At 43.4% G+C, this 115,343-nt stretch carries 99 protein-coding genes, 3 rRNA genes and 1 other RNA gene (1 of these 103 running past the window's edge); 52 read left to right on the forward strand and 51 right to left on the reverse strand.

Annotated features, from left to right (window positions below; genetic code table 11):
- Both AC0L46_RS10270 and AC0L46_RS10275 read right to left on the reverse strand, forming a co-directional pair.
- A protein-coding gene (locus AC0L46_RS10270) for a hypothetical protein (protein ID WP_473503368.1) crosses the window boundary here: on the reverse strand, positions 1-141 show its 5' portion. Its footprint begins 132 nt before the window's first position; only the first 141 of its 273 coding nucleotides appear in the window; its start codon is at positions 139-141; its stop codon lies beyond the left edge, outside the window.
- Between the two features lie 48 nt (positions 142-189).
- Positions 190-462, reverse strand: a complete 273-nt coding sequence (locus AC0L46_RS10275) for a hypothetical protein (protein WP_473503370.1) — start codon at positions 460-462, stop codon at positions 190-192.
- 456 nt (positions 463-918) lie between these two features.
- Here AC0L46_RS10275 and AC0L46_RS10280 point away from each other — a divergent pair, with 456 nt between their 5' ends.
- Both AC0L46_RS10280 and AC0L46_RS10285 read left to right on the forward strand, forming a co-directional pair.
- Complete coding sequence (locus tag AC0L46_RS10280) at positions 919-1,374, forward strand: DUF6314 family protein (RefSeq protein ID WP_473503372.1); 456 nt, start codon at positions 919-921, stop codon at positions 1,372-1,374.
- Between the two features lie 70 nt (positions 1,375-1,444).
- Positions 1,445-1,783 carry a peptidoglycan-binding domain-containing protein gene (locus AC0L46_RS10285; RefSeq protein WP_473503374.1) on the forward strand — a complete coding sequence of 113 codons (339 nt, stop codon included), beginning with the start codon at positions 1,445-1,447 and terminating at the stop codon, positions 1,781-1,783.
- A 108-nt stretch (positions 1,784-1,891) separates the two neighbouring features.
- Here the strand turns inward: AC0L46_RS10285 and AC0L46_RS10290 are convergent, their stop codons facing one another.
- The 5 genes from AC0L46_RS10290 to AC0L46_RS10310 all read right to left on the reverse strand — a co-directional run bounded on the left by AC0L46_RS10290 (position 1,892) and on the right by AC0L46_RS10310 (position 6,455).
- Positions 1,892-2,629, reverse strand: a complete 738-nt coding sequence (locus tag AC0L46_RS10290; RefSeq protein WP_473503376.1) for an alpha/beta fold hydrolase — start codon at positions 2,627-2,629, stop codon at positions 1,892-1,894.
- 2 nt (positions 2,630-2,631) lie between these two features.
- Positions 2,632-3,606 (reverse strand): isopenicillin N synthase family dioxygenase, encoded by a 975-nt coding sequence (locus AC0L46_RS10295; RefSeq protein WP_473503378.1) that lies wholly within the window; start codon positions 3,604-3,606, stop codon positions 2,632-2,634.
- A gap of 114 nt (positions 3,607-3,720) precedes the next feature.
- Positions 3,721-4,632: a LysR family transcriptional regulator gene (locus tag AC0L46_RS10300; protein WP_473503380.1), complete on the reverse strand. Its 912-nt coding sequence runs from the start codon at positions 4,630-4,632 to the stop codon at positions 3,721-3,723.
- 105 nt (positions 4,633-4,737) lie between these two features.
- Positions 4,738-5,544, reverse strand: a complete 807-nt coding sequence (locus tag AC0L46_RS10305) for an amino acid ABC transporter permease (protein ID WP_317005906.1) — start codon at positions 5,542-5,544, stop codon at positions 4,738-4,740.
- Between the two features lie 122 nt (positions 5,545-5,666).
- Positions 5,667-6,455: a transporter substrate-binding domain-containing protein gene (locus AC0L46_RS10310; RefSeq protein WP_473503382.1), complete on the reverse strand. Its 789-nt coding sequence runs from the start codon at positions 6,453-6,455 to the stop codon at positions 5,667-5,669.
- 223 nt (positions 6,456-6,678) lie between these two features.
- On the opposite strand from AC0L46_RS10310, the gene AC0L46_RS10315 reads away from it, so the two are divergent.
- The 6 genes from AC0L46_RS10315 (at position 6,679) to greA (ending at position 13,686) form a co-directional block, all read left to right on the forward strand.
- Positions 6,679-7,524 carry a hypothetical protein gene (locus tag AC0L46_RS10315; protein ID WP_473503384.1) on the forward strand — a complete coding sequence of 282 codons (846 nt, stop codon included), beginning with the start codon at positions 6,679-6,681 and terminating at the stop codon, positions 7,522-7,524.
- Complete coding sequence (locus AC0L46_RS10320) at positions 7,525-7,995, forward strand: GNAT family N-acetyltransferase (protein ID WP_473503386.1); 471 nt, start codon at positions 7,525-7,527, stop codon at positions 7,993-7,995.
- A gap of 35 nt (positions 7,996-8,030) precedes the next feature.
- Positions 8,031-8,588, forward strand: coding sequence for a DJ-1 family glyoxalase III (locus tag AC0L46_RS10325; RefSeq protein WP_473503388.1), 558 nt, complete (start codon positions 8,031-8,033; stop codon positions 8,586-8,588).
- A 249-nt stretch (positions 8,589-8,837) separates the two neighbouring features.
- Positions 8,838-9,974 carry a glutamine-hydrolyzing carbamoyl-phosphate synthase small subunit gene (gene carA / locus AC0L46_RS10330; protein ID WP_414681769.1) on the forward strand — a complete coding sequence of 379 codons (1,137 nt, stop codon included), beginning with the start codon at positions 8,838-8,840 and terminating at the stop codon, positions 9,972-9,974.
- Positions 9,975-9,994: 20 nt separating this feature from the next.
- Positions 9,995-13,210, forward strand: a complete 3,216-nt coding sequence (gene carB, locus AC0L46_RS10335; RefSeq protein WP_473503391.1) for a carbamoyl-phosphate synthase large subunit — start codon at positions 9,995-9,997, stop codon at positions 13,208-13,210.
- On the forward strand, positions 13,210-13,686 hold the full coding sequence (gene greA, locus AC0L46_RS10340; protein WP_414681771.1) for a transcription elongation factor GreA: 477 nt from the start codon (positions 13,210-13,212) through the stop codon (positions 13,684-13,686). Before carB ends, greA begins: the two co-directional genes overlap by 1 nt.
- Before the next feature lie 136 nt (positions 13,687-13,822).
- Here greA and dld read toward each other — a convergent pair whose 3' ends face one another.
- A complete protein-coding gene (gene dld, locus AC0L46_RS10345; RefSeq protein ID WP_473503393.1) occupies positions 13,823-15,565 on the reverse strand; it encodes a D-lactate dehydrogenase in 1,743 nt (580 codons plus the stop codon).
- A gap of 193 nt (positions 15,566-15,758) precedes the next feature.
- On the opposite strand from dld, the gene AC0L46_RS10350 reads away from it, so the two are divergent.
- The 3 genes from AC0L46_RS10350 to AC0L46_RS10360 all read left to right on the forward strand — a co-directional run bounded on the left by AC0L46_RS10350 (position 15,759) and on the right by AC0L46_RS10360 (position 18,612).
- Entirely contained in the window at positions 15,759-16,772 is a 1,014-nt protein-coding gene (locus AC0L46_RS10350) for a lipoate--protein ligase (RefSeq protein ID WP_473503395.1), read from the forward strand.
- A gap of 86 nt (positions 16,773-16,858) precedes the next feature.
- Positions 16,859-18,052: a DUF3500 domain-containing protein gene (locus AC0L46_RS10355; RefSeq protein WP_473503397.1), complete on the forward strand. Its 1,194-nt coding sequence runs from the start codon at positions 16,859-16,861 to the stop codon at positions 18,050-18,052.
- Positions 18,049-18,612 carry a hypothetical protein gene (locus AC0L46_RS10360; protein WP_473503399.1) on the forward strand — a complete coding sequence of 188 codons (564 nt, stop codon included), beginning with the start codon at positions 18,049-18,051 and terminating at the stop codon, positions 18,610-18,612. The genes AC0L46_RS10355 and AC0L46_RS10360 overlap by 4 nt, the downstream gene beginning before the upstream one ends.
- Before the next feature lie 5 nt (positions 18,613-18,617).
- On the opposite strand, the gene queE is transcribed toward AC0L46_RS10360, so the two are convergent.
- The 13 genes from queE to dksA form a co-directional block, all read right to left on the reverse strand.
- The gene (queE, locus tag AC0L46_RS10365) at positions 18,618-19,313 is read right to left on the reverse strand and encodes a 7-carboxy-7-deazaguanine synthase QueE (RefSeq protein WP_473503401.1); all 696 of its coding nucleotides are present in this window, start codon (positions 19,311-19,313) and stop codon (positions 18,618-18,620) included.
- Complete coding sequence (gene queD, locus AC0L46_RS10370) at positions 19,310-19,666, reverse strand: 6-carboxytetrahydropterin synthase QueD (RefSeq protein ID WP_473503403.1); 357 nt, start codon at positions 19,664-19,666, stop codon at positions 19,310-19,312. Before queD ends, queE begins: the two co-directional genes overlap by 4 nt.
- A gap of 243 nt (positions 19,667-19,909) precedes the next feature.
- Positions 19,910-20,206, reverse strand: coding sequence for a type II toxin-antitoxin system RelE/ParE family toxin (locus AC0L46_RS10375; RefSeq protein ID WP_473503405.1), 297 nt, complete (start codon positions 20,204-20,206; stop codon positions 19,910-19,912).
- Positions 20,203-20,418: an addiction module protein gene (locus AC0L46_RS10380; RefSeq protein ID WP_473503407.1), complete on the reverse strand. Its 216-nt coding sequence runs from the start codon at positions 20,416-20,418 to the stop codon at positions 20,203-20,205. The genes AC0L46_RS10375 and AC0L46_RS10380 overlap by 4 nt, the downstream gene beginning before the upstream one ends.
- A 232-nt stretch (positions 20,419-20,650) precedes the next feature.
- Positions 20,651-21,406, reverse strand: coding sequence for a HEPN domain-containing protein (locus AC0L46_RS10385; protein WP_473503409.1), 756 nt, complete (start codon positions 21,404-21,406; stop codon positions 20,651-20,653).
- Between the two features lie 334 nt (positions 21,407-21,740).
- Positions 21,741-23,387, reverse strand: a complete 1,647-nt coding sequence (pgi, locus tag AC0L46_RS10390; RefSeq protein WP_473503411.1) for a glucose-6-phosphate isomerase — start codon at positions 23,385-23,387, stop codon at positions 21,741-21,743.
- A 29-nt stretch (positions 23,388-23,416) separates the two neighbouring features.
- Positions 23,417-24,268 carry a pantoate--beta-alanine ligase gene (gene panC, locus AC0L46_RS10395; RefSeq protein ID WP_414681779.1) on the reverse strand — a complete coding sequence of 284 codons (852 nt, stop codon included), beginning with the start codon at positions 24,266-24,268 and terminating at the stop codon, positions 23,417-23,419.
- On the reverse strand, positions 24,268-25,092 hold the full coding sequence (gene panB / locus AC0L46_RS10400; protein ID WP_473503413.1) for a 3-methyl-2-oxobutanoate hydroxymethyltransferase: 825 nt from the start codon (positions 25,090-25,092) through the stop codon (positions 24,268-24,270). The genes panC and panB overlap by 1 nt, the downstream gene beginning before the upstream one ends.
- A gap of 2 nt (positions 25,093-25,094) precedes the next feature.
- A complete protein-coding gene (gene folK, locus AC0L46_RS10405; RefSeq protein ID WP_473507132.1) occupies positions 25,095-25,577 on the reverse strand; it encodes a 2-amino-4-hydroxy-6-hydroxymethyldihydropteridine diphosphokinase in 483 nt (160 codons plus the stop codon).
- Positions 25,578-25,592: 15 nt separating this feature from the next.
- Entirely contained in the window at positions 25,593-27,044 is a 1,452-nt protein-coding gene (pcnB, locus tag AC0L46_RS10410; RefSeq protein ID WP_414681781.1) for a polynucleotide adenylyltransferase PcnB, read from the reverse strand.
- 559 nt (positions 27,045-27,603) lie between these two features.
- Entirely contained in the window at positions 27,604-28,992 is a 1,389-nt protein-coding gene (locus tag AC0L46_RS10415) for a sigma-54-dependent transcriptional regulator (RefSeq protein WP_473503415.1), read from the reverse strand.
- A 126-nt stretch (positions 28,993-29,118) separates the two neighbouring features.
- A complete protein-coding gene (gene gluQRS, locus AC0L46_RS10420) occupies positions 29,119-30,021 on the reverse strand; it encodes a tRNA glutamyl-Q(34) synthetase GluQRS (protein WP_473503417.1) in 903 nt (300 codons plus the stop codon).
- A gap of 4 nt (positions 30,022-30,025) precedes the next feature.
- Positions 30,026-30,460, reverse strand: a complete 435-nt coding sequence (gene dksA, locus AC0L46_RS10425; RefSeq protein WP_347984124.1) for an RNA polymerase-binding protein DksA — start codon at positions 30,458-30,460, stop codon at positions 30,026-30,028.
- A 160-nt stretch (positions 30,461-30,620) separates the two neighbouring features.
- Between dksA and AC0L46_RS10430 the strand changes: the two genes are divergently transcribed.
- Positions 30,621-31,787: an aminotransferase class I/II-fold pyridoxal phosphate-dependent enzyme gene (locus tag AC0L46_RS10430; RefSeq protein WP_473503419.1), complete on the forward strand. Its 1,167-nt coding sequence runs from the start codon at positions 30,621-30,623 to the stop codon at positions 31,785-31,787.
- Between the two features lie 37 nt (positions 31,788-31,824).
- Here the strand turns inward: AC0L46_RS10430 and lptG are convergent, their stop codons facing one another.
- Together lptG and lptF are read right to left on the reverse strand one after the other, a co-directional pair.
- The gene (lptG, locus tag AC0L46_RS10435; RefSeq protein WP_473503421.1) at positions 31,825-32,886 is read right to left on the reverse strand and encodes an LPS export ABC transporter permease LptG; all 1,062 of its coding nucleotides are present in this window, start codon (positions 32,884-32,886) and stop codon (positions 31,825-31,827) included.
- Between the two features lie 15 nt (positions 32,887-32,901).
- Positions 32,902-34,017, reverse strand: a complete 1,116-nt coding sequence (lptF, locus tag AC0L46_RS10440) for an LPS export ABC transporter permease LptF (protein ID WP_473503423.1) — start codon at positions 34,015-34,017, stop codon at positions 32,902-32,904.
- A gap of 121 nt (positions 34,018-34,138) precedes the next feature.
- On the opposite strand from lptF, the gene AC0L46_RS10445 reads away from it, so the two are divergent.
- From AC0L46_RS10445 to AC0L46_RS10460, 4 genes are all read left to right on the forward strand, one after another.
- Positions 34,139-35,599: a leucyl aminopeptidase gene (locus AC0L46_RS10445; protein ID WP_473503425.1), complete on the forward strand. Its 1,461-nt coding sequence runs from the start codon at positions 34,139-34,141 to the stop codon at positions 35,597-35,599.
- 240 nt (positions 35,600-35,839) lie between these two features.
- Positions 35,840-36,166, forward strand: a complete 327-nt coding sequence (locus tag AC0L46_RS10450; protein ID WP_473503427.1) for a hypothetical protein — start codon at positions 35,840-35,842, stop codon at positions 36,164-36,166.
- 125 nt (positions 36,167-36,291) lie between these two features.
- Positions 36,292-39,075: a valine--tRNA ligase gene (locus AC0L46_RS10455; RefSeq protein ID WP_473503429.1), complete on the forward strand. Its 2,784-nt coding sequence runs from the start codon at positions 36,292-36,294 to the stop codon at positions 39,073-39,075.
- Between the two features lie 77 nt (positions 39,076-39,152).
- Complete coding sequence (locus tag AC0L46_RS10460) at positions 39,153-39,410, forward strand: cold-shock protein (protein WP_473503431.1); 258 nt, start codon at positions 39,153-39,155, stop codon at positions 39,408-39,410.
- Here the strand turns inward: AC0L46_RS10460 and AC0L46_RS10465 are convergent, their stop codons facing one another.
- Positions 39,411-39,833, reverse strand: coding sequence for a CBS domain-containing protein (locus tag AC0L46_RS10465; RefSeq protein ID WP_473503433.1), 423 nt, complete (start codon positions 39,831-39,833; stop codon positions 39,411-39,413).
- Between the two features lie 111 nt (positions 39,834-39,944).
- On the opposite strand from AC0L46_RS10465, the gene tadA reads away from it, so the two are divergent.
- The 5 genes from tadA to rrf all read left to right on the forward strand — a co-directional run bounded on the left by tadA (position 39,945) and on the right by rrf (position 49,910).
- On the forward strand, positions 39,945-40,433 hold the full coding sequence (gene tadA / locus AC0L46_RS10470; RefSeq protein ID WP_473503434.1) for a tRNA adenosine(34) deaminase TadA: 489 nt from the start codon (positions 39,945-39,947) through the stop codon (positions 40,431-40,433).
- A gap of 116 nt (positions 40,434-40,549) precedes the next feature.
- Complete coding sequence (gene purL, locus AC0L46_RS10475; protein WP_473503436.1) at positions 40,550-44,449, forward strand: phosphoribosylformylglycinamidine synthase; 3,900 nt, start codon at positions 40,550-40,552, stop codon at positions 44,447-44,449.
- A gap of 450 nt (positions 44,450-44,899) precedes the next feature.
- Positions 44,900-46,438 (forward strand): 16S ribosomal RNA (locus AC0L46_RS10480).
- Positions 46,439-46,709: 271 nt separating this feature from the next.
- A 23S ribosomal RNA gene (locus AC0L46_RS10485) occupies positions 46,710-49,593 on the forward strand.
- Between the two features lie 202 nt (positions 49,594-49,795).
- A 5S ribosomal RNA gene (gene rrf / locus AC0L46_RS10490) occupies positions 49,796-49,910 on the forward strand.
- Together the 16S, 23S and 5S rRNA genes form the textbook arrangement of a ribosomal RNA operon.
- A 416-nt stretch (positions 49,911-50,326) precedes the next feature.
- Here the strand turns inward: rrf and ppk1 are convergent.
- The 3 genes from ppk1 to AC0L46_RS10505 form a co-directional block, all read right to left on the reverse strand.
- Positions 50,327-52,567 carry a polyphosphate kinase 1 gene (ppk1, locus tag AC0L46_RS10495; protein ID WP_473503438.1) on the reverse strand — a complete coding sequence of 747 codons (2,241 nt, stop codon included), beginning with the start codon at positions 52,565-52,567 and terminating at the stop codon, positions 50,327-50,329.
- A gap of 180 nt (positions 52,568-52,747) precedes the next feature.
- Entirely contained in the window at positions 52,748-53,740 is a 993-nt protein-coding gene (gene hemB, locus AC0L46_RS10500) for a porphobilinogen synthase (RefSeq protein ID WP_473503440.1), read from the reverse strand.
- Positions 53,741-53,875: 135 nt separating this feature from the next.
- Positions 53,876-55,804: an ABC-F family ATP-binding cassette domain-containing protein gene (locus AC0L46_RS10505; RefSeq protein ID WP_473503442.1), complete on the reverse strand. Its 1,929-nt coding sequence runs from the start codon at positions 55,802-55,804 to the stop codon at positions 53,876-53,878.
- 224 nt (positions 55,805-56,028) lie between these two features.
- Between AC0L46_RS10505 and hslO the strand changes: the two genes are divergently transcribed.
- Entirely contained in the window at positions 56,029-56,904 is an 876-nt protein-coding gene (gene hslO, locus AC0L46_RS10510) for an Hsp33 family molecular chaperone HslO (protein ID WP_473503444.1), read from the forward strand.
- Here the strand turns inward: hslO and AC0L46_RS10515 are convergent.
- Entirely contained in the window at positions 56,901-57,308 is a 408-nt protein-coding gene (locus AC0L46_RS10515) for a CBS domain-containing protein (protein WP_473503446.1), read from the reverse strand. The genes hslO and AC0L46_RS10515 overlap by 4 nt on opposite strands.
- Before the next feature lie 430 nt (positions 57,309-57,738).
- Between AC0L46_RS10515 and mqo the strand changes: the two genes are divergently transcribed.
- On the forward strand, positions 57,739-59,217 hold the full coding sequence (mqo, locus tag AC0L46_RS10520; RefSeq protein ID WP_414680768.1) for a malate dehydrogenase (quinone): 1,479 nt from the start codon (positions 57,739-57,741) through the stop codon (positions 59,215-59,217).
- A 94-nt stretch (positions 59,218-59,311) separates the two neighbouring features.
- Positions 59,312-59,584 (forward strand): YfcL family protein, encoded by a 273-nt coding sequence (locus tag AC0L46_RS10525; RefSeq protein WP_473503448.1) that lies wholly within the window; start codon positions 59,312-59,314, stop codon positions 59,582-59,584.
- A gap of 74 nt (positions 59,585-59,658) precedes the next feature.
- Here AC0L46_RS10525 and AC0L46_RS10530 read toward each other — a convergent pair whose 3' ends face one another.
- On the reverse strand, positions 59,659-60,387 hold the full coding sequence (locus tag AC0L46_RS10530; protein WP_473503450.1) for an NAD(P)H-flavin reductase: 729 nt from the start codon (positions 60,385-60,387) through the stop codon (positions 59,659-59,661).
- Positions 60,388-60,512: 125 nt separating this feature from the next.
- On the reverse strand, positions 60,513-61,778 hold the full coding sequence (gene rho / locus AC0L46_RS10535) for a transcription termination factor Rho (protein WP_414680765.1): 1,266 nt from the start codon (positions 61,776-61,778) through the stop codon (positions 60,513-60,515).
- A gap of 508 nt (positions 61,779-62,286) precedes the next feature.
- On the opposite strand from rho, the gene AC0L46_RS10540 reads away from it, so the two are divergent.
- Positions 62,287-63,804, forward strand: a complete 1,518-nt coding sequence (locus AC0L46_RS10540) for a Ppx/GppA phosphatase family protein (protein WP_414680764.1) — start codon at positions 62,287-62,289, stop codon at positions 63,802-63,804.
- Between the two features lie 14 nt (positions 63,805-63,818).
- Here the strand turns inward: AC0L46_RS10540 and AC0L46_RS10545 are convergent, their stop codons facing one another.
- Positions 63,819-64,115 (reverse strand): hypothetical protein, encoded by a 297-nt coding sequence (locus tag AC0L46_RS10545; RefSeq protein WP_414680763.1) that lies wholly within the window; start codon positions 64,113-64,115, stop codon positions 63,819-63,821.
- Between the two features lie 338 nt (positions 64,116-64,453).
- On the opposite strand from AC0L46_RS10545, the gene AC0L46_RS10550 reads away from it, so the two are divergent.
- A complete protein-coding gene (locus AC0L46_RS10550) occupies positions 64,454-66,487 on the forward strand; it encodes a hypothetical protein (protein WP_473503453.1) in 2,034 nt (677 codons plus the stop codon).
- A 204-nt stretch (positions 66,488-66,691) separates the two neighbouring features.
- On the forward strand, positions 66,692-69,721 hold the full coding sequence (gene amt / locus AC0L46_RS10555) for an ammonium transporter (protein WP_473503455.1): 3,030 nt from the start codon (positions 66,692-66,694) through the stop codon (positions 69,719-69,721).
- A 7-nt stretch (positions 69,722-69,728) separates the two neighbouring features.
- Here amt and AC0L46_RS10560 read toward each other — a convergent pair whose 3' ends face one another.
- The 6 genes from AC0L46_RS10560 to AC0L46_RS10585 are packed head-to-tail and all read right to left on the reverse strand — an operon-like array spanning position 69,729 to position 75,522.
- Positions 69,729-70,091 (reverse strand): Na+/H+ antiporter subunit G, encoded by a 363-nt coding sequence (locus AC0L46_RS10560; RefSeq protein ID WP_473503457.1) that lies wholly within the window; start codon positions 70,089-70,091, stop codon positions 69,729-69,731.
- Between the two features lie 10 nt (positions 70,092-70,101).
- Entirely contained in the window at positions 70,102-70,371 is a 270-nt protein-coding gene (locus AC0L46_RS10565; protein WP_414680759.1) for a K+/H+ antiporter subunit F, read from the reverse strand.
- Positions 70,365-70,847, reverse strand: coding sequence for a Na+/H+ antiporter subunit E (locus tag AC0L46_RS10570; protein ID WP_414680758.1), 483 nt, complete (start codon positions 70,845-70,847; stop codon positions 70,365-70,367). The genes AC0L46_RS10565 and AC0L46_RS10570 overlap by 7 nt, the downstream gene beginning before the upstream one ends.
- Complete coding sequence (locus AC0L46_RS10575) at positions 70,847-72,358, reverse strand: monovalent cation/H+ antiporter subunit D (protein ID WP_473503460.1); 1,512 nt, start codon at positions 72,356-72,358, stop codon at positions 70,847-70,849. Before AC0L46_RS10575 ends, AC0L46_RS10570 begins: the two co-directional genes overlap by 1 nt.
- Positions 72,359-72,724: a Na+/H+ antiporter subunit C gene (locus AC0L46_RS10580; RefSeq protein WP_347984439.1), complete on the reverse strand. Its 366-nt coding sequence runs from the start codon at positions 72,722-72,724 to the stop codon at positions 72,359-72,361.
- On the reverse strand, positions 72,724-75,522 hold the full coding sequence (locus AC0L46_RS10585) for a monovalent cation/H+ antiporter subunit A (RefSeq protein WP_473503462.1): 2,799 nt from the start codon (positions 75,520-75,522) through the stop codon (positions 72,724-72,726). Before AC0L46_RS10585 ends, AC0L46_RS10580 begins: the two co-directional genes overlap by 1 nt.
- Before the next feature lie 546 nt (positions 75,523-76,068).
- Between AC0L46_RS10585 and AC0L46_RS10590 the strand changes: the two genes are divergently transcribed.
- The 7 genes from AC0L46_RS10590 to AC0L46_RS10620 are packed head-to-tail and all read left to right on the forward strand — an operon-like array spanning position 76,069 to position 81,877.
- Positions 76,069-76,650: a DedA family protein gene (locus tag AC0L46_RS10590; RefSeq protein ID WP_473503464.1), complete on the forward strand. Its 582-nt coding sequence runs from the start codon at positions 76,069-76,071 to the stop codon at positions 76,648-76,650.
- Positions 76,647-77,780 (forward strand): D-alanine--D-alanine ligase, encoded by a 1,134-nt coding sequence (locus AC0L46_RS10595; RefSeq protein WP_473503466.1) that lies wholly within the window; start codon positions 76,647-76,649, stop codon positions 77,778-77,780. The genes AC0L46_RS10590 and AC0L46_RS10595 overlap by 4 nt, the downstream gene beginning before the upstream one ends.
- Positions 77,781-77,830: 50 nt before the next feature.
- Positions 77,831-78,409 carry a DinB family protein gene (locus AC0L46_RS10600; protein ID WP_473503468.1) on the forward strand — a complete coding sequence of 193 codons (579 nt, stop codon included), beginning with the start codon at positions 77,831-77,833 and terminating at the stop codon, positions 78,407-78,409.
- Positions 78,406-79,167, forward strand: a complete 762-nt coding sequence (locus AC0L46_RS10605; protein WP_473503470.1) for an NRDE family protein — start codon at positions 78,406-78,408, stop codon at positions 79,165-79,167. The genes AC0L46_RS10600 and AC0L46_RS10605 overlap by 4 nt, the downstream gene beginning before the upstream one ends.
- Positions 79,168-79,179: 12 nt before the next feature.
- The gene (locus AC0L46_RS10610) at positions 79,180-79,617 is read left to right on the forward strand and encodes a YHS domain-containing (seleno)protein (protein WP_473503472.1); all 438 of its coding nucleotides are present in this window, start codon (positions 79,180-79,182) and stop codon (positions 79,615-79,617) included.
- A 13-nt stretch (positions 79,618-79,630) separates the two neighbouring features.
- On the forward strand, positions 79,631-80,086 hold the full coding sequence (locus AC0L46_RS10615; RefSeq protein ID WP_473503474.1) for a hypothetical protein: 456 nt from the start codon (positions 79,631-79,633) through the stop codon (positions 80,084-80,086).
- Between the two features lie 30 nt (positions 80,087-80,116).
- Entirely contained in the window at positions 80,117-81,877 is a 1,761-nt protein-coding gene (locus tag AC0L46_RS10620) for a lysophospholipid acyltransferase family protein (protein ID WP_473503476.1), read from the forward strand.
- Between the two features lie 9 nt (positions 81,878-81,886).
- On the opposite strand, the gene AC0L46_RS10625 is transcribed toward AC0L46_RS10620, so the two are convergent.
- A complete protein-coding gene (locus tag AC0L46_RS10625) occupies positions 81,887-82,342 on the reverse strand; it encodes an Lrp/AsnC family transcriptional regulator (protein ID WP_473503478.1) in 456 nt (151 codons plus the stop codon).
- A 161-nt stretch (positions 82,343-82,503) separates the two neighbouring features.
- On the opposite strand from AC0L46_RS10625, the gene AC0L46_RS10630 reads away from it, so the two are divergent.
- Both AC0L46_RS10630 and AC0L46_RS10635 read left to right on the forward strand, forming a co-directional pair.
- Complete coding sequence (locus AC0L46_RS10630) at positions 82,504-83,409, forward strand: DMT family transporter (RefSeq protein ID WP_473503480.1); 906 nt, start codon at positions 82,504-82,506, stop codon at positions 83,407-83,409.
- A gap of 19 nt (positions 83,410-83,428) precedes the next feature.
- The gene (locus AC0L46_RS10635) at positions 83,429-84,595 is read left to right on the forward strand and encodes an amino acid aminotransferase (RefSeq protein WP_473503482.1); all 1,167 of its coding nucleotides are present in this window, start codon (positions 83,429-83,431) and stop codon (positions 84,593-84,595) included.
- Between the two features lie 47 nt (positions 84,596-84,642).
- Here AC0L46_RS10635 and ssrA read toward each other — a convergent pair.
- Both ssrA and smpB read right to left on the reverse strand, forming a co-directional pair.
- Positions 84,643-85,004: a transfer-messenger RNA gene (ssrA, locus tag AC0L46_RS10640) on the reverse strand.
- Positions 85,005-85,058: 54 nt separating this feature from the next.
- Positions 85,059-85,538: an SsrA-binding protein SmpB gene (smpB, locus tag AC0L46_RS10645; RefSeq protein ID WP_414680743.1), complete on the reverse strand. Its 480-nt coding sequence runs from the start codon at positions 85,536-85,538 to the stop codon at positions 85,059-85,061.
- Positions 85,539-85,718: 180 nt separating this feature from the next.
- On the opposite strand from smpB, the gene AC0L46_RS10650 reads away from it, so the two are divergent.
- Genes AC0L46_RS10650 through AC0L46_RS10660 form a run of 3 tightly spaced genes read left to right on the forward strand, consistent with a single transcriptional unit; the run spans position 85,719 to position 87,792 of the window.
- Positions 85,719-87,077, forward strand: coding sequence for a sodium-dependent transporter (locus tag AC0L46_RS10650; protein WP_473503484.1), 1,359 nt, complete (start codon positions 85,719-85,721; stop codon positions 87,075-87,077).
- Position 87,078: 1 nt separating this feature from the next.
- Positions 87,079-87,510 (forward strand): type II toxin-antitoxin system RatA family toxin, encoded by a 432-nt coding sequence (locus AC0L46_RS10655; protein ID WP_473503486.1) that lies wholly within the window; start codon positions 87,079-87,081, stop codon positions 87,508-87,510.
- A gap of 3 nt (positions 87,511-87,513) precedes the next feature.
- A complete protein-coding gene (locus AC0L46_RS10660; protein WP_317005133.1) occupies positions 87,514-87,792 on the forward strand; it encodes an RnfH family protein in 279 nt (92 codons plus the stop codon).
- 2 nt (positions 87,793-87,794) lie between these two features.
- On the opposite strand, the gene AC0L46_RS10665 is transcribed toward AC0L46_RS10660, so the two are convergent.
- Positions 87,795-88,109 carry an outer membrane protein assembly factor BamE gene (locus AC0L46_RS10665; protein ID WP_414680740.1) on the reverse strand — a complete coding sequence of 105 codons (315 nt, stop codon included), beginning with the start codon at positions 88,107-88,109 and terminating at the stop codon, positions 87,795-87,797.
- A 69-nt stretch (positions 88,110-88,178) separates the two neighbouring features.
- On the opposite strand from AC0L46_RS10665, the gene fur reads away from it, so the two are divergent.
- Complete coding sequence (gene fur / locus AC0L46_RS10670; RefSeq protein ID WP_317005131.1) at positions 88,179-88,589, forward strand: ferric iron uptake transcriptional regulator; 411 nt, start codon at positions 88,179-88,181, stop codon at positions 88,587-88,589.
- A 110-nt stretch (positions 88,590-88,699) separates the two neighbouring features.
- Here the strand turns inward: fur and recN are convergent, their stop codons facing one another.
- Positions 88,700-90,370 (reverse strand): DNA repair protein RecN, encoded by a 1,671-nt coding sequence (gene recN / locus AC0L46_RS10675; protein WP_473503488.1) that lies wholly within the window; start codon positions 90,368-90,370, stop codon positions 88,700-88,702.
- Positions 90,371-90,565: 195 nt separating this feature from the next.
- Between recN and AC0L46_RS10680 the strand changes: the two genes are divergently transcribed.
- From AC0L46_RS10680 to dnaJ, 4 genes are all read left to right on the forward strand, one after another.
- Positions 90,566-92,326: a sensor domain-containing diguanylate cyclase gene (locus AC0L46_RS10680; RefSeq protein WP_473503490.1), complete on the forward strand. Its 1,761-nt coding sequence runs from the start codon at positions 90,566-90,568 to the stop codon at positions 92,324-92,326.
- Positions 92,327-92,565: 239 nt separating this feature from the next.
- On the forward strand, positions 92,566-93,144 hold the full coding sequence (gene grpE, locus AC0L46_RS10685) for a nucleotide exchange factor GrpE (protein ID WP_414680737.1): 579 nt from the start codon (positions 92,566-92,568) through the stop codon (positions 93,142-93,144).
- Between the two features lie 101 nt (positions 93,145-93,245).
- A complete protein-coding gene (gene dnaK / locus AC0L46_RS10690; protein WP_414680736.1) occupies positions 93,246-95,162 on the forward strand; it encodes a molecular chaperone DnaK in 1,917 nt (638 codons plus the stop codon).
- Between the two features lie 185 nt (positions 95,163-95,347).
- Positions 95,348-96,475, forward strand: a complete 1,128-nt coding sequence (gene dnaJ / locus AC0L46_RS10695; RefSeq protein ID WP_414680735.1) for a molecular chaperone DnaJ — start codon at positions 95,348-95,350, stop codon at positions 96,473-96,475.
- Positions 96,476-96,515: 40 nt separating this feature from the next.
- On the opposite strand, the gene AC0L46_RS10700 is transcribed toward dnaJ, so the two are convergent.
- Positions 96,516-97,127 carry a uridine kinase family protein gene (locus AC0L46_RS10700; protein WP_317002744.1) on the reverse strand — a complete coding sequence of 204 codons (612 nt, stop codon included), beginning with the start codon at positions 97,125-97,127 and terminating at the stop codon, positions 96,516-96,518.
- A gap of 335 nt (positions 97,128-97,462) precedes the next feature.
- Between AC0L46_RS10700 and AC0L46_RS10705 the strand changes: the two genes are divergently transcribed.
- The 3 genes from AC0L46_RS10705 to AC0L46_RS10715 all read left to right on the forward strand — a co-directional run bounded on the left by AC0L46_RS10705 (position 97,463) and on the right by AC0L46_RS10715 (position 99,883).
- Positions 97,463-97,846 carry a hypothetical protein gene (locus AC0L46_RS10705; RefSeq protein WP_473503493.1) on the forward strand — a complete coding sequence of 128 codons (384 nt, stop codon included), beginning with the start codon at positions 97,463-97,465 and terminating at the stop codon, positions 97,844-97,846.
- A gap of 58 nt (positions 97,847-97,904) precedes the next feature.
- Positions 97,905-98,234 (forward strand): DUF3392 domain-containing protein, encoded by a 330-nt coding sequence (locus tag AC0L46_RS10710; protein WP_414680733.1) that lies wholly within the window; start codon positions 97,905-97,907, stop codon positions 98,232-98,234.
- Positions 98,235-98,497: 263 nt separating this feature from the next.
- On the forward strand, positions 98,498-99,883 hold the full coding sequence (locus tag AC0L46_RS10715) for a glyceraldehyde-3-phosphate dehydrogenase (protein ID WP_473503495.1): 1,386 nt from the start codon (positions 98,498-98,500) through the stop codon (positions 99,881-99,883).
- 87 nt (positions 99,884-99,970) lie between these two features.
- On the opposite strand, the gene AC0L46_RS10720 is transcribed toward AC0L46_RS10715, so the two are convergent.
- The 3 genes from AC0L46_RS10720 to AC0L46_RS10730 form a co-directional block, all read right to left on the reverse strand.
- Positions 99,971-100,750: a TSUP family transporter gene (locus AC0L46_RS10720; RefSeq protein ID WP_473503497.1), complete on the reverse strand. Its 780-nt coding sequence runs from the start codon at positions 100,748-100,750 to the stop codon at positions 99,971-99,973.
- 123 nt (positions 100,751-100,873) lie between these two features.
- Positions 100,874-102,361 (reverse strand): glycerol-3-phosphate dehydrogenase, encoded by a 1,488-nt coding sequence (glpD, locus tag AC0L46_RS10725; protein ID WP_473503499.1) that lies wholly within the window; start codon positions 102,359-102,361, stop codon positions 100,874-100,876.
- 149 nt (positions 102,362-102,510) lie between these two features.
- Positions 102,511-103,281: a DeoR/GlpR family transcriptional regulator gene (locus AC0L46_RS10730; protein WP_414680729.1), complete on the reverse strand. Its 771-nt coding sequence runs from the start codon at positions 103,279-103,281 to the stop codon at positions 102,511-102,513.
- A 158-nt stretch (positions 103,282-103,439) separates the two neighbouring features.
- Here AC0L46_RS10730 and glpK point away from each other — a divergent pair, with 158 nt between their 5' ends.
- Complete coding sequence (glpK, locus tag AC0L46_RS10735) at positions 103,440-104,924, forward strand: glycerol kinase GlpK (protein ID WP_473503501.1); 1,485 nt, start codon at positions 103,440-103,442, stop codon at positions 104,922-104,924.
- Between the two features lie 97 nt (positions 104,925-105,021).
- A complete protein-coding gene (locus AC0L46_RS10740) occupies positions 105,022-105,309 on the forward strand; it encodes a hypothetical protein (RefSeq protein ID WP_317002754.1) in 288 nt (95 codons plus the stop codon).
- A gap of 99 nt (positions 105,310-105,408) precedes the next feature.
- Here the strand turns inward: AC0L46_RS10740 and AC0L46_RS10745 are convergent, their stop codons facing one another.
- From AC0L46_RS10745 to AC0L46_RS10755, 3 genes are all read right to left on the reverse strand, one after another.
- Positions 105,409-105,924 (reverse strand): DUF501 domain-containing protein, encoded by a 516-nt coding sequence (locus AC0L46_RS10745; RefSeq protein ID WP_317002755.1) that lies wholly within the window; start codon positions 105,922-105,924, stop codon positions 105,409-105,411.
- A gap of 69 nt (positions 105,925-105,993) precedes the next feature.
- Positions 105,994-106,404 carry an energy transducer TonB gene (locus tag AC0L46_RS10750; protein ID WP_317002756.1) on the reverse strand — a complete coding sequence of 137 codons (411 nt, stop codon included), beginning with the start codon at positions 106,402-106,404 and terminating at the stop codon, positions 105,994-105,996.
- A gap of 186 nt (positions 106,405-106,590) precedes the next feature.
- Entirely contained in the window at positions 106,591-108,012 is a 1,422-nt protein-coding gene (locus AC0L46_RS10755) for an aminotransferase-like domain-containing protein (RefSeq protein WP_473503503.1), read from the reverse strand.
- A 239-nt stretch (positions 108,013-108,251) separates the two neighbouring features.
- On the opposite strand from AC0L46_RS10755, the gene AC0L46_RS10760 reads away from it, so the two are divergent.
- From AC0L46_RS10760 to aroQ, 3 genes are all read left to right on the forward strand, one after another.
- The gene (locus AC0L46_RS10760) at positions 108,252-110,228 is read left to right on the forward strand and encodes a methyl-accepting chemotaxis protein (protein WP_473503505.1); all 1,977 of its coding nucleotides are present in this window, start codon (positions 108,252-108,254) and stop codon (positions 110,226-110,228) included.
- A gap of 60 nt (positions 110,229-110,288) precedes the next feature.
- The gene (locus tag AC0L46_RS10765; protein ID WP_473503507.1) at positions 110,289-110,768 is read left to right on the forward strand and encodes a redoxin family protein; all 480 of its coding nucleotides are present in this window, start codon (positions 110,289-110,291) and stop codon (positions 110,766-110,768) included.
- A 112-nt stretch (positions 110,769-110,880) separates the two neighbouring features.
- On the forward strand, positions 110,881-111,333 hold the full coding sequence (gene aroQ / locus AC0L46_RS10770) for a type II 3-dehydroquinate dehydratase (RefSeq protein ID WP_473503509.1): 453 nt from the start codon (positions 110,881-110,883) through the stop codon (positions 111,331-111,333).
- A 72-nt stretch (positions 111,334-111,405) separates the two neighbouring features.
- On the opposite strand, the gene AC0L46_RS10775 is transcribed toward aroQ, so the two are convergent.
- Together AC0L46_RS10775 and pepQ are read right to left on the reverse strand one after the other, a co-directional pair.
- Entirely contained in the window at positions 111,406-113,547 is a 2,142-nt protein-coding gene (locus AC0L46_RS10775) for a methyl-accepting chemotaxis protein (protein ID WP_473503511.1), read from the reverse strand.
- A 299-nt stretch (positions 113,548-113,846) separates the two neighbouring features.
- Positions 113,847-115,148 carry a Xaa-Pro dipeptidase gene (pepQ, locus tag AC0L46_RS10780; RefSeq protein WP_473503513.1) on the reverse strand — a complete coding sequence of 434 codons (1,302 nt, stop codon included), beginning with the start codon at positions 115,146-115,148 and terminating at the stop codon, positions 113,847-113,849.
- Positions 115,149-115,343 lie beyond the last annotated feature (195 nt).

Raw genomic sequence — 115,343 nt, forward strand, 5'->3', positions numbered from 1 at the left:
TAACGTTACTGCCAATGCTTCAACGCCAGCTTTAGCGCTACGTAGCTCTTCACGAGGGCTGTCATCGCTAGATGCGAAAGCTGAAGTTGATAAAACAGATGCTGTGATAAGAGTTGCTGCGATTGCTGTTAATTTTTTCATGATAGTGTCCTTTTCAAATTGGGTTTAATGGCTAATAAGGTTCTTTTCTTATTGAGCGTTTAATTCATCAAATTGAGCTTGAAGTTCAGCGTGCTTAGCGTTGTAAGCGGCTTCTTTCTGACCGAATGTGTGTGCACCGTTCAGATCAACGCTTGTATCAACTGTTTGACCTAAGTTTTCTAACGTTACTGCCAATGCTTCAACGCCAGCTTTAGCGCTACGAAGTTCTTCACGAGGGCTGTCGTCGTTAGACGCGAAAGCAGAAGTAGATAGAACAGTTGCTGTAACTAGAGTTGCTGCGATTGCTGCTAATTTTTTCATGATGTTTTCCTTCTATATATTTAATTTTTACTTGGGGCTTGGTAAGCAAGTCCCCGTCTGATGAAGTTCATATTAGAGGAATTTTTTGGGATTGAAATAGCTGAAAAGGCGCTTCCCTTGTCTTTGCCGAATAGGCGATTTTAAGTGCATAATTGCCGAAATATGCAGCTTTTTCGCAAAATAAGCACGTATCAGGCTGTTTCTTGCAAATGAGTAAGAAAGCTTCAAAACGGGATGTTGAATTGCCCCTAATAAGCATATTAGGTCGAAGAGTTTGCATGCTTGTGTTGTAGAAATGAGCGAAAAAGAGATCAGCCTTCGCTAAATAGAGGGATATTCAAAATCATCTTGCACAATGTTTTTTTCGATAAATATTGGCTTTTAATGATTTATTAAAAACTGGTGGTAACATTCGCGGTTTATTTTAAGCAAAACGTCTACAGGTTCAGAATTATAATGTACGAAATCGAAGCAAAAGAGGTGTTGTCTTACTTTTTAGGCAGTTGGAAAGTACAGCGAGTGATTTCTGGCTTTGGGGAAATCACTGGGCAGGCGACGTTTCAGGTGAATGATGAGCATGAGCAATACTTGGATTTCCAAGAAGCGATGGTTCTGCCAAATGCTCAGCATAAAAGCCAAGATCAAAAGCCCAATGCGTTTCGTACGTATCAATATCGAATGACCAATAAAGGCTTTGATATTTTCTTTTCTGATGGCGCAACAAAAGGCGATTTGTTTTTAAGTTTCGTCTTTACTCAAGCCAGTATCCTGACGTCGCATCATTTGTGCATCAAAGATCATTATGACGCGACATTTGAATTTCTTGCGGCGGATCAATTCGAGCTAAGCTTCAGTGTTGTTGGCCCGAAAAAAGATTATTCCATCCAGACGACATTCACACGAACTTGCTAGATCTTGTGCTTTTCTTGGTGTTATTTAAGATAAAATAATTCACATTAATCATGACGTAGGAAGCAAAGAAATGAAGTATCCAATCATAATGATGTTGTTTGGTGTTGTGTTGAGTAGTTCTGCTTTGGCGAAAGGCAATGCACCAGATCCAATGGATTGTCATCACAAAAGCAAAGCAGGTGAACAGCATTGTCGCCTTGCTGAAAAAGCCCCTGTGAAAGTGAATGTGGTGTTGGAAACTCAGAAGCAGTTAAATCGTCTTGGTTATAATGCAGGTCGAGCAGACGGTATTATGGGTAAAAAGACACGTGATGCCATTGTGCGTTTTCAACGACAGCATCATGAAGTGGTTGATGGAAAAGCGTCCATTGCTTTATTAGACAAGCTAAAAGCCACGGTAAAACACTAGTTTCTAAGATGCTCCGGTTATAGAGCGTCCGTTTTTCAAGACTGTAAAAGCCAACATGAGTTGGCTTTTTTCGTTTAAGCCGTTCAGCTAGGCATCTCAAAAGGCGACTTATTGGTTTGAGATGAATTCCATAATCACATCAGCAAGTTGCTCAGGAATGACTATTTGAGGGAAATGACCACAATCAAGCGTGGCTGCCGCTGTTGGCGTCACGAGCTTTATCATTTCCTGTTGGACGGCCAATACCAATGAGCGGTCACGCTCTGCCACTATATAATACTTTGGAATACGGCCGACTCTTTCTTCTGTCCAGTGAACGCTAATAATTCGAGATGCGTTTGGCTGAACGACCATGTTTTCTTTCGCCAGTTGAATAGCTTCTTCAGAAGCGTCATGCAGGAAAACTTCTCTAATGCCTTCTTCTGTTACCTTGGTGCCGTATTGGGTGTTTTGAAGGTAAGGCGAGATGCCTTGCGTATTGATTCCTTTCTGGGCAACCGTTTGGCAAAGCTCAGAGAAGCTCATGCCGCTAGGTAACATCATGCCTGCAACATAAATGATCCCCGCTATTTTATTTGGTATTTCCTCTGCGATGGCTGTGGCAATGAGGCCTCCGCCGGAGTGCGCGATGAGCCAGACTGGGCCTTTTATCTTGGCAAGGGCGTTTAATACGTGCGACTTGTATTCTTCAACACCTGCTTGAGACTGAAGAGAGGCTTCGTAACTTTCACTGTCAGGCAGATTAATGGCGTGGCAGTGAGTATCAGGAGAATGGATGTATGGAAGCAAAGGTTCCCAAGCCCAGCCGCTTGCCCACGCACCATGAATAAAAACGAGGTTAGTCATGATCAGTTATCCCCGTAGGTTCTTTGGTACATTTCAATCATGTGTTGTTCAACCGTGGTTGGCGCATATTTCGGCTGCTCGTTTTCGGCCAAGCAGGTAGGAATGCACTTTACTTCATGATCTAAATAGCCACTAAAGAAGAACGGAATTGAGTAGCGTTCGTTGCCGCTTTTATTGATGACCCTGTGTAAGGTTGAGCAATATTGGTCATTTGTCCAACGGGCGATCATATCGCCAATATTGACGACGAAGCTGCCTTTGATTGGAGGCGCATCAATCCAATTTTCCGTTTTATGCGACCAGACTTGCAGCCCGCCATTATCATCTTGTAAAAGCAGTGTTAACCCGCCGAAATCGGTATGAGCGCCACAGCCTTTTTCATTCTCTTGTGCATTTACCGGTTGCGGTGGGTAATGAAGTAGCCTCAGCGTAACAAGTGGGTCTTTGCAAAAATCATCGAAGTAGTTGTTTGGCAAGTTGAGCGACAATGCCATAAGTGACATGAGTGCTTCGCATAGAGAGGTCATCGCATGTAAGTAGTTTGTTGCGATAGGCTTTAGTTGAGGTAAGTCTTCTGGCCACTGGTTTTTGCCAAAGTTGAATTTCTTTGCTTTTACTAGAGGGTGATCGTTTTCATGGTCAAAGCCGATATAAAAGCCCTCTTTTAGATCTGGCGGTGTGCCAGCTTCCAATGTTTGGTTTTTAAGAGGTTCGTATCCTCTGTTTGCTTTAGATAGTTGTTTATTTACTTTGAGCTTACTTTCTAAAGGAAGATTGAACAGTTTTGTACTTTCATTAAATAGTTGGCTTTGCAGCGTTTCATCAATGCCGTGGCCAGTAATGTAAAAGAAGCCGAACTCCCTGCAAGCTTGACCTATTTTCAGTGCCAATTCTTGTTTTTGTGTCTGCGTTGCTTCTTGGTAACCAGATAAATCAATGATAGGTAATGTTTCGATTTTTGTGTTTTGAGTATTCATATCTCACCAATTATCTGAATGTTTGACGATGGAAGTGTCATGCTATCAGTCGTTCAGTGAGTGGTGATAACGCTTATTTTCGATGAGGGTGTTGCTGAAAACGCATCACCTAGATTAAGACGTCTGGTCGAGCTCGTGAATAAGCTCTCTGACAAAATGATCTGCTGCCACTGGCAAGGTTCGGTTTGCTCGAACATACACACCAAGATCAGAGCTCATTTTGTTTGGGCGAGTAACGGGAATGTGGAATAGCCTTTGATTTTCTAAGTCTTCTTCTATTCCTATGATGGTTTGAAACGCGATACCCATTCCACTCATAGCGAGCTTTCGAGACAACTCTACAGAGTTGGTTTCAATCACCTGATGAGATGGACCGATTAGGTTAATAAAGCTGCTTAAATGTCTGTGAGTTGAAAGGCCTTTTTTGCTTAAAATCAATGGATAGTCACTGCATTCTTCAAGGCTAATTTCTGGTTTGTTTGCAAGAGGGTGATCCTTTGCTACCACAGCGCCAAGAGCATAGTTTTTTACCCATAATTGGTTGAGGTCTCGTAGGTGTGAAATATCAAAGGCGAGACCAATGTCCACATCTCCATTGATTAGAAGCTCTGGCATTTTTGAGGAACCAATAACATGAACACCAACGGATATATTGGGAAATTGCTCTCTGAAATTTTTGATTAAACGAGGGATGAGTTCAATGGAAGGGCCTTCCACAGTAGCTATTTCAATGTGACCTTTCTGGATGCCTTTTATAGCGTCGATTTCTGAATAAAGGCGCTCGGCGTCTTTTAATACCAGTTGTGCGTGTCTCGCAAAGCTTTCGCCCGCTGATGTGAGCTTTAAGCCACTTGGTGACCTCTCGAATAAGGGAATATCAAGCTCTTCTTCTAGCTTTTGTATTTGCCGACTGACAGCAGACGTCGCCATATGAAGCGAGCGAGAGGCTTCTCGGATGGAGCCGAGTCGTCGAACGCTATCAAAGCAGTAAATCGCAGTGGAATGAATACGCTTTCTTGAGGTCAATGGCTGATCCGCTCGCTAGTCTTGATTGAAGTAAGTAGGCTCTCGCTAAGCTTTACGATAGCTTTTGCATACAGATCAAGCAACTGAGTCGCTACAGACTTTTACTCAATGATGGTCGTTACGTCTCAAGTGGCTTTCAAATGCTCTGATCAATAAAGATAAGCTCAACGTCAGTACCAAGTACATAAAGGCGACGACGTTGTAGGTTTCGAAGAATTGAAAGGTTGAGGAGCTAAAGACTTTCCCTAGTTGTGTGATGTCTTGAACGCCTAACACGGAGACGAGAGCCGAGTCTTTGATCATGGCCACGAGGTCGTTGCCGAGCGGCGGTAATATTTTGCGCATGGCCTGCGGCAAGGTGATCAGTCGAAATCGATGCCAATTGGAAAGTCCTAATGCTTTCGCTGCTTCTATCTGTCCTTTACTGACTTCTTGAATCCCTGCTCGGAAAACTTCTGCAATAAAGGCGCTGTAACTAATCGCAAGAGCAATGATGGCTCGCCAAAGTAGAGTGAAGTCACGAGTGCGGGCTTTTTCAATCCAACCTGCTTCAATTGGGATTTGCAGCGCCCAGTTGTAGAGGTTGACCATTTCCGGCGCGCCAACAAAAGCGATGTAGAACAAGAGAACGAGTACTGGTACGCCTCGAAATATTTCTACGTAGAAGCGGGCGCATTCTCGAATAATTCGATGACGAGAAAAGCCGGCTAATGCCACAACTAAGCCAATCGAACTGGCAATAATGAAAGCCGTGAAGGTGACACCTATGGTTGTGAGCAACCCTTGGCTTAAAGCGCCTGCGATGCGTTGGTAGCTTTGGTCGGTTGCCATGTTCCACAGCAAGACTAAACCGATGATAATGGCAGTGACTAACCACCAAGGCGTGCGTTCTAGAGTTCGTTTCAAGGGCATCATTAGGTAATGGCAAAACCATTTACAGGTGGTTGAATAAAGAAAAAACCGATCTTCTGGTTATTCTGAGAAGATCGGTTACGAGCAGACTCTTTAAAGAAGAGTCAATGTCTGTAAGCTGACTATTGGTTGTAGTCGAAGAACCACTTTTTGTTCAGTGCGTCTAATGTGCCATCGTCTTTCATGCTCTTAATCGCTGCGTTAACTGGAGCGACAAGGTCAGAGCCAGGCGTAAAGATAAAACCAAAATCTTCTGAGCCTAGAGGACCACCGATGATTTTGAATGCGCCTGGATTTGCCCCAATGTAACCACGAGCAGAAGCCGCATCCATAAGTACGCTGTCTACGTCACCAGATTTCAGGGCTTGAACAGATGCGCCAAAGGTTTCTAGCAAGGTGATGCGAGGGTTGTCTTCGTTACCATCTAATACATCGTAAACCGCAACGTAAAAGTTGGTTGTGCCAGCTTGTGCGCCAAAATGAAAGTCATCGTTTGCAGCAAAAGATTCTGCATCCGTGAAGCGGTCTTCATCAGCACGAACCAGCATGAATTGTTGTGATGTCATGTAAGCATCAGAAAAATCAATTTGCTGTGCGCGCTCTTCGTTGATCGTGATGCCATCCATACCAACGTCGTATTGGCCTTGTTTTACTGCTTGGATCATGGTGTCCCAGCTGCTTAAGTGCCATTCGATTTTGGCATTAAGACGCTTGCCGATTTCATTCATGGCATCGTATTCCCAACCAATGCCTTTGCCAGTCGCTGGATCAACAAAGTTCAAAGGTGTGTAGGCGTTTTCAGTGACCGCTAAAATAGTGCGACCTTTTAGGTCTGGCAAATTGTCGGCAAAGCTAAAGCTGCTAATAGACACGGCCGCAATAAAAGCTAAGCGGGATAGCATAGAGATCATAGTGTGTACCTTATTCGAAGATGAGCTGTTTTTCGGAGATTTATCAATGACGCGATTATACACAGGAGATGAATGCCAGACCATTGAATCTTGCGGTGAGCAAGTGGCATCTTGTGTTCTATCAGCGTATATTTGTGCGATTATTGCAATCAATATTTGACGGCTTTTAACCAGCCTTATTCGATCTATTTTCAGCAATCTTAAACAGAGATATTAAAAGTATATGTTCCGTGAACTCACCCCAAAGGAAGCTTTTCAAACTCATTGCTTAGCGCAAATGGGCGTGGCGTCTTGGTTGTCAGCACCGGAAGGGGTTGTCGGGACCGTCTTTTCGCCAGCGCAGCCTTGGGCGGTGACAGGCGTCGATTCTGCGGTTGAGTTGCCTTCCGATAGTGTGTTTTCGTCAGCAGAGCAATCGGCAGACATCGGAGGTTTCGGGGCTGCTATCCCTGAACCTATTGTTAAAGTCTTGCCTGAAGAGAAAGAAAAGTCGGTTAATTATCTGCGCGAACAATTAAATGCTGGGCCTGAGATTATTGTAGAGGATTTGCAGCCAATTGAAGAGTTGGCGGTAGATATTGCGGTTGAATCTCAGCCAGAAACAAAGCATCAAATGATGCATTTAGACATTCGCGCTTATGCTTTATCGAATAAGTTACTGATTCTGAGTGATGTGCCACACGTTTTTTCTCAAGCAGAAGATATTGAGCGTCTTGCTCTAAAAATGGGACAAGCCTTATTAAAAGAGTCTATTGAAGAATGGCAAAGCAGTGCGTTTTCGTGGCCAGGTGCTTTAAAAAACCCACATTTCTTAGGGCGTTCAGACTGGTTGTTTGGTGCGGTAGAAAGTTATGTTGGCCGATTGGCGAGCAGTTTTCCCGATGCGCCCATGTTGGTGTTGGCTGGCAATCAAATCACCCAACTCATTGATGACTTACCTGAAAGCAGTATTTTGAAACAACATCCTACTGCTCGCATTGTCAGTCTGCCTGAGCTTTACCGAATTCCAGAATTGCGCAAAGACGCATGGCAAGCGATGCAAGTTAGCTTTTTTAGAGACAAGTGTTAAATGATAGTGTCTTGTGTTCGTCCTGCCTGCGCTGATTCCGACCTTCCTGACATTGCTCGCCTTGATGCTTCATCAAATCCGCATCCTTGGGGCGAGTCTTTGGTTCTAGATGCCTTGAAAACACGAAAAAACTGGCTGGTGGAGACGGCAGATAAAGAATCGGAAACCGCTGAAAATCAAACGCTTGGATGGTTGACCGCATCTCAATGGGGAGATCAGTCAGAATTAGAATTGGTGGTTGTAAGCAAGACGGCACGCCGACAAGGTTTGGCCAAAAAACTGATGAATGAATGGTTGGGCTTCGCCAAACAGGAAGGTGTGACGGAATGTCTGCTGGAGGTTCGAGAGTCAAATGTAGGCGCCATTCGCCTATATGAATCGCTGGGTTTTGAGCTGGTTGGGCAGCGAAAGAATTATTACCAAACAGAGCAAGGTCGTGAATCGGCTTGCTTGTTTACTTTAAAAATATGAAACGAATTGAATAATAGAAAAGGCTGAGTTTTAGCATGAGTATGAGCAAAGTGTTGGTGCCTGTTGCCAATGGCAATGAAGATATTGAAACCATTACTATTATTGATGTATTGCGTCGTGGTGGTGTGGAAGTGGCTGTGGCGAGTGTGCATGACGCTAAACAAGTGACGATGGCGCATGGCTGTAAGCTAGAAGCGGACGTTTTGTTGGCTGAAGTTGCCGATGAAATGTATGACGCCATTGTTTTACCTGGCGGTATGCCAGGTGCTGAGCATTTGCGCGACAGTGAATTGTTAACAAACATGTTGGAAAAACATGATATAGAAGATGCTTTGTTGGCAGCGGTATGTGCATCGCCGTCGGTTGTGTTTGGCACCCACGGTTATGTGGTGGATAAACAAGCAACTTGTTACCCAGGTTTTGAAGACGGCTTAACGGGCGCGGAATACATTTCCGACCTTCCTGTTGTGATGGATGAGAACATTCTGACCGGAAAAGGGCCCGCTGTTGCAATGGTCTTTGCATTGACTGTTTTGGGTAATTTGAAAGGATATGAAACCGCACAAAAAGTGGCGGATGATTTACTCTGCTAGGGATTACTAATTCCTGACTAAAGAGTCAATTAAAAAGCTGTAAAAACGGGCGTTTTTGGCGATTTACTTGGGATTCAAGGTGGACGCTCGCGGCGTATGGTAGTAAAATTGCTCAGATTTTTTGATCGCGAGATTTATCGGAAAGACTAAGATAAACCGGCGTCAAAAACGCAATTATTTAAAAGCGAGATGAATCTAGGTTCGTCTCGCTTTTTTGCAACCTGAATAGGCTCTAAACGGGAGGTTCCTTTGGCAACAACAGCGATTCTAGCTCTGGAAGACGGCACAGTATTTAAAGGCGTGTCGATCGGAGCTGATGGCTCATCAACTGCTGAGGTAGTATTCAATACCTCAATGACTGGTTATCAAGAAATTCTTACCGATCCTTCCTATGCTCGACAAATGGTCACCTTGACCTATCCCCACATCGGGAATACCGGCGTTAACTCTGAAGATGAAGAATCCAGCAATGTATGGTGCGAAGGTTTGATTATTCGTGATCTTCCTTTGATCTCTAGCAGCTGGCGTTCTGAAGAATCTCTTGATGCTTACCTAAAACGTAAAGGTGTTGTGGGTATTGCCGACATCGATACACGAAAGCTAACTCGAATTTTGCGTGAAAAAGGTGCTCAAGCGGGTTGCATCATCGCAGGTGATGACGCTTTAGACAAAACAGCAGAAGCGATCGCTGCAGCACAAGCTTTCCCAGGTCTGAAAGGTATGGACTTAGCGAAAGAAGTGACTGTCGAGAAAGCGTACGAGTGGAAAGAATCTACTTGGGATCTTGTGAAAGGTCACACCACGCCAGATTCTTCTGAGTTCCATGTGGTTGCTTACGACTTCGGTGTGAAGCGCAACATCCTTCGTATGTTGGTTGAGCGAGGTTGCCGTTTGACGGTTGTGCCAGCGCAAACGCCAGCCAGTGAAGTGTTAGCAATGAATCCAGATGGCGTTTTCCTATCTAATGGCCCTGGTGATCCAGAGCCTTGTGATTACGCGATTCAAGCCATCAAAGAAATTCTGGAAACTGAAATCCCAGTATTTGGTATTTGTCTTGGTCATCAGCTGTTGGCTTTGGCATCCGGTGCGAAAACTAAGAAGATGAAATTCGGTCATCACGGTGCCAACCACCCGGTTCAAGCAATCGAGAAAGGCACAGTAATGATCACCAGCCAAAACCATGGTTTTGCTGTAGATGAAGATTCTTTGCCAGCGAACCTTGTGATGACTCACAAATCTTTGTTTGATTCGTCTCTGCAAGGTATTGCTCGTACAGATAAAAGCGCATTCAGCTTCCAAGGTCACCCAGAAGCAAGCCCAGGGCCGCATGATGTTGCGCCTTTGTTCGACCAGTTCATTGAAAACATCACAGCCTCAAAAGCCTAAAGGGAGCGGAACGAAAGACTATGCCAAAACGTACTGATATAAAAAGCGTTTTAATTATAGGTGCTGGACCGATCATCATCGGCCAGGCCTGTGAGTTTGATTACTCTGGAGCGCAAGCGTGTAAAGCGTTACGAGAAGAAGGCCTACGAGTCATTCTTGTCAACTCTAACCCAGCAACAATCATGACAGATCCTGCGATGGCCGATGCGACTTACATCGAACCAATCGAGTGGAAAACAGTCGAGAAGATCATCGAAAAAGAACGTCCAGATGCGGTACTACCTACTATGGGTGGTCAAACAGCGCTGAACTGTGCTTTGGATCTAGAGCGTCATGGTGTGCTAGCTAAATACAATGTTGAAATGATTGGTGCGACGGCAGATGCCATCGACAAAGCGGAAGACCGTAATCGTTTCGACCAAGCAATGAAAGCGATTGGCCTTGAATGTCCTCGCGCTGGTATTGCGCACAACATGGAAGAAGCGTTAGGTGTACAACGCGAAGTTGGCTTCCCATGTATTATTCGTCCTTCTTTCACTATGGGCGGCACCGGCGGCGGTATCGCTTACAACATGGAAGAGTTTGAAGAAATTTGTACTCGCGGTTTGGATTTATCGCCAACCAACGAATTGCTAATTGATGAATCTCTAATCGGTTGGAAAGAGTACGAGATGGAAGTTGTCCGTGACAAAAAAGACAACTGCATCATTGTTTGTGCCATCGAAAACTTCGATGCCATGGGTGTTCACACAGGTGACTCGATCACAGTGGCGCCAGCACAAACGCTAACAGACAAAGAATATCAAATCATGCGTAACGCTTCTTTGGCGGTATTGCGTGAAATCGGTGTTGAGACAGGTGGTTCAAACGTACAGTTTGGTATGGACCCGAAAACAGGCCGTCTTGTGGTTATCGAGATGAACCCTCGTGTGTCTCGTTCTTCTGCTTTGGCATCGAAAGCGACAGGTTTCCCAATTGCGAAAATCGCAGCGAAATTGGCGATCGGTTACACACTAGACGAATTGCAAAACGACATCACTGGTGGTCAAACGCCAGCGAGTTTCGAGCCAGCAATCGATTATGTTGTGACTAAGATTCCTCGCTTCACTTTCGAGAAATTCCCAACGGCAAATGACCGCCTAACGACTCAGATGAAGTCGGTTGGTGAAGTCATGGCGATTGGTCGTACTTTCCAAGAGTCTTTGCAAAAAGCCTTGCGTGGCTTGGAAGTCGGTTCTGACGGCTTCAACCCACAGTTAAACTTTGCCGAAGAAAACAGCAAAGAGAAGCTAGCGTATGAATTGCAATCTCCAGGTGCGGATCGTATTTGGTACATTGGTGATGCATTCCGCTCAGGCATGACCATAGACGAAGTTTATGCGGCAACCGGTGTTGATCACTGGTTCTTGGTACAAATCGAAGATTTGATCAAAGAAGAGATTGCGCTTGCTGATAAAGGCTTGATCGACATGACTTACGACGTTATCCGTCGTTTGAAACGTAAAGGCTTTTCAGATTCTCGTCTTGCAAACTTGTTGAACGTGACTGAAAAATCCATGCGTGAGCGTCGTTACTTGATGGATGTTCACCCTGTTTACAAGCGTGTTGATACTTGTGCGGCGGAATTTGCAACAAATACAGCTTACATGTATTCCACTTATGAAGATGAGTGTGAAGCGGCACCAACAGATCGCGAGAAAGTCATTATTCTAGGTGGTGGTCCAAACCGTATCGGTCAAGGTATCGAGTTTGATTACTGCTGTGTACACGCGGCATTGGGTTTGCGTGAAGACGGTTACGAAACCATCATGGTGAACTGTAACCCAGAAACGGTTTCTACGGATTACGATACATCCGACCGTTTGTACTTCGAACCAGTAACGCTAGAAGACGTTTTGGAAATCGTACGCAAAGAAAAACCAAAAGGCGTGATCGTTCAGTTTGGTGGTCAAACACCACTGAAAATTGCTCGTGCTTTGCAAAACGAAGGTGTGCCTATCATAGGTACAACGCCTGAGTCGATTGACCGCGCCGAAGACCGTGAGCGTTTCCAAAGCATGATTCAACGCTTAGGTTACAAACAGCCTCATAACGCGACAGTACGTAGTGTTGAGCAAGCGGCGGCAAAAGCAGCAGACATCGGTTATCCGCTAGTTGTTCGTCCATCTTATGTATTAGGTGGCCGTGCGATGGAAATCGTTTATAACGAAAAAGAATTGATGCGTTATATGACAAGTGCCGTAAAAGTGTCTAACGACAGCCCTGTCTTGCTTGATCACTTCTTGAATGCTGCGATTGAGATCGATATCGATTGTATCTCTGACGGCCATCAAGTGGTTATCGGCGGTATCATGCAGCACATCGAACAAGCGGGTGTTCACTCTGGTGACTCAGCTTGTTCTTTGCCTCCATACTCTTTGTCTAGCGAAGTTCAAGACAAGATTCGCAACATGATTAAGAATATGGCGCTAGAGCTTGGTGTTATCGGTTTGATGAATACTCAGCTTGCGGTACAAGATGGTGAAATTTATGTGATCGAGGTTAACCCTCGTGCATCGCGTACTGTTCCATTCGTATCTAAGTGCATCGGTCGTTCTTTGGCTCAGTTAGCCGCTTTGGTTATGTCTGGCAAAACTTTGGCAGAGCTTGGTTTCACAGATGAGATTATCCCTTCTTACTACAGCGTGAAAGAAGCGGTTTTCCCATTCAACAAGTTCCAAGGTGTCGATCCGATTCTTGGGCCTGAAATGAAGTCAACTGGTGAAGTCATGGGCGTTGGCGATACTTTTGCTGAAGCCTTTGGTAAAGCGGTTCTTGGTGGTGGTACTGTGTTGCCAACATCGGGTTGTGCTTTCATCAGTGTTCGCGATATGGACAAAGAAGGTGCGGTTGCTGTTGCTCGCCGTTTGGCTGATTTAGGTTTTGACCTAGTTGGTACGGAAGGAACAGCGAAATACTTGACCGAAAATGGTGTTGAGGTTCGTAAAGTTAATAAAGTGAACGAAGGTCGTCCACACATTGTTGATATGATGAAAAACGGTGAAATTGATTACATCATTAACACCACATCAGGAACTCAAGCTATTACGGATTCTTCTGTGATTCGCCGTACAGCATTACAGCGCAAGGTTTGTTACACTACAACATTGGCTGGCGCTGAAGCGACTAGTTTGGCAATAGGCCTAACTGGCGAAACTAAAGTCAGAAGACTACAAGATTTGCACTTGGGGAAATAATGAAAAAGGTACCAATGACAGTAGAAGGTGAAGCTCGTCTTAGAGACGAGTTGAACCACCTTAAAACTGTAGTTCGTCCTCGCGTAATTGCAGACATTGCAACGGCTCGTGAACATGGCGATTTAAAAGAAAACGCAGAATATCATGCCGCTCGTGAAGAGCAGGGTTTTGCTGAAGGTCGCATTAAAGAGATCGAAGGCAAACTTGCAGACTCACAGGTGATTGATGTTGCATCTATGCCTGCATCAAGCAAAGTGATCTTTGGTACAACCGTGACACTTTACAATGTGGATACGGAAGATACGGTTACTTATAAGATTGTGGGTGATGATGAAGCTGATGTAAAAGAGAAGAAAATCTCTTATGCATCGCCAATCGCGAAAGCCATTATTGGGAAAGAAGAAGGCGACGAAGTTGCTGTTAAAATCCCAAGCGGTGAAGCCACTTACGAAATCGAAAAAGTTGAATATATCTAATTGATATAAAAGTAAACTTAAAAGCCGCTTAGTGAAATCACTAAGCGGCTTTTTTATGCCTATTGAAAAGGTACGAAACAAAAAAAGAGCGCTCATTGTGGCGCTCTTTTTATTGTCTGGCTAAGCGAGAAATGACTTAGTCTTGTTGGCTTCCGCAGCAACCACAGCTGTCTTCACTAGCAGCTTCGGCCCAGTGCTTCAACTTGGAGGTTTTACCTATGCCAGGGTTAAAGCTGTTTGTTGGGTCGATTTTCTTGTAGAAGGTTTTGAGCGTGTCTTTTGCTGCATACTCATGGCCCACGTTGTGTTCTGCTGGGTATTCTGCGCCTCTTTTGTCAAAGCTTGCTAGGATTTGGTCTTTCAAGGCTTTGCTATCCACACCTTTTTTAACGATGTAGTTTTGGTGCATAACATGGCAGAACAAATGGCCGTAATAGTATTTACGCGCGATTTGGTTTTCGATTTCAGGCGGTAATGTTTCAAACCATTCTTTCTCGTTACGAGGGAAAGCCACGTCTATGGTCATCATGCTGCCTAAGTCTGAGCTGTTCAGTCCGTGATAACGACCGATCGCACCGGCTGCTACAAAGCGGTGTAAGATGGCTTTTTCACCTTCTTCTGGCGTACATTCAAAGAAGCTACCGTCTTTGTCTTTGAAAAACTCAGTTAAATATTCACGAGCTTCATCGACACCGCCATTGCTGGTTTCAATGATCCAGTGATGTTCATACTTGTCACGGTATTCTTCCATGCGCTTAGGCAAATGATTTGGCCACAAATAGCTTAGCCCTTGCATGATTCGATCAGACAGTTTGCTTGGTAAAAACGAGAATTTACCAGCAATACGATCCACAGTACGTTTTAGTCCGAACAGCTTTGGAATGTATTTTGAGCCTAATTTATCAATGACGATGAAAGTGTCTTTACCGTATATTTTAGAGTCGTCATAACACTGGCGATGAAGGTATTCGCCTGATACTGGCAGATTTTCGAAGTTGCCTAACATGTGACGACGAATGTGGTAAAAATCTTCTGTGTCATTTGTACCAACATAGAAAACCTGTTGTTTTTCTGGAATGGCGAAAGTGTCCATACGAACCGCGAAGACGGCTAATTTACCCGCACAACCTGCGGATTCGTGTAAGCGACGACCGTCATTGTTGAAACGAGAAGGAGTGTCTGCGTCTACGTCACGAATACGTTCATGGTATTCGTTGTCGGAAGCACGCTTTTCAGTAAATTCGATGTCTTTTGCTTGGTATCTTTGGTGTTGTAGGTTGGTAAGAATTTCCTCAGGAGAATCGCCAAGGTGAATTCCCAAGTTGTTCACCAAGGATAAACTGCCATCTGCTTCTACTTGAGCAAAAATAGAAAGCTCTGTGTACGCTGGGCCACGTTGAACCAGTGCGCCGCCAGAGTTATTACAAATACCACCGACGATAGAAGCTCCGATACAAGAAGAGCCGATCACTGAGTGAGGTTCACGTCCATAAGGCGCTAAGGTTTCTTCTAGACCAAATAAGGTACTACCAGCCAGTGCGACGATTTGTTTTCCTTCATCGATTAGTTGAATCTGGTCGATGCGCATGGTGTTGATGATTACGATCGGGCGATCGTAGTCTTTACCGTCAGGCGTTGAGCCACCTGTTAAGCCAGTATTGGCTGCTTGCATGATGACGATAACATCTGCGGCGTTACAAGCTTTTAACGCTTCCCAAACTTCTAACAGTGTTGACGGACGCACAACGGCAATGGCTTCGCCAGAACCAAATCGGAACCCTTTGCAATAAGGCTGCATCTTGTCTGGGCTAGTTAAGGTGTACTGTTGACCAACGATGTTTTTTAGATTTCTTATCAGCGTTTGCGTTACATCAGACATTGGAATTCCTGTTGAGTGTTTGAGAAGGATTATAGGAAATATCGATTAGTAGATTTTAACTTAATAGAGGGGCGAGTTGTAATAAATGATATAGATCAAAAGAGGATAAAAACCATGCGTTTAGGAATCTGAAACTTAGTTTTCGCTGTTATGCTATATTTGGCGTCTATTTCATTACTTGTAAGGATACTCAATGGCAAGTCGTATTTTGTTGTCTGATTCTAATGACCCTCATTTTAATTTGGCTGTGGAAGACTGTATTTTTCGGTCTATGCCAGCGGATCAACGAGTGCTTTTTTTGTGGCGAAATGCTGACACAGTTGTGATTGGTCGAGCACAGAACCCATGGAAAGAGTGCAACCTAAAGAAGATGGAAGACGATTATATCAGCCTTGCTCGTCGTCAAAGTGGTGGCGGCGCAGTGTTCCATGATCTAGGTAACACCAATTTTACCTTTATGGCTGGCAAGCCTGAATACGATAAAGAAGTGTCTACTCGCATTGTTTTAGATGGTCTCAAAAAGCTGGGTATTGAAGGCTACGCCAACGGTCGTAATGATCTTGTGATAGGCGAAGGCGAAGAGATGCGAAAATTTTCTGGCTCCGCTTACAAAGAAGCCAAAGATCGAGGCTTTCATCATGGGACTTTATTGTTACATGCAGACCTGAGTCGTCTTGCCAATTATTTGAATCCAGATCCGAAAAAACTCCAATCAAAAGGCATTACTTCGGTTCGTTCAAGGGTGACCAATTTGGACAATTTGCGAGCGGATATTGATCACAATATGGTTTGTGACACCATCATCCAAGCTTTCTGTGAGTATTTCGGTGAGACGCCTGAGATTGAGCATATCTCGCCTGATGCGTTACCTGATTTACCAGGTTTTGTTGAAAAGTTTGAGCAGCAAAAAAGCTGGGATTGGAATTTTGGAAAATCACCAGAGTTTACTCATCAATTGGATGAGCGTTTTCAATGGGGCGGGGTAGAACTTCACCTTAATTTGCAAAAGGCTATTATTAGCGCGGCGCAAACTTATACGGATAGTTTATTTCCAGATCCAATAGAAGAATTGGCGAAACGCCTGATCGGTGTTGCTTATCTTCCTGATGCTATTGCCAAATGTGTAGATGAGCTGATCGAAGATTATCCAAGCCATTCAGCCAATTTAGAAGAGTTTAAGGCTTGGTTTGTGGAGACGATTGCTTAAATTATTGCATATTGTGCGATAGTCGAAGTTCTGGTGATTTGTTACTGTGACGCTAATTTCTATTTACTTCCCTAAGAGGGTATATCATGAAAAGCAATGCTTATTCAGCCATTGGAAAGGTGTTTCCCATTCTGCTTTTAAGCGGAGTCATTCTTCAAGGTTGTGCCAATGGTGCAAGTGATCATGGCCATAATGGGCCTCCGGGACCACCAAGACCGCCTTCTGCCGAAGATGAAGCCATTCAAGCTCGTTTAGGCGATACAAGTTCTTCTATGGGCAGCATTGCGATTCCTGATGCCGTTGAGGCCTGTGGTGACGATCATAGCTTTACTCGTTTAGTGTGTTTGATTGATATCCTCAAAGCCGACGTGTCAGATGACATATTGGCGAATTTACAGCTGGATTACTCGGTGGCCGAAGCGAAAAACTGGAGTAATTTACCCGCTGGTGCGTTTCCTGCGAGACCTGGCGTATTTTTGGGTGAGCTGAGTGTTGAACAACGCGGTGTGGTGAAGGCGATTCTCATGGAAGCCACAGGCGAAGAAGACAACGAAGGCTTTGATGAAATTGTACAAACCCTTAATGCGGACGATTATATAGGAACCGTTAGCACAGATTATAAAGCGGGTTACTCTTCTTATAATGGCAAAATTGCTTTCTTAGGTGAGCCTTCCGATCAGGGAACTTGGGAGCTGTATTACGGTGGTCACCATTTTGCTTTCTCTAACACCTATGTTGACGGTAAATTAGCGGGAGCAACACCTTCTTTTAGAGGCGTTGAACCTTTCCCCTCGTTTGAAATGAACGGTCGAACCAACATTCCTATGTTGCAAGAAAGAGATGCCTTTGCTGCTTTGCTTCATTCTCTTAGTGATGAGCAACTAGACGAAGCGCGCCTAGAAGGGACGTATCGAGATATTTTGGCAGGCCCACAAGCAGACGATGGCATTCCTGAAGAGCAAGAAGGATTAAGCGTGACTAAGCTAACAGGTGAGCAAAAAGCCCTGTTACTGGCGGCGGTAAAAACCTACGTGGGAGATATCTCAGAAGCGGAAGCTCAACATTACATGGATAAGTATACTGCCGAGTTGGATCGCACAGTGTTAGGTTTTTCTGGCACAACCGATGTGAACAGTGAAGACGATTATGTGCGTATTCACGGCCCTTCGTTATGGCTTGAATTCTCGTTGCAATCCAATAAATCTACGCCAGACAAAGGCAATCACCCTCACTCCGTATGGCGTGATATTACGGATGATTACGGCGGTCAAACAGAATGATCTTAACTTTTTTCTGGCGAGTGGTTGGACTCACATTGATGGCTTTTGCTGTCAATATGAGTTCCGCTTACGCACATTCTTTACCGGGCAGTGTTTTGACTTTTTCGCAGCAAGGTGCGTCGTTAAATCTGACAGTGACGTTTCCGCTGGAGGATTTAGCCATAGCTGAAGAGTATTTTCATAGGCTAGAAGAAAAACCAGTCGAAGCGCTTTTGTCAGAGCAGGATAAAGCGTATTTATTCGTCTATTTTCAGCAGCACCTTGAGGTTGAAAAGAACGCAAAGACGCTTCCTTATCGTCTAATAAATGCGGAACTAAAAAACGCCTATCATCATGATCTTGGAAATTATATGTTGGTTGTTTCTCATCTGACATTTTCTCTTGATTCGGACGAGAAGGCGCTGCCATTGACGCTTGACTACGATGCTGTCATGCATGAAATTCGCAGTCATAGAGCGACGGCTTATTGGCAGTCGGCAGATGGAGAACGTCAGAAATTGTCGAGCTTTCGTTATAAGAGAGTAGAAGGTAAATTACAAACTTACCTTCTGCATGACTGATAGGCTTAAACGCCTTTCTCATTGCCCCATAAATACACATGAAGTTGTGGTAAAACGGTGGCATCGAACCAGCCGCGCTGAATCACTTCATCCACTAAATTCAGCGTTTTCGATGTCAACGTCTCAATGCTTGGTGCCTCTTCTAATTCAAGGTTACAAGGCTGAAGATACAGGGGAAGGCTTGGGTATAAGGTTTTGATTTCTTCCGCCCAGATTAAATCCTTCTCGTCCGCAATGACGATCTTTAAGGTTTTGTCCGCACTTCCTGCTTGCTCCAAAGCGATATCAAAACGCATTTTATCGAACTTCATTTTACTGGAAGGCGGCTTTGGGCTGAGCGTAAGGTAATCGAGCTCAGCAAACCAAGCGGCACTGACACTGCCCTGAGTTTCCATGGCAAAGGTATAACCTTTGGCCTTGCCAAGGCGAATTAATTCTGACAAATCTTGAATGGCTGGATTTCCGCCAGACAAAGTAATCAAAATAGGTTTGCCACCGCTTAATACTTCGACTTGATTGAAAATCTCTTCAGCAGACATGTCTATCCAATCGTTCTTGTATTTTTTATCCACCGCATGAAGTGTGTCGCACCAACTGCAACGATAATCGCAACCCCCGGTTCGCACGAACACAGTTGGCGTGCCTATGAGCGACCCTTCGCCTTGTATGGTTGGGCCGAATATTTCTGAAATGGCAATCATGGTCGATACTCCGCCCATGTTTTTGGGGTTTCAGACACGCTCACCGCACTGACTTCTGGCCAGCGATTTTTGCTCCAATGGTACAGATGTTTAGCCAAACGCTCAGCGGTGGTGTTCTCAGCGCCAAGCACATCATTCAGATGACGATGATCGAGTTCTTCGTCGATATAAACTTTAAAATCAGCCAGTTCACGATAGTCTCTAACAAATCCGGTACTGTTCAATGTATCGGAAGCAAGTTCTATGATGACTTCATAGTTATGACCATGCAGACGACTGCAAGGGTGAGAATCGGGTAAGCCCTGCAATTGATGCGAGGCAGAAAATTGAAAGGATTTACGAATACGAAACATAATGCATTGTCCTAGTGATTAATAACAATGCAGCACTCATCCCCTAAAAAATTAGGTTCGTGTTTTTTACCTGGTGCTACGACAGGGCCAATAAAGGCGCGCGTAGTATACACGCACTTGTGTGTCTTCCATAGAGTGACGAAGGTTTGGTTATGTAGCATGAGCCGAATAATGAACGGAAGGAGAATATTCGTTTAGTGAAAAAGGTTTTCAAGTCACCTCAACTTTGGTGAATAGGTTGTTCTAGTCACGAGTTCGATTGACCCAGTAGTTAGGCCTTTGATGACTAGAGGCAATAGCAACGACCAGTAACAAATCGCCTCTAATTTGATAAATAATTGAATATGGAAATCGGTTGAGTAGGCATTTATGCGTGACTGCGCTAGTTTTTTGCCATGCCGTTGGGTGTAATTTAATTCGCTCTATTGACGACTCTAGTTCAGCAATGAACCTCAATCCAAGACCTTTATAAATACCGTCATAGTATTTGAAGGCATCATCGAGTTCCCTTTCGGCGATGTCTAAAAATTCTACATTCATTTATATTTACTTAGCACTTCAGACAAGGGCTTAGAGGTTAGCTGCTTTTTTTCATATGCTTCAATGCGAGCATCAGACTCTTGCGCCCAAATAGCGTTTAGCTCAGCATTTGGTGTATCTAAGCTTTCAAGTAGCTTTTCGACAAGCTCTACGCGTTCGTTCATTGAGAGTGATAGCGCATCTTCAACGATGTTTCTGTTTTCTTGAGCCATTTTATGTCCTCCTCGATTAAGTGAAAGAATAACACTGAACAGTCATGAGTTGTATCTACTCCAATATTGAATAATTAGCTTAAAGCAATCTTTAACCGCTCCAAGGCTATTTTAGGTTTTGGCGACTGAATTGAGAAAGCGTGTTTGTGCCGCTTAGAAAGCGGTGGCAGGAGTGCGAGGTTTGGGGTGGGTTTGGTTCTTGGGTGAGGTTGATTTTCTATTCGTGAGAAATTTATGATCGATTGAGCTCGTTTAAAATAAATTGTTCAAATTCATAGGCGAATTTATCTATGGTATTAATCGTATCTAGAACAGTACTAACCTCTAATAAAATATCGTTCTCATCTTTATCTTTACCATTTCTATGAACAAAATCATGACGATGGCGGACTATTTGTACAATATTACTCTCTGTATTTTTAAAGTCAGTGTTGAACATTGCTTTTGAAATGATTTTTATATTCTGGATATTATGGAAGCTGATATTTGAAAGTTCGTCTAACACAATTCCTATGACACCATTTTTTGAGTTATGTATTTCCTTCAAGCTTAGCTTCACAGCTCCAATATTTATTCTCTTATCAGTTATATGTATGGAGTTAAGTAAGTTATTCAAGATAAATTCATGGTTAGTTACTAGAGCTTTTATATAATCACTGATATATGATTCCATAATAGTAATCGCATGAACATAAGACATTTTTAGAAGGACATCTTCTGTCTCTTGAAGAAAACCATTCGTAATAATTTTTTTCAAATCAGATAAGTCATTAGTTAGATTTCTATAAAGCTTGGAATGTGAGTTTCTTAGGAACCATTGATATTCTGCTTCTGCGTCTTTATCAGCCAATCTTGACAAATATTCAGCCTCTAATTCTGACCAACCTGGAGTATTTTCGTCAGCATCATAGTTATCAAGTTGATCCTGTATCCAATCAAACTTGTCTTGCTCCTGCATATCAAACATATGTTCTTTAAGGCTGCCCATTTTTAATTCCTAGATGTTTATTTCTTAATAAATATGATCTTTTTTTAAATATTATAACTGAGCTTTCATGAATTAAAGGAGGAGATCTCTTTTATTATAGATTATTAAAAAAGCTAAGTGGCGTTTCGATGAGGTAGGCGCGAGTTTCGAAGAGAAACGCCGCTTGGTTTGATGTTATAGACAGAGGTGTGTCGGGTTAAAGTCGCGATTTACATGAAAGCTTCGTTTTCAACGGCACATTACGCTGCGCTCATCGTGCCCTACGATGTTTGTAGAGACAAAAAAACACCAGCCGAGGCTGGTGTTTTTAGTTCAGTGCTAGAAAGTGAGTTGTTTAAGACTGAGCTTTCTTGAAAGCTTCAATCAAAGCTTGAGTTGAGGCATCCAGTGCGCTGTTGTCGCTGTCGCTAACAAGGCGGTTGAAGATGTCTGTTCCCAGTACTTTACCCAGTTCTACGCCCCATTGGTCAAATGAGTTGATTCCCCAGATTGTGCCTTGTACAAAGGTACGGTGCTCGTAAAGGGCGATCAAGGCACCAACGGTTTCTGGTGTCATTTTGTCTGTCAGTAGGGTGTTGCTTGGGCGGTTGCCTTTAATGACTTTGTGAGGCGCAATGGCTTCTACTTGGTCATCCGATGCGCCAGCATCACGCAGTTCTTGTTTTGCTTGTTCAAGTGTTTTACCAACCATAAGTGCTTGTGATTGGCTTAGGCAGTTTGCAAACAATTGTGCGTGATGATCACCAATTGGATTATGGCTTGCCAACGGTGCAATGAAATCCACAGGCACAAGGCGTGTGCCTTGATGTAAAAGCTGGTGGTAAGCGTGTTGGCCGTTTGTGCCAGCGCCGCCCCAGATGATTGGGCCTGTGTCGGTTGCTACGCCATCGCCATTTAATAAATTCGCTTTACCGTTACTTTCCATGTCGAGCTGCTGAATGTGAGCAGGCATGGCGCGTAGGTAATGATCGTAAGGAATTAAGGCGTGAGTTTGCGCGTTGTGGAAATTGATATACCACACGCCAAGTGCGCCCATGATGACAGGTAGGTTTTCTTCAAATGGTGCTGTACGGAAATGCTCATCCATTTGGTGTGCACCATCGAGCAGTGCGTAGAAGTTGTCCATGCCAACCGCAATGGCAATTGGTAAGCCAATGGCTGACCAAAGCGAGTAACGACCACCAACCCAATCCCACATTGGGAAGATGTTTTCTTCCGCCATGCCGAAATCAACGGCTTTCTTCACGTTCGAGCTCACCGCAGCGAAGTGTTTACTTACTGTCTCTTGAGTGCCGCCATTTGCTAAGAACCAGTCACGCGCTGCGTTGGCGTTTGAAAGCGTTTCGAGTGTGCCAAAGGTTTTCGATGCCACAACGAACAGTGTGGTTTCTGGGTTCATTTGCTTGAGCTTGCCAGTGATGTCAGAGCCATCAATGTTGGCCACAAAATGCACTTTCACTTGTTCTTGGGCGTACGGTGTTAAGGCTTCTGCCACTACTTTAGGGCCAAGGTAAGAGCCGCCGATGCCGATGGAAACCACGTCAGTGATGTTTTTGCCTGTGTAGCCTTTCCATTCGCCACTGTGAAGCTGGGCAACAAAGTCTCCCATTTGCTTTAGAGTCGAGCGAACTTCTTCTAATACATTGACGCCATCTACCATGAGCGAGTCTTGTGCTTGGCTGGCGCGTAGTGCGATGTGTAATACTGAGCGGTCTTCTGTGTTGTTGATGTGAGCGCCGCTGAACATGCCTTTGATGGCTTCTTCTAGTCCAGCCTCTTTAGCTAGGTCTGTTAGCAAAGACAATGTTGTATCGTTTACGCGGTTTTTGGCGTAATCCAGAGTCCAACCAGCCGCTTGAGCTGTGTATTTTTGAGCGCGTGTTGAGTCCGCTGCAAACAAGGATGACATATCAACAGAGTGCATTTCTTGTTGATGGTCTGACAGCTTTTTCCAAGCTGTTAATTCTGTCGGTGAGTGCATTGCATTCTCCCTTGGTCGTAAAGTGAATGTTAGGCTAGTTCAAGGCGCAGGTTATCAATTAAACGTGCGCTGCCTAGGTATGCCGCAGCCAAAATGACTAGGCTCTTCTCTTCTTCTGACGGTGTTTGTAAATTATCTTGTGCGCGTATTTCAAAATAATCACGACGGAAACCAGCCGCTTCAAGCTTCTGTTGAGCTTGTTCGCGAATGTCCTCGTGACTCGCACTGTTTGTCATGAGCTGATCTTTTGCCCACAACAAGGTTTGGTACATTGCAGGTGCAATGCGTCTTTCTTCTTCTGTTAAATAGCCATTGCGTGAACTCATGGCTAAGCCATCTTCGTTGCGCGCTGTGTCTACTCCGATGACGCGAACGTTGGAACTTAAATCGCGCACCATGTCTTCAATAACTTTTAGTTGTTGAAAGTCTTTGTTGCCAAATATGGCACAGTCTGGCTGAACAATGTTAAACAATTTTGTCACAACCGTGGAAACACCAACAAAATGTCCTGGACGCGATGCGCCACATAGAATATCAGACAAGCCAACGACTTCAATTTGAGTTTGGCTGCGTTTGCCATCTGGGTACATTTCTAGCGCATCGGGTGCGAATAAGTAATGGCAGCCGTTTGCTTCCAGTAGCTTTTGATCTTCCGCCAATGTTTTTGGGTAACGCTCCAAGTCTTCGTTGGCAGAAAACTGCATTGGGTTGACGAAAATAGACGAGACAATGACGTCGCCTTCTTCTGTTGCTCGACGAATCAAAGACATGTGGCCGTCGTGCAAGTTCCCCATTGTTGGTACAAAGACAATGCTTTTATCTTGTAAGCGTTCTTTTTTTAATGCGGCTCTTAGCTCGGCAACGGTATGGAATGTTTGCATTATTTGAATCCGTGTTCAGGGCCAGGGAAAGTCATGTCTTTGACTTCTTTAATGTAGGCTTCAAAAGCTTCTGTGATGTTGCGGCCGTCGGTTAAAAAGTTTTTTACAAATTTTGGAATGTGACCTAAGTTGAGGCCAATCATATCTTGCAGTACCAATACTTGGCCGTCTGTATGCGGGCCAGCGCCAATGCCAATGGTCGGAATTGGAACGGCTTCGGTGAGGGTTTTACCCAGTTCGGTTGGGATGCATTCGTAAAGCAAAATATCGGCACCTGCTTCAACAAGTGCTAAAGATTCTTCCAAAATCAAATCAGCGGCTTCTTGGCTTTTGCCTTGTACTTTATAGCCACCAAATTTATGCACAGACTGAGGCGTTAAGCCTAAATGTGCGCAAACTGGAATGCCGCGTTGGCTGAGTAAGCGAACGGTATCTGCTAACCAACTGCCGCCTTCTAATTTCACCATGTTCGCGCCGGCTTGCATCAGCTTAGCTGCGTTGTCTAGAGCTTGTTCTGGTTTGCTGTAGCTCATGAACGACATGTCGCTCAATATAAAGGCATTGGTATTGCCTCGTTTTACCGCAGCTGTGTGGTAGCACATATCTTCGATGGTGACAGGTAGAGTACTGTCTCGACCTTGGATTACCATGCCTAATGAATCGCCGACTAAAATTGTGTCTACGCCAGCGACATTAAGTACGCTGGTGAAAGAGGAATCATAAGAAGTCACACAGGTGATTTTTTCTTTATCTTCCTTCATTTTTTTTAGGGTTGATAAAGTCACAGGTTTAGTGTGTTTGCTTTTTGCATTGTCTGAGTACATAGCTAGTCTTCTTTAATAAGAACCAAGTCGCTGGTATCAAGTTGTTGTAATTGCTCTGTAACGGTATTGCCATTGCCTAAGCGCATCTCTGGAGCAAGGTCGTTAAGTGGTTTTATAACGAAGCCTCGATCTAGCATGTGAGGGTGCGGCACAGTAAGGCGGGGAATTTGTATTTCCTCTGCACCATACAATAGCAGATCTAAATCCAGGGTGCGTGGTCCCCAATGACGTTCTCTTACGCGGCGTTGTGCTTGTTCGATACTTTGCAATAAATCGAGTAAAGCAATAGGGCTAAGCTCTGTGCTAAAGGTTGCGACAGCGTTGATGTAATCCGGTTGATCCTGTGGGCCAACGGGCTTGCTGCTATAGATAGGTGAGACACGAAAAGCACGTACGCTATTATGATTTTGTAGCGTCTCAATGGCTTGTTTAATTTGCGCAACGGGGTTTTTAAGATTGCTGCCGAGGCCAATATAAGCTTGTATCACAGCGTCGTCCTCTTATTCGCTAGCAGCTTCACTTGTTGTATTGGTGTTTTTGTTAGCGGGTCCGTTGCTTTTTCTGCGACGACGAGGGCGGCGTTTTTTAGGGCCTTCTTTGTCGTTGCTACGAGCGTCAATGCTTTTGATTAATTCACGCTGCTTGCTTTCAGTTGCGTGTTGGAATGCTTCCCACCAATCACCTAAGCCATTCAGTTGAGTGCCACTCATTTCTCGGATAAGTAAGAAATCAAATCCGGCACGGAAACGAGGGTGATCCAGTAATACGAAAGCACGTTTGCCGTAGCGTTTTGGTAGGCGGAACTGCATATCCCAAATTTCTCTCATTGGTGTGGAGAAACGACGTGGAATTGCTGTTGAAGCAACCTGATTATCGAGCACCATGTTAGCGGCTTGGTGTAGTGCCGGCGTTGTCGGCATACCTTGCGCTTCAAATTCTTCGTGGCGTAAGGTAACGCTCGGCCAAAGTAGAATTGCGTATAAGAAATACGGCGCAGTGGTTTTATCGTTTTGAATGCGATTGTCGGTATTTTTTAAACCTTGCAAGATGAAGGCTTCTGGGTCGATATCATCTCGCTTCCAGCCGCTTTGCAGTAAGGCGTCAGTATCTGGAAACAAATAACGGAACAATCCGTATTGGCGCAATAGGGCAAAAGTTTCTATGCCGTTGCCGCTGCCTAGTAGCTTTAAGACTTCTTCAAAAAGGCGAGCTGGTGGAATATGGTCCAACAAATGCGCCATTTCTTTAATTGGCGCTGCTGTTGATGCTTCTATTTCGAATCCTAGCTTACCGGCAAAACGAATGGCTCGTAGCATGCGCACAGGATCTTCTTGATAGCGCTGTCTAGGATCGCCAATGATGCGGATTTTTTTGTCTTCGATGTCTTTTAGTCCACCGCAGAAATCGTGGATGCTGAAATCTTGAACATTGTAATAAAGGGCGTTGAAAGTGAAGTCGCGTCGTTCGGCGTCTTCTTCAATGCTGCCATAAACATTATCGCGTAACACAATGCCGTGAGTTGAGCGGGCAGAGTCTTTACCTTTCAAGGAAGTTTGTGGCGTGCTTTCTTTGTCGTCTTGAGCTGTGTTGGCTCTAAAAGTAGATACTTCGATAATCTCTCGGCCGAAGGTTACGTGGACGAGTTTAAAGCGACGGCCGATCAGCCTAGAGTTTGAAAAGGTTGCGTGAACTTCTTCTGGCGTGGCGTTTGTTACTACGTCGAAATCTTTTGTTTTCGCGCCAATGATATGGTCTCGAATGCAGCCACCAACAAGGTATGCGTCATAACCTGCTTTATTTAAGCGATATAGCACTTTGACCGCATTTGGGCTTAAGTCTTGGCGAGATAAGCTGTGCTGGTCGCGAGGAATAACAATAGGGTATGACTGTGTCTTGGATGAAGATAACAGTGAGGTAGCTTTGTGTACCAGAGATTTTAATCCTGTAAGCATTAGACAACAAATTTTAAAGTTAACGAAAATGTATATTCTACACGTGATGTTGTGAAGTTACACGGATAAAGGGCTGATTTAATGTAATTCGATGTGTAGATTGAGGTGTTGTTGAAGCGAGAGGCGATTTACTAAAGTAGTAAATAAAATAATCGCTTTGGATACATGAAGATACTAGTTCCGAAAACAAAGTTAGTGCTGCTTTTGCAGTTCTACTTCTGTATTATTTTTATTTTTGCATTGTTTTCATTGCCCTAAGGCTTGAATATCTAAAAAAATCAATTATCCAAAGCGATTTTCCATCCACGACCTCAATTTTTTATTTTTGTTTGAAGAGGTCATGGTGTTCTTATATTTTATTTTTATTTTTAAGAACTTACATACGACGACTAACTTATTTTTATTCTTTGTCAATCTTCTTATCGTTGTGCCATGTATAAGGCATTTGTTGTGCCAAAAATAATAAGGTGCTGATTTTATTGTATTTTATGAAAATACTGTACACTTTTTTTACGATATTGGTTTTTATTTTTGGGTATTTTGGTATCAAGTGTTACCTTTATTCTGTTACTTTTCTGGGTATTGTCAGTTTTTGGCGTCTTTCCCATAAGCTTTTTCTTGATATGCCCAAAGAATGTGCAAGTTGGGTTTCTGTCATCTTGTGTTGGTGCGTAAGGACGAAATGCTTTAGATAATCGTCCAGTGTTGTGCCCTTCTGAGAGGTGGTATTTGATTCTAAAGTGTTGTCTATATTGTTTGATCTATTTTGCTGAGCGGCTAGTTTTAAGTTGGCTGCTTCCACTCTTTCTGGTGGGCTTAAAATAACGGCTCTTTCTATGGCATTTTCAAGTTCTCGCACATTTCCAGGCCAGTGGTGCGATCGAATCGCTTTGTCGAATGCTTGGTTGTAGTGGTAGGTGGGTTTGTTGTGTTTCTGACAGGCTTTTTCCAGTAAGGCTTTCGCGATCATGGATATGTCGTCTCCGCGTTCTCTCAGAGGAGGAAGGAGTAATTCCATAACGTATAAGCGGTAATATAAATCTTCTCGAAACAGGCCTTTTTTGACCATGTCGAATAGGTCTCTGTGCGTCGCTGCGATCAGTCGAATGCTGACTTTTTTGTACTCTGTTGCACCGACTCGTCGAACTTCGCCTTCTTGTAAAACTCTCAATAATCTTGCTTGTGCTTCTAGGGGTAATTCGCCTATTTCATCAAGAAAAAGTGTGCCTTTGTCTGCGGTTTTTATTAAACCGTCATGGGCGGCTGTGGCGCCTGTAAATGCCCCTTTTTCATGTCCAAACAGCTCTGATTCTATTAGGTTTTCTGGGATTGCTGCGCAGTTGATGCTGACAATCTGATTGTGCTTTCTGAGACTGGCATTATGAATGGCTTTGGCTACCAATTCTTTACCTGTTCCAGACTCTCCACGGATGAGCGTTGTGGCATCGGTTACAGCGATTTTTTTAATATCTTTGAAGAGGTCTAGCATTGGAGGGCATTGTCCAATGATACCGCTGTCTGGTGTTCCTAGGGGGAGTGAGTCTTCTGCATGAGAGCTTGTGTTAGAGAAAAGAACAGGGGTGGTTTGTTCTATGGTTTCTTTTTGCTCTAGTGCATCAACCACATGCTTGAGTAGTGTTTCTGGGTCTGTTGGTAAGGGAAGGTAATAAGCTGCCCCTTGTGACATGTTGTATGTGCCTGTGCTTAGGCTGGGCCTAGCGTCTAAGATGATATGGCGAGGTGTTTTTGGAAGTTCTGCTTCGTTGCTATTTAAGTGGTCGATGATTTCTTGATCAACCAATAAAAGATCGAATTCGCTGATTTCATAATATTTATCTACTTGCTCAAGTGATATGCCTGAGTTTACTTGAAAGCCATATCTTGATAGCCATTTTTCAGATTCTTTGAGTGGCGAGTGATCTGGGCAAATAATCATTATGCTGTGCATGAAGTGTCACCTCTTGTAACTGGTGTAACTATTATACACACGTAATTAAAAAGTGGTCGAGTTGGTGTGTCTCGCATTAGATGAGGGCGAGTAAAGGTTTTCTGAAGCTAAACCTTCAAGTGAGAATTAAGAGATGAAGTGCTGATCTTGTTCTTCGAGAGGTAGATATTTGATGTTGCGCAGTTGGTTTGGCTCCCAAGCGTCTATTGCTAGCTGTAAGGCTTCTTCGATTGACTGCGGCGAGCTTAGATTGATTTCTAAATAATGGAGTGCGCGTAGGAGTGTTGGAAGGTCGCCATCTTTAATCGGTTTTGCGTGGTTTTGCTTGCTGATCTTTTCGCCTGTTTTATTAGTTATAAGTGGGATGTGGCAAATGTTTGGTGGCGTCCATTCAAACAGATCGTACAAGTAGAGTTGCTGTGCTGTAGTTTCGATCAAGTCAGCGCCTCTTACGAGGTGTGTGATTTCTTGTAGGTGATCATCTACGACAACAGCAAGTTGGTAAGAGAAATAGCCATCTTTTCTTTTAAGGATAGGTGCGTTGTTTTTCAAATCATCGACAAAACTTAAGTTTCCCTGAATGGGGTCCTCGTATTCATAGATTACATCGCTGGTCTTTAAGCGCCAGGAGTGAGGTTGGTTTGTCGTGCTTTTGCAAATGCTCGGGTGGAGTCCATTGCTTTGAGCAAGAGATTGCCGTGTGCAGTTGCATGGAAAAACGAGTTGTTTGCTTTTTAAATTGGAGAGTTGTTGCTCATATATTTGAGTGTGGTTGCTCTGCGTTCTGATGTCTTTGTCAGAAAAAAGGTTGTAGCTGTAGAGGGTGTTGAGGATCTGGCTCGCAAAGCTTTCTTTGCAGCGAGTGCCATCGACATCTTCGATGCGGATAAGCCAGTCACCTTGGTGTTTTTTTGCATCCAAATAGCTCGCTAATGCGCTGACTAGGGAGCCAAAATGGAGTGGGCCGGTTGGCGAAGGTGCAAAACGGCCTCGATACTTGATCGACAGTGAGCGGAGATCGTTAGGCACTAATTTAGCCGCCGATTTGTCTCTCTTTAATCTCAGCCAATGTTTTGCAGTCGATGCACATAGTTGCTGTTGGGCGAGCTTCTAAACGGCGAATGCCGATTTCGATGCCACACTCATCGCAGAAACCGTAGTCATCGGCGTCAATGCGTTCCATTGTCTGAGTGATTTTCTTCACCAGTTTACGTTCACGATCACGAGCACGAAGTTCTAGGCTGAACTCCTCTTCTTGACTGGCTCTGTCGTTAGGATCAGCGTAGTTTACTGCCTCTTCTTTGAGGTGGTGAACCGTGCGATCAACCTCTTCCATCAGATTTTGCTTCCAGTTGAATAGAATGCTTTTAAAGTGCGCCAACTGGTTCTCGTTCATGTATTCTTCGCCGTCCTTAGCAACATAAGGGGTGAAGTCTTTCATTAATGAATCAGGGTTCATTTCTGGCATAGCATTGCCTCACTTCGCAGGTGTCCCTTGTGGTAACCTGTAAACTAATAAGATTAGGTGGTTTAATTTTCGGCCGGAAACTTACCAGATAATTTCACCGTAAACCACTATTTTTTACGCAAACGTCTATGAAAAGTTTAAAAAAGGTAGAGAGTGCTTAATGAAAAAGCATAAATTGGCGGCACGAGTTGATGACATTGCACCGTTTCAGGTAATGGCTATTTTGGAGCGAGCGAAGGCGCTTATGGCGCAAGGGGAAGATGTTATTCATCTTGAAATTGGTGAGCCAGATTTTGTCGCGGTAGAAGACGTTAGTCGAGCAGGTATTCAGGCGATCGAAGCGGGCAAAACAGGTTATACCTCGGCGACAGGCTTGCCAGAGTTAAAGCTGGCAATTAGTCAGGACTACGCCAATCGCTATCAAGTTGATGTGGCGCCAGAAAGAATTATTGTGACGCCGGGCGCTTCTGGAGCCTTGTTATTAATGGCGTCTTTAATGGTGGATGCTGGTGATGAGGTTTTGATGCCAGACCCTTGTTATCCCTGTAATCGACATTTTCTTGTTCAGGTAGGGGCGACTGCTAAGCTCATTGAGACTGACGTTGAGCGTGGGTTTGAGATGGATTTGGCTAGCTTGCCATCAAACTGGAGTGATAAGACGGCAGGATTGTGGTTAGCGTCGCCGTCTAATCCAACAGGAGCGGTACTGAGTAAAGAATACATAGCGAATGCTTGGAAAGCTGTGCAGAAGCAGGGCGGTCATTTGCTGGTTGATGAAATCTACCAAGGCCTTGTTTATGAAGGTGAAGATTTCTCTGCATTGTCTATCAATGACAATATTTTTGTTATTAATAGTTTTTCAAAATATTTTGCGATGACTGGGTGGCGTTTAGGTTGGTTGGTTGTGCCTGAATGGGCGATAGGTGGGGCGACTAAGTTGGCGCAGAATCTATTTATTTCTGCTCCAAGTGTTTCTCAATATGCTGCCATTGAGGCTTTTTCTCCTGCTGTGCTTAGTGAGTGCGAAGAGCGTCGAAAAATATTGAATGCACGTAGATTGGTTTTACTGGCAGGACTTAAGAATATTGGCTTGCCCGTTGTTGCGCCGGCGCATGGTGCATTTTATGTCTATGTAGATGTTTCCTCCATTACCGATAATGCAATGGAGTGGTGTCTGGCTTTATTGGAAAGTGAAAAAGTGGCTTTAACCCCGGGAGCCGATTTTGGGGTTAAAGATGCTCATAAATACGTTCGTTTTGCTTATGCTTGCGATGAGCAGCGGCTAGAAGAAGCTTTGAGTAGAATCGCTCGCTTCATAAAAAGTTAGCTGGTTTACGTGGGAGGTTGAGTGTCTTTGGCGAAACTCAACCTCTTCGTCTGATTAAAATAACGCCAGCCAAAAGACAGACCAGAATGGGGATGCTCACACCAAAAACAGGTGGAAAGTCGACAGCAACACTCATTCGACCAAATAAATTTAATCCGTTCTGAAATGCAATTCCTATTAATACGCCAGAGAATACTCGCCCGCCCATAGTGGATGATCTTAATGGTCCAAAGACGCTGGATAAGGCCACAAGAACCAAAGCAAGAGAGGCTAAAGGTCGTAACGCTGTCATCCAAAACTGTAACTCGTATTGGGATGAGTCGAGCTTTTGTAGGCTAAGGTATTTTTGGTAGCTTATTAGTTGGCTTAAGGACAAGGCCTCTGGGTCTTGAGAGGCCAAAAATAAATGTTCTGGTTGTATGTTTATTGTCCAAGTGTTTTGAGAAAGGTTTTTTGAATCAATATGATCTGAATAGAAGGTCGTTTCCATAACGCTATTGAGTTGCCATGTGGAGTCTTCTATATGTTGAGCACTTTCGGCAGTAATGATGTGGCTGAGTTGCTGCTCATTGGGTGAGAAAATTTGTACGCCATAGAGCTTTCCTTCACTGTCTGCGGCATCTATATAAACAAAGTTATTGTCTGCTTTGAGCCAAACACCACCGCTTAGTGAAAACTCACCACTTTTTTGGTCTTCAACTTTTGTGATTAAGTTGGCCTTTTGTTCCGCAGCGGGTGCCACAAATTCAGAAATACCTATCCCTAGCAATGAGATGAAAAGAATTGGTTGGCACGCGGAGAGGCCGATTCGCCAGATAGGCATTCCTGCCGCTCTCATGACGGTTAATTCTGATGTGGAAGCAAGCGAACCTAGGCCAATAAGAGTGCCAATTAAAGAGGCGATAGGAATGTATTCTGAGAATTTTCCGGGCAAGCGCAGGGTCATTACTTGGAGTAAAGATTGAATGGTATAGCTTTCATTTACTTTTTTGATTTGCTCGATAAATGTGATGGTGAAATCTAAACCAAGCAGCACTAAAGACACTATTAAAAAAGACCATAAAACACTGTTGGCGATGTACTTGTCTATTTTATTCATAAGTGCTTTTGCTCGTTAGCTTTGCTTTAGTTGGCTTGTTGGTGCTTTTCTGCGACGTGCAAATACTTGGTTGTATTGCATGAAAAGTGCCGCCGCTATAATGGTAAAGACACCATGAATCCACCATAAACCTAAGTGGGTAGGAATGTGTCCTTTCTCTATCCCGGTTCGACCCCAAATAAGCATGGCGATGTAAAAGATCATAAGAAGAATGGCTGGAAGCATTTTGAAGAAGCGCCCTTGGCGAGGATTTACCTGGCTCAGGGAAAGCCCAATGATGGCTAATACTGGAATCATGATAACAAGAGAAATTCGCCACTGGAGTTCTGCTTGATCTAAGGTTTTTGGGCTTTTTATGAGCTCAGTAAGGCTTTTTGTGTGGGGTTTACCAATAATTCCTGTAGAACTATTTTCCATTCGAACAGCGTAAGTATCAAATTGGGTCACTCGGTAATTTGCCGTGCCTGGTTTGCCTTCGTATCGAGTGCCATCTTTAAATACAAGATAGCTTTGGTTGTTTTCAGCGGGAACGGAAATTTGTTCAACATAAGCGGCAAGAGTTTGTACCAGTGTATTGCCGCCTTGTTTGCGAACAATGTCTGAAAGGAAAACTTGGTTTATCCAGCCTTCATCAGGGGTAAAGCTTTCTGCGTAGATGGTCTTTTGTCCACTGCCTTCAAAACGGCCAGGTATTAATAAGTCGAAAGAAGAGAGTTGGCTTTGCTCTTGTGAGGCTTCCTCTGCTTTGTATTCGCTGTACGGTGCAATCCAGAAATTAATACTGCCACTTATTGTGGCTACAATCATGGCTATGCCCAGAGTGTAACCTGCCAGTTTCATTTTGCTGATGCCACTGGAAAAGAGGACTGACATTTCATTTTCTATATACAAACGACCAAAAGCGAGTAATAGAGATAGAAAGAAAGCTAGTGGTAGTACCATTTGTACGAAGCTTGGAATATGGTAGCCAAGGATGATAAATAAGAACTCGAAGGTCATTTTGCCTTCGGTTATGCGGCTTAGGTAGAAAGAAAAGCGGCTGCCTAGCGTCACAAGTAATAAAATAAGGGTGACGCCAGCGGTTGACACAAGTACTTCTTTCGCTAAGTATCTGAATAGTCTCAAAGTCACCTCTGGATGAATGCTGCTTTTTGAACGTAGAGTTGATTACATATCTAAAGCCCCCATTATCTCGTGGTAAGAAGGACATTATCCAGTTTTTTTTGAAAGTTATTTTTTTGAGGAATTTTCCATGAATATGGCGTTATTTGATCGCTTATCTACTGCTCAAGCGGATTTGCTTGTGGTGTTTGTCCCTAGTGAAGGTGATTTTTCTGAATCGACTTCTTGGGTAGATGAAAATTCTGCAGGGCAAATTTCCCAGCTGCGAGCAACAGGTGTTTTTAAAGGTGGTGTGGCGCAAACACTATTAATGCCTAGTGTCTCTCAAGACTTTGCTCAGGCTGTTTTGTTGGTTGGTATTGGTAAAGATGCTCAATTGAGCGATATGCAGGCGCGTAAAATAGTGGCGGCTGTCGCAGCGCAAATCAAAGGTTTACCTTACGCGAAGGTTGCGGTTGCTAATGGCTCATTGAATTTGAAGAATCGTTCACAAGCGGATGTAGTTGCATTAGTGGCGCAATGGCTGAATGAAGGTTTTTATAACTTCTTAGGCTTTAAAAAAGATGATTCAGAAAAAGCGACCAAAGTTGAGTCTTTGCTCATTGAAGGCGATGACGAAGCGGCTTTAGCCATAGGTACAGCAACGGCAAGTGGTTCAGCATTTGCTCGTCAGCTTGGCAACTTGCCAGGAAATGTATGTACACCAAGCTACCTTGCGTCGAAAGCTCAGCAATTATCTGAAGAATACAGCATTGATGTTGATTTGCTTGATGAAACCAAAATGGATGAGTTAGGTATGCATTGTCTATTGTCTGTAGGTCGTGGCAGTGATCAACCAAGTTACTTAATCGTGATGCATTATCGTGGTGGCGAGCAAGATGAAGCGCCTCACGTATTATTGGGTAAAGGCATTACCTTTGACACAGGTGGTATTTCATTGAAGCCAGGCGCGAAAATGGATGAAATGAAATATGACATGTGTGGTGCGGCAAGCGTTTTCGGTACCATGAAAGCCATTTGTGAATTGAAGCCAAAACTAAACTTTACGGCTGTTATCGCTGCTGCTGAAAATATGCCAAGCAGTCGCGCGACCAAACCAGGCGATATTGTGAAAACTATGTCTGGTCAAACAGTTGAAATCCTTAATACCGATGCGGAAGGTCGTTTGGTGTTGTGTGATGCCTTGTCTTACATTGAGCGTTTCAAGCCGAAATCTGTTGTAGATATTGCAACCTTAACCGGTGCCTGTGTTGTTGCTCTTGGTAGCGTGAATTCAGGTATGTATGCCAATAACGATGATTTGGCTACAGAGTTGAAAGAAGCAAGCCAAGTAGCAGCAGACAAAATCTGGCAAATGCCGTTGGATGAAGAATACCAACAACAATTGGACAGTAATTTTGCAGACATCGCCAATATCGGTGGTCCTGAAGCGGGTTCTGTCACCGCAGCTTGTTTCTTGTCTCGTTTTACAGGTTCTTATCCTTGGGCGCATTTGGATATTGCGGGTACGGCGTGGACCGGCGGTGCAAGTAAAGGTGCGAGTGGTCGCCCTGTTGCTTTATTGACTCGTTACCTGTTGGCGAAAGCATAAGCTAAAAGCCAATGGCGGATGAATGAAAAGCAGTGGTAATTTTTTACCGCTGCTTTTTTGTATGTAAAAGCGAGTGCTATCAAGGTTTTATTTTTCTATTTGGTTTGCTTGTTGATCGGGCAAAGTGAGTGAGGGTGGACTTTTAAGTGCTGCAATGCGAAAGTTGAAAAGATAAATAATGGGATGAGCCGCTTGATGTGCTCAGCTGTCGAATTTTGTTTTTAAATATTGGTTTACCTTATGTCAGATGTCGCCACTCAAAAGAACGAAGTTTTTGAACCAGATGAAGATACATTGATTTCAGCCTTGAGAAATCAAGATGACATTCCAATTTTGATGGATGTTGTTGCAGAGCAAGTGGCTGCGTGTGCTAGCCAAGAAGACCATTTGGCACAGACGCTCGATGGCTTGAATAGTGAAGAAGTAGAAGAGGTTCCTGTTACAGGCTTTTCACAAGAATTGATTGCTAAAACCATTGCGGGCGTTCTTGAAAAACGCTTACCTGAATTGGTTTCTGAAGTGATGGAAACCTTGTGTTCCTCTAGTAGTACTTACAAAAAAGATTAATCTTCTGTGTTTTGCGCACGGTTGATACGTTTAATAGTGCGCATGTTATTTTTTATCTTGTTCCAACAAGCTATAATTCCGCAAAATCAAATTGACCGCTACATAAAGAGCTATAAGACACCATAATGGAAAAAACCTACCAACCTCAGAGCATTGAACAACCTATTTATAAACGTTGGGAAGAAGGTGGATACTTTTCACCTCAAGGCAACGGCACGCCTTTCTCTATCATGATTCCACCGCCTAACGTGACTGGCAGTCTGCATATGGGGCACGCTTTCCAGCATACCTTGATGGATGCCATGATTCGTCGTGAGCGTATGAAGGGCAGCCGAACATTATGGCAACCAGGCAGTGATCATGCAGGTATCGCAACGCAAATGGTGGTAGAACGCCAATTGGCTGCACAGAATGTCACTCGCCATGACCTCGGCCGTGAGAAATTTCTAGAAAAAGTGTGGGAATGGAAAGGTGAGTCCGGCGGTACGATCTCTGATCAAATGCGAGTCTTAGGGGATTCTGTTGCCTGGGATAAAGAACGTTTCACTATGGATCCTGGTATGTCTGCGGCGGTTCAAGAAGTGTTTGTTCGCTTGTTTGATGAGGGCATTATTTATCGTGGTCAGCGTTTGGTGAACTGGGACCCTGTTTTGCATACGGCCATTTCGGATCTAGAAGTTATCTCAGAAGAAGAAAATGGCTTCATGTGGTATTTCCGTTACCCATTAGCAGATGGCGCGAAAACGGAAGATGGTAAAGATTACATTGTGGTTGCCACCACGCGCCCTGAAACCATGTTTGGTGATGCGGCGGTTGCTGTTGCACCGGATGATGAGCGCTTTACAGCATTGGTTGGTAAAGAAATTGAGTTGCCATTGGTTGGTCGTCGAATTCCAATCGTAGCAGACGAATACGTCGATAAAGAATTTGGTACAGGTTGTGTGAAGATCACGCCGGCTCATGATTTCAATGACTATGAGGTGGGTAAGCGTCATGACATGCCATTAATTAATATTTTGACGGACGATGCGGCGATTAATAATGTCGCTCCAGAAAAATATCGTGGTATGGATCGTTTTGAGGCTCGTAAAGCGGTTGTTGCGGACTTTGATGCTTTAGGTTTGCTTGAAAAAGTGGCGGATCATAAGTTGAAAGTGCCTCGTGGTGAACGTGGTAATACTGTCATTGAGCCTTATTTAACCAATCAATGGTACGTTGCCGTTGAAACTTTAGCTAAGCCAGCGATCGAAGCAGTTGAAAATGGCGATATCCAGTTTGTTCCTAAACAATGGGAGAACACCTACTTTGCTTGGATGCGTGACTTACAAGACTGGTGTATTTCTCGTCAGCTTTGGTGGGGGCATCAGATCCCAGCTTGGTACGACGCTGATGGTAAGTTTTATGTGGGTAAAGACGAGGCAGAAGTCCGAGTTAAATATAACTTGGCAGCAGATCTTGAGCTAACACAAGATGAAGATGTATTAGATACTTGGTTTTCGTCTGCACTTTGGACTTTTGCAACACAAGGCTGGCCAGAAGAAACACAAGATTTTGCTGAATTCAGTGAATCGGATGTCTTGGTGACAGGGTTCGATATTATTTTCTTCTGGGTGGCCAGAATGATTATGATGACGCTTAAATTCACCAATAAAGTGCCATTCAAAACAGTCTATATTACAGGTCTTATCCGTGATGAACGTGGCGATAAAATGTCGAAATCGAAAGGCAATGTTATTGATCCTTTGGATTTGATTAACGGTATTGATATCGACTCACTTGTGGCGAAGCGTACCTATGGAATGATGCAACCGCGTTTGGCTGAAAAAGTTGAAAAGAATACTCGCGAAACTTACCCAGAAGGTATTCAAGCTTACGGAACAGATGCTTTGCGTTTCACGCTGTGTTCTTTGGCTTCTGGTGGTCGTGATATTAAATTCGATCTTAATCGCTTAGAAGGCTACCGCAACTTCTGTAACAAAATTTGGAATGCGACCCGTTATGTGTTGATGAACACAGAAGATCAAGATTGCGGACAAAGTGGTGCGGATGTTGAGTTGTCTCTTGCTGATAAGTGGATTATTTCTCGTTTACAGCATGCAGAAGAAGCGGTGAATCATGCTTTTGAAACACATCGTTACGATTTAGCGGCCCAAGCGTTGTATGAGTTTATGTGGCACGAATACTGTGATTGGTATTTGGAGTTGTCTAAGCCGGTTCTTTGGGATGAAAATGCAACAGCGGCTCAATTGACTGGAACGCGTCGCACACTAGTGCGTGTTCTAGAAGCTTTCTTACGCTTAGCGCATCCTATGATGCCATTCTTAACTGAAGAAATTTGGCAGCGCGTTGCTCCATTGGCTGGCGTAAGTGGTGACACTGTGATGATGGCGCAATATCCAGAAGCTGAAGAGAGCAAAAAAGACGCTCAAGCGGAAGCGGATGTTGATTGGTTAAAAGGCGTTATCGAAGGTGTTCGTAATATTCGAGGTGAAATGAATATTTCTCCTTCTAAGCCTTTGACTGTGCTGTTCCGTAATGGCTCAGAGCAAGATAAGTTACGTCTTGAAGCGAACCTAACTTTCTTACAAACATTGGCGAAGCTAGACACAGTGACTTGGTTGGAAGCGGGTGATGAAGCGCCTATGTCTGCGACAGCACTGGTTGGTGACATGGAAGTGTTGGTGCCAATGGCTGGTTTGATTGATAAAGACGCCGAGTTGGCTCGATTACAGAAAGAAATCGATAAGGCATCAAAAGAATTGCAGCGCATACAAGGCAAACTATCGAATGAAAGCTTTGTGGCGAAAGCGCCAGCAGCCGTTGTTGAGAAAGAGCGTGCTAAATGTGACGACTTACAGTTAACGGTTAGCAAGCTTGAAGAGCAAAAAATAAGTATAGAATCTTTGTAAAATAGACAAAGGCGGGTTGTCATATCGACAACTCGCCTTGCGCTTACTTTAATAAAAATAAAAAAGAGGCGAAGGTAATGGAACGATTAACTGGAAAAGTTAAGTGGTTTAATGACGCTAAAGGTGTTGGTTTCATCAAAAGAGAAGAAGAGAGTGATGTCTTTGTGCATTACAAATCTATCGTTCGTGATGGACATAAAACACTTCGAAAAGGCCAAACGGTGAGTTTTATCTTGTCCGATACGGACTTTGGGATTCAAGCTCTTGATGTTCATATAGAGGCAGAAGCGCAACTTGTCGCTCCTAGCTCCAATGAACATTTGGCGAGTGCTTAGTTAGGCGGATTCCTTGAGCATCTTGTTGGCCAGTTTCACGAAATCAACAGGTGTGAGTATGCCGACAAGTTTGTCATCTTGAATGACTGGCAAGCACCCATATTTGTTTTCGATGAAGAATTCTGCTGCGGCACTTAACTTCATGTCTGGGCTGACAGTTAATATGTCTTTGTTCATAGCATTGGCGATAGGTGTTTGTTGTTCTTTTTTGGACATTTGTTGGGTGCCAAACTGACTGACCAAATGAAAGGCATGACGTAGATATTCTCGTTGCGTCAACATGCCAACACATTCCTCCTGATCGTTGAGAACAGGAATGTTTCTGATGTTTTTTTCGTGCATCAACTCTTTGGCTTTCGCTAAGGAGTCATTTTCTTTTAAAGTAATTAAGTTTTTCGACATTAAGTCTGCCACTGTTTGCATGAATTCAGTCTCCTTGTGTTTATTATCTTGTTGAACTGAGTGTAGAGCGGTTTGTGCATGAAAGGCAATTATGTATTTAAGGCAATGTTGGCGCTTTGAGGTGGATCAATAATGAAAGATCAAGAATGGATGGAAAGAGCGCTTGAGTTGGCGGCCAAGGCAGCAGGAGAAAATGAAATCCCAGTTGGTGCTATTGTCGTTTTAAACGATGAGGTGATTGGTGAGGGCTACAATTCCCCTATTTCATTGTGCGACCCAACAGCGCACGCTGAAATTCAAGCCATTCGAGCCGCTTGTAAAAAGATGAATAATTATCGTCTGCCCGGCGCTACTTTGTATGTGACTTTAGAGCCTTGTTCCATGTGTGCCGGTGCCATTGTTCATGCTCGTATTGGTCGAGTGGTCTATGCGGCAACTGAGCCTAAAAGTGGTGTTGTTGAAAGCCAAGGGCAGTTTTTTGAAGCTCCATTTCTTAACCATCAGGTCAAGGTTGATAAGGGGGTATTGGGTGAAATTGCCTCTTCTCAGTTGACTCAATTCTTCCAATATCGTCGCGAACAAAAAAAGAAGTTGAAAGAATTAGCGAAAAGATCACTTTGAGCGTTTTTTTCGCTAATTTTATGTAGAAATTTCATACTCTACTGGCCTCTATTTGCCTCATTGATTTAAAATACCGCATCATTTCCCCAAAACTACCAAGTGAGGCAAGACTCAACATGCTAACTCTGCATGGTTCCGCTGCGCTATCAGCGTTTCGCAAGGCCAAGTTATTAGCCAATATGCAAGCATCTGTTACTACTGTGACGGATGTCGACGCTCAATTTCTCCATTTTGTGGAGTTGGTTGATAATCAAACCCTTACCGTTGAACAGGACGCTGTTTTACAACGCGCTTTGGCATACGGCCCTAAAACCTCCCAAGTCAGTTCATCTGATCAAAGTGTTCTTGTTGTTCCACGTTTAGGAACCATTTCACCTTGGTCATCGAAAGCAACCGATATTCTTCATAACTGTGGTTTAGACAACGTATCTCGCGTTGAGCGTGGTGTGGAGTACTTTATTCACAGCTCACAGCCTTTGACGGCGGAAGAGTTGGATTTGCTGTCTGCCATGTTGCATGACCGTATGACTGAGAGCGTGCTTCCGGCATTGAGCGACGCTATCAGTATGTTCTCTCATGCAGAACCCGCTCCGATGACAAGTGTTGATGTATTAAATGGCGGTCGCGAAGCTTTGGTTGAGGCAAACCAAACGCTAGGACTTGCATTGGCTGAAGATGAAATTGATTACTTGGTTGAGTCTTTTGTTGAATTAGGTCGCAATCCTATCGATGTTGAGTTGATGATGTTTGCGCAGGCGAACTCAGAACATTGTCGTCATAAAATATTTAATGCCTCTTGGACAATTGACGGCGAAGAGCAAGAGCGCTCTTTGTTTAAGATGATCAAGAATACCCATGAACATAACCCTGATGGCACTTTGTCTGCGTATAAAGACAACGCGGCGGTTATGGAAGGTCATTTTGCTGGGCGTTTTTTCCCAGCTCCGGGAACGGGCGAATACGATTTTAGTCAAGAGAACATAGACATCTTGATGAAGGTGGAAACTCACAACCACCCAACAGCGATTTCTCCTTTTTCAGGTGCAGCAACTGGCTCTGGTGGTGAAATCCGTGATGAAGGTGCGACTGGAGTAGGCTCTAAACCAAAAGCAGGTTTAAGTGGCTATACCGTATCAGACTTGAAAATCCCTGGTTTTGAACAGCCTTGGGAAAGCCAATATGGTAAGCCTTCTCGTATTGTGACGCCTTTGGACATCATGATTGAAGGGCCAATTGGTGGTGCGGCATTTAACAATGAATTTGGCCGTCCGAATTTGCTAGGGTATTTCCGTACTTATGAACAAAAAATTCAAGGTGCTTCTAAAGAGGAAGTGCGCGGTTATCATAAACCAATCATGTTGGCTGGTGGCTTAGGTAACATTCGCCGTGATCACGTTGAGAAAAACGACATTAAAGTAGATGACAAGCTCATCGTACTTGGTGGTCCTGCTATGTTGATCGGTCTTGGCGGTGGAGCGGCGTCTTCCATGGCGTCAGCCGATGGTAATGAAGATTTGGACTTTGCTTCGGTGCAACGTGGTAATCCAGAAATGGAACGTCGTTGCCAAGAAGTAATCGATCGCTGTTGGCAATTAGGTGATAAGAACCCAATTAACTTTATTCATGATGTGGGTGCGGGTGGTTTGTCTAATGCTTTACCAGAATTGGTAAAAGATGGAGAGCGTGGCGGTAACTTTGATTTACGTAAGGTTCTAAATGACGAGCCGGGTATGTCACCGTTAGAAATTTGGTGTAATGAATCTCAAGAACGTTATGTGATGGCGGTTTCTCCAGATCGCATTGAAGAATTTACAGCAATCTGTGAGCGTGAGCGTTGCCCATTTGCAATTGTTGGTGAAGCAAAAGAAGAGCTTCATTTAGAAGTAGCGGATCCGCACTTTGATAATAAGCCAGTGGATCTGCCAATGTCTGTGCTATTTGGTAAACCACCAAAAATGCATCGTGAAGCAACCAAATCCATCATTAAAGGTGATGGCTTTACCGCAATGAGCGTTGATTTAGTGGATGCGGCGAAGCGCGTTTTAAGTTTGCCTACTGTTGCTAGCAAAAACTTCCTAATCACTATCGGTGATAGAACGATTACTGGCATGGTCGCTCGTGATCAGATGGTTGGTCCTTGGCAGGTTCCTGTTGCGGATGTGGCTGTGACGACTTCCTCGTTAGACAGTTATACTGGTGAAGCAATGACCATGGGTGAACGTACACCTGTTGCTTTATTGGATGCGCCTGCGTCTGGCCGCATGGCCGTTGGTGAAGCGTTGACGAACTTGGCGGCTGCACAAATCACTAAGCGTAATCGCATTAAGCTTTCTGCAAACTGGATGGCTGCGGCGGGACATGAAGGGGAAGACGAAAAGCTGTACCAAACTGTAAAAGCGGTTGGTATGGAATTATGTCCAGCATTGGATATTGCCATTCCTGTAGGTAAAGACTCCATGTCTATGAAGACGGTATGGAAAGAAGAGGGCGAAGAAAAAGCCGTTACTTCTCCATTGTCTTTAGTGATTACGGCATTTGCTCCTGTAGCGGATGCGCGTAAAACTTTAACACCAGAATTACAGAACAAAGCGGATACTCGCCTATTGTTGATTGATTTGGGTGCTGGCAAAAACCGCCTTGGTGGATCTGTTATCGCTCAGGTTTATAACAAATTGGGTCAGCAGGCTCCAGATGTAGATGATGCGTCTGCTTTGGCTGGGTTCTTCGATACCACTCAGGCGCTTAATGCAGAAGGTAAGTTGCTTGCTTATCATGATCGTTCAGATGGTGGTGTGTTTGCGACTTTAGTTGAAATGTCATTTGCCAGCCACTTAGGTTTAGATGTTGAACTGGATGCGATTGTTACTGCTGCTGATCAAGTTGCGCCAGCATTATTCAATGAAGAATTAGGTGCTGTGATTCAGGTGAATGAATCGGATGTGGCGGATATTGTTGCGGCTTATGCCAAAGTAGGTGTTGCTGTTTCTCCAATCGCAACGCTTTCTGGTGATGATGATATCTCTATAAGCTACGCTGGCAATCTTGTTCTTAAAGAGAGTCGTGTTAACTGGCAACGAGTTTGGTCTGAAACAAGTTATCGTGTTCAGGCTTTGCGTGATAACCCAGAATCGGCTCAGCAAGAATTTGATAACTTGTTGGATGTTAATGATCCTGGTCTGTCTGCTTCTTTGACATTTGATCTTAATGAAGATGTGGCAGCGCCTTATATTGCAAAAGGTGAGAGACCGAAGATTGCTGTATTACGTGAGCAGGGTGTTAATGGTCAAGTGGAAATGGCGGCCGCTTTCCATAAAGCTGGTTTTACTCCTGTCGATGTTCACATGAGCGATATTCTGTCTGGTCGTATTTCACTTAGTGAATTCAACGGTTTAGTTGCTTGTGGTGGTTTCTCTTACGGTGACGTATTGGGGGCGGGTGAAGGTTGGGCGAAATCTATTTTGTTTAATCCGATTGCTCGTGATCAATTTGAAACTTTCTTTAAGCGCGAAGACACATTCTCATTAGGTGTGTGTAATGGTTGTCAGATGTTGTCCAATCTTCGTGAATTGATTCCAGGTGCTGACCATTGGCCTAAATTTGTTCGTAATGAATCCGCGCAGTTTGAAGGGCGTTTGGTTCAGGTGGAAGTGCAAAAATCGAATTCGATCCTGCTTGCTGGCATGGAAGGGTCTCGTATGCCAATTGCCGTGGCTCATGGTGAAGGGCAAACAGAATACCGTAATGAAACGGATCTGGCTGAATTGGTGTCTTCTGCTCAGGTTGCTCTGCGTTATGTAGATAACTATGGTCAAGCTACAGAGCGTTATCCACTGAACCCAAATGGTTCTGCAGAAGGTGTGACAGGATTAACATCGTTAGATGGTCGAGTGACTATTATGATGCCTCATCCAGAGCGTGTGTATCGAACTGTTCAGCATAGTTGGCACCCGAGTGATTGGGAAGAACAAGCACCTTGGTTGCGTCTATTCCAAAATGCGAGAAAATGGCTTGGTTAGTTCTTTAGCATAAGCTGTTAAGGCTAAAAGCCCTGTTACTTAACTGTAACAGGGCTTTTTTGTTTTTGTTTGATCAAAAAGCACTCTAAAAAGGGTGTTTTTGTTTGTTATGTGAACAGAAAGGGTTGGTTGTTAAATTAATCGTCTTTTTTTCAGAAAAGGGTTGCACAAAATCTGTAGATCCTTAATATACGCCCTCGCTGACACGGACAGGGCTTAGCATCTTAATTAAGTTTAAGAGGTTTGGCGGCTTAAGTGTAACGGCAACGCTCTTTAAAATAGATAATCAGATAATTTGTGTGGGCGCTCGCTGGAGACTTCAGAAGATTGGCTACTGACTTTTAGTTAGTAAGTTGATCAAAAAAATTGAAGTCTTACGAGACGTCAAACACGTCAATTCGCTTTATAAGTAAATTGTTAGTGTTTCGATACTTGAGTAAGCAAACTTTTTAACTGAAGAGTTTGATCATGGCTCAGATTGAACGCTGGCGGCAGGCTTAACACATGCAAGTCGAGCGGAAACGATGATAGCTTGCTATCAGGCGTCGAGCGGCGGACGGGTGAGTAACGCGTAGGAATCTGCCTAGTAGAGGGGGACAACATGTGGAAACGCATGCTAATACCGCATACGCCCTTAGGGGGAAAGGAGGGGATCTTAGGACCTTCCGCTATTAGATGAGCCTGCGTGAGATTAGCTAGTTGGTGGGGTAAAGGCTCACCAAGGCGACGATCTCTAACTGGTCTGAGAGGATGACCAGTCACACTGGGACTGAGACACGGCCCAGACTCCTACGGGAGGCAGCAGTGGGGAATATTGGACAATGGGCGCAAGCCTGATCCAGCCATGCCGCGTGTGTGAAGAAGGCCTTAGGGTTGTAAAGCACTTTCAGGAGTGAGGAAGGGTGATTTGTTAATACCAAATCATTTTGACGTTAGCTCCAGAAGAAGCACCGGCTAACTCTGTGCCAGCAGCCGCGGTAATACAGAGGGTGCAAGCGTTAATCGGAATTACTGGGCGTAAAGCGCGCGTAGGTGGTTTGTTAAGTCTGATGTGAAATCCCAGGGCTCAACCTTGGAATGGCACCGGATACTGGCAGGCTAGAGTACGGTAGAGGAGTGTGGAATTTCCTGTGTAGCGGTGAAATGCGTAGATATAGGAAGGAACATCAGTGGCGAAGGCGACACTCTGGACTGATACTGACACTGAGGTGCGAAAGCGTGGGGAGCAAACAGGATTAGATACCCTGGTAGTCCACGCCGTAAACGATGTCTACTAGCCGTTGGGTTGTAATGACTTAGTGGCGCAGCTAACGCAATAAGTAGACCGCCTGGGGAGTACGGCCGCAAGGTTAAAACTCAAATGAATTGACGGGGGCCCGCACAAGCGGTGGAGCATGTGGTTTAATTCGAAGCAACGCGAAGAACCTTACCTACTCTTGACATCCATAGAGCTTAGCAGAGATGCTTTGGTGCCTTCGGGAACTATGAGACAGGTGCTGCATGGCTGTCGTCAGCTCGTGTTGTGAAATGTTGGGTTAAGTCCCGTAACGAGCGCAACCCTTATCCTTACTTGCTAGCAGGTTATGCTGAGAACTTTAAGGAGACTGCCGGTGACAAACCGGAGGAAGGTGGGGACGACGTCAAGTCATCATGGCCCTTACGAGTAGGGCTACACACGTGCTACAATGGCGTATACAAAGGGCTGCGAGCTAGCGATAGTGAGCGAATCCCATAAAGTACGTCGTAGTCCGGATTGGAGTCTGCAACTCGACTCCATGAAGTCGGAATCGCTAGTAATCGTAGATCAGAATGCTACGGTGAATACGTTCCCGGGCCTTGTACACACCGCCCGTCACACCATGGGAGTTGATTGCTCCAGAAGTAGCTAGCTTAACCTTCGGGATGGCGGTTACCACGGAGTGGTCAATGACTGGGGTGAAGTCGTAACAAGGTAGCCCTAGGGGAACCTGGGGCTGGATCACCTCCTTAAACGATAGAAGCTCTGGTGAGCGTTCACACAAATTATCTGATACCTATCTTAAGACGTTAGAACAGAGTTCTAAGCAAGATGTTGATAACTCAATGTCTGACTTAGTGCTTTGCACTAAACTTGCTCTTTAACAATTCAAATTTTGAAATAACGATGAATCAAGCGTTAAACCGGTGGAAGCTCACTTTAACCTAGTGACTTCTATTATCGTAAATCCTAAGAGGAACAAAAGCTCTTAGGTATGTGATCCGAAACTATTTTGGGTTATATGGTCAAGTGACCAAGCGTGCACGGTGGATGCCTTGGCAGTCAGAGGCGATGAAGGACGTGGTAATCTGCGATAAGGTTCGGGGAGTTGATAAACAAACTTTGATCCGAACATTTCCGAATGGGGAAACCCACCCGCTTGCGGGTATCGTTAAGTGAATACATAGCTTAACGAGGCGAACCCGGGGAACTGAAACATCTAAGTACCCGGAGGAAAAGAAATCAACCGAGATTCCCTAAGTAGCGGCGAGCGAAAGGGGATTAGCCCTTAAGTTGATTTGGTGTTAGTAGAAGACTCTGGAAAGGGTCGCCATAGTGGGTGATAGCCCCGTATACGAAAACGCCATTTTAATGAAAACGAGTAGGACGGGACACGTGTTATCCTGTCTGAATATGGGGGGACCATCCTCCAAGGCTAAATACTCCTGACTGACCGATAGTGAACCAGTACCGTGAGGGAAAGGCGAAAAGAACCCCTGTGAGGGGAGTGAAATAGATCCTGAAACCGTGTACGTACAAGCAGTGGGAGCGGACTTGTTCCGTGACTGCGTACCTTTTGTATAATGGGTCAACGACTTATTTTCAGTAGCAAGGTTAAGCGATTAGCGGAGCCGTAGGGAAACCGAGTCTTAATAGGGCGTTTAGTTGCTGGGAATAGACCCGAAACCGGGCGATCTATCCATGAGCAGGTTGAAGGTTGGGTAACACTAACTGGAGGACCGAACCCACGTACGTTGAAAAGTCCGGGGATGACTTGTGGATAGGAGTGAAAGGCTAATCAAGCTCGGAGATAGCTGGTTCTCCTCGAAAGCTATTTAGGTAGCGCCTCGTATCTCACCATTGGGGGTAGAGCACTGTTTGGGCTAGGGGGTCATCCCGACTTACCAACCCCATGCAAACTCCGAATACCAATGAGTGCAATTACGGGAGACACACGGCGGGTGCTAACGTCCGTCGTGGAAAGGGAAACAACCCAGACCGTCAGCTAAGGTCCCAAAGTTACAGTTAAGTGGGAAACGATGTGGGAAGGCTTAGACAGCTAGGAGGTTGGCTTAGAAGCAGCCATCCTTTAAAGAAAGCGTAATAGCTCACTAGTCGAGTCGGCCTGCGCGGAAGATATAACGGGGCTAAACTGTACACCGAAGCTACGGATGCGTATTTATACGCATGGTAGAGGAGCGTTCTGTAAGCCGTTGAAGGTCAAGCTGTAAGGCAGGCTGGAGGTATCAGAAGTGCGAATGTTGACATGAGTAACGATAAGGGGAGTGAAAAACTCCCCCGCCGGAAGACCAAGGTTTCCTGTCCCATGTTAATCAGGGCAGGGTGAGTCGGCCCCTAAGGCGAGGCAGAAATGCGTAGTCGATGGGAAACAGGTTAATATTCCTGTACTCGTACATATTGCGATGGAGAGACGGAGAAGGCTAGGCCAGCACAGCGATGGTTGTCTGTGTTTAAGGCGGTAGGTTTGGGACTTAGGCAAATCCGGGTCCCTTTAAGACCGAGAACTGACGACGAGCCCTCTTTTGGGCGAAGTGGTTGATGCCATGCTTCCAGGAAAAACTTCTAAGCTTCAGATATGATCGAACCGTACCCCAAACCGACACAGGTGGTCAGGTAGAGAATACCAAGGCGCTTGAGAGAACTCGGGTGAAGGAACTAGGCAAAATGGTACCGTAACTTCGGGAGAAGGTACGCCGGTTAGTGTGAAGGACTTGCTCCGTAAGCATTGATCGGTCGAAGATACCAGGTGGCTGCGACTGTTTATTAAAAACACAGCACTCTGCAAACACGAAAGTGGACGTATAGGGTGTGACGCCTGCCCGGTGCTTGAAGGTTAATTGATGGGGTTAGCTTCGGCGAAGCTCTTGATCGAAGCCCAAGTAAACGGCGGCCGTAACTATAACGGTCCTAAGGTAGCGAAATTCCTTGTCGGGTAAGTTCCGACCTGCACGAATGGCGTAACGATGGCCACACTGTCTCCACCCGAGACTCAGTGAAATTGAAATCGCAGTGAAGATGCTGTGTATCCGCGGCTAGACGGAAAGACCCCGTGAACCTTTACTATAGCTTCACAGTGAACTTTGAACCTACTTGTGTAGGATAGGTGGGAGGCTTTGAAGATAGGACGCCAGTTCTATTGGAGCCAATCTTGAAATACCACCCTGGTATGTTTGAGGTTCTAACTCAGGTCCATTATCTGGATCGAGGACACTGTGTGGTGGGTAGTTTGACTGGGGCGGTCTCCTCCCAAAGAGTAACGGAGGAGCACGAAGGTGTGCTCAGCATGGTCGGAAATCATGCATAGAGTGTAAAGGCAAAAGCACGCTTAACTGCGAGACAGACACGTCGAGCAGGTACGAAAGTAGGTCTTAGTGATCCGGTGGTTCTGTATGGAAGGGCCATCGCTCAACGGATAAAAGGTACTCCGGGGATAACAGGCTGATACCGCCCAAGAGTTCACATCGACGGCGGTGTTTGGCACCTCGATGTCGGCTCATCACATCCTGGGGCTGAAGCCGGTCCCAAGGGTATGGCTGTTCGCCATTTAAAGTGGTACGCGAGCTGGGTTTAGAACGTCGTGAGACAGTTCGGTCCCTATCTGCCGTGGACGTTTGAGATTTGAGAGGAGCTGCTCCTAGTACGAGAGGACCGGAGTGGACGAACCTCTGGTGTTCCGGTTGTCACGCCAGTGGCATTGCCGGGTAGCTATGTTCGGACGGGATAACCGCTGAAAGCATCTAAGCGGGAAGCCTCCCTCAAGATAAGATCTCACTGGGACATAAGTCCCCTAAAGAGCCGTTCGAGACTAGGACGTTGATAGGTTGGGTGTGTAAGTGCTGTGAGGCATTGAGCTAACCAATACTAATTGCTCGTGAGGCTTGACCATATAACACCAAAGTGGTTTTTGGATGAGAAAGCTCATCAAAGATTACAGAGACACATTACGATAAAGTACTGAAATTGTTCCTGACAATTTTCAGCATTTCCTCCATCCATGGAGGTCGCTGGTTTAACCTTGATACACGTTATTTCAAAATGAATTGTTAAAGATCCAAGCAACGTATTCGCGTGAAAACGCAGCCGAATTGCTTGACGATCATAGAGGCGTTGAACCACCTGATCCCATCCCGAACTCAGAAGTGAAAAGCGCCATCGCCGATGGTAGTGTGGGAGATCCCATGTGAGAGTAGGTCGTCGTCAAGCTTATAATTAAGAAAGCCCTGATAGCTAAGCTGTCGGGGCTTTTTTTCGTCTGTAGGAAATGGAAGGTCTGATTTGGAAGCAAGAGCGTCTTAGTGGTTATTTACTTGCGCCTGTTTCGTACCTCAACGCGTCTGCGTAAATGACAGCTAACACTTTATGCCTCACCAGTCTTCAATGAAACTTACAATCTTCTCTTATTTGCCCTTAATGCCTAAAATACTAATCTAATTTCTCTTTTAGTAGTATTTAATAGGTCTGAGTAAACTCTTCCCTAAACATTTCATTTACGCAGGTTAAGAGCTTTTGTTTTGCTGAAAATAAAAAATCCCCAATAGCTAGTTCTATTGGGGATTATGTGAGAGATGAGGCTCTATTTAAGTTATTGGTTGTGAATAACTTAGGTGTTTATCCACTAATTAACGGATGCTGTTAGCCAGTTCACTCAATAGGAAGCGTTGAGCGCTTCTGTATTGGTCTTTTCGTGGTTTAGACAGCTGATATGAGCCATCACTTTGTAATAACCAGCTTTGTGTGTTATCCGATAAGTAGGCTTCAAGCTCTCTTTTAACTCGTCGAGCCAATTTAAAGTCTTGGATCGGGAAAGCCACTTCCACACGGTTGTTTAAGTTTCTCTCCATGCCGTCTGCGCTGGATAAATAAACCTGCGGATCACGGTTGTTGTAGAAGTAGTAAACGCGAGTGTGTTCAAGGAAGCGACCAATGACACTGCGCACACGGATATTAGATGATACGCCTTTGACACCTGGGCGCAGAGTACATATACCGCGTACAATCAGATCGATTTTCACACCCGCTTGAGAGGCTTTATATAAAGCTTGTACTAATCGTTTTTCGGTCAATGAGTTAACTTTAATGATGATGCGAGCAGGATCGCCATTAAGAGCATTTTCAGCTTCTCTGTTAACCATTTCTAATAGACGATCTCGCAATGTAAATGGAGCGTGTAGGAGCTTTTTGATTTTCAGCTCTTTACTCATTCCTGTTAGTTGTTGGAAGACGCGATGAACGTCATCTCCAATTTCTTTATCACATGTTAAGAAGCTGTAGTCTGTATAAAGGCGAGCGTTACCGGCATGGTAGTTACCTGTGCCTAAGTGTACGTAACGGTTAAGCTCGGAGCCTTCTCGACGGACGATGATGATCATTTTTGCGTGAGTTTTATGGCGTACTACGCCGTATACAACAATTGCGCCTGCGTCTTGTAGTCGGCTTGCTAACGCCAAGTTTTCTGCTTCGTCAAAACGCGCCCGAAGCTCGATAACAACGGTTACTTCTTTGCCGTTACGAGCCGCTTCCACCAATGCATTGGCAATAGGTGAGCGGGCACCAGTACGATAAAGGGTTTGGCGAATGGCAACGACGTTAGGATCTTTTGCGGCCTCACTTAATAGGTCGATAACGGGAGCGAAGCTTTCAAACGGGTGCATCAATAAGTAATCGCGTTGTCTAATCGCTTCAAAAATTGTGGCAGAGTTCGACAGTTTTCTAGGTAAACCTGGCGAGAAAGGGGAATACATGAGATCGCCGCGATCAACCAGATCAATGACAGCCATTAAACGACTTAGGTTTACTGGGCCATCAATGCGGTATAAATCAGCCTGCTCCAAATCAAATTGTTTGAGTAGAGAGTCAACAATGTGCAGAGGGCAATTTTCTGCTATTTCAAGTCTTACAGAGCTACCGTAATGGCGGCTTTGTAGTTCTGTACGTAAAGCACCAGCTAAGTCGACACCAATATCGTCAGAGTCGACTTCTAAATCCGCGTTACGTGTTAGGCGGAATTGGAAACAGCCTTTTACTGTCATTCCAGGGAAAAGCTGATCTGCATGAGCGTGAATGATAGAAGACAAGAAAACTAAGTTATCACCACTTTCGCAAACATCATCTGGCAATTTGACCAAACGTGGCAAAGAACTTGGTGCAGGTACAATTGCTAGCCCATTTTCTCGGCCGAAAGCATCACGACCTTCAAGCTCTACGACGAAGTTGAAGGTTTTGTTTGCAAGGCGTGGGAATGGGTGTGTTGGGTCTAAGCCGATTGGGCTAATGACAGGTAAAACATTGTCATTAAAGTAGTTTTTAACCCATGCAGCTTCTTTTTCTGTCCATAAAGTACGGCGTACAAAGCGAATGTTTTCTTCCGCTAGCTTTGGAAAGATGATGTCATTTAGGATTTTATATTGTCGACGAACTAATTTATGTGCTCGTTCACTAATTAGCTTTAGAACCTGTTTCGGGTGCATGCCATCAGGGCCGTTTTCTTCACGGCTGTATTCGACCTGGCTTTTTAAACCAGCTACTCGAATCTCAAAGAACTCGTCCATATTAGAGCTGAAAATACACAAGAACATGAGACGGTTTAGTATTGGATGGTTTTCATCCATCGCCTGTTCAAGTACGCGAGCATTAAACTGAAGGTGGCTTAGCTCTCTGTTGAAGTAGAGTTCAGGATCTGCTAAGTCAATTTCTTCTGGTAGTCGTTGTTCAATCGCGACTTTGCTTGAATCTTGTGGTTGTTCAGGAATAGGTTCTAGCACAAGTTCTTCTGCTACGGTTTCTATTACAGCATCGATTGCTAAGTCCGGTACTAGAGCAATGTTAGGTTCTATGTTTTTAACTTCAGGTTGTTCAGACATGGGTTTTATTAACTCCTAAATACCGTCTTTTATATATTTGGTGTCTTTGCATTGAATATCGGCAAAGATCAGTAACCATTCACTAACGACATTGACTTACACAACCTGAAAACATGCCACTCCCAAACTTTCTGCCTTGTTATTTAGTAAGGCTAACAAGGCGACTGAAAGGTTATGGAATCATTGTTTTTTTAATAGGCGTGCTGCGTCCTTTGCAAAATAGGTTAGGATGCCATCTGCTCCAGCACGTTTAAATGCTAAGAGCGATTCCATCATTACCGTATCTTTATCAAGCCAACCTTTTTCAAACGCTGCCATGTGCATGGCGTATTCGCCACTGACTTGGTAAGCAAAGGTTGGTACTTCTAATTCTGTTTTTACTCTGCGGACAATATCTAGGTAAGGCATGCCAGGTTTTACCATGACCATGTCGGCACCTTCTTCTAAATCTAGCATAACTTCACGAATGGCTTCATTAGAATTCGCTGGGTCGATTTGATAGGTGAATTTATTGCCTTTACCTAAGTTACCGCTTGAACCGATTGCGTCACGGAATGGGCCGTAATAAGCCGAAGCATATTTTGCTGCGTACGCCATAATTAATGTGTTGATAAAGCCTTCCGCTTCTAATTCGTCGCGGATTTCACCAATTCGACCATCCATCATATCGGATGGCGCCACTACATCTGCTCCAGCTTGTGCATGAGACAATGCTTGTTTAACAAGTGTGTCGACTGTGACGTCATTCAAGACATAACCTGTATCGTCGATGATGCCGTCTTGACCGTGTGTTGTATAAGGGTCTAGCGCCACATCTGTTAGTACACCCAGCTCAGGGAAAGCGGCTTTTAAAGCTTTAACAGCACGTTGAACCAGTCCGTCTGGGTTATAAGATTCTTCAGCGAGCAAGGATTTTTTATCATTATTAATAACAGGGAACAAAGCAACGGTTGGGATGCCTAGCTCGACCAATTCTTTTGCTTCTTCTAGAAGTAAATCGATAGAGACACGGTCAATATTTGGCATGGATGGCACGGCTTCACGTACGTTTGTTCCTTCAATAACAAACATCGGGTAAATTAAATCATCTGCAGTTAAGTGGTGCTCGCGCATGAGTCGACGAGAAAAATCATTCTTACGCATGCGGCGCATACGAGTATATGGAAATGTCATCCAATATCTCTCCTTTTCGCTGTTTGTAAATCTACTTTAGTATTATGACAATATTAAGTCAGTGCGGGTTCAAATGCTTGGTGTTAAAGCAATGTTTACGCGTTTTCTTAATTACTTGGTCTTTCTCGACACTTATTACATACCCAGTTCTGATTCCGCTTCTTCTAATTCTTCTTGGGCTTCAAACCAAGCTTCTTCACTTTCTGCTAACGCTTTTTTCCATTTGGCTTCGTCGCTTAGTAAAGTTTGTAATTTATCCCTTTGCTCTGCTTCATAAAGTGAGGAATCTGACATGGCATCTGATATTTTATCGAGATGTTCTTGTGCTGTTTGAACGGCTTTTTCAAACTTCTCAATTTGCTTGCGCAAAGGGCGTAGCTTTTCTCGCATCTCGGCTGCTTTACGACGCTCTTCTTTACGGTCTGTTTTTTCGACTTTGCCAACGTTTTGTTCACTTTTTTCCGCTTGAGTCTCGCTGGCTTGTCGAGCCTGTAGCCACGAGTGATAGGCTGGTAGGTCGCCATCAAATGCTTGAATCTGGTTATCAGCGACCAGATAGAATTCATCGACGGTACTGTTTAAAAGGTGACGGTCATGGGAAACCAATAAAATAGCGCCAGGGAATTCCTGCAAGGCTTCGGTCAAGGCCTGACGCATATCCAAGTCTAAATGGTTGGTCGGTTCGTCGAGTACCAATAAGTTGGGCTTGGTCCATGAAATCAGCGATAACGCTAAGCGTGCTTTTTCACCGCCAGAAAAGCCTTTTACAGGGCGCAGTGCGTCATCTCCAATAAATCCAAAGCCGCCTAGATAACGACGAATATCACTTTCTAAGACTTTTGGTGACAAGCGTTGAATATGAAGCAAAGGCGAGGCTTCTAAATCTAGCGCGCTGAGCTGGTGTTGAGAGAAATAACCTATCTTCAGGTTTTCTCCAGTTACACGATCGCCGGATAATATTTTGATTTCGCCAACAATGGACTTTATCAATGTAGATTTACCGGCTCCGTTAGGGCCGAGTAAGCCAATGCGTTGCCCGTCTCGTAAAGTGAAGTTAGTTTGTCCTAGTTGCACTAATGCTTCATTTGTCTCAGACATGTAGCCTAAGTCAGCTTGCGATAAATCGATGAGCTGTTGTGAGGTTTTCTCTGCAACAGGGATGGAGAATTGAAATTGCGAGTCTATGTGTGCAGGCCCGATGATTTCCATTTTTTCCAACATGCGCAAGCGGCTTTGAGCCTGTTTTGCTTTATCTGCTTTGTAGCGGAAACGAGCAACATATTGCTGTAAGTGTGCGCGCTTCTCTAATTGTTTCTCATGGTTAGCTTGTTGCTGAGCAAGGTGTTCTGCACGTTGGCGTTCATAGTCTGAGTAGTTGCCTTTATAAAGCGTCAGGCGTTTTTGATAAACATGAACAATGTGACTACAAATTCCGTCTAAGAAGTCTCGGTCGTGGGAAATAAGTAGAAGAGTGCCTGGATATTGTCTTAACCAGTTTTCTAACCACATCACAGCATCCAAATCCAAGTGGTTGGTTGGCTCATCAAGTAAAAGAACGTCGGAAGGACACATTAATGCTTTAGCCAGATTTAGACGAATTCGCCAACCACCAGAAAAGTCCGAAACGGGCTTCTGCATGTCTGACATTTTAAAACCCAAACCTTGAAGCAGCGTCTCGGCTCTGGACTGAGCTGTGTAACCGTGTGCTGTTTCATATTCGCCTAACCAAGTTGCGTGAGCGTGGTCGTCACCATTTTCTTGAGCTTTTGCAATATTGCGTTCAATGAGTCGTAATCTATCATCACCGTCTAAGCAATAATCCAAGGCACTGCGCTGTGTTTCTTCTACTTCTTGCGCCATGAAAGCAATGCGGCGATTACCTGGGAGAATAATCTCGCCTGTGTCAGCATGTAATTCGCCTTTTATCATGGCAAACAATGAGGATTTCCCTGCGCCATTTGCGCCAATCAGGCCGACTTTTTGGCCTTCGAATATCGTGAGATCTGCGTCTTCAAGTAAAAACTGAGTGCCACGCTGTAAGCTAACTTCAATAAACTGGATCATAAAAACTAGAAATCTCTTATCTCGACTATGAGAAGTAAAAATTGACGCTTAAATATCATGGAGAACATTTTAGAGTGCCGTTCGTGTAAACGAAATAGTAAGTCTGCATATTCCCAGTTTATCCACGCTTTAAAGTGGATGATTCGGTATCACAGGGGTAAAATAGCGGAAATATTAATAGGAATTTTTAACTCAGGACGTTTGGGCTGAGTAAGGTGTATTTTGTGAGTAATGTATCAATAAATGAAATCCAACGTTTTTCGTTTGATGGCACGAATGTTCGTGGTGAGCGTGTCTTTTTAAACAGTGCCTACCAAGACATTATTAAGCGTAAAGAATATCCATTGCCTTTGGAAAAGTTGCTGGGTGAATTTGTCGCTGCGATTGCCTTGTTAAGAGATATCATCAAGATTGATGGTGTTTTATCTATTCAAGCGAAAGGTCATGGTTTTCTTTCCACTCTGATGACGGAATGTGACGAACATCAGAATCTCCGTGGCATCGCGCAGTGGGATGACAGCCAAGAAGTCCCAGAGGTGATTTCCTTAAAAGAAGTATTGGCTGGCGGTTATTTGGCTATCACGATTAAGCCGAAAAATGGACAGCGTTATCAAGGTATTGTGGAGATTGTAGGGGACACTTTATCTGAGTGTCTGGAAGAGTATTTTGCTCAATCTGAACAATTGCCTAGTCGAGTTTGGCTGGCGGCAAATGGTGCTCAGTGCGGTGGTTTATTTTTGCAACGCTTACCGAGTGAGCAAGCAAAAGAAGGTGATGAAGACGCGTGGGAGCGATTTACTCATTTGGCTTCAACAGTAAACGAGGAAGAGCTATTAGGGCTTGAAACGGAAGTGTTATTACACCGCTTGTATCATGAAGAAGAAGTGCGTTTGTACGATACTAAATCAATGCAGTTTGGTTGTTCTTGTTCTCGTCAGCGCACTCTGGATGCTGTGATGTCTCTTGGGCAAGAAGAAGTACGTGAAATATTGATCGAGCAAGGCAGTATCAAAGCGGACTGCCAGTTCTGTGCCGAGAAGTATGAATTCACGGCTGCCGATTTAGAAGACTCGCTTGGCGATCAGGCGAAAACCCATTAACTTTTAAATGTGGCGTGCTTAATCAAGTCACGCCAAGATATCATGCCAATAACCTGTTCATCTTCATCGATGACAGGTAGGCAAGATATGTCTAGTTGCTTAAACCAAGTTAGAATTTCTTCTATTGATGTTTCTGCTTTCACAGCAATCGGTTGGCGAGTCATGACTTGATGAGCCGCTCGATTCAGGGTGTCTGTGTCTCTTGGTTGTTCTGATACCTTGTTGATAAAGGGGCTTATGAGCCGCAAAAGATCTCGGTCTGAGATAATGCCGACAAGCTTTCCATTGTCGGTGACTGGCAAGTGATGAAACTCATGTGTTTCCATGATTTTCTTTATATCAGGAAGACGATCATCCATATCCACACTGATGACATTGTGAGTCATAATATCTTGTGCTTTCATTGCCTATCCCCTGTGTTTGATTTCTATCACTGAAAGTGGAGATTTAGTATATTTATATTCAATATTATAATTTTAATACATTAGCAAAATCGAAGCATGGTTTTTGTTAATGTTGTTAAAATTCAATATTGTGTTAACAAGATCATCGAATGTCGCCTAACTGGCTTTTCAAGCTTCGAATATATCTACATTTTTGCTTTTAGCATCCAAGACATTATACATAAAATCCGTATAATCAGTTGTATATCTGTATAAGACCTTTTATGGGTTATCTGTCTTTGAATAGACAGTGTTTAAATGCAATAAAACCGCGTTCTGAGAAAAGACAAGAAAGTAATGCAATTACCTTAATTGTGTATTGATTGCTGGCCAAAAGCCTTCTTTCTAATCACTCTGAAATTCACTATTGGCTAAGACACGGCGAAATCCTATGACCTCAAATTCTGTAGATGTTTTACTAGTCGGGGGCGGTGCTATGAGCTCGACCCTAGGAATGCTCCTAAAGCAACTAGATCCTAATATGACCATGATGATGGTTGAGCGTTTGGACGGTGTAGCGAAAGAAAGTACTGATGGCTGGAATAATGCTGGTACAGGGCATGCTGCTTATTGCGAGCTGAACTATACCTCTCCAAATAAAGACGGCTCAATTAATATCGACAAGGCAGTGAATATTAATGCTGCTTTTGAAGTAAGTCTTCAATTCTGGTCATACCTTGTTGAACAAGGTCTAATGCCATCTTCTCAAGAATTTATACATCGTGTTCCTCATCAGAGTTTCGTATGGGGCGAAAATAACGTCAAAATGTTGAAGGCTCGCTATGAAGCAATGAGCGCTCATCCTGCTTTTAAAGAAATGCAGTACACGGAAGACCGTGAAACGATGAGTGAATGGATGCCTCTCATTATGAATAATCGTAGCGGTGATGAGCCGCTTGCTGCAACTCGTATAGAACATGGTTCTGATGTGAACTTTGGTGCCATCGCTCGTAACATGGTGAAGCACTTAGAAAGTGTCGAAAACTTTGACTTAAGCTTGAACACAGAAGTAAAAGCTTTGAAGAAAAAAGCGGATGGCCGCTGGGATGTGACGATTGAGCAGAACGGTACTCGCTCTGTTATAGACGCAAAATTTGTCTTCTTAGGTGCTGGCGGCGGCGCATTGCCGTTATTGCAAAAAGCAGAAGTGAAAGAAGGGAAAGGATTTGGTGGTTTCCCTGTGAGCGGTCAGTGGCTGGTTTGTGAAAACCCAGAATTGGTCGATCAGCATTTTGCGAAAGTGTATGGCGCAGCACCGATCGGTGCGCCACCTATGTCTGTTCCGCATTTGGACACTCGTATTATCGATGGGAAAAGAGCGATCTTGTTCGGCCCATTTGCAGGCTTTACGACGAAATTCTTAAAAACAGGATCCTTCTTTGATTTACCGAAAAGTATCCAGTTCGACAACATTAAACCCATGTTGAGTGTTGGTAAGAACAATATGGATCTGACTCGTTATTTGATCAGTGAAGTGAGACAGTCCCATAAAGATCGTTGTAATTCTTTACGTCAGTTTTTCCCTGATGCTCAGGATAAAGATTGGAAACTTGCTTACGCTGGTCAGCGAGTTCAAATTATTAAGAAAAATGCTGAAGGTGGCGGTAAGTTAGAATTTGGTACTGAGGCGATTACAACAGAAGATGGTTCTTTAGCGGCATTGTTGGGCGCGTCTCCGGGTGCATCGACAACAGTCAATACAATGATTGGTATTATGGAACGCTGCTTTAAAGATCGTATTGCGACACCAGAATGGCAAGAGAAAATGAAGGAAATGGTGCCTTCATACGGTGAGTCGTTGGTTGAGAATACGGATTTATTACTGTCTATCCGTGAACGAACACTAACAACATTGAACCTAAAACCTTAATTTTACATTAATAAAAATAAGGTACTGAAAAGCTGGGTCTGTCCCAGCTTTTTTATAGCGCTTCTACTAAGTAGTTAAGAGAAAGAGATTAAATATGACAATAACGTTTGCAGATCGTGCTGATCAGCTATGTGATACATTACGTGAAATGGAGCATCAAGCAGAAGAAGGAGATCAGCTGTTTTACTGTGCTTATCTTCTAGGTCTGTTAGGGCTTCATAGTAGTACAGAAGGCGAAGGGAAAAGTGCATTTGATGCAGCCTTCACTGACGTGTTAAAAGAAACGCTTGTTGCAGAAGGTGTTGTGGAAGCGGATCAAGAGCAAATTCTTGCATTATGGAATACAGTCTGCGAACAAGCAGGCTAAAAAATTTCAACAAGGTAGCAATAAAAAAGAGAGACCTTTAACAGGCCTCTCTTTTTTTGACGTTAAATTAAGAACTACAGACTTGGCTTAGCTGGACGTGGTGCGTAAGCGAAAACATCAGAGAAACAACGTTCTTGTGTTAATCCTTTCAGCTCAAGTTGGTCTAATGTGCCGTAAACCATTCCGACTGAACCACAGATGAAGGCCGCAGAATTGCTAAGGTCAGGGTGATCTTCCAAAACCGCTTCATACAGCCAGCCGGTTCTTTCTTGCCATGTGTCATTGCTTTCATTGACGATAATATCCACTGAGAAAGGTGCGCTTTCTTTCGCTTCTGTTAACCAAGCTTGTGCAAAGACATCTTCCGCACTTCTTAATCCCCAATAGAAGGAAACTTTCCCAGAAAATTGTTGCTCAACCAATGAGCTATAAAGGCTTTTTATTTGCGCGAATCCTGTGCCGCCAGCAATTAATAAAATGTGCTCTGGTGCAGAATGTAAAACGCCATTGTCTAAATGGCAGTCGCCACCTGGAGCCTTAATTGTGATTGTCTCGTTTGATTTAATATGTTCTACCACTTTATGAGCTAATGACTCTGGGTCCGAAACAAGAATATATAGGGTAAGGTTAGGTAACTCGTGAGGAGCGCTACCAATCGAGTAAGGAACTTGTTCCCCTGTTGGTAAGGCAATCATTAAGTATTGACCTGCAATAAAAGAGAGGTCATTTACCTGCAAAGTAATTTGATATACATCTTTGTTAATTAACTCAACAGTGTTTACCTTTGCGGTAAGGTCTTCCATATAAAGCTCCGATACAAGTCATGTCTACAAAGATTGAGGCGCTGACTGGTGATAATAATCTGTTAATGTAGGTAAAAAAAAGCCACTTTAATCAAGTGGCTTGTTTGTCTTGCGCATAGGCAAGCTTATTTGTTTTTGCCTTTCATAGACTCAAAGAACTCATCGTTTGTTTGAGTTACTTTTAGTCGATCGATTAGGAATTCTGTTGCGGCAACATCTTCCATAGGATTCAATAGCTTACGAAGAATCCACATGCGTTGTAACTCGTCTTCAGACGTTAATAAGTCTTCACGGCGTGTGCCAGATCGACGAATGTTAATTGCAGGGAAAGTACGTTTTTCCGCAATTTTACGATCAAGGTGAAGTTCTGAGTTACCTGTACCTTTGAATTCCTCAAAGATCACTTCGTCCATTTTTGAACCAGTATCAACAAGCGCTGTTGCGATAATAGTCAAACTACCGCCTTCTTCGATGTTACGAGCCGCACCAAAGAAACGTTTTGGACGCTCCAGCGCATTCGCATCCACACCACCGGTCAATACTTTACCGGAGGAAGGAATGACTGTGTTGTAAGCACGAGCAAGACGGGTAATGGAGTCAAGCAGAATCACAACATCACGTTTATGTTCGACAAGGCGTTTGGCTTTTTCAATTACCATTTCAGCAACTTGTACGTGACGTGCTGGTGGCTCATCAAAGGTAGACGCCAATACTTCACCGCGCACAGTGCGAGACATTTCTGTTACTTCCTCTGGGCGCTCATCAATAAGTAGAACGATCAGGTGGCAATCAGGGCTGTTGCGGGTGATTGCATTTGCGATGTTTTGTAGCATGAAGGTTTTACCCGCTTTAGGCGGAGAAACAACCAAGGCACGCTGACCTTTACCCATTGGGGCAACAAGGTCGATGATACGAGATGTAACGTCTTCAGTAGAGCCGTTACCTGCTTCCATTAATAAACGCTCATCTGGAAACAGAGGTGTTAAGTTTTCAAAAAGAATCTTGTTACGAACGCTTTCAGGCTTATCAAAGTTAATTTCATTGACTTTCAATAATGCGAAGTAGCGTTCGCCATCTTTAGGTGGACGAATCTTCCCAGCGATTGTATCGCCAGTACGAAGGTTGAAACGTCGGATTTGGCTTGGCGAGACATAAATATCATCTGGTCCTGCTAGGTAAGAGCAGTCAGGTGAACGTAAAAAGCCGAAGCCGTCTTGTAGAATTTCTAGAATACCGTCACCGTAAATGTCTTCTCCGCCTTTGGCATGACGCTTTAGGATTGAGAAAATAACATCTTGTTTACGAGAGCGAGCCATATTATCTAGGCCCATTTCTGATGCGATTTCTAAAAGTTCGTGTACTGATTTCTGTTTTAAGTCGGTAAGGTTCATAAATGGGTTTTTTTGTATTAGCTCATCTGAGGAAAAATGACGGAATCAGTGCTACTTAATAAGTAACCATAATCTATGTCTGGAAGTATTTAACAATGTATCAGCTACTCGGCACGAAAAAACATGGAGCAATAATATTTAGTTTTTGCTCCTGTTTGAAAGACCCGATTCGGGTAAGCCAATACAGCGCGAAACAATTTGATTGGAGTTAAAATAAGAAAGATATACTTCTACATTCCTATTCCAACAGTCAGTACTATAGTTCGACTTAAAGGTGAGGTCTATAGTCAAATTTAGGAAAAATCCACTTTTTTGTTAATTTTTTGATCAAGTTCAGGGTTTTTATCTATTAATAGTTCCTTAGTGCTTGATTTTCACAAAACTAGGTTTAGATTTATAAAAAATTCATCTAACACGGCTTGTTTTTGATGCTTTGTTAATCATGAAGTGTCTCTTCAACTGATATACTTTGTGTTTACTACGATTTCTGAGACATAAGGCGACGTCAATGCAATCTCTCTTTCTGCAACAATCTCATGATTTTCCATTTGAAAAAATCGCAGCCATTGACCTTGGGTCAAACAGTTTCCACATGGTTACAGCTCAAGTTACGCACGGGCAACTGCGCATCACTGGTGAGTTCGGTGAAAAGGTTCAACTTGCAGCGGGTTTGGTGGACAGTCATTTGGATGATGAGTCACAACAAAGAGGTTTAGATTGTCTAGCGCAATTCGCTCAAGTGATTGCAGATATGCCAGCAGGGTCGGTTCGAGTTGTAGGAACCAACGCATTACGAGTCGCAAAGAACCGATATGACTTTATTGGCAAGGCCATGGATATCATGAGTCATCCAGTTGAGATCATTGCAGGTAGGGAAGAAGCCCGATTGATTTATGTCGGCGTTTCCAGAACCATGGATCATGGTGATGCAAAAAGATTAGTGGTTGATATAGGTGGAGGCAGTACTGAGTTTATTATTGGGCAGCAGCTTGAGCCTATTCTCACCGAAAGCCTTCATATGGGGTGTGTGAGTTTTAAAAAGCGCTTCTTTGATGATGGTGTTATTAATAAAGCGAACTTCCAAAAAGCAGTGACCGCTGCACGATTAGAATTATTAAGTATCCAAGATGATTATCTTGATGAGTCATGGGATGTGGCGATTGGCTCATCTGGTACGGCCAAAGCAGCGTTTAATATCATTAAAGAAAATAACTGGGGCAAAAAAGGAATTACCCCAAAAACACTAAAACAAATTCAAAAGGCGCTATTCGCTGCAGGTCATGCAGATAATATTGATCTAGTAGGGCTTAAACCTGAACGAAAAAATACGTTTGCAGCAGGCATTGCGATTTTAACGGCCGTTTTTGAATGTTTCTCTATTAAACAAATGGACTTCTCAAGCGGCGCACTTCGTGAAGGTGTCTTATACGACATCATGGGACGATATGCTGAAACGGACATTCGTGAGCGTACAGTAAACTATATGTTGAATCAGTATCATATTGATACTGAGCAAGCGAAATTGGTTACGCACACGGCTTTATCTGCGCTTGCGCAAGTGAAAGACGATTGGAACCTAAACAGCATTTCTAGTGAAGACTTGCTCCGTTGGGCTGGTTTGCTTCATGAAGTGGGGGTTGGGATTTCTCACAGTCGATACCACAAACATGGAGCTTACATTATTAAAGAGTCAGATATGCCGGGCTTTTCTCAGCAGGAACAGCAGGCTCTGGCCAATTTGATTTTGCGCCATCGACGTAAATTTACCCAATCGTTGGATTATCGATTTACGAAAAGTGATCAACAGGATTTAGACGGTTTATCCATTCTTCTGAGATTGTCGATATTGCTGCATGATGATAGGAAAGAGGGCGATATGCCAATTTTCACTTTAAAGGCTGATGGTAAGAGTTTGCATGCTGAGTTTTTGCCTGAATGGCTAGATGGGCGACCGCTAACATTAGCGAATCTGCAACGGGAAGCTGAAGCCTTAGCTGTTGCTGGGTATACACTGACGTTTAGCTAATCTTTAGCTAGTCTTTAGCTTAAGTTATCAATAGAACGATATAGGTCCGCGACTTCTTCGCGCTGCAGTCCGGATATTCGAGAGAGACGACCAATGCTTGATGTAATTTGTACCGTCTCTTTCCCTTCTTTCTCTTCTTCTGTTTTTTCTAGTAGGTCTGCTTGGTTTTGGTTGGCAAGTAGATGCTTAGCTTGATCTGAAATTTGCACAAAGCCAGATGCCTCTCGAGGGTTCGAGTGCGTGTCTTTGTCTGCCTGCATTGAGAGAGAAGGCAAATATAATGAGTTGTTTGATATTGAAGAGATCGACAAAACAGCCACCGTTATAATAGTTGTCTGAATTACCTGATATAGTCATATAAATGTAGTCTATTTTTTGAACATTTCAACCCTTTTTAGATGGTTGGAGAAGAAGTTGTAGTTTTCTGGTTCTCTGTATCTTTCATCATTTTTGAAAAACTTGAACTTATTTTAAATTCTCATTAAGCATATTAGTGTCATTGCTATATAAGGATGATATTGTTTGCATATTGTTTATAAGAATATGACTAAACAATCGTATATCTTACAGATTGCATGTCTGCTTGGGGTTGTTGAGTAAACAGCCCAAATTATCTGTTGTAAGTAATTTGCTTCAAAAAGGATACCGCATGAGCCAAGAAAAACTCCCAATAGAACATCTTTATTTTACTGAAACGAATCTGGAACAGATTTTAGAAAATCTTGATGTTGTTCGTAATAAGATTCACCCGCAATTAGTGGATGAAGATGGTGTAAATGAGCAGGTTTTTCCGTCAGTTTGCCTGATTGGCTTAGGGCGTTGTGGATCTAATATCGCGTTAGATGTTGCTTCTTTGGTATATGAAGCAAGAGCAAATTACATGCGTGAGATTGAGAGCCAAGACATCTTGGATGGCGAGCAAGAGTTCCGCCCGATGCGATGGATCAGAAAGCATTTACCAATGGAAGATAAGGATGGGTTTAAGCCTGTTTTCCTTATTGAGCCAATCGTCTTATTGGGTGATTTAGATAAAGACATTGAAGGCCGCATTCGTTTCTCTAATGATGAGGGCCGAGCGCAGTTCTTAGAAGAATATAAAAAGTTACAAATCATGGACTTGTCCGAAGTTCATGCTGGTGGTGCTGGTAATGCTCCAATCTTAGGTCAATATCTAGCTAAGATTATCCTGAATAAAGACGCAACGACCTTTATCAATGAAGAGTGGAAGCAGTTGCATTCCTACCTTGTTGATTCTTGCGGCATCAAAGCAAACCAATCTCGACTTTATTTTTACATCTTTAGTGCGGGTGGTGGTACTGGTTCTGGTATGGCGTCTGAATTTGGCTTGGCTCAACAGTTCTCTTACTTGAGTAAAACCTTTGATTACCGCTCAGATCAAAGTCAAAGCCGTTTGGCTGATAAACGACACAGCTTTGTGTTTGAGCCTATTTTTACCTCTGGTATTTGTATTTTACCGAACATCTCTGGAAAGAATGTCGAGATTTCAGAAGCGCTTCATATCAATGCTGGTCGTTTGTTGACCAAGTACATATCTGAAGAGTGGAACTTCTCTTACAACGAAGAGCGAGACAACGATGAATTACCTGAAGATGTAATGGAACGTATCCGACCTTGGAACTCCATGATGTTGATATCTAACGATATTATGCGTTATGCGGAAGAAGAAAATGGCGGTGATGTTGAAAGTATCGATGTCAATACAATGGAGAAATACGCGAACCAGTATATTTCTCAGCAGATCTTTAATATCTTGACCGCTCAAGCGGTAACAACCGATTACGATGAAGATTACTTCCGTCGAGCTGGTATTGATATTTCTGAAACCATTCGTTTGGATGCCAATGACTTGTTTATGAGTTTGGCGGGCCCTGTTGCGGTCGCTTACGCCGAAAGTGTTGTGAATGATGGTGTTCGTCAAGACAATGTTGATATTGATGATTTATTCTGTCGTTCGATCGAATTGCCGCATTTCAATGCTGAAACCTCTGCAATTGAAGGGGTTAGTGTGTTGCCTGTTGAATCAGAGAAATATCGCGATGCGATTAAGGTATACAGAAAGAGCGGTTTTGATGCGAGCACGTTAAACCATCTGCACTTCTTTAAAAACTGTTCATCTATTGTGTCTATTATCTCTCTACCACGAGATTACAAGTTGTCATTCACGGCGTTGAATCGCTTGAAAATGCATTTGAACCGTTTATGCCCAAACACCACATTGAAGCGTTATGCGCTTGTTATTGGTGCATCGGCAAACCTATCCCTGACCACTTTGATTGCAAAAAGCCCATGTTTAAGTGATGACTTTTTAACCTTGATGGTCGCTTATATGAAACGTTGTTTTGCGCGCGATGAGTTCCGTTATACAAATGAAATAGATCAAGCCATTATCAGTATGATTCAAGACGATGAGTTTGATGATGCCTTAGTGGATAAATATTTCACGGCTTATGAAAACCCAGCTAAGATCCTTGATACGAACTGGTATGCGATTAAGCCTATGTATGAGAAGAAGTACCGTGAGCTTATCGAGAGCCCACAAAGCTTCGTGTCTATTAATGATATTCGCTTAGACGTAAATAACGTGAAGAATGCGATTAAGTATCTTCGCGAAATTTACCGTCATCGAATCAGTAAAACGAGTGTTCTTACTCTTAACGCTTAATAGAACTCGTTAAATATTGATTAATCTTGCTTTAAAAAGGCGATCTCATCTGAGGTCGCCTTTTTTGTTACGTGATTGTTACAAGAGTTGGCCTAACAATTGAATGCCTGAAACACTGCGCCTTTTACTTCTATATCTTTGTTTTAAAATGCTATTTTGGCGCTTTAAGGTTTACGCGTTATTTTGGTTTTGATGAGGGAATATATGTCTGAGCTTTACTGGTTACTTACTACTTCTGTGCTTGTGTTCACTATGCAAGCAGGCTTTCTATGTTTGGAAAGTGGTCGAATAAGAAGTAAAAACAGTATTAATGTTGCGGCTAAAAACATATCAGACTTCATCGTATCGACGATTTTGTTTTGGTTATTCGGCTTTGGAATCATGTTTGGTGATTCGATTGGTGGTTTCTTTGGTTTCAGCGATTTCTTTTTTAGCGAGCAACACACTCCTTGGCAGATCAGCTTTTTTGTCTTTCAAATGATGTTCTGCGGCACAGCTGCGACATTAACCTCGGGCGCAGTGGCAGAACGAATGACTTTTATGGGTTATTTAGCCATTACAGTAGTGCTCAGTACGGTGATTTATCCAGTGGTTGGACATTGGTCATGGTCTGGTGTCTATTCTTCGACAGGAGGGCAAGGATGGTTAGAGGCTAAGGGCTTTATTGACTTCGCGGGCTCCACCGTAGTGCATTCTGTTGGTGGCTGGATGGCATTAGTGTCCATTATGATCATTGGGCCTCGCATTGGTTTCTCTGAACAGAAAATCCGATTGCCCCCTGGTAACAACCTTCCTTTATCGACTCTTGGCGTTTTATTAATTTGGTTTGGCTGGTTTGGTTTTAACGGCGGAAGCACTTTAGCCTTAACGAATGATGTGCCGACGATTATTTTAAATACTTTTATCTCTGCCGCTTGGGGAGGATTCATTGCAGTTTCCATCAATTATTTCCGCGATGGTTATGTTGATGTTAGTTCGGTTCTTGGAGGTGTGATTGCCGGTTTAGTAGGCATTACCGCGGCTTGTCATATTGTTTCGCCTAGTGCTTCTGTGATTATTGGCGGCGTGTCTGGTTTAGTCGCGTATTTTGGTAATCTGCTAATGAAAGCATGGAACTTGGATGATGCCCTTGATGTTGTACCGACGCATTTATTTGCGGGTATTTGGGGAACCTTGTGTGTGGCTTTATTTGGGCAAGAAGACAAAATTGCCAATGGCTTAACTTTTTGGGATCAGTTATGGGTTCAGGCTTTTGGCGTGGTGGTGATTGGTCTGTATTGCTTTATCGTCGGTTACGCATTTATATGGCTGATAAATCGTTTTATGCCGTTAAGAGTGACTAAAGAGCAAGAAGAGCAAGGTCTTAATGTCACTGAACATAAAGCCACAACTGAATTGTTTGATTTGCTTACCACTATGCAATATCAGCAAAACAATGCAGATTTTTCGACTCCCGTACCAGAGGAACCTTTCACTGAAGTAGGTCAGATTGCGCGTAAATATAATCAGGTTATTGAACGCGTGAGCAGTGAAATCACACAGCGAGATGATGCATTAATGCGCTTCCAAGAAAGTGAAATGCGTAAGTCTGCCATTCTTAATTCTTCAATGGATTGCATCATTACGATTAACCGCTTTGGCTCCGTTATGGAATTTAATCCCTCCGCTGAGCGTACTTTTGGCTGCTTAAAGAGCCAGGTGGAAGGAAAGAGTTTTGTTGGTTTATTTGTGCTTGAAGAAGATAGAAAACAAATTTTCCAGAGTCTCGATTCTGGTTTCTCCACTTCAACTGGTTTGATATTGAATCGACGTAATCCGTTTCGTTTGCAGCGATCTCCAAATGATGATTTCCCTGCTGAAATTACGATCACTAAAACACAAACTAATGGTGACAGTGAGTACACACTTCATATAAAAGACATGACACGTCACATGAAGCTACAAGAGCGCCTAAAGTTTTTAGCGTACAGTGACCCGCTAACGAGTTTGTACAATCGAACCTATTTTATGGATTCTCTTGTTCGTGCTTTGGCTGTATCAGAAAAGAAGAAAGAGTCGATTGGCGTACTATTTTTGGACTTAGATAAGTTTAAATTAATCAACGATACATTAGGGCATAAAGCGGGTGATGAGCTGCTCTGTGAAGTGGCTCGACGTTTGTTTGAAGTTGCTGATGAAAGTGACGTAGTCGCGCGCTGGGGCGGTGATGAGTTCATCTTTATGATGACTGAGAATGTCAGTACGAATCACTTGATGAACCGAGCAAATCAGATTTTAGGCGTTATGCGAGAAACCTTTGTGTTAAGTGGGCAGGATTGTTCAGTTCCTGTGAGTATCGGCATTGCCTGTTCTTACGAGCAGACAATAGAAGCGGATAAGCTTATTCAGCAAGCAGATATCGCCATGTATTGCGCGAAGGAAAAAGGCCGTGATAATGCCCAACTCTTTACACCAGAAATGGCGAGTTTAGTGACTCAAAAGTTTGGCTTTGATAAAGAGATACAAGATGCTCTCGCTTCTGATCAGTTCACTTTGGTATTCCAACCTAAGGTACAAATGGAAAAAGAGAACATTTTAGGCTTGGAAGTATTAATTCGTTGGAATCATCCTTCAAAAGGCTTTGTGTCTCCTGGAGAGTTTATTCCTATCGCGGAAGAATCGAATTTAATTATCAAGGTCGATGAGTGGGTTATTGATACGGCCTTAAAGCAACAAAAAGCATGGCGCGATGCGGGTGTTGAGATTGTGCCTATTGCTGTCAATTTATCGGGACGTCATTTAGTGTCTGAAAGTGTGGTGGATTATATTTCACAAAAACTCGATCACTATAACCTTCCAGGAAGCATGTTGGAGATAGAGATTACTGAGGGCGTGTTGCTAACAGACATTCAGCGCTGTATTGAAGTGATGACAGAGTTAAAAGCATTGGATATTAAAATATCCATAGATGATTTCGGTACAGGTTATTCGTCTCTTAATTACTTAAGACGTTTACCTTTAAACACCTTAAAGATTGATCAATCCTTTATAGAAGAGTGCGACAAGCATACGGAAGACGTAAAAATCTGTGAAACTATTATTAGTCTAGCAAACGGACTGGATTTAATTGTTATTGCTGAAGGTGTTGAAACGGCATCACAAGCAGAGACATTAAAGTCTCTGGGGTGCGAGATATTCCAAGGGTATTTTTACCATAAACCAATGAAAAGTGATGAAGTTGTAAAGCTACTTTGAAGTAGCTTTACGGTTTTGGCTCTTCGCGCTCTCGTATGGTTTCCATGAGGTCTTGATTTTTTGTTTTTTCGATTGGCTTTGTACGATAATGCAAAGCGGTTTTTGCAATCATATTTGCTGCAACCGGCGCTGTGATGAGAAGAAAAAGCGTAATCAGCAACTCTTGAACAGAGAAAGCACCCTTCAAATGGCTTTGGAATACCATAGAAGCAATCAAAACACCCGTGATTCCAAGCGTTGAGGCTTTGGTTGGACTGTGAAGTCTCATGTAAATATCTGGGAGGCGAGCGAGTCCATAAGAACCGACAAGCAAAAAGGCACCGCCAATCAATAACGCAACACAGATAATAATTTCGAGATAAAAGGGCATAAAAAATATCCTATTCTATGATGTCGCCGCGGAGTAAGTACTTACAAAGTGCAGCGGTGCTCACAAAGCCTAACATGGCAATTAATAATGCCGCCTCAAAATACAAAGCACTTCTCATGTAAATGCCATACAACAATATAAGTGCAATCGCATTAATGTACATGGTATCCAAGGCTAAAATTCTTTCTGATAGCGTTGGGCCTTTCAGTAATCGCCATAAATTCAAAATCAAAGCGATACAAATGAAAGAAGCGACAATAGCGATGGTCAAATTTAGCATCCGAAAATCTCCTTAATAGGCTTTTCATAACGCTGCTTAATGGATTCAATCAGTTCGGCTTCGTTATCCAAATGAAGAGCATGAATATAAAGCCATGCTCTATCCTTTGATACTTCGGCACTGACTGTTCCAGGTGTAAGCGATACGGTACTGGCCAAAATAGTGATACCGAGATCGGAGTTCATTTCTATTGGAACTGCTACAAACCCAGGTTTGAGTCGTTTTAAAGGACCAACAATTAGCAAGGCAACTTCCAAGTTAGCGACGACTATATCCCACATCACCATGAGAACATAACGAACAGCTAGCCAAGGCTTGAGTATCTTCGGATGCTCATCTCGCATTCCTCTGACAAGCCAAGGAATCGTAATAGCAAAAAAGGTTGCTAAGACGATATGTCCTGCGCTGACTGAGTTATTGAGTAATAGCCAAACAGTAAAAAGCAAAAGGCTATGGAAAGGCATAGGAAATAACATTAGCGGGTTACTCCTGGTAATAAGTCATAAGCAGAAGACTGAATGTCATGCAGGTAATAGGCTGCTTGTTGTGTAAACTCACTGATCTCTCCGCCAAACAAAACGAGTATTGGTGATGCTAGAAGCAATAAGCCAATACCTGCTATTTCAGTCGGTTTAGCTGGTTCTGCATCCGAGGAGGCTGAGCCGTTATGACGCCAAAACAAGGTTGTTCCTGCTCTTGAAAAAGTCACCAGTGCAGCTAGGCTTCCAACCAAAATTAACGGCCAAACCCACATAGTTTGTGCTGTTGATTGAGTGGCTTGAAGAATCATAATCTTGCCAACGAAACCAGACAGCGGAGGCATACCAATTAATGCTAACGCTGAAATCGCAAATGCAACACCAAGTAGTTTTGGCTGGACAAATGGGCGCGAGTGAACAAAGCGATCTTCTGCTTTACCGCGTTGTCTTGCCATGACATCAGCGAGCAAAAATAAGCCAGCAGAAGCCAATGTACTATGGACCATGTAATACAAGGCTGCTGATGTTGCTGCTTCAGAATTGATGGCCGCACATGCGAGCAAACTGCCGCTGGAAACAATCACTAGGTTTGCGCTCATAATACGGATGTTCGGACTAGCAAACACACCTATGCTACCAATAAGAATTGTCAGTAAGGCCAGTGGCCATAACCAAGGTGTGGCGATATTTGCTAACTCTCCAGCATGTTCTCCGAAAATGACGGTATATACTCTAAAAATACTGTAAATGCCGACCTTGGTCATGATGGCGAAAAGTGCGGCAACTGGCGCGCTGGCGCTGGCGTAGGTTTTTGGTAACCAGAAATGCATAGGCAGCATAGCGGCTTTCAAGCCAAAAACGACCAATAGTAACAGAGCACCTGTTTTGGCAAGTGTGGCCGTTTCACCTTCTAGCTGACCCACTTTGATGGCCATGTCTGCCATGTTTAGTGTGCCAAGTGTGCCGTATAAAATCCCTAATCCAAATAGAAATAAACTGGAACCAACAAGATTAAGAATGACGTAGTGCATTGCTGCCTGTGTCTTTTGCTTACCACCTGCGTGAATCAGCAGAGCGTAAGACGCAATAAGTAGCACTTCGAAGAAGACAAATAAGTTGAATATATCTCCTGTTAAGAAGGCACCGTTAATCCCCATGATTTGGAACATAAACAATGGGTGGAAATAAGCGCCGCCTTTGTCTTTGCCAGAGATCGAATACAACATAACGGCAAAGGCTAAAAAGGAGGTCAGCAAAACCAATAAGCTGGAAATCCTGTCAGCAACGAGTGCAATACCGAATGGGGCTTGCCATCCACCTAAGGCATAAAGTTGGACCCCTTCGTTGTCTACTTTGAAAAGTAGGACTGCAGAAGAGGCAAGTAAAAATAATGTACCGACAATAGAACTGATACGTTGTGAACTGATGTCACGAGAAATTGGCGGCAGCAACATAATTGCGCCGAACAACAAAGGAATCAGAATCGGAAAAATGCTCAAATGCTGCATTTAGTGGTGGCCTCCTGATTTATAGGTTGGATCACCTGGTTGTGCAGGCAGCACGCCATCTACATGGTCATTTCCTAAGTCCGCGCGGGCACGCATGGCTAATATGACGGCAAACGCTGTCATCGCGAAACCAATAACAATGGCTGTTAGAACCAACGCTTGAGGAAGTGGATCACTGTATTGTTCCGACTGTCCCAAAACCGCCGCGGCATTGAGTTTGAGGCGCCCACTTGCGAACAAGAATAAATTTACGGCATAGGACAATAAGGTTAAGCCCATTACCACAGAAAAACTGCGTCCACGTAAAGTTAAGAAAATACCGCAGGCGGTTAATAAACCGACGCAAAAAGCATATATGCCTTCCATTAATCATTCTCCTTTTGTATAGGACGTTCGCTGGTGGTTAATTGCCCAAGATTCGCAAGAATCAACATAGTGGCACCCACCACAGTAAGGAAAACCCCAAGATCAAACACCATTGCACTAGCAAGCTCGAATTTGCCAATGACAGGTAAGTAGAAGTAATCGAACCAAGAAGACAGGAAGGTGTGACCAAATGCCCAACTTCCCAAACCACTAAGGGTGGCAATGCCGATTCCTGAGCCGATCATGATTTGATAATCCAGCTTAACGCGAGTTTTAATCCATTCCACACCATGACCAACGTATTGTTGGATAATGGCAACGGAAGTGATTAACCCCGCGATAAAACCACCGCCAGGCATGTTGTGCCCGCGTAAGAAAATATAAGCCGACACAAGCAGGGCAAGAGGCAACAGACTCTGCGAGATAACAGCAAGCAAAATAGGGTTCTTGTCTTCCGACCAAGCCAAACCTCTGTCATTACTGGACGGCATAAATAAGCGCATTCTCGCGATCAATTTATAAATGCCGAGCGCGGCGATACCCAACACAGTAATTTCGCCTAATGTATCGAAGCCACGGAAGTCCACCAAAATGACGTTAACCACGTTGGTGCCGCCACCGCCTGTTTTACTGTTTTCAGTGAAGAAGGTGGATATGGTGTCGAGCGGACGGGTCATTAACGCATAGCAAATGGTTCCAACCACTCCACCGATTAAAGAGGCCAGACTCAAGTCGCGAACAACACGACGTGGAGAGGATTCTTTAGGTGTTTTTTGTGGCAAAAAGAACAAGGCTAGAATCAACAAGATAACGGTCACGACTTCTACAGAAAGCTGAGTCAATGCCAAATCTGGAGCAGAGAATTGAGCGAATGCCAAAGAGACAATCAAACCCACGACAGACAGCGTAATCAGAGCAACAACTCGTCGTCTGTGCCATAGCACAGTGGCTAAAGCAGAAATTGAAAGCAACACAGCCGCTGTTATAGACACAGCATCAACCGGAATTTCCGGACGTTGGCCTGCTGTCGCGTTTAACTTCATTAAAGATGCGGCAGTCATAATGACGGCCAACAACAAAGTGAAGAAGGTATAACGCTGTAGAGAGCCGTTTTCGGTGAAGCTGATAAAGCGATTTGCAGCAGACGCAAGCGACTGTACAACACCTTCAAAAACTAATTTAGGATCACTTTTCGGAAATTGAGCTTGGAACTTAAACAGGTGCGGTCGATTATGATACATAATCAAACCACCAATTAAGGCAATAATACTCATCAGCAATGGCAAGTTAAAACCATGCCAAATGGCTAAGCTGTAACTTGGCGGAGTCGTATTGAGTGTCGCACTGGCTGCCGAGTACAACAAATCGCCAACCATGTAGCTAGGGAAAATCCCAACCAACAAACACAAAGCCACTAGAATCTCAACTGGAACACGCATGTAGCGAGGTGGTTCATGAGGCGTTTTTGGTAAATTGATTGGCTCACCATTGAAGAACACGTCGTGAATAAAACGCATAGAATAGGCGACCGCAAAAACACCACCTAAGGTTGCTAATACAGGAATTAACCAAGATAAAGAGCCAAGAGACGCTTGATGCAGAGTTTCAGTAAAGAACATTTCTTTTGATAAGAAACCGTTCATTAAAGGCACACCCGCCATCGAAGCGGACGCCACCATGGCTAAGGTTGCCGTATAAGGCATGTATTTCCATAAACCATTGAGCTGGCGCATATCACGAGAGCCAGATTCATGGTCGATAATACCGGCGGCCATGAACAGAGACGCTTTAAATATAGCGTGGTTAATAATATGGAAAATAGCCGCTACCGCCGCTAAATCGGTTCCCATTCCTAACAATAAGGTAATGAGGCCTAAATGACTGATAGTGGAATTTGCCAACAAGCCTTTTAAATCGTGTTGGAACAGCGCGATATAAGCGCCCATCAAGAAGGTTGCAAGACCAGTCAGGCTGACAATCAAGAACCACAGATCTGTATCGGCGAGCGCTGGGTAAAAACGGGCCATCAAGAAGATACCTGCTTTTACCATAGTGGCAGAGTGTAAGTAGGCACTTACTGGCGTTGGTGCGGCCATCGCGTTTGGTAGCCAGAAATGGAAAGGGAACTGAGCGGATTTTGTAAAAGCACCGAGCAAAACCAAGACAACAATGACTGGATAACTCGCACTGGCTTTAATCAGGTCGCCACTGTCTAGAACGGTTTGAAGGCTGAAACTGCCAACCGTATCTCCTAGAATCAATAAGCCCGCAAGCAACGCAAGACCACCGGCTCCGGTTACAGTAAGCGCCATTCGAGCGCCTTTTCGTGCTTCTGTTTTATGTCCCCAAAAACTGATTAACAAGAAGGAGCTGATACTGGTTAGTTCCCAGAAAAACCAGAGTTGAATCAGGTTGTCAGACAGCACCACGCCTAACATGGCAAACATAAACAGCATGAGGTAAGCGTAAAACTTCCCCATTGGGTCTTTATCAGACAAATAATACCGGGCGTATAAGATAACTAATAAGCCAATGCCCAAAATAAGAATCGAGAAGAGCAAGGCTAATCCATCGAGCCTAAATGCCAACTCCAAGCCAATAGAAGGAATCCATGGAATAGCCGCTTGGAAGCGTTCTCCTTGGACAATGTCACCAGCGTTCATCAATACCAGTACTAGCGTTAATGCTGGTAACACCGCGGTCAGAAAGGCACATTCAGTGCGGCTAAGGCGGTTTGAAATAAGTGGGATTAAGGTTCCTAATAATGGAAGAAAAGGTAGCCAGATAAGAGAGTTCAAGAAAAAAGCTCCTCTACTATTAAGAATAAGTCAAAATTAAAGGATGGTGCGCGCATGGTTATCGTCCTAACAGGCGGTCTCATATGTGCTGCTTTCTACCAACTAAATTGAAAACAATGTGGATTTAAGAATAAACAAGCATAGCCTTTTACTAATCGAATCAATAGTCTAAAACCAAAGACATAAGAAAAATATCATAAATGCTTGGAAAAATATTACTATTTTAGAAAGAGGGTAACAGAAAAAGTTCCTTCGTTTGCGCCTTTAATGAGTTGCCCTTCGAAAAAAGAGACCTGCCTTTCCTTTTCAACAAAAACTTACGCTTATCGTATTGAGGAAAGAAACGTAATTTGCCCTAATTTTCGTTTCTTTGAAGCTTATGTTCGGGAATTATCTTCTTCAAATTAAAAAATAAAATTCTTTTGTAATATTTTTGATCCTTGTAACGACTAACTTCATATACTTAATACTTAAAAGCCTTGCTTATGACTCCTTTCCAGTATGGAAAGAGCATGCAATACCGTTATTCGAATAAAGGAGTGAACCTTGATCGCTGAGTTACAGGCCTTTCTTGCTGAAGGGCAGTCTTCAAATATCCTATTGTTTTTCGGCATTATTTTGCTGTCTTACTTTTTGGAAGATTTAGCGATTGTGACGGCTGGTACTTTGGCGGCACAAGGAAGCATTATGCCTACGACGGCGCTTTTGGCTGTTTTCGTTGGCATTGCAACAGGGGACTTTCTACTTTATTGCCTTGGCCGTTATGGGCGTAAAGTGCGTTTTTTACGTTACAAGGCTTTGACGAATCCTTCTTTTAAAAAGCTGCGTGCTCGCTTCCACCACAATGCTTTTTTAAACCTTTTTATCATTCGATTCATTCCAGGTTTAAGAAGTGTTGGCTTTACTCTAAGTGGCTTTTTCTCGATTCCTTTGTTCGTGTTTTTCTGTGCAGTGGTTTCAGCAACGGCAATCTGGACGGCGGCTATCTTCTACGTCATTTATTTCCTCGGTAGCCAAGCTTGGTTGCAAACGACTCAATACCAATGGGTCTTGGTTCCTATCGCGATTGCCGTCTTTTTCATTGTTAATCGTCTAATTAATAAATCATTTACTAAAGGTCTATCATGAATTCGATGTCAGATATTCGCCTCATACCATCAGATAAAATCAATGCTGGCATGCCCGTTCTTGAAATAGATCAAGAGCACAGCGTGTCCCGCTATGAGTTTTTCCCTAGTTGGTTTTTCTACACGCCAGTGGTATTGCAAAGCATATTACAAGGTGTGTATTACCGTGATTTTCGATTGCCTTTGGTTGCCAATCCAAGCATTAAATTGAGCGGCATGGTTGGTGAATCCAAGCAAGATATTATGAATTTGGCGGGCTCGGTTGCATCGCCTTGGATTTCTCCGTTTGTAACGCAAACTAAAAATCAAGAAGACGTTTCGAGCCAAGCCTCCCATGCTTTGGCTGCAATGCAAGCCGCTGATCTGTCTTTTCCTGTTGTTGCCAAGCCAGATTTAGGTTGTCGTGGTGTTGGCGTTAAGCTGCTGCGTAATGAAAGCCAGCTTGAACAATATATTGCAGACTTTCCTGATAACGCGCGATATCTGTTGCAAGAAAAAGCGCCTTATCAAGCTGAAGCGGGTGTGTTTTACGTGCGCCAACCTGGAGAAGCGCAAGGCAAGATCATTTCGATCACATTGAAATACACGCCTACTGTTGTAGGCGACGGCCAGCATACATTGAAACAGCTGATCGAGCGTTGCCCGCGCGCAGGTCAACTTAGTCATCTATATTTACCTCGTCACACAGATAAGTTGGATTGGATTCCAGAAGACGGCGAAGAGTTCCAACTTGCTTTTGCTGGCAGTCACAGCCGAGGTTCTATCTTCCGAGATGGCAATCAATACATTACAGACGAGTTAACTCGCAAGCTGGATACGATTCTTCATGATGTAGAAGGTTATCACTACGGCCGTTTGGATATTAAATTCGATAATCTTCACGACTTTATGAAAGGTGAGAAATTCACCATTTTAGAACTCAATGGCGCAAGCAGTGAAGCTGCCCATATTTGGGACAGAAATACGCCACTGAAAAATATATTCAGCATGCTCTTAACTCAGTACCGACTATTATACGCGATTGGCGCGAAGCAAAAGAAACGAGGGCACAAACCGCCGTCTTTTAAAACTTTATTAGCCGCTTGGCGCGAAGAGAAAAGCTTAACCGAACATTACCCAAGCACCGACTAAGTAGGAATAAGTCCATTGGGTTAATGAATTAACGAATGAAAGAGAATTGTATGTTTGCTACACCAAAGAATCATCAAGGCGTGCCAGTTGGCCGAGAACTGCCAGTGCTACAAGGTTGCATAGAAGCCTTAGAGCAAGGTCATGAATGTTTGAGTTCACTAACGGACGAGCAATATTTATGGTCTGCGCCACCGCATGTTACCAGTACGATTGGAGAGCACTTTCGTCATCTCTTGGATTTATTTCATGCGGTTTATAACGCCTATCATTTGCATGGACAGAGTCAGAATGCCCCAGAAATGATTGATTATGATTACAGACGTCGCGGTCACTCGGTGGAAACTTCACGTCAGCGTGGTTTATCCGAAATTGAGCACTTAATTCATTGGTTAGAAAGCGTTTCACAAAAGCAGCTTAAAGCGACGGTTACATTATCTACAGAAGTTTCTTTAACTCATAAACAGTCTCAGCAAATGCAGTCCACTTTAGAGCGCGAGCTAACGTTTGTGGCACTGCATGCGAATCATCATTTTGCTATGACGAAAGTCACCATCAGCTTGTTGGACATTAAAGTGAATGATGACTTTGGTTTGGCGCCGGCTACTTTGTCCTATATGAGAGGCCAATGATCATGTGTTCTGTTACTTGGCTTGTGAATAGCAAAGGCTATGAGATTTTCTTTAATCGTGATGAGCAGAAGGCGCGCGCCGCCGCTTTGCCTCCACGAGTTCAAAATATGGACGATATGAAAATTCTGATGCCGATTGATCCTGTTGGGCAAGGGAGTTGGATTAGCACAAACGAAGTGGGTTTGAGTCTTTGCTTATTGAACAACTATCAAGGTCAAATGCCTGAGCACGTGTTGTTTAGCCGTGGTTTGCTGCTCAAAACTTTGTCGAAAGAAAAGAGCATCAAAGATGTTTGCATGGCATTTGAACGTTTATCTTTGCCGCAATTCGCTCCTTTTATCTTGTTGGCGTTTGATCTCAGTATTTGTCAGCAAGGCCAGCCAGTAATGGCCATTAAATGGGATGGCGTCGAGAAAGTCATCGAGCCGATTGAAGCGCCGTTGTTTTCTTCTGGCGTAAAGTTGGAGGAAGTGATGGCTTATCGTTACGCCATTTATGACCAAGTTGTGGGCAGCGAGCCGACTCAAGAAAGTCTGTTAGCCTTCCATCAACATCATCACCCAGAACATTCTCACTTGTCTGTTTGTATGCATCGTGACGATGCTGAAACAGTCAGTTTTACGCGTGTTGCTGTATCTGCAAAAACGCAAAGTATGTCTTATGTGGCTGGAGCGCTTTGTGGTCATTTGACTCAGGAATCTCTTGCTAAAAATACCGTCAGTTTCCCTCACAAAAAGGCGTTAGAAGTCGCCCTATAAAGGAGTGTAAATATGAAAATTGTACTTTCAGTTTTGTTATTGGTTGTAAGCCAACTTAGTTTTGCAGCCGATGCAATTTCAACTGGTTTTTTAAGCAATAAAGCCGTGAGCGGTTACGATACTGTTGCTTACTTTACGGAGAATCGTCCAGTGAAAGGAAGCAGCCAGTATAAAACAAAATATCAGGGCGCAAACTGGTATTTCTCTTCACAAGAGAACTTGGATTTGTTCCTCGCTGAGCCTGAAAAATACGCGCCTCAGTATGGTGGCTATTGCGCTTGGGCGATTTCGGCTAAAGGTGATTTCGCACCTTCTGACCCTGAAAAATGGGCGATTGTAGACGGCAAATTGTATTTGAACTACAACCAGTCTGTGAAAGAAAAGTGGGACGCTGATCGTGCTTTACACATTCAACAAGCCGATAAAAACTGGCCTAACTTAATAAAATAAAAAGGAAACATTTATGTCATTTCAGCCAAGCAAGCATCTTCCAGCCGTTTTTATTGGCTTTGTTTTTGTACAGTCTTTGTTCTTCAAATTTACTGGCTCATACGAAACTGAGTACATTTTCGGCACGCTAGGCGATTGGTCTAGTTTGGAATTATTCGCACAATATGGCGCCTATGTGATTGGCTCGGCTGAACTGATTGCGACCATATTATTGTTCTCTCGCTGGCACGGTCTTGGTGCTTTGATGGCGGTCGGTATTATGTCCGGCGCGATCATCTTCCATCTATTTACGCCATTGGGCATCGTGATGCCTGAGTTCAATGAAGCGGGTGACATAGTCGGTTATGACAATGGTTTGTTGTTCGGCATGGCTTGCTTAGTTTGGTTATCGGCTGCTTTTCTATCGCTGCGAGATCTGAAAAGCGAATCTGGCGTTTTGAGCCGCTTGTACACGACATTTTTTAAATAATAATAAACCGTATAAATAAGAGAAAAGAGTATGATGAATAGCCCATTTCGTTTACCAAGAATAACGCCTTTTGGCTTAGGTGAGAGCTTCTTGGAATGGGTGACGGGATTGAGCAAGCTAGATGGCTTTTATCAACAACGTCCTGAAACACATTCCACCTTTGAATTCATGAATTACACATTGAAAGCTTTGAATGTGGAATACAGCATTGCCTCAGGCTCCTTGGATACTATTCCGAAAGAAGGTCCTGTTGTGGTGGTGGCAAATCACCCATTGGGCGCGATTGAAGGTGTGATTGTGGCAGACATGCTCGCAGAAGTTCGCCAAGACGTGAAGGTACTGGCGAATGAAATGCTAAAGCGCTTGCCTGAAATCAGTGATCTATTTATCGGTGTAAATGTCTTTGGTGGTGATAAAGCAAAGAAAACCAACAGCTTAGCGATTCGTGAAGCCAATAAGCATTTAGCCGATGGTGGTTTGTTAGTGATATTTCCGGCTGGTGAAGTGTCTACTTATCCAAAAGGCAGCAAAGTGCTAGCAGATGTAGAATGGCGAAACTCCGTCGCTAAGTTTGTTAGTCGTAGCCAAGCGACAACCGTGCCTATTTTTATTGATGGCAAAAACAGCTCTCTGTTTTATCAGGCTGGGCGTATTCATCCTTTGTTGCGTACGGCTTTACTTGGTAAAGAGTTACTTAATAAACAATCGAAAACCATTAATTTATCTGTCGGAAATGCGATTCCTTTCTCTGAGCTAAAAAGCTTTGAAGATGAGAAGGATTTAGTGAATTACCTCAGGTTGAATACTTACCTGATGAGTCCAGATCGTAAAGAAGCTGAGCTGGATGTGCCACAAAGTCATGACTCACCTATTATTGCGCCTATTGAAACCAATCTTTTATTAGATGAATTGGCTCAGCTACCAGAAGACGCCTTGTTGCTTGAGCAAGGGGATTTTGCTGTTTATTGCACGCCTACAAAAAACATTCCTAACCTGATGCAAGAGATAGGTCGCATTCGAGAAGAAAGTTTCCGCGGCGTTGGTGAGGGAAGTGGCCTTGCGTGTGATCTCGACCAATACGATGAGTATTACCAACAATTGTTTGTTTGGCACAAAGAAGACAAGCAAATTGTCGGCTCTTATCGTTTGGGTTTTGTCGATCAATTGATGAAAGAGCGCGGCTTAAATGGTTTGTATTCCCGTAGCTTGTTTCATTACGATGAAGCTTTTCTCAATACCTTGGATCAAAGCATTGAAGTTGGCCGTTCTGTGGTCGCGGAAGCGTATCAGAGGAACTTGAATTCCTTATTGTTGTTATGGAAAGGCATTGCGGCCTTGGTGTCTCGTCATCCCAAATACACACATTTATTTGGCCCTGTCAGCATCAGTAATGACTACAGTGAAAATGCGCGACAACTGATGGCGCAAGCTTTGTCTTTACATCATTATGATCAGGAAAAAGCGCAATTGGTTACTGCTTCTACGCCATTGCGAAAACGTACTACAGAATTCTGGCAACCTAACTTGCTGTCGGCTTTGGCCAGCGTAGAGCTGTTATCAAAAATATTGGCTCGCATGGAAAATGGCAAAGGCTTACCTGTTTTGTTGCGACAATATTTGAAGATGAACGGCAAGCTTGTCAGCTTCAATGTGGATCACGCTTTCCATGATACGCTTGATGGTTTAATCGTTGTGGACTTACGACAAGTGCCGCTCAAAACCCTTGGCAAATATATGGGAAGAGAGGAAGCGGAAACCTACTTGGAAAAGCATCATCAAGACGAAACCTAAGCGCGTCGGTTACAGATAAATAGGCAATGCTTTTCGTTTGATGGCTTGCCTAACCGACAAGTGTGTGTGGATGTCTTTAACACTGGTTATTTTATGGAGTTTGTTTGTAAAAGCTTCATAGCCTTTTAAATCTGCGCTAACGACTTCTAATAAGTAATCATACGACCCTGAGACAATATGACCATTAATCACTTCTTCCATATTGTCTAGGGCGGTCTCAAACTGATTAATCGATTCTTCTTGATGATTGCTTAAGCTCACCTCAACAAAAAATGTCATCGGAATGCCTGCTTTGGTTTTGTTCAAGTTCGCTTGATAGCCTTCAATATAACCTTCGTCTTCAAGGCGTTTTAAACGTCGTGCACATGGTGAAGGTGACAAGCCAACAAGGTCTGATAACTCCGCTGTAGAAAGGCGTCCTTGGCTTTGGAGGATTTCTAAGATGTGGCGATCAATTCTGTTCATGCTTTTCTCTCTTGGCGATTTACACTAAAAAAATACCATCTATTGATGGTAAGCACTAAGCTTTCTCTAATTCTATATCATTATTGCCGGATAAAAGCGTACAAGTTGACGGATAATTTCACGAAATCAAATTTTGGAAATTACCTTCTAGGACAAACTGTATGTTGCGAGTTACTGCGCCGAGTGAGAAGCCGAGATTTTTATCACCTTTAGCAAAAGGCTATTTGGTGATGTTAATGGTGCTGCTGATCTGGTCTGGATTGGCTCTAACTGTGCGCGGCATAAGCATGTCGCCACTGCAATTTATTGATGTCGCTTTGATACGCTTTGCGGTTCCTGTGATTTTATTCGCTCCTTTCATATCGGCTCATTATGCTGAGATAAAACGAGCTCGAGTGTCCGACTTGTTATTTATCCTACTGGGTGGAATTCCTTTTCTGCTCTTCGCGGCACTGGGAGCAGAAACAGCACCAACGGCTTATGTTGGAACAATATTGGCTGGAACTCCGCCGCTTTTCGTTGCCGCTTTGAGCTTTGTAGTTTACCGAAAAAGCCTCCCTATTAAGCGAGCGCTTGCTTTATCTCTGATCTTAATGGGCGTTGTAGTGATGGTCGTTGGGCGATCAGATGTCATGTCTGTCAACATTCATCAGGGTGTGCTTTATTTGCTGAGCGCGGCCATTGTGTGGGCGTTTTACACAATGGGCTTAATACGCGCAGGCCTTAGTGCTATTAGCGTTGCGATCATTTTGTCTTATAGCTCATTTTTTATTGTGCTGACGTTGCTTTTACTTGGTGTTTTTCCGACATCATTGGGCAGCTTTTCTTGGCAAGACGCTCTGCCTTTTATCTTGGTTCAAGGTTTGGGTATTGGTGTGTTGGCGACATTAGGTTTTTCATACGCTGTTCAGCGTTTGGGTTCGGCAAAGTCATCTGTCATCGGATCCATTTCTCCAAGTGTGACGGCATTATTAGCTGTGCCTATCTTTGGCGAGTCACTAACTGTGGCGATTGTCGGTGGAATTTTGCTGACCATCGCTGGCGTCATTTTATCTAATCGTATTTAATTTCTAGGGAGTAAAAGCAATGTTGGCTCAATTACCGCACATGAAAGGCGACCCTCTTTGGCAGATTCTAAGTGAATTCAATGAAGACTCTAGAGCTGAAAAAATAGACCTTTTAGTGGGAGTTTATCGTGATGAAACAGGGCACACTCCAACGATGAAGAAGGTTCAGGAAGCCGAAAAACAGCTGGCTGAAGAAGGTGCATCAAAAGCCTATCGCATGCTTTCAGGCAATATGACATTTAACCGAAAAATAGCAAAATTCTTATTAGGAAACAATCGTTTAGATGACCATTGCACCATACAAACTGTGGGTGGTTCTGGCGCATTGCGAGTATTAGCGGATTTCATTGCCAAATTGTCCCCGCAAGCCACAGTCTGGAATACCGAACCAGGCTACCTAAATCATCGACCATTAATGGAAGGCGCAGGTTTAACTGTAGAGCCGTTTCGCTGGGAAGACAAAGGTGGTCAGTTAGACATAGAAAAATGCTTGATGGATTTAGAAGGTGCGAAAGAGGGCGATATTCTCTTGCTTCATGGTTGTTGTCATAACCCAACAGGAATAGACCCAACTCTGGATCAGTGGCAAAAGTTTATCGACTTGTGCCAGAGCAAGAAGCTGATACCGCTAATCGACATGGCGTATCAGGGCTTTGGTGATGAGCCTGATCAAGACGCAGCTGGCCTACGATTGCTGCTTGATCAAATGGATTTTGTCTTGATCGCCAGTAGTTGTTCCAAAAATATGGGCTTGTATTGTGAGCGTACAGGCGCGGCACTGGTTGTTACCAAAGATCAAACTCGCCATAACGACATTCGTGCTTTGTTAGAATTAATCACCAGAGCGAACTACTCCATGCCGCCAGATCATGGCTCAGCCATTGCAGCCATGTTACTGGATGACCCTAAAGACTGGTTGAGCGAGTTAGCCACATACCGTAATCGTGTTATTGAAATTCGCCAAGCATTAACCGATGCTTTGATGGCACTCGGCGCGCCAGAAGCTTTTCGCAGCATCGCAAAGCAAAAAGGCATGTTCTCACTATTGCCACTCAGCCCAGAGCAAATGATGAGACTAAAAGAGGAATTTGCTATTTATGGTGTGCCAAATGGCAGAGTCAATATTGCAGGGCTTAATACTTCGCAAATCCCAAGATTGGCTCAAGCTATTATGGCTGTCGTGTGACAAATATGTAGGCATAAAAAAACCACCCTAAGGTGGTTTTTTTGAATTGGTGGAGATGGGGGGATTCGAACCCCCGTCCGCCAGTCCTCTGCCATCGGATCTACATGTTTAGTCACTTCTATTGTTTGACCACGAACCGCCCGAAGGACAGGGTGTTAATGGCGAGCCTACTTAGTCTTAGAACCTTATCCCTAGGCGGGGCATCAGTTAGCATCTTGTAATTTATGATACTGCGGAATCTCTGGCTACAAGCAACCTGAGGGCAGCACACTAGCAGGGGTTTAGGCTGCTAAAGCGTAGTTTTCGTCGTTTGCGACTATATAATTGATGCGGGGGATTTACGAGATCACGCATCACTCTCGACATGCACCTCAGGTTTTGTAACCGGCGTCGAAACCAAGTCATCCCCGAAGTTGCGGCCATTCTAACGGAAACCAAGTGGTTTCGCTAGACGTTCACCGTCTTAAACGCTGTGTTTCATTAATCGTTCTTTATCTCGAGCCCAGTCGCGCTCTTTGGCTGTATCGCGTTTGTCGTGATCTTTCTTACCTGTTACCAGAGCCACTTCACATTTGATCTTGTTGCCTTTCCAGTAAAGAGCCATGGCGGCACAGGTTTTGCCTTTTTGTTCCGTCACTTGGATGATGCGATCAATCTCTTTGCGGTTTAGCAAAAGCTTGCGCTGACGCACTGGCTCACAAACCACGTGAGTGGAAGCACTTAATAGTGGTGTAATGCGCGCACCGACTAACCAAGCTTCGTTTTGGTGAATGATAACGAAGGAGTCAACCAGTTGGGCTTTGCCTTCACGTAGGCTTTTCACCTCCCAACCTGATAACGCTAAGCCGGCTTCGAATTTCTGATCGACAAAATAGTCGTGCTTGGCGCGTTTGTTGAGGGCGATGGTGCCTGTGCTGTTGGATTTTTTCTTTGCTTTACTCATAGTGGGAAATTATACGGTCGATAGAGGTAAAAACCTATGCTTTTCTTGAGGTATGCGCTCGAATGTAAGAAAATTCATACCTATTAGTTATTTTGATTGGTTAGGTGTTGCGAATGTGTCGCTAGGTTTGTATTTGCCACCTATCCTTTAGTGTCCTTATTGTTATTTAGAGCGTAATTTATGCCGGAAAGTCGATGTTTACAAGGTATCTGGTCCAGTCCGTGGATATTTATTTTTGCGGCGAGCGGGTCTGCGGTCGGGTTAGGGAACATTTGGAAGTTTCCTTATGTACTAGGACAAAATGGCGGTGGCGCTTTTTTGTTGGTGTATTGCCTGTGTTTACTCTTAGTTGGCTTGCCTGTTTTGATCGCAGAAGTTGCTTTGGGTCGAACCGTTCGTTCTAACCCTATTGATACGGTAAATGATTTAAGTGAGCGCCGTATTGTCCATTCTGCTTGGGTGATTGTGCCTTGGATCGCCGGCATAACGGGCTTTTTGATTCTGTCGTTTTACAGTGTGATTGCGGGTTGGTCTCTTGCTTATTTAGAGAGAGCCATATCTGGTGATTTCATGGGGATTACAAGCTCTTCTGCAACCGATATGTTTACTGGCTTGCTGGCTGAACCGACTGAAATGCTGTTGTGGCATTCTGTGTTTGTTGTGTTGGTTGTGGTGACAGTAGGGCAGTCAGTTACTCGTGGCTTGTCTGCTGTTGTTCGGTTTTTATTGCCTGCGCTCGTTATTACTTTGGGTGCGTTGGCTGTTTATTCTGTCTCAATAGGCGATATGGATTCCACGCTACGCTTTATGTTCCAGTGGTCTTGGCAAGATGTGACCTTCGATGTGGTTCTTGCTGCTGTTAGTCTTGCGTTATTTAGCTTAAGTGTTGGTATGGGCGCTATGTTTGCTTACGGTGCCTATATTAGTAAGCGTATGTCGATTGCCCGTGCTTGTACGATTGTCGTTGGTGTAGATTTGCTGGTGGCTTTGTTAGCAGGTTTGGTTATTTTTCCTCTAGTGTTCGCTTTTCAAATTGATGTGGAAGCAGGCCCAAGTTTGACCTTTGTTTCTTTGCCTATCATCTTCGGCAATTTAATTGGCGGCCAGTTCTTTGCCAGTATTTTCTTCTTATTATTGGTGATAGCGGCATTAACTTCAGCGATTTCGATGTTGGAATTGTTTGTCGCTTGGCTGCACGAAAAGTTCTACATTGCCCGTTTAAAAGCCGCGTTTTTGATGGGCGTGTTGGTTTGGTTTGTCGGTGTTGCCGTGCTGTTGTCTTTTAATCATTGGGACAGCGATATTGTTTTAGGGCTGAACTTCTTTGAAGTGTTGGACTCAGTAACCTCGTTGATTCTATTACCTATTGGGGCGATTCTTTTGTCTATATTGGTGGCTTGGTTTATTCCGCATTCCATGTTGCAAAATGAGATGATCACAAAGCGTCTTAGCCATTTTCAATGGTGGTATAAAGTCCTGAAGTATATAAGTATTCCTGCAATGGTGATGATTACGGTTGCAGGTTGGATAGGAGTTTAGTTTGAGTCATGTAGAGCGGTTTGCTCATGTTAATTATAGTTGCGAGCAGATGTTTGCTTTGGTTAATGATGTTGATGCTTACCCAGAGTTTTTACCTGGTTGTTTAGGCTCTAAGTTAATTTCACAAACAGCAACAGAGATAGTGGCGTCTTTAGATGTTGGTAAAGGACCAGTGAAACAATCCTTTACAACAAGAAATACATTAGAGCAGTACAATCGCATCGAGATGGCTTTGGTGTCTGGGCCATTCAAAAGCTTGCATGGCGTTTGGACTTTTACAGAACTGTCACCGACAAGTTGTAAAATTATGCTGAGTATTGAGTTTGAGCTGAGTGGTATGTTGAAGTTCGCCTTTGGTGGGGTGTTTAGCCAAGTTGCTAACGCCATGGTGGACTCTTTTAGTAAACGCGCAAAAGTAGTGTACGGTGAATAGAGTATGAGAGTTGAAGTAGCTTATGCTGAGCCTGATAAGCAAAAGATTGTAGCCTTAGAGGTTGAAGAGGGCTGTACTGTTCGTGATGCAGTACGTCGTTCAAATATAACGACATTTTTCCCTAACATTGATGTGGAAACGATCAAGGTAGGTATTTTCGGTAAAGCAGTAAGAAATGCTGACGATCAAGTATTAAAAGAAGGTGAGCGTGTAGAGCTGTACCGAGAACTGAAGGTTGACCCTAAACAAGCTAGAGCCAACCGAGCAGCAAAAAACAGCTAAGCTTAGTTGTTTTTGATTTGTGTTAAAACACCGTCACTGAAGGTAAGCACTAGGTTGTTCACTTCACTGGTTTTGGTGTCTGTTGCTGGATGAAGAACGGTAAACATATAATGCCATTCGTCTGGTTTAAATGTGTCTCTTATCATAGGATTACCTAGTAGGTAAGTGACTTGAGATTCAGACATACCAACTTCTAGCTGTGATAGTTGCTCCTGTGTCACAAGGTTCCCTTGAGTAACTGGAACTTTGTAAGGTGTAAATAAACTGCATGCACTGAGTGAAAGTGCGGCACATAAAATTAAAACTGATTTTTTCATTTGTATTATCCTTACTCTGGTGTGCTAATGATAAAGTAATTATCAACAAGAACGAATAGAGAATGACTCATGACTAGCGAAAATCAAGAGCTAAAGAAAGCGGGACTCAAGGTAACTTTGCCACGAGTGAAAATTTTACAGATCCTTGAGAGTGCAGGCGAGCGCCATATGAGCGCGGACGATGTATATCGTACTCTGCTTGATCAAGGCGAAGACGTAGGTTTAGCAACGGTTTATCGCGTGTTAACTCAATTTGAAACAGCGGGCTTGGTTCAGCGTCATCACTTTGAAGCTGGCACGGCGGTGTTTGAATTGGCGAAAGGCGATCACCACGACCACATGATTTGTTTAGACAGTGGTCGAGTAATTGAGTTTGTTGACCCTATTATTGAAAAACGTCAGCACGAAATCGCGGAAGAGCATGGCTTCGAGATTGAAGACCACAGTTTGATTTTGTACGTACGTCCAAAACAAAAGTAAGCACTGGCTTTTAAAAGATTTACTCTTTAAAGCTTTGTTCTATAAAAAAGGAGGTTAAGTTGAATGCTTAACCTCCTTTTTTGTTTTGCTGTGTTGTAACTTTTTCTGAGTTATTGAAGCTGTACGTTACCTAGCATTTCTCTGGCGTGAGCAAGCGTTTGTTCTGTCAGTTCTAAGCCGCCAAGTAAACGAGCAATCTCTTGTGTGCGATCCTGATCTTTCAATAAATCCACTTGTGACGAAGTGGTTTCATTAGACACGTTTTTGCTTACTCTTAAGTGTTGATTACCTTGCGCAGCCACTTGAGCCAAGTGAGTAACGCAGAATACTTGGCCACGTTTACCAACAGATCGCAACATGCGCCCGACGACTTCAGCAATCCCACCACTGATACCCACATCGACTTCATCAAAGACGAGGGTTGGAATAATAGACGTGTGTGCTGTGACCACTTGAATGCCCAAACTGATGCGAGACAATTCACCACCTGACGCAACTTTCCGTAAAGGTTGAGCGGGTTGCCCTGGGTTGGAAGCAATCATGTATTCAATGTCTTCGAAACCATTGGCGGTGACTTGATTCAATGGCTGGCATTGAATAAAGAATCGAGCATGAGGCATGCCTAGACCATGAATTTGCTCTTCTACTTTTTTAGCTAAATCGTCTTTGGCTGTGATGCGTTTTTCTGTCAAAGTTGTCGCCAATGCTGTGAGTGTTTCATAGGCTTGTTCTTCTTTTTCTTTCAACGCTTCTAAGCTTTCTTCGCTGCCTTGCAGTCCTTCTAACTCTTCTTCAACGCTTTCTCTCAGTGAAATCAAGGCTTCTGGTAAGACTCTGTGTTTACGTGCGGTATCGTAAATGTCGGACAAACGTTGCTCTATTTCAGCTAATCGCTCAGGATCTTGCTCTAGGGTATCTTGGTAATGATGCAAACTGTCCGCGGCTTCTTGCGCTTGAATAAGAGCGTCGTTCATCATTTCCAGTGCGCTTTCTAGCTCTTTTGTTGCAGGGCGAATTTGGCTTGCGCTGCTAAGAGCTTGATTCAGTAGAGAGCAAATATTACCTTCGTCGCTATCAATTAAAATATTGCTGGCTTGATAGGCTTTTAACTGAGAGTCGGCAATGTTAGATAAGAAGCTCTGCTCGTTTTCAAGAGATTCAATTTCACCTTCTTTTAAGTCAAGGCGTTGCAGCTCTTGTGCTTGATAGGACAGAAGTTGAACTTTTGCGTCTTGTTCAGAAGATCTGCTCTGTTTTGCTGACAACTCTTCTTTTAGTTGTCGCCAAATGGTGTGCTGAGCGCTAACTTTTTTTGTTAAATCAGTGAGTTGCCCATAAGCATCCAGTTGTTGTCTTTGAGCGTTTTTCTTAAGTAGCGACTGATGCTCATGTTGACCATGAATATCAACTAGATGGCTACCAACTTCTTTTAAGTCGCTTAAAGTGCATGGACGGCCATTAATATAGGCTTTTGAACGACCTTCTTTACTGATGACACGACGTAAGATGCAATGCTGGTCGTGCTCTAGGTCTCTTTCTTCGAGCCATTCATGTACATGCGGATAATGCTGTATATCGAAGCTCGCACTGATATCGGCTTTTTTCTCTCCGTGCCTGACGACAGCAGCATCCGTACGATCGCCTAAACAAAGCGATAAAGCATCCACCATAATGGATTTACCAGCACCGGTTTCACCTGAAATCACTGTCATGCCTTGTTTAAACTCAAGCTCTAGGGCTTCAACAATCGCGAAATTGGAAATAGCAATGCTAGTCAGCATAGAGGGCTCCAAAAGAGAAAAAATACATATGGTTATTTATACAGTAGTTGGCTGTTTTTTGACAAGTGCTAGAGTCAGTTATTTCTTTTCTTTTGTTCTGTGTAAAGAGTTTAATAGTATTGGCTGGTGCTTAGAGAAACAGGGTAGTATTGTGTATCTAGTTAACATATTTGGAGAATAAGGCTAAGGATGGGTATGCAGGTGAAGAAGAAAAGACTGACTTTGTTGGTGTTCATTAATGCGCTTTCCTTGGGTGCTATTGCCCTACTTATTATTTCTGCTTTATGGGTAGAAAGTATTTATGAAAAATATGAACTAGACTCCAATCGCCTTGAGCGATCCCATATCAGTCAAGTCAGATCTCAACTGAAAAACCGTGTAGATACACTGGTTAACCTCGCTCAGTATCGAAACAATAAAATTGAACAGGATCTTAAGGATGACTTAAAAAATCGGGTTTATGAACTGAATAGCCTGATGATGGATATTTATACCAGTAATAAGGGTATTAAGTCGGACGATGAGATTAAACAGCTGATACGCGAAACAGTGCGAGGCCTTAGATACAATCAAGGACGAGGTTATTACTTTATCGATACTTTGCAGGGGGATGTAATTCTTTACCCTGTTTACCCTAAATCAGAAGGCACCAATTTATATGATCTGCAAGATGATCTAGGAAATTACCCGCTGCGAGACGAAATAGAAGTAGTGAAGCGTTATGGCCACGGTTTTACAGAAGGTTATTGGAAAAAGCCAGGTGACGCTGAGAATCGTTTTAAGAAAATTGTCTATGTGAAAAAGTTTGCGCCATATGATTGGTATTTCGGAACAGGCGAATACGTCGACGTTGTAAGACAATCGGTTCAGGAAGAAATGCTGGATTATGTGGATCAACTTAGGTTTGGTGAACACAATAAAGAGTATGCTTTTATTCATGACCGAAAAGGCGTGCAGATTGCGAACGGTGTTTATCCAGAACTAATTGGTAAAGAAAACTATGATCTGACGGATGCGAATGGAGTGAAAATCATCCAGCAGCAATTAGCCTTGACGGAAAAAGTACCGTTTTATGGTTTCTTCTCGCATTTATGGCCAAAAAACACCATGTCTGATCCACAAGGTTATTACAATTCCTTAACTTATGTGGCTGCGATTCCTGAGTGGGATTGGGTTGTCGGATCGAATGTCGATATGACAGCTTTACAGGCTGCAATAGAGAAAAACCAACAAGAGCTGAATAACAGATTGCAGTCGAGTATTTTGAATATTCTGTTGTTAATGTTTGGTTTGGGGTTACTTGGTGTTTTGGTGGCGCATTTTACGACCAAGCGGATTCGGCGAGGTATCGAGTTTTTCTCGGATCATATGCAAAAAAGCTCCGCACGGATGAATCTAATTAATCATGACGACGTGACTTATCAAGAGTTTGACGACCTTGCTAAGGTCTTTAATGAAAAGACGGAAAAGATTAATACATTGCTGCATCAAGATGACTTAACGGGCTTATTTAACCGACGTTTTGTTGACGCTAAGCTGCAAGCCTTATTAAACGTCCCAGTATCCGATCAACAATCGTTGGCATTGATCCTTTTTGATATTGATCACTTCAAAAGAATCAATGATGAGTATGGTCACTTGGTTGGGGATGATGCCCTATGTGAAATAGCAAAATGTATCCAATCACAAACCCGTAAACAGGATTTTGTTGGGCGTTTTGGCGGAGAAGAAATACTCGTTATTTTGCCGGATATCTCTAATGATGAAGCCTTGGAAGTAGCGGAGCGTATTCGAGAAAAAGTCGAGAGCTTAACTATTGAAGGTATTGATCGAGTGATTACTGTTAGCGGAGGAATCAGCTGCCGATCTGGAGAAACGCCAGACAAAATGATCACCGAAGCAGATAATAAGTTGTATCAAGCGAAGAAAAATGGTCGTAATAGAATAGTGTCGTGACAATTTATTATTTTTGAACCTGAGTTTTTTGTTCTGTTTAATATTAAGGGCTGCTGTTGCAGCCCTTTTTTATGCTTGTTTTTATTCAGTTTTTTTATCGGTGGTTGTTCTTTTTTATGCTTTATAAATGAAGTTAAAAAATCCCATAAAATTAATGCGGTTTTACTGTTGAAAGGCAAAAAGCTGTCCCCATATAACCACCACAGAGAATGAATTGTTTCTGTTATTTGGAGTAAAAGATGAGTGATCAGCAGAAAAATCCTAACCTAGAAACGGAGCCAGACTTGAAAAGCGAAACACAAAATGAAGCAGTAGAAGAACTTTTAGAGCCTGAAGCAGAGCTACTAGAAGAAGTTACTGAGAATGATGAGCTTGCTAAAGCATTAGAAGAGGTTGCTCAGTACAAAGAAGCAGCACTTCGCGCTCACGCTGACGCACAAAATGTTCGTCGTCGTGCAGAGCAAGACGTTGAAAAAGCGCACAAGTTTGGTATTGAGAAATTTGCCAAGGCAATTGTTGGTGTTGCAGATAACCTAGAGCGAGCTCTTGCGTCTACGGCAGCAACCGATGAAGAAGATCTTGTTCGTGAAGGTGTAGAGCTAACGCTTAAAGATTTGCTTGAAACCCTAGCGCGCTTTGAAGTGAAAGCGATTGATCCACATGGCGAACCGTTCAACCCTGAATTGCATCAGGCGATGACTATGGTGCCAAATCCAGAACTAGAACCTAATACAGTAATGGATGTGGTACAGAAAGGTTATACGCTTCATGGACGTCTATTACGTCCAGCAATGGTAGTGGTTTCTAGCGCAGCATAATTTACTGTCATTTTTTTGACACTAGGCGCTTGAAATACTCAGAAGCGTACCCAAATACAGAATTATCATTGAAATAAACGAAATTATTGGAGATACAAACGATGGGTAAAATCATTGGTATTGACTTAGGTACAACGAACTCTTGTGTTGCTGTATTAGATGGCGAGAAAGCTCGCGTTATTGAAAATGCTGAAGGTGATCGCACCACGCCTTCCATCGTTGCTTTTGCTGACGATGGTGAAGTACTTGTTGGTCAATCAGCTAAGCGCCAAGCAGTAACTAACCCAACAAACACTTTGTTTGCGGTTAAGCGTTTGATTGGTCGTAAATTTAAAGACGACGTTGTTCAGAAAGACATCTCTATGGTGCCTTACAAAATTATGGCTGCAGACAACGGCGATGCGTGGGTAGAAATTAAAGGCGACAAGAAAGCGCCACCACAAATCTCGGCTGAAGTTCTTAAGAAAATGAAGAAAACAGCGGAAGACTACCTAGGTGAGAAAGTAACAGAAGCAGTTATCACGGTTCCTGCTTACTTTAACGACTCTCAGCGTCAAGCAACAAAAGATGCCGGTAAAATTGCGGGTCTAGAAGTAAAACGTATTATCAACGAGCCAACAGCAGCGGCTCTTGCATACGGCCTTGATAAGAGTTCTGGCGATTCAACTATCGCGGTTTATGACCTTGGTGGTGGTACATTCGATATCTCTATCATCGAAATCGCAGACGTAGATGGTGAGAAGCAATTCGAAGTATTGTCTACAAACGGTGATACTTTCCTAGGTGGTGAAGACTTCGACATGCGTGTTATCGAGTTCTTGGCAGCTGAATTCAAGAAAGATACTGGCATCGATCTACACAACGATCCATTGGCTCTACAGCGTCTTAAAGAAGCGGGTGAGAAAGCGAAGGTTGAATTGTCTTCTTCTTCTCAAACAGAAGTTAACTTGCCTTACATCACTGCAGATGCGACTGGTCCTAAGCACTTGAACGTTAAATTGACTCGTTCTAAGTTGGAATCTTTGGTAGAAGAGCTTGTAATCAAGTCTCTTGAGCCTTGCCGTCAAGCATTGAAAGACGCTGAATTGTCTGCTTCTGATATTGACGAAGTTATCTTGGTTGGTGGTCAAACACGTATGCCATTGGTTCAAGCGAAAGTAACTGAATTCTTCGGTAAAGAGCCACGTAAAGACGTAAACCCTGATGAAGCGGTTGCGATCGGTGCTTCTATCCAAGGTGCGGTATTGGCTGGTGACGTAAAAGACGTTCTTCTTCTAGACGTAACGCCTCTGTCTCTAGGTATCGAAACCATGGGCGGTGTTATGACTGCCTTGATCGAGAAAAACACGACGATTCCTACTAAGAAATCTCAGACATTCTCGACTGCAGAAGACAACCAAAATGCGGTAACTATCCACGCATTGCAAGGTGAGCGTAAGCAAGCGGCTCAGAACAAATCTCTAGGTCGTTTCGACTTGGCTGATATTCCACCTGCTCCACGTGGTGTGCCACAAATCGAAGTAAGCTTCGACATTGATGCTAACGGTATCTTGAGCGTGTCTGCGAAAGACAAAGCGACAGGTAAAGAACAGTCTATCGTGATCAAGTCTTCTTCTGGTTTGAGCGATGAAGAAGTCGAAAAAATGGTTCAAGACGCTGAAGCGAATGCGGAGGAAGACCGCAAGTTCGAAGAACTTGTACAAGTTCGCAACACAGCTGACGGCATGATCCACGCGACTCGCAAAACATTGACTGATGCGGGCGATAAAGCGACTGAAGAAGAGAAAGCAGCGATCGAAACAGCGATTTCTGAACTTGAAGAAGCGCTAACATCTAACGACAAAGAGAAGATCGAAGAGAAAACCAATGCGTTGACTCAAGCATCTGGTTCTTTGGCTCAGAAGATGTACGCTGAAGCGGAAGCAGCTGGCGCAGAACAACCAGCAGGCGAACAAGCTACTGCTCAGGATGACGCTGTTGACGCAGAATTCGAAGAAGTAAAAGACGATAAAAAGTAAGCGTTAAGTTACTTATATCGTTGCCTCTTTTTAAAGAGGTTGTTTATAGCAGGCACGGTTCTAGGACCGTGTTTTGCTATTTACAATTTGCTCAGATAACGATTTTTGTAGTCTGAATTTTTAAGTTCAGACTTTTATTGTTTAAATTTTATGATTCAGACTTTTCAATTCGGGAAACTCCTGCAATGAGCAAAAGAGACTATTACGAGGTTCTTGGTGTCGCCAAAGGCGCTGATAAGAAAGACATCAAAAAAGCTTATCGTTCCTTAGCGAATAAGTATCACCCTGATAAGAACCCAGATAATCCAGAAGCGCTGGAAAAGTTTAAAGAGCTTGCAGAAGCTTATGAAATTCTGTCATCCGATGACAAGCGTGCAGCTTATGATCGTTTTGGTCATGAAGGTGTAAACGGCCAAGGCGGCGGTTATGGCGGCGCGGGTGCGGGTGGCTTTAGCGATATTTTTGGTGACGTATTCGGTGACATCTTCGGTGGCGGAGGTGGCGGTGGCCAGAGTCGTACTCGTCGAGGGTCAGATTTACGTTACACGCTAGAACTTGATCTTGAACAAGCGGTTTGGGGATGCGAAGAAAAAATCCGTATTCCAACACTAACGAACTGTAAGAAATGTGATGGTTCTGGTGCCAAGAAAGGCTCTACACCGAAAACCTGTGGAACCTGTGGTGGCGCTGGTCAAGTTCGTATGTCACAAGGTTTCTTTTCTGTTCAGCAAACTTGTCCAGAATGTCATGGTCAAGGTCAGGTTATTTCTGATCCATGTTCAGATTGTCATGGGCAAGGTCGAGTACAAGAATACAAAACGCTTAATGTTAAAATTCCAGCGGGTGTTGATACAGGTGACCGTATTCGCTTGTCTGGTGAAGGTGAAGCCGGATCTCAAGGTGGTCCAGCAGGTGACTTGTTTGTTCAAGTTTCTGTTAAACCTCACAGTATTTTTGAGCGCGATGGCGCGAATTTATATTGTGAAGTGCCAATTAGCTTCACGACTGCAGCATTAGGCGGTGAAATTGATGTGCCGACATTAGATGGTCGTGTGCGTTTGAAAGTCACAGCTGAATGTCAGACAGGCAAGTTGTTCCGCTTGCGTAATAAAGGTGTTAAACCTGTTCGCGGTGGCCCAGTAGGTGACTTGATCTGTAAGGTTGTGATTGAAACGCCTGTGAACTTAACGTCACGTCAGAAAGAATTGTTTACTGAATTGGCTGAAAGCATGGGTGAAGGAACGGATCATTCACCTAAGCAAAAAAGCTGGTTTGATGGCGTGAAACGCTTCTTCGACGATATTAAGAAGTAAGTGGTTTCTAGATCAGATTGGAAATAAAGTAAAAAGGCGCTTATTTAGCGCCTTTTTCTTTTAGTAGGTAATCAATGTGGTTACGCAGCAAGTTCGCAGCATTGGTAAAGCTTTTGTTATTCGGAATAATAAAGTCCGCTTTATTGCGAATATCAATAGTTTTCAGGGCTGCTTGACGAACGTGGCGCATGTAGCGGCTTGTTACTTCGTTTACATCACGGCCGCGCTCTGCAATATCACGCTTTAGGCGTCGTACAATGGCGATGTCCATATCGGTATCAACAAATAAAAGATAATCGACCGCATCACGAATACCTGGATCTTGGAACATCATATGACCTTCAACCAGCACCACGTGTGTTGGGTCTAGATTGCGGTAACCAGTACGCTTGTGTTGTGAGTGATCATACACAGGAATTTCATTTGGTTGCTGGCGGTTTTTGCAGTTATGAATGGCCAGAGTAAGGCTTTCAAGATCCAATGAACTCAAATCGTCAAAATTATAGACGTCAGGGTCAATACTGCCGCAACCATTGTAGAAACTGTCTTGGCATAGAACGGTGATTTTGTCGCCTTGTCCTTCTGCTAATAAAGAACAAAGTCGACTTTTCCCACTTCCTGAGACGCCAGTGATACCAATAACAAGTGCCATTTATTACCTCAAATAAATAAAGCTCAAAAATAAATCGAGCTTAGAAAATAAAGTTTTGCAGCGCCTTGAGTAGAAGGCGCTTATAGTGTTGTATTATATATCAGATTTGGTGTTTTTTGCCTGTTTAAACTGGATGATGTTTTAGAGGGAAACTATTAATGCGAGAAAGAAAAGCGTCAATTGTGTTTATCTGCCTGCTTTTTTGGAGTGGGTTAGGAAGCTTATCTGTTTATGCTGCAACTCAGAGCGCTGTAGGGACTTCAAGTTATGCTGAATTGTTTGGTTTACGATTCAACGATTTAAGTCTAAGCAGGTTAAATAGCAAGCTGCGAAGCATGGGTATAACAAGTTATCCGTCCTATAAAGAAGGTCAAACCAGCTACAGCTTGGGAACAGAAGGGATCTTAGGCGTAACCAATGCTACCGTATTCACAAACTCATCTGGATATATTCAACAAGCTTTATTATCTGGCGTAGTTGAGAGCAATGAAAAGCGCCAATCTCTTGGTAAATTGTTAGAGCAGAAATACGGAACGCCAGCAGCGGGTTATTTGTCTAATGGTATTGGCAAGGCAAGATGGCTTTTCCGAGAGGGCACGACGATTGAGTTGCGCAATACCACTTTTGATGTGTCGCTTGCTTATGTGGATGAACGACCTAGAGTGCAATCTAGATCGGGAAAAATTGACGTAGAAGCTTTGTCTCGAAAGAACCAATAGCATTGCTGGCAGTTGTAAATATTAACTCTTAATTAGAAAGTTGTTTGATTCATTAACCATGCTTATTCTCGATTTAAATCTTCGTTTAGCTCACCTTGTTCAATCTCATTTGCATGATATTTCTTTGGCACTAGTGGCGACTTGTTTGGTCATTTATGGCGACAAAATAAATGGTTTTCTGAAGAAGCTGGTTTCTTCTTGGATTTTCATTGCGCGAGTGTCGGCTTTTATTCTGATGTGTACTTTTGGATACGGCTTACTGACGCTTTGGAGTCAGCCATTGGTTTACTGGGGGATTACACAAGTAGATTTGATATATCGTCCTGTTCTTGTGTTCGCTTGCTTTTGTTTATTGGGGATTTTAGCTGAACGAAAGCGCCATTTATAAAATAATTCATGAAAGTTTCTACCAGTTTTTGTTGCCAAATTACCACATAACCTTGTTGTTTATAGGCGAATTAGGTTCTGCTTTGAGATTATGTGGTAAAGTTTCTAACCCTTTCTGTTTATTTCGTTATTTCTCTAAAAAAACGCTCTAAATTACCGATTTAAAAGGTTTTTTGTTGCCTTTTTACAATTTGTTTTTGTCTTAATCTGCCGTTAAGCTGCGATCATATTTTGGTTTGACAGTGTGTTTTCGAGGGGCAGAACATGACAAATACTTGGTTACAAACACTTGCTCAGGCGGAATCAATGATTCCTCTTTTGGGTAAACTTGGGCGTGAAAAATCAGTGAAAATTGAATTGGCTGGTAATCCATTAATGGCCGATTCTGTGACAGGTTTGATGGCGGCTTTTGATCAGTCTCCTGAATTAGATCTCACTCAAGTGTATCAAGTGTTAGAGCAAGTATTAGCAAGCGATGTCTCTCATACCGTTGTCGAATTAGAGTCTTTGTTGGCTGAAGCGGATATTGCATCCGTATTGGCTGCTAAGCCCAAAAGCGGTGCGGAAACGCCTGTTGTTTTATATGGCTTTGGTCGAATTGGTCGTTTATTAGCTCGTCGAATGTGTACTTTGGGACACACTACACCGGGGATGAATTTGGCGGCTATTGTGGTTCGTAAAGCTTGCGACAATGATTTGTCCAAGCGTGCTAGCTTGCTCAAATATGATTCTGTACATGGCGTCTACGAAGGCTTAGTGAAAGTAGACGAGATTAACCAAACCTTGGTCATTAATGGCTCGCCAGTAAAGATTATTTACGCATCTGACCCTGCAGAAGTAGATTATCAAGCTCATGGTATTGATGACGCTCTGTTAGTGGATAATACAGGTCGCTGGCGTGATCGTGATGGGTTGAGCGTGCATTTGAATCGACCTGGTATTAGTCGTGTTGTCTTAACGGCACCCGGCAAAGAAATGAAGAACATAGTATTTGGAGTGAATGACAGCGATGTTACCGAAGATGACCGTATCATTTCCGCTGCATCTTGTACGACCAACGCCATTACTCCAATACTATCTGTGTTAGAGAACGAATACGGCATTGAGTCTGGTCATGTAGAAACCGTTCATGCGTACACCAATGATCAAAACTTGATTGATAACATTCATAAGGGTGATCGTCGTGGTCGTGCTGCCAGTATGAATATGGTGATGACGGAGACGGGCGCAGCGAAAGCGGTTTCAAAAGCTATTCCAACATTGGAAGGAAAGTTAAGCGGTAGTGCGATTCGAGTACCAGTAATTAACGTTTCCATTGCGGTATTGAGTTTGAATTTAAAATCCGCTGCGTCAGCAGAAGAAATAAATCAGCTGTTAAAACGTGCTTCCAACAGTGCTGAGCTGACAGGTCAAATTGGCTACAGCGATGGTGCCGATGCTGTGAGTTCTGATTTTATTGGCTCTCAACAAGCGGGTATATTGGATTCCCTATCAACCAAAGTGCGTGATAATCAAGCGATTCTGTATGTCTGGTACGACAACGAGTACGGCTACAGCTGTCAGGTGGTTCGCTTAATGGAGAAGTTAACTAAGCTCAATGCTTCCAGTGAAAAGAAAGACGTGACGTTACAAACAGATCAAGCGGCTTAAGTTCATCACAGAAGTCTCTTTGTAAAAAGGCGACCTTAGAAGGTCGCCTTTTTTATGTTTTTGATATTCGCTGCTTTCTAACAGGCGTTAGTTGTCGAGTAAGAGTTTCACAGATATAGCCAGACACATAATGATAACCATAGGTCGAATCAGAGTTGCTCCTTTGGTTATAACGAGGCGTGATCCAACCTGAGCACCAAACCATTGACCAAATCCCATGGTAATGCCCAATGCCCAAACAATGTGCCCACTGAAGGCAAACATAGCCAAGGAAGCCAAGTTGCTGGTGGCATTTAGTACCTTAGTATGAGCCGTTGCGGAAACAACGGTTAACCCCATAAAACAAAGATACGCAGTAGAAAAGAATGCTCCAGTTCCTGGTCCTATTAGCCCATCATAAAAACCAATTCCTGTACCAATAATCAATGAAAACTGTAGGTTGGTTAGGGAAAAACGGCTGGCAATATAAGGCTGAACTTTAGGTAAAAAGAAAAAGAAAATGGCCACAGCAATGAGAATGATAGGAACGGCTTTTAACAACAAACTACTGTCTAAATAAGAGACTAGCAAAGTGCCAGAAATCGCTCCTATTGCCGTCATAGCAATAGCGAACCACATATCAGAGAGCTTAACCTGACCTTTCTTAATAAAATGGTACGACGCAGAAACTGTTCCCGCGCAACCTTGTAATTTGTTGGTGGCTAAAGCCTCAGCTGGAGACAAGCCAGCAGCCAATAAAACAGGAACAGTAATGAGTCCACCACCGCCTGCAATGGCATCGATTGCGCCGGCAAAAAAAGCGACAACAAAGAGTAGAAGATAGACCCAAATCGATATATCGAAAAACACTAAATCCATAAAGGCCATGAAAATCTATTCCTTGTTTGCAAGATTGGGGGAGAGGATTCAGTAGAGCAAAAAAAATCTACCTAAGCAATGACTTAGGTAGATTGGATGGTGAACATTTATAAAGGTGATATTTGAGGCTTTTTAGATTTTGCTTTGTAGATAGCTTTCAAGCTCGGCGGCTTGCTCATCAGTAAATTCCAAACCTAGCTTACTGCGTCGCCACAGAATATCTTCTGCAGAATGAGCCCATTCATGTTTGATCAAATAATCTACTTCGATTTGGTATAAAGAATGACCGAAATCTTTTCCTAAATCGCTTTCTGCGTTCGCTTTATTTAATAACAGGTGAGTTAAGGTGCCGTAACTGTGAGCAAAACGACGGGCTAGAGCGGCGCCAATAAATGGATAATCTTGCTGTAGCTTGATGGCAAAGGCATCTAAAGGCATATTCAAATCGCCACCAGGCAATGGTTTGCTATGAGTCCAAGCGTCACCAAGGTCGGCAAAATAAGGCTCCAGTTTGCTCATAGCGGATAGAGCAAGTTTTCTGTAGGTCGTAATTTTGCCACCAAAAATACTTAATAATGGCGCTTGGCTTTCTTGATCATCAAGATGCAAGGTGTAATCTCGTGTCACCGCGGATGGATCTGAAGATTCATCTTCCAATAACGGACGCACACCAGAATAGCTCCACACAACATCTTTTGGTGTCAGGTTCTTTTTGAAGTGATCGTTGGCTACCTTCAAAATGTAGTTAGTTTCGTCATCATTGATAGCGACCTCATTTGGATCGCCTTTGTACTCGACATCGGTTGTGCCTAACAAGGTGTAGTTTTCACGATATGGAATGGCAAAAACGATACGCTTGTCCGTGTTTTGCATGATGAAAGCATTGGGATGCTCGTAGAGTTTAGGAACCACTATGTGGCTACCTTTGATCATGCGGATTCCGTAAGGTGCTTTTTGTTCTAACTTGGTTTCTATAAAAGATGACACCCAAGGGCCGGCGGCATTGACGAGTGCTTTCGCTGTTACGCTATGAACTTCTTTCGTGATTTGATCTTCTAGATCAATGAGCCATTCTTCGTTAACTCGCTTTGCGCTGGTGCAGCGGGTACGAGCAAAAATCTGAGCACCGTTTTCTTGAGCGCTCAAAGCATTGGTAACGACCAAACGAGCGTCATCTACCCAGCAATCCGAATACTCAAAACCTTTTGTGATGTCTGTTTTAAGTGGACTGTCATTGCCATATTTCACGCCTTTTGAACCTAGCAGCGTTTCGCGTTTACCTAAGTTGTCATAGAGGAATAAACCGATTCGGATAAGCCAAGCAGGACGTAAATGTGGTCGATGTGGCATTTGGAAGCGCATTGGTGTGACGAGATGAGGCGCGATTTTTAAGAGCACTTCTCGTTCGTTCAAGGCTTCTTTTACTAAACGAAACTCATAATGCTCTAAATAGCGTAAACCACCATGAATGAGTTTACTGCTCGAGGATGAAGTTGCATGGGCCAAATCTCCCATTTCACAAAGGCCAACATTTAGGCCTCGTCCAGCAGCGTCTGCCGCAATGCCTGTGCCGTTGATTCCACCGCCAACGATAAATACATCAAAATGGGATTGGTTCATGCTAAGCCTCGTGATTACGAAAATGATATGTTCGAAATCGAACATTTGTTTTCGATATTAAACCTCATAAGACAGGAAGACAACCTGCTATTGTGAACTTTTGATGATTTATTAGACGAATAAAGGTGTCAGGCTCGTGATGTTTGAGCCTATTTAGGCGTGCAAAGTTCTAATCGAACATCATGCTCTTTCATTAAATTGATAATGGCTTTTGGTGGTTGTTCATCCGTGAAAATACGATCAACCTGAGTAATGTTACCTAGACGAACCATAGCATTTCGGCCAAATTTTCCACTGTCTGCGGCAAGGAAAACGGTTCGAGAGTTGGAGATGATGCTTTGTGCGACTCGAACCTCTTGGTAGTCATAATCCAACAATGAACCGTCGTTGGGATCAATGCCACTGATGCCGATAATGCCGAAATCAACGCGGAATTGATTGATGAAATCAATGGTTGCTTCCCCCATGACACCGCCGTCTCTGGAGCGTACAGTGCCGCCAGCAATAATAACGGTGAAGTCTTCTTTTCCGCTCAAGATAGCAGCAACATTCAGGTTGTTGGTGATAACTTGTAAACCTTGATGGTTCAATAATGCGCGAGCAACGGTTTCAGTTGTTGTCCCGATATTGATGAATAAAGAAGCGTTATTGGGGATTTCTGCTGCAATGCGTTTTGCTATTTGTTCTTTTGCCGGCAGCTGTAAGATTTGTCTTGTGGCATAAGCAACATTAGTTGTGCTGGAGTCATAACTGGCGCCGCCATGATGTCGGCGTATCTTATCCGCTTTTGCCAATTCATTAATATCACGTCGTATGGTTTGTGGCGTGACAGCAAATTGGCTAGCCAGTTCGTCGATTGTCACATAGCCTTGATCTTTTACAATGCTGACAATCTTGTCTTGGCGGGAAAGTTGACTCATGTTGTTTTCTTCTCCTTGCAAAGGTTACTGCTTGCTTAATAGGTACGCATTGGTTTTTAATGTGTATATTCGTATTTGAATATTTATGTTCAAAAAACAAAACAAAAACAATAAATCATTCACTTTTTGAATGGTTGTGACTTCAAAGAGAATTCACTATGCCTCATTATATTCTTGCTATCGACCAAGGTACCACCAGTTCCCGCGCTATTTTATTTGATGAGAAAGGCTCGCGAGTAGGCCAATCTCAACAAGAATTCCCTCAAATTTTCCCAAACGATGGTTGGGTCGAGCACGACCCTGAAGAGATTTGGGCATCGACTTTATCGGTTTGTCAGTCTGTTCTCAAGGATACAGGGATAGATGCGCAGGCGATAGCAACCATAGGCATTACCAACCAACGTGAAACAACCATTCTGTGGGACACAGAAACAGGCAAGCCTGTTTATAACGCCATTGTTTGGCAAGATCGTCGCACAAGTGAGTTTTGTCAGGCTTTGAGTGAGCAAGGTCTTGGTGAGAAAGTTCAAGAAAAAACTGGCTTGTTAATTGACCCTTATTTTTCGGCGACAAAAATTCGTTGGGTTTTAGATAATGTTGAGGGCGCTCGTGAAACAGCCAAGGCTGGGCGTTTGGCCTTTGGAACGGTTGATAGCTTTCTGTTGTGGCGATTAACCAATGGAGCGTCTTATAAAACTGATGCCACCAATGCGGCTCGTACAATGGCATTTAATATTCATACTCAAGAATGGGATCGTGAGCTGATTGAAGCTTTAGACATTGGCGATGTGCTGTTTCCTGAAGTAATGGATTGCAGTGCCGATTTTGGCGTTATTGATTCTTCTTGGTTGGGGGCGGAAATCCCAGTGAATGGCATTGCTGGTGATCAACAAGCGGCTTTAGTTGGTCAAGCTTGTTTTACCCCAGGAATGGTGAAAAGTACTTATGGTACAGGTTGTTTTCTTATCTTGAACACAGGCGATAAACCGATTCGCTCGGAGCATAAGTTACTGACGACAGTAGGTTATCGTTTGTATGGCAAAGTCACTTACGCGTTAGAAGGCAGTATTTTTGTTGCTGGAGCAGCGATTCAATGGTTGCGCGATGGATTGAAATTATTTTCAGATGCAAAAGAAACCCAAAGCTTGGCTAAAAAAGCATTGAACGATGATTCAGTTTATCTTGTGCCTGCGTTTACTGGATTAGGTGCGCCTTATTGGGACCCTGATGCTCGTGGTGCCATGATTGGTTTAACCAGAGACACAAGCGTTGAAGACATTGTGAGTGCTGGGTTGCGTTCTGTTTGTTATCAAACAAGAGATTTGGTTGGTGCTATGGCGCAAGATGGTGCCACTTTCAGCTCACTAAGAGTGGACGGTGGTATGGTGATCAACGATGTGATGGTGCAGTTTTTGAGTGACTTGCTTGAGATAACAGTTGAACGACCTCGGGTAACAGAAACCACCGCGTTAGGTGCCGCATTTTTGGCGGGCTTGCATACAGGCTTGTTTAAGTCTTTGGATGATGTGTCTACTCTTTGGCAAGCGGATCAAAGTTTTGAACCTTCTATGGAGAAAGGAACTGGCGATAAGTTATACCAAGGTTGGCAAAAAGCGGTAGATAGAGTACGCACAAAAAGCTGATTTCATCTAGTTTACGTTTTACTACATGTGAGGGCTTGTATCACTGAGTTATTGCCGCTAAATTTTGTTTACGAATGGATTTTAAAAAGGTTTGAAAATGTCGAAACAGTTTGCCGAAGTACAACAAGACGATTTTATGAAGTTTGGCGGTGAGCGCCCAAGTTATTTAGAAATTGAAGACGCGTTAATGGCGCTAGGCGGACATGGCGTTAATGGTAATAACTTTAAGAACGAAATGGTGAAGTTAGCTGGTTGGACGGGCGGAGCGTTAACCACTTATGCCCAACGAGCAGCAGTTGCCCAAGGTGCATTTAATAAAATCCGAGCCGTGCTTCCAAAAGCAAAAACAGCGGATGATTTAAGAGCTTTATTAGCCGCATCTTAATAGTCAGAACTTGATCTAAACCGTTAAGTTATAAAAAAATAAGGGAGAAATGATTTTCATCGTTTCTCCCTTATTTTTTGCAGTAATGTGGACGTAGGGTTATTCCGCGTCTGCGACCGCTCTTATTCCGTATTCTTCATCCAAAATGCGTCCGATAACGTTATCACCAGCAAGGTGATGAGCGTATTGCATGTGTAAGCAGCGGATTTGATCCCAATTGGCAATACCGCCAATACCTAGCTTTTCGAATAATGGCTTAAAGCCTTTTTCTTCTATGATGGCTTTATGTTCGTCGCTCATAACTTCCCAACGGCGAGCAACATAATCGCGATGAGAAGCATGGTAAGCTTCTCTTAATGTTTCGTCTTCTTTGATGCGTTGCTCTAATTCTTTCACCACACCTTGGCTTTCTATTTTTGCCAATGCTTTGTCTATGGCTTTGCTTGATAGCCAGTAAAGCGTTGGGAACGGCTGATCAAAAACCCAAGTTTCCATTTCTAAAACTTGTGGCGTGCCGTTAGGAGAGTAGTGAGCAATGGCGTTAATGCCATTTGGCGCTCGTCCTAGTTGTGCGGCAATAATATCGAGGTCGTGCTGGGAGAGTGTGTTTGTCATCTTGTCTTAATTTCGTGGGTGATTGTGTGTGAAGCTGGCTGTGTCTGTTTGCGGTTTAGACGTTAGCGTTTAGATTGTGAAAGCTGGAAAGCTTGCGGCGAATTTTTGTATCCATTCCGCGGCGGCTTCATTGTAATTGAGTCTGCGGCCTTCAATTTTTGCTTGGCGTCGATAATGCTCAATCTGGGAGAGTTGTTCGATCATACGAACACAGTAACATTCTTCTTTGGTCGGAAATTCAATCGAGATTCGATAACCGTCCATTTCTTTTTCGCACTGGACAACACGACCAGATACGCAGAAATTAGGGTCTATCTCTTCTAATGTGATTCTTACCGAACGTCCATTATCGAATGGACGAGAGGTGAAGGATGTAATACCGACAAACCCAGCTCTTTCTTCATTAATCTGAGGAAATGGCTGATCCTCTATTAGAGTAATCTCTAATGGAAGGTCTCTCGGATGTGCAACAAATTCCATCGCAACAAGCCAGCTACTATTATTTTAGACAGTTAATTGAGTTATCGGCCGATAAAGCCAAGTGTTTAAAAAAGAATGCGAATTGTACGCTTTTTGTTCTGTCTGTACAGACGAATTTTAAGATGTCAGAACGTCTTTTCATAACCTCTACTTATATAAGATGAGTCGTGCTTTATTGGGTAGAATTTATTCATTCTTCTCAAGTTGTTGATGGCAAAGTTCCCCGAGCATTTTTAGTGCGCTATCCGTGGTGTTGTCCCAATTCTGAGCGTAGTTTAATCGGAAATGATGGTGGAATTGAGCCGTTAAACTAAAGGCTAGTCCAGGTAATAAACCAATGCCACTTTTTAATGCTTGGGAATGTAATGTCATCGTATTAATTGTGTTAGGGAGCGTCACCCAAAGTAAGAAACCGCCTTTTGGCGTTGATGTTTCTGTACCTTTGGGGAAATGTTCAGCAATTAAATTCTGACAGCGAGTGAGGTTATCTTGATACGCAGATTGTGTTTTTCGTAAATGACGATCATAAGCGCCATTTTCAAGAAAATTGGCGATGGCAGTTTGAGTGAGAGTTGGAATCGCTAAAGATTGAACATACGCCTGATGTTCTATTTTCGCTTGGAATTTCCCGCCTACGATCCAACCAATACGAAACCCTGGAGCGATGCTTTTAGAAAAAGAGCTGCAATAAATGACATTGTTGTTTTGATCGTCGGCTTTTAAAGCGCGCTCTCTTTTATCGAAGTAACAGAGTTCGCCATAAACATCATCTTCAATGAGGGTGAAATGGCACTGCTCAGCTAGTTTGATAATACGTTGTCTTGCGAGGTGATTGAGTGTGGCACCTGTTGGATTTTGATTGTTTGGGGTGACGATGCAGGCTTTGATTTCCCATTCTTTGGCGGCTTTTTCTAATAAATCTAGATCGATTCCCGACTCGGTAGAACAAGGTATTTCAATTGCTTTAAGGTTGAGTATTTCAATCGCTTGTAATAAACCATGATAAACAGGGCTTTCTATGGCTACAGTGTCACCAGCTTTGGTAATGGCCTGCAAGGAGAGCATTAAGGCGTTCTGGCAGCCTAATGTGATGGTGATGTCGTCCGGCTGAAGTTGGCAACTACTATCTAGCATCCTAATCGCAATTTGGCGACGCAAGTTGAGCGAGCCAGGCGTGAATTCATAAGCAGTACAAATCTCGGGTTCTAAACGCATTAATCGACCGACAGAACGTTGCAATTGTCGTATTGGCAGAAATTGGCTATTGGGAACGGGGGCGCCAAATTGAATGATCTGCTCGTCTTGAGATGTTTGAAGCAAATGCTGTAGTCGAGTTTGCATAGAACCGTCATTACTGGCGGGTTCTATTTGAGTGTTTTCTGGTGTCTGGCGCTGAGTTTCTAGAACAAAGTAGCCTTTTTGTGGACGAGCCTTAATGATTCCTCGGTCTTCTAAGAGACTATACGCTTGAAGTACCGTAGCCACGCTAACTTCCATGCGTTTGCTCGATTTTCTTACCGATGGAATCTTTGCTCCCGGTAAAAAAATACCTTCATGAACTTGGAGCTCAATTTGATTGGCTATTTTTTCGTAAAGAGGTGAATCCATAAAGTGTGAGTCAAAGATTAAAAACAAAGAGCCAATCTATCAGATTGGCGAATCGAAAGAAATCGATCTTAGTGTTAGGTGCATTTGGTTTGGCAAAAAAATATTTTATCTCTGTCATCTAATAAAAATAGAATGATGTTATAGTTTCTTGATTATATGGTCAGGTTTTTGCATTGACCTTTCTGCTCTGCACTTTGGTGCGTAAAAAGTTTATACAATCGAAAATTTAGAGGTCGATTATGTCGTTGTCTGTTATTCAGAGAATTTTATTTGGTTTTGGCGTTCTGCTGCTGCTTTTGCTGACAATTGCAGCGTCCGGTTTTATAGGGATTAATAAAATCGAAGACAGACTAGGAGTGGTTACTGGTAAAGTTGCAGACATTAATTCTACAGCTCACCATTTAAAAGAAGAGTTGAGTTTGGCCAATGGCGCTGTTTTACAATATTTATTGAGCAACTCCTCAGAATCATTAGAAGGCCTGTCGAATAATTTTGATGGTTATAAGCAAGGCTTTATTGATGTTTCTTCTTCATTTGTTGAAAAGCTTCAAGGCTTTCATGCAATGGAAGAAGCTTTAAAGGGCATAAATACGGAAGCGGAAGTTTTCTTTGGTTATACCGATACAGCGTTTTCAAATCATAAAGAAATGTTGTTTGTGCAAACTGTGATTGCTGAGCAAAAACAGGAATTGAAAGATACGATGATTTTCATGTCTGAAGATTTAGCCATATTAGAAGAAGATGGCGAAGATTTTGAAGTCCAATTTTCAGCGTCTTATATGCAAAGCCGACTACAAAGCTTGCAAGCCTCAGTATCAGATTACTTTGATTTAACCAGCTTGAGTGACATGGAGACGCTTCGTGATTCTATGGCTTCTACGATTCAAGGTATGCGAGACAAGCAAGTTTACCTTAAAGACAGCAACATCGATGGTCTTTTGGATGAGGTTGAGCAAGGCGTCTTGTCTGATGACAGCGTTATTACTAAGTACTACAACAACACTCGTTTAGCCCAAGAATCAGAAGTATTGGCTCAAGAGCTGTCTAGCAGCATGAATTTAATTAATGAAAATGTGCAGACGCTTTTATCTGAAACAACACTCATGAGTGACAATGCAACGCAAGAAGCAAACGATGCTGCCAGCATTTCTCAGTTAATTATGGGCGCTGTTTTAGTGGGGTCTATTATCATTGCGGTTCTGGTTGCTTTGTGGGTTAGCCGTAGTATTCGCCTACCATTAAAAGAAGTGATGAGTGTTCTCGGAAAAATTGCTGATGGTGATTTTACCCAACGCAGTAAGGTTGCCACGAAAGACGAATTTGGCGAGTTGTCTACTTGGGTAAATGGTCTGGTGGCTAAATTGCAGAGCGTGATGACTGACATTGATCAGGCGTCGAATAAAGTCTCGGAGTCTGCGGGTAATAATGTACATTTAGCCAATAATGCTAAGCGTCTAATGAGTTCTCAAAATGATCGTACGACGGAAGTGGCATCGTCTATAACGGAAATGGCAGCGACGGTGAACCAAGTGGCGAAAAGCTCAGAGATTATTCTGCATCAAATACAAGGTGTAGACAAAAGAGCCGCACAAAACCGTGAACAAATGGATTCAAATATCGAGACAATCGAGAAGTTACTTCTGAAAATTGAAGAGTCTACACTTGTTGTTAACCAACTTGATGAACATTCGAAAAACATCGGTCGTATCTTGGATGTGATTCAAGAAATTGCCGAGCAGACGAATTTACTGGCGTTGAATGCCGCAATAGAAGCTGCACGAGCAGGAGATCAAGGTCGAGGTTTCTCTGTGGTTGCGGATGAAGTGCGCACTTTGGCAAACCGAACTCACAGTTCAACGGAAGAAATTCAAAGTGTGATTGTTCAGTTGCAACAAGGTGTGACTAAGACGGTAGGCAGCATGGATGAAAGCCGTAAGAGTGCGAATGGTAGCGCCGAAGAAGCACGTTTAGTTGGAGCGTCACTTGCTCAGTTGCAAAATGAAATGGCCGAAATTCGTGACCTGAGTATTCAAATCGCTACAGCGGCAGAACAGCAATCAACCGTTGCTCAAGAGATTAGACAAAATGTGATAGAAATATCCGAAATGTCAGAAGAGGCAGCACTTGGCTCAGATAAAAGTGAGAAAAGCAGTGAAGGCTTGTCAGAACTTGCTTCGCATCAGAAACACTTGCTCAGTCAATTTAAAATTGTTTGATGGTTTTTTTAGGGTGTTACGTTAATATAAGCGCAATTTAATTATCCGGAGATACAGTGTATGTCGATTCTGATTGGTGATATGTTGCCACATGGTTCTTTTCAGGTAATGGGAGAAGAAGGCCCAGAAACAATCGATGTAACCGAGTTTTTCACAGGTAAAACCGTATTAATGTTTGCTGTTCCAGGTGCGTTTACCCCGACATGCAGCACGAGTCACTTGCCTGGTTTTGTTGTGCATTTTGACGCTCTAAAAGAAAAAGGCATAGATGACATTATTTGTCTTTCCGTGAACGATGTTTTTGTCATGGATGCGTGGGGTAAAGCGAATAACGCCGAGAACCTTATTATGGCATCGGATGGTTTGGCTGAACTTACCTGCTCATTAGGGTTAGAATTGGACATTTCCGCCGCTAAAATGGGGATTCGTAGTCGCCGTTACGCCATGCTTGTTTCGAATGGCATTGTTCAGCAGCTTTGGCTGGACGAGCCAGGTGAATACAAGGTTAGCTCTGCCGAATACGTATTGTCTCAATTATAACATTGAGGTGTATATTGAGTTTCAGAAAGCGCTCTTAGAGAGCGCTTTTTTATGTCTTGTGTTTGATGCTAGGATTAACTGTATTAGCAACGTTTTCTGGGAATAAATGATTATGCCTAAAATTATGGTCTTAAATGGCCCGAATTTGAATTTACTTGGTACTCGTGAGCCAGAAACTTATGGCTATGAAACATTGTCTGATGTCGAGAATTTGTGCCGAGAGACTGCGGCTTCGCTAGGCTACGAGATTGATTTTCATCAGTCTAACCATGAAGGTGAGCTAATTGACTTAATTCATCAAGCCGGTCGCTTAGTGAAAAGCGGAGACTTACTTGGGGTTGTGTTTAACCCAGCGGCTTATACACACACTTCCGTGGCTTTACATGATGCGATTAAAGGCGCAGCGGTTCCGGTTATTGAAGTGCATATTTCAAATGTCCATACGCGAGAAGCTTTCCGACATCATTCTTATATTTCTTCTGTGGCAACAGGGATTATCGTTGGAATGGGAGTGCAAGGGTATGCATTGGCTATTCAAGGTTTAGTGCAGAAGCTGAAAGGCTAAGCTTAGTTTTATAATGGAAAAAGCCGAAGAATGGATTCACCTTCTTCGGCTTTTTTGATCTTGTGGGGAATGCTATTTGCTGGTTACTTGGAACTGACCAATCAGAGAGTTCAGCTTCAATGCAGATAAACCCACTCGGGATGAACGATTCTGCAAGGCGTTAATAGAGCGCGTCATTTGCTCTGTTGCTGCGCCCATTTCTTGTACCGTATCCGCGTTGGCTTTATTCGTATGATTCAGTGACGAAATGGCTTTAAAGATGGCATCGACTAATTCATACAAGGCTTTGTCGCCAGTATTGGTTTGCTCATTCGCTTGAAGGTTTTTATCGACATTCTCAGCGCCTTTTTCCATGAAGGTGACCGCTTTACGAGTTTCTTCCTGGATGCTTTCTAGCATTGCTTGAATTTCCTCTGCGGCGAGAGCTGTTTTGGATGCCAAACTGCGTACTTCATCCGCAACGACGGAGAAACCACGGCCATGTTCGCCAGCGCGTGCGGCTTCAATAGCTGCGTTCAAAGCGAGTAAGTTTGTTTGGTTAGTGATGTCCGAGATGGTTGAAATAATGCCAGCCACTTCGTTGGTTTTTTGATCTAACGATTTGACTGAATCGGCTGTGGTGCGAACGACATCGCGTATTTCTTGAGTACCACTTTTTGCAGAGGCAAGGCGAGATTGCGTTTCAGCCACCACTTGATCCATGGTTTGCTTTAGTGACTCTGCGGTTTGAGAGGCATTTTGCACATCTGATATTTGTTGTTTGAAAGCCTCAAGAATACTTTCTACAGACGTTTCTAGGTACTGAGATGCTTGCTTTGCTTCTTCGTTGGTGCGAACCATAAAGTCGTTAGAGCGCTTCACGTTTGAGCTGGCGGAGATGACCTGTCCCATGGTGTTGTCTAAGTTATCAATGAAACTGTTCATCCAGCGACCCATGTCGCCTGTTTCATCGTGCGTCAGTTTATCGTCCAGACGTTGTTGTAAGTTTCCTTCCCCTTCAGCTATCGTTTGGATGACTTCGGTCATCTTGCTCATATTGTTGCTGATTTTCTTGGTTCCAAATTTGTTAAACAGAATACCTGTGACCGCTAGGCTAGCAAACGCAGCAAGGCTAGTAACCGCAACGGAAAGGTCACTGTAAGACTGCAGAGCAGCGCTCACAATCAGCGGTGTGCTAGACGCTAATAAATAGCCCTTCATTAATTTGATGTTAATGGATCGGCGTCGATACACTTCTTCTAGATCACCTTCACACATCATGCCCCAAGTGTCTGGGCTACCTTTTAATTCGAATGTTGTGCCTTTGCCGATAACGGGAATGTGGCGATAGTCAGAATATCCAGGGTAAGTGACAAAAAGGTTTTGACCGTTTTTGATGGTTTCACGGACACCAGGATGAAGTTCTTTGGTGGCTGGATCGGTGAAGCGGATTTCAAATTCCGTGTGGTTATTGACTTTTACCGTACCCCAATCGGTAGTTACTCCGCTTTTTAAGTTTTCTCCATGGCTAAAAGCATCATCTTCAAAGCGAGATCGAGATAATGCCGTGCCTGGTAAAATGCTTTTGTCGAATCCTGACTTCACCATGAATAAATAGTTATCGCCAGACTCTTTATAGATATGACCTGCTTCACGTTGGATTAAGTCACCTAAAACATCGTTAGGAACGCGAGCACAAACAGCGCCCACATTGACGCCATTTTGCTTAATAGGTAGATAAAACATCAAAGTAACAGCGTCGTGGAATTTAGAGCTAGAAGGTCCGATGTCTAAGGTGTTTGGGTCAATGTAGGGGCCGTGTAGAAATTCGGCTTTTAAACCTTCTGTGACGGCTTTTTGATTTGCTTCTACTGTGTTTAAGCGAGCATTGGTTGTTGATTGGATTACCTTTCCTTGCGCATCAATAACAAAATATTCAGATACATCAGGTACGATATCTAATCTTTCTTGAAGCGTCTTTGCCGAGATATTAGGGAAGGAATCACTGACCAGATCCAATAGTACTTCTAACTGTGACCACTGGCTGTTTACCCATGTTTTTAGGAGTTTTACGCGAGTGCTAGAAATGCTCTCAAATGTCTTTTCGACATTTTGATACATCTCTTTATTTAGGTGACATGACCAAAAAAGAGAAAAACGACCATTACTTCCAAACCAAGGTAGCCAACTAAGTTCTTGTGCTGATAGCGACATCTGACTGCTTTTCAAATTCATATTTCTACTGCTCCGTTGCTCAAATGCTACCTCGTTGCAGCATTCATTTAGGAGTAGTGCGAAAAGCAATATGTCTGCCAGACTATTAGTCTGTGAATGATTTTGGTGCGATCTTCTGAGGAACTATAAAAAAGCATTATGTTTATTCTGCAATAAAACTCAAAAATAGTGTTTTATTAAGAAAATAAATGTCGCTTTTTGTTAATAAACGTTGGTTTCATGTGTATTTTTCGTGAAATCGCACTTATATTGGTCGTTTTCGCCTCTCTTAGAAGATCCTTTGTTTTGTTTTGGTGCAGTTAGGATTTTGTAGTTTCCTGTTTAGAAAACGCTTCTCTTGTAAGGTTTTCTGAGGCTGTTTCTTTTGCAACCACGTTGTCTTCAATTCGAATGCCTCCATATGGCATGAACTGCTGTATTTTTGATAAGTCGCAACCATGGTTGCGTATCTCGGCTTGCATTTTTTCTAGTAGCATGGGAATAAAATATAAGCCCGGTTCAATAGTCACCACCATATTTTCTTCTAGTGTACGAGTGCATCGTAAGAAGGGCGCGTGTTCAGCGGGGAGGCTTAGGTTTCCAGCTTTGTCTGCTTGGTGTCCGCCCACATCATGAACCTGTAAACCAAGTAGGTGACCTAAACCATGAGGGAAAAAGACTTGAGGGATTCGTTTCTCAAGTTGCTCCTCAATACTGAGAGAGCAGATTTTGTGTTCATGTAATAAGGTTGAAATACCGATTAAGGTGTCTTGATGTAAGGCTCTATATTCAACGCCAGGTAGCACCTTTGCACAAAGAGATTGTTCCATCTCATCTAGACCGTCGACTAAGGCGCTGAATTCATCGTTATGACGAACAAAGGTACGAGTAATGTCGCTGGCGTAGCCGTGTTCACTGGCACCAGCATCGATTAATAGCGTGCGAGAATTGGTCTGTCTTTCTATGGATTTATGCTCATAGTGTAAAACGGCGGCATGCTCATCCAAACCAACTATTCCAGCATATGGCTCTTGAAGAGCGTGTTGCTGACTTGCCTGTAGAAAAGCCAGATGAATCTCTAACTCACTCATACCATCTAGAAAAGCGTGTTTGGCTGCAATATGGCCTTTTGCCGCTCGATAATTTGCTTTTTGTATTGCACTTATTTCAAAGGGAGTTTTTACGGCTTTGCTGAAATCTACGTAGGCTTTTAGGCCGTCACAAGGAGTTGAAAAACTCATAGGTTGAGGTCCAAGCCAAGCGGTTTTTTCTGGAAGCTCTGCAAACCATTTATCAGCCTTTCTGGCTTCTACTATGTTCCAGTGCTGTTGCCAATCACCCGCAGGAACGGGATTTGGTGCGTGCCAGAAATCATCCCTCACAGGCCAAACGAGAGTGGGTTTTTGACCTTCTTTTATAATTAAGTAAGTTTCAGCGCCGAGTCTAAAAGGTAACCATTGTTGGGCACCAGAATAGGCGTGGAAAGGGTGTGTATGATCATCTTGAAAGTAGTAGCTTTTCTCTCCAGACGCCAAAACAATGGCATCTAGATTGAAATGAGAGAGAGCATCTTCATAACGATTTGTGAGTTCAGTCAAGTGTGCTTGATAAAGTGTTGTCATAATCAGAAATTGCCTGTCATTCGTTAAGAGTGGGCTCGTCTCTTTGAGTATTCGCTTTGGAAAGGTGAAATAGCTAACGCACTTATGAAGGGTCTTTAACAATCCACTTTTGCACGATAAACATAGACCCGCGATAAACTAGAAATGAGCATAATAACGCCGCAAAGACGAGTATCACGTTATTTTGGTTGCCTA

Source organism: Marinomonas sp. 15G6-16, assembly GCF_055809555.1.

Coding starts and splice junctions, on each gene's coding strand:
- ppk1 (WP_473503438.1), bottom strand. CDS start 52,567: ATGTCTGAACAACCTGAAGTTAAAAACATAGAACCTAACATTGCTCTA.
- AC0L46_RS10700 (WP_317002744.1), bottom strand. CDS start 97,127: ATGGCACTTGTTATTGGTATCACTGGCGTCTCAGGAAGTGGGAAAAGT.
- dld (WP_473503393.1), bottom strand. CDS start 15,565: ATGTCTGATGTAACGCAAACGCTGATAAGAAATCTAAAAAACATCGTT.
- AC0L46_RS10730 (WP_414680729.1), bottom strand. CDS start 103,281: ATGAGTCAACTTTCCCGCCAAGACAAGATTGTCAGCATTGTAAAAGAT.
- AC0L46_RS10705 (WP_473503493.1), top strand. CDS start 97,463: ATGGGTATAACAAGTTATCCGTCCTATAAAGAAGGTCAAACCAGCTAC.
- AC0L46_RS10550 (WP_473503453.1), top strand. CDS start 64,454: ATGAGCCAAGAAAAACTCCCAATAGAACATCTTTATTTTACTGAAACG.
- dnaJ (WP_414680735.1), top strand. CDS start 95,348: ATGAGCAAAAGAGACTATTACGAGGTTCTTGGTGTCGCCAAAGGCGCT.
- lptG (WP_473503421.1), bottom strand. CDS start 32,886: ATGAATAAAATAGACAAGTACATCGCCAACAGTGTTTTATGGTCTTTT.
- AC0L46_RS10750 (WP_317002756.1), bottom strand. CDS start 106,404: ATGGAATTTGTTGCACATCCGAGAGACCTTCCATTAGAGATTACTCTA.
- AC0L46_RS10580 (WP_347984439.1), bottom strand. CDS start 72,724: ATGGAAGGCATATATGCTTTTTGCGTCGGTTTATTAACCGCCTGCGGT.
- AC0L46_RS10415 (WP_473503415.1), bottom strand. CDS start 28,992: ATGCACAGCATAATGATTATTTGCCCAGATCACTCGCCACTCAAAGAA.
- AC0L46_RS10515 (WP_473503446.1), bottom strand. CDS start 57,308: ATGAAAGCACAAGATATTATGACTCACAATGTCATCAGTGTGGATATG.
- carB (WP_473503391.1), top strand. CDS start 9,995: ATGCCAAAACGTACTGATATAAAAAGCGTTTTAATTATAGGTGCTGGA.
- AC0L46_RS10525 (WP_473503448.1), top strand. CDS start 59,312: ATGACAATAACGTTTGCAGATCGTGCTGATCAGCTATGTGATACATTA.
- pgi (WP_473503411.1), bottom strand. CDS start 23,387: ATGCACTCACCGACAGAATTAACAGCTTGGAAAAAGCTGTCAGACCAT.
- AC0L46_RS10755 (WP_473503503.1), bottom strand. CDS start 108,012: ATGGATTCACCTCTTTACGAAAAAATAGCCAATCAAATTGAGCTCCAA.
- panC (WP_414681779.1), bottom strand. CDS start 24,268: ATGCAAACATTCCATACCGTTGCCGAGCTAAGAGCCGCATTAAAAAAA.
- smpB (WP_414680743.1), bottom strand. CDS start 85,538: ATGAGTAAAGCAAAGAAAAAATCCAACAGCACAGGCACCATCGCCCTC.
- purL (WP_473503436.1), top strand. CDS start 40,550: ATGCTAACTCTGCATGGTTCCGCTGCGCTATCAGCGTTTCGCAAGGCC.
- AC0L46_RS10605 (WP_473503470.1), top strand. CDS start 78,406: ATGATCATGTGTTCTGTTACTTGGCTTGTGAATAGCAAAGGCTATGAG.
- AC0L46_RS10610 (WP_473503472.1), top strand. CDS start 79,180: ATGAAAATTGTACTTTCAGTTTTGTTATTGGTTGTAAGCCAACTTAGT.
- AC0L46_RS10310 (WP_473503382.1), bottom strand. CDS start 6,455: ATGATCTCTATGCTATCCCGCTTAGCTTTTATTGCGGCCGTGTCTATT.
- AC0L46_RS10710 (WP_414680733.1), top strand. CDS start 97,905: ATGCTTATTCTCGATTTAAATCTTCGTTTAGCTCACCTTGTTCAATCT.
- fur (WP_317005131.1), top strand. CDS start 88,179: ATGACTAGCGAAAATCAAGAGCTAAAGAAAGCGGGACTCAAGGTAACT.
- AC0L46_RS10505 (WP_473503442.1), bottom strand. CDS start 55,804: ATGATCCAGTTTATTGAAGTTAGCTTACAGCGTGGCACTCAGTTTTTA.
- pepQ (WP_473503513.1), bottom strand. CDS start 115,148: ATGACAACACTTTATCAAGCACACTTGACTGAACTCACAAATCGTTAT.
- AC0L46_RS10540 (WP_414680764.1), top strand. CDS start 62,287: ATGCAATCTCTCTTTCTGCAACAATCTCATGATTTTCCATTTGAAAAA.
- dnaK (WP_414680736.1), top strand. CDS start 93,246: ATGGGTAAAATCATTGGTATTGACTTAGGTACAACGAACTCTTGTGTT.
- AC0L46_RS10445 (WP_473503425.1), top strand. CDS start 34,139: ATGAATATGGCGTTATTTGATCGCTTATCTACTGCTCAAGCGGATTTG.
- pcnB (WP_414681781.1), bottom strand. CDS start 27,044: ATGCTTACAGGATTAAAATCTCTGGTACACAAAGCTACCTCACTGTTA.
- AC0L46_RS10375 (WP_473503405.1), bottom strand. CDS start 20,206: ATGAATGTAGAATTTTTAGACATCGCCGAAAGGGAACTCGATGATGCC.
- AC0L46_RS10360 (WP_473503399.1), top strand. CDS start 18,049: ATGATCTTAACTTTTTTCTGGCGAGTGGTTGGACTCACATTGATGGCT.
- rho (WP_414680765.1), bottom strand. CDS start 61,778: ATGAACCTTACCGACTTAAAACAGAAATCAGTACACGAACTTTTAGAA.
- AC0L46_RS10665 (WP_414680740.1), bottom strand. CDS start 88,109: ATGAAAAAATCAGTTTTAATTTTATGTGCCGCACTTTCACTCAGTGCA.
- glpK (WP_473503501.1), top strand. CDS start 103,440: ATGCCTCATTATATTCTTGCTATCGACCAAGGTACCACCAGTTCCCGC.
- AC0L46_RS10615 (WP_473503474.1), top strand. CDS start 79,631: ATGTCATTTCAGCCAAGCAAGCATCTTCCAGCCGTTTTTATTGGCTTT.
- grpE (WP_414680737.1), top strand. CDS start 92,566: ATGAGTGATCAGCAGAAAAATCCTAACCTAGAAACGGAGCCAGACTTG.
- AC0L46_RS10635 (WP_473503482.1), top strand. CDS start 83,429: ATGTTGGCTCAATTACCGCACATGAAAGGCGACCCTCTTTGGCAGATT.
- AC0L46_RS10575 (WP_473503460.1), bottom strand. CDS start 72,358: ATGCAGCATTTGAGCATTTTTCCGATTCTGATTCCTTTGTTGTTCGGC.
- AC0L46_RS10320 (WP_473503386.1), top strand. CDS start 7,525: ATGATAGTGTCTTGTGTTCGTCCTGCCTGCGCTGATTCCGACCTTCCT.
- AC0L46_RS10430 (WP_473503419.1), top strand. CDS start 30,621: ATGAAAAAGCATAAATTGGCGGCACGAGTTGATGACATTGCACCGTTT.
- AC0L46_RS10290 (WP_473503376.1), bottom strand. CDS start 2,629: ATGACTAACCTCGTTTTTATTCATGGTGCGTGGGCAAGCGGCTGGGCT.
- AC0L46_RS10385 (WP_473503409.1), bottom strand. CDS start 21,406: ATGGGCAGCCTTAAAGAACATATGTTTGATATGCAGGAGCAAGACAAG.
- AC0L46_RS10565 (WP_414680759.1), bottom strand. CDS start 70,371: ATGCTAAATTTGACCATCGCTATTGTCGCTTCTTTCATTTGTATCGCT.
- AC0L46_RS10350 (WP_473503395.1), top strand. CDS start 15,759: ATGGCAAGTCGTATTTTGTTGTCTGATTCTAATGACCCTCATTTTAAT.
- AC0L46_RS10740 (WP_317002754.1), top strand. CDS start 105,022: ATGTCGAAACAGTTTGCCGAAGTACAACAAGACGATTTTATGAAGTTT.
- AC0L46_RS10280 (WP_473503372.1), top strand. CDS start 919: ATGTACGAAATCGAAGCAAAAGAGGTGTTGTCTTACTTTTTAGGCAGT.
- AC0L46_RS10275 (WP_473503370.1), bottom strand. CDS start 462: ATGAAAAAATTAGCAGCAATCGCAGCAACTCTAGTTACAGCAACTGTT.
- glpD (WP_473503499.1), bottom strand. CDS start 102,361: ATGAACCAATCCCATTTTGATGTATTTATCGTTGGCGGTGGAATCAAC.
- mqo (WP_414680768.1), top strand. CDS start 57,739: ATGACCTCAAATTCTGTAGATGTTTTACTAGTCGGGGGCGGTGCTATG.
- AC0L46_RS10355 (WP_473503397.1), top strand. CDS start 16,859: ATGAAAAGCAATGCTTATTCAGCCATTGGAAAGGTGTTTCCCATTCTG.
- AC0L46_RS10465 (WP_473503433.1), bottom strand. CDS start 39,833: ATGCAAACAGTGGCAGACTTAATGTCGAAAAACTTAATTACTTTAAAA.
- AC0L46_RS10570 (WP_414680758.1), bottom strand. CDS start 70,847: ATGTTATTTCCTATGCCTTTCCATAGCCTTTTGCTTTTTACTGTTTGG.
- AC0L46_RS10715 (WP_473503495.1), top strand. CDS start 98,498: ATGACAAATACTTGGTTACAAACACTTGCTCAGGCGGAATCAATGATT.
- AC0L46_RS10625 (WP_473503478.1), bottom strand. CDS start 82,342: ATGAACAGAATTGATCGCCACATCTTAGAAATCCTCCAAAGCCAAGGA.
- AC0L46_RS10765 (WP_473503507.1), top strand. CDS start 110,289: ATGTCGATTCTGATTGGTGATATGTTGCCACATGGTTCTTTTCAGGTA.
- AC0L46_RS10295 (WP_473503378.1), bottom strand. CDS start 3,606: ATGAATACTCAAAACACAAAAATCGAAACATTACCTATCATTGATTTA.
- AC0L46_RS10630 (WP_473503480.1), top strand. CDS start 82,504: ATGTTGCGAGTTACTGCGCCGAGTGAGAAGCCGAGATTTTTATCACCT.
- AC0L46_RS10455 (WP_473503429.1), top strand. CDS start 36,292: ATGGAAAAAACCTACCAACCTCAGAGCATTGAACAACCTATTTATAAA.
- AC0L46_RS10285 (WP_473503374.1), top strand. CDS start 1,445: ATGAAGTATCCAATCATAATGATGTTGTTTGGTGTTGTGTTGAGTAGT.
- amt (WP_473503455.1), top strand. CDS start 66,692: ATGTCTGAGCTTTACTGGTTACTTACTACTTCTGTGCTTGTGTTCACT.
- queD (WP_473503403.1), bottom strand. CDS start 19,666: ATGTTTCGTATTCGTAAATCCTTTCAATTTTCTGCCTCGCATCAATTG.
- panB (WP_473503413.1), bottom strand. CDS start 25,092: ATGTACTCAGACAATGCAAAAAGCAAACACACTAAACCTGTGACTTTA.
- AC0L46_RS10660 (WP_317005133.1), top strand. CDS start 87,514: ATGAGAGTTGAAGTAGCTTATGCTGAGCCTGATAAGCAAAAGATTGTA.
- queE (WP_473503401.1), bottom strand. CDS start 19,313: ATGATTGCCATTTCAGAAATATTCGGCCCAACCATACAAGGCGAAGGG.
- AC0L46_RS10595 (WP_473503466.1), top strand. CDS start 76,647: ATGAATTCGATGTCAGATATTCGCCTCATACCATCAGATAAAATCAAT.
- AC0L46_RS10650 (WP_473503484.1), top strand. CDS start 85,719: ATGCCGGAAAGTCGATGTTTACAAGGTATCTGGTCCAGTCCGTGGATA.
- AC0L46_RS10305 (WP_317005906.1), bottom strand. CDS start 5,544: ATGCCCTTGAAACGAACTCTAGAACGCACGCCTTGGTGGTTAGTCACT.
- AC0L46_RS10620 (WP_473503476.1), top strand. CDS start 80,117: ATGATGAATAGCCCATTTCGTTTACCAAGAATAACGCCTTTTGGCTTA.
- AC0L46_RS10680 (WP_473503490.1), top strand. CDS start 90,566: ATGCAGGTGAAGAAGAAAAGACTGACTTTGTTGGTGTTCATTAATGCG.
- AC0L46_RS10775 (WP_473503511.1), bottom strand. CDS start 113,547: ATGAATTTGAAAAGCAGTCAGATGTCGCTATCAGCACAAGAACTTAGT.
- greA (WP_414681771.1), top strand. CDS start 13,210: ATGAAAAAGGTACCAATGACAGTAGAAGGTGAAGCTCGTCTTAGAGAC.
- recN (WP_473503488.1), bottom strand. CDS start 90,370: ATGCTGACTAGCATTGCTATTTCCAATTTCGCGATTGTTGAAGCCCTA.
- aroQ (WP_473503509.1), top strand. CDS start 110,881: ATGCCTAAAATTATGGTCTTAAATGGCCCGAATTTGAATTTACTTGGT.
- AC0L46_RS10315 (WP_473503384.1), top strand. CDS start 6,679: ATGTTCCGTGAACTCACCCCAAAGGAAGCTTTTCAAACTCATTGCTTA.
- dksA (WP_347984124.1), bottom strand. CDS start 30,460: ATGCCAGAAATGAACCCTGATTCATTAATGAAAGACTTCACCCCTTAT.
- AC0L46_RS10450 (WP_473503427.1), top strand. CDS start 35,840: ATGTCAGATGTCGCCACTCAAAAGAACGAAGTTTTTGAACCAGATGAA.
- AC0L46_RS10720 (WP_473503497.1), bottom strand. CDS start 100,750: ATGGCCTTTATGGATTTAGTGTTTTTCGATATATCGATTTGGGTCTAT.
- AC0L46_RS10325 (WP_473503388.1), top strand. CDS start 8,031: ATGAGTATGAGCAAAGTGTTGGTGCCTGTTGCCAATGGCAATGAAGAT.
- AC0L46_RS10560 (WP_473503457.1), bottom strand. CDS start 70,091: ATGCCCTTTTATCTCGAAATTATTATCTGTGTTGCGTTATTGATTGGC.
- AC0L46_RS10530 (WP_473503450.1), bottom strand. CDS start 60,387: ATGGAAGACCTTACCGCAAAGGTAAACACTGTTGAGTTAATTAACAAA.
- AC0L46_RS10600 (WP_473503468.1), top strand. CDS start 77,831: ATGTTTGCTACACCAAAGAATCATCAAGGCGTGCCAGTTGGCCGAGAA.
- AC0L46_RS10460 (WP_473503431.1), top strand. CDS start 39,153: ATGGAACGATTAACTGGAAAAGTTAAGTGGTTTAATGACGCTAAAGGT.
- AC0L46_RS10745 (WP_317002755.1), bottom strand. CDS start 105,924: ATGACAAACACACTCTCCCAGCACGACCTCGATATTATTGCCGCACAA.
- tadA (WP_473503434.1), top strand. CDS start 39,945: ATGAAAGATCAAGAATGGATGGAAAGAGCGCTTGAGTTGGCGGCCAAG.
- AC0L46_RS10760 (WP_473503505.1), top strand. CDS start 108,252: ATGTCGTTGTCTGTTATTCAGAGAATTTTATTTGGTTTTGGCGTTCTG.
- hemB (WP_473503440.1), bottom strand. CDS start 53,740: ATGACATTTCCATATACTCGTATGCGCCGCATGCGTAAGAATGATTTT.
- AC0L46_RS10380 (WP_473503407.1), bottom strand. CDS start 20,418: ATGGCTCAAGAAAACAGAAACATCGTTGAAGATGCGCTATCACTCTCA.